Origin of the sequence: Actinoplanes sp. NBRC 103695, assembly GCF_030269485.1 — a bacterium.
In the GTDB taxonomy this organism is placed as follows: Bacteria; Actinomycetota; Actinomycetes; order Mycobacteriales; family Micromonosporaceae; genus Actinoplanes.
Genome location: NZ_BSTL01000019.1, coordinates 1 through 113,366 on the forward strand (window position 1 = coordinate 1; position 113,366 = coordinate 113,366).

Annotated in this window: 105 protein-coding genes and 1 tRNA gene (1 of these 106 running past the window's edge); 49 read left to right on the top strand and 57 right to left on the bottom strand. The window is 70.6% G+C overall.

The genetic code is table 11. The annotated features are described in order from the left end of the window. Nucleotides 1-262 precede the first annotated feature (262 nt). Complete coding sequence (locus tag QSK31_RS30970) at nt 263-916, top strand: GNAT family N-acetyltransferase (RefSeq protein WP_285688076.1); 654 nt, start codon at nt 263-265, stop codon at nt 914-916. A 1,680-nt stretch (nt 917-2,596) separates the two neighbouring features. On the opposite strand, the gene QSK31_RS30975 is transcribed toward QSK31_RS30970, so the two are convergent. After that, nucleotides 2,597-2,800: a hypothetical protein gene (locus tag QSK31_RS30975; protein WP_285688077.1), complete on the bottom strand. Its 204-nt coding sequence runs from the start codon at nt 2,798-2,800 to the stop codon at nt 2,597-2,599. Between the two features lie 19 nt (nt 2,801-2,819). On the opposite strand from QSK31_RS30975, the gene QSK31_RS30980 reads away from it, so the two are divergent. From QSK31_RS30980 to QSK31_RS30995, 4 genes are all read left to right on the top strand, one after another. Then, nucleotides 2,820-3,071 carry a hypothetical protein gene (locus QSK31_RS30980; protein ID WP_285688078.1) on the top strand — a complete coding sequence of 84 codons (252 nt, stop codon included), beginning with the start codon at nt 2,820-2,822 and terminating at the stop codon, nt 3,069-3,071. A 323-nt stretch (nt 3,072-3,394) separates the two neighbouring features. Next, nucleotides 3,395-3,790, top strand: a complete 396-nt coding sequence (locus tag QSK31_RS30985; protein ID WP_285688079.1) for a pyridoxamine 5'-phosphate oxidase family protein — start codon at nt 3,395-3,397, stop codon at nt 3,788-3,790. A 136-nt stretch (nt 3,791-3,926) separates the two neighbouring features. After that, nucleotides 3,927-4,058: transfer RNA gene (locus tag QSK31_RS30990), tRNA-OTHER, on the top strand. Nucleotides 4,059-4,188: 130 nt separating this feature from the next. Next, entirely contained in the window at nt 4,189-4,938 is a 750-nt protein-coding gene (locus tag QSK31_RS30995; RefSeq protein ID WP_285688272.1) for a phosphotransferase family protein, read from the top strand. Between the two features lie 221 nt (nt 4,939-5,159). Here the strand turns inward: QSK31_RS30995 and QSK31_RS31000 are convergent, their stop codons facing one another. The 7 genes from QSK31_RS31000 to QSK31_RS31030 form a co-directional block, all read right to left on the bottom strand. Further along, complete coding sequence (locus QSK31_RS31000; RefSeq protein WP_285688080.1) at nt 5,160-5,663, bottom strand: DinB family protein; 504 nt, start codon at nt 5,661-5,663, stop codon at nt 5,160-5,162. Nucleotides 5,664-5,792: 129 nt separating this feature from the next. Beyond that, nucleotides 5,793-6,170, bottom strand: coding sequence for a RidA family protein (locus QSK31_RS31005; RefSeq protein WP_285688081.1), 378 nt, complete (start codon nt 6,168-6,170; stop codon nt 5,793-5,795). A 136-nt stretch (nt 6,171-6,306) separates the two neighbouring features. Further along, a complete protein-coding gene (locus QSK31_RS31010) occupies nt 6,307-6,879 on the bottom strand; it encodes a TIGR03086 family metal-binding protein (RefSeq protein ID WP_285688082.1) in 573 nt (190 codons plus the stop codon). After that, nucleotides 6,866-7,348 (bottom strand): SRPBCC family protein, encoded by a 483-nt coding sequence (locus QSK31_RS31015; RefSeq protein ID WP_285688083.1) that lies wholly within the window; start codon nt 7,346-7,348, stop codon nt 6,866-6,868. Before QSK31_RS31015 ends, QSK31_RS31010 begins: the two co-directional genes overlap by 14 nt. Further along, nucleotides 7,345-7,689, bottom strand: coding sequence for an ArsR/SmtB family transcription factor (locus tag QSK31_RS31020; RefSeq protein ID WP_285688084.1), 345 nt, complete (start codon nt 7,687-7,689; stop codon nt 7,345-7,347). Before QSK31_RS31020 ends, QSK31_RS31015 begins: the two co-directional genes overlap by 4 nt. 73 nt (nt 7,690-7,762) lie before the next feature. Beyond that, complete coding sequence (locus tag QSK31_RS31025) at nt 7,763-8,254, bottom strand: hypothetical protein (protein WP_285688085.1); 492 nt, start codon at nt 8,252-8,254, stop codon at nt 7,763-7,765. 125 nt (nt 8,255-8,379) lie between these two features. After that, a complete protein-coding gene (locus QSK31_RS31030) occupies nt 8,380-9,387 on the bottom strand; it encodes a 1-aminocyclopropane-1-carboxylate deaminase (protein WP_285688086.1) in 1,008 nt (335 codons plus the stop codon). Nucleotides 9,388-9,464: 77 nt separating this feature from the next. On the opposite strand from QSK31_RS31030, the gene QSK31_RS31035 reads away from it, so the two are divergent. Continuing rightward, entirely contained in the window at nt 9,465-10,610 is a 1,146-nt protein-coding gene (locus QSK31_RS31035; protein ID WP_285688087.1) for a thaumatin family protein, read from the top strand. Here QSK31_RS31035 and QSK31_RS31040 read toward each other — a convergent pair. Continuing rightward, nucleotides 10,607-10,987 carry a hypothetical protein gene (locus QSK31_RS31040; RefSeq protein ID WP_285688088.1) on the bottom strand — a complete coding sequence of 127 codons (381 nt, stop codon included), beginning with the start codon at nt 10,985-10,987 and terminating at the stop codon, nt 10,607-10,609. The two genes, QSK31_RS31035 and QSK31_RS31040, sit on opposite strands and share 4 nt — an antisense overlap. A gap of 329 nt (nt 10,988-11,316) precedes the next feature. Between QSK31_RS31040 and QSK31_RS31045 the strand changes: the two genes are divergently transcribed. Next, nucleotides 11,317-13,908 (top strand): M15 family metallopeptidase domain-containing protein, encoded by a 2,592-nt coding sequence (locus tag QSK31_RS31045; RefSeq protein WP_285688089.1) that lies wholly within the window; start codon nt 11,317-11,319, stop codon nt 13,906-13,908. On the opposite strand, the gene QSK31_RS31050 is transcribed toward QSK31_RS31045, so the two are convergent. The 6 genes from QSK31_RS31050 to QSK31_RS31075 all read right to left on the bottom strand — a co-directional run bounded on the left by QSK31_RS31050 (nt 13,905) and on the right by QSK31_RS31075 (nt 22,145). Then, a complete protein-coding gene (locus QSK31_RS31050) occupies nt 13,905-14,468 on the bottom strand; it encodes a GNAT family N-acetyltransferase (RefSeq protein WP_285688090.1) in 564 nt (187 codons plus the stop codon). The genes QSK31_RS31045 and QSK31_RS31050 overlap by 4 nt on opposite strands. After that, on the bottom strand, nt 14,465-15,376 hold the full coding sequence (locus QSK31_RS31055) for a dipeptide epimerase (protein ID WP_285688091.1): 912 nt from the start codon (nt 15,374-15,376) through the stop codon (nt 14,465-14,467). Before QSK31_RS31055 ends, QSK31_RS31050 begins: the two co-directional genes overlap by 4 nt. Beyond that, nucleotides 15,373-16,410 (bottom strand): PLP-dependent cysteine synthase family protein, encoded by a 1,038-nt coding sequence (locus tag QSK31_RS31060; RefSeq protein ID WP_285688092.1) that lies wholly within the window; start codon nt 16,408-16,410, stop codon nt 15,373-15,375. The genes QSK31_RS31055 and QSK31_RS31060 overlap by 4 nt, the downstream gene beginning before the upstream one ends. Then, on the bottom strand, nt 16,407-17,192 hold the full coding sequence (locus QSK31_RS31065; RefSeq protein WP_285688093.1) for a Rossmann-like domain-containing protein: 786 nt from the start codon (nt 17,190-17,192) through the stop codon (nt 16,407-16,409). The genes QSK31_RS31060 and QSK31_RS31065 overlap by 4 nt, the downstream gene beginning before the upstream one ends. Further along, on the bottom strand, nt 17,189-18,424 hold the full coding sequence (locus QSK31_RS31070) for an ATP-grasp domain-containing protein (protein ID WP_285688094.1): 1,236 nt from the start codon (nt 18,422-18,424) through the stop codon (nt 17,189-17,191). Before QSK31_RS31070 ends, QSK31_RS31065 begins: the two co-directional genes overlap by 4 nt. Before the next feature lie 424 nt (nt 18,425-18,848). Beyond that, on the bottom strand, nt 18,849-22,145 hold the full coding sequence (locus QSK31_RS31075) for an ATP-binding protein (RefSeq protein WP_285688095.1): 3,297 nt from the start codon (nt 22,143-22,145) through the stop codon (nt 18,849-18,851). A gap of 54 nt (nt 22,146-22,199) precedes the next feature. Between QSK31_RS31075 and QSK31_RS31080 the strand changes: the two genes are divergently transcribed. The 3 genes from QSK31_RS31080 (at nt 22,200) to QSK31_RS31090 (ending at nt 26,876) form a co-directional block, all read left to right on the top strand. Next, nucleotides 22,200-23,069 (top strand): alpha/beta fold hydrolase, encoded by an 870-nt coding sequence (locus QSK31_RS31080; RefSeq protein WP_285688096.1) that lies wholly within the window; start codon nt 22,200-22,202, stop codon nt 23,067-23,069. A 28-nt stretch (nt 23,070-23,097) separates the two neighbouring features. Then, nucleotides 23,098-25,677, top strand: a complete 2,580-nt coding sequence (locus QSK31_RS31085; RefSeq protein WP_285688097.1) for a M64 family metallopeptidase — start codon at nt 23,098-23,100, stop codon at nt 25,675-25,677. A 242-nt stretch (nt 25,678-25,919) separates the two neighbouring features. Next, complete coding sequence (locus QSK31_RS31090) at nt 25,920-26,876, top strand: TIGR03885 family FMN-dependent LLM class oxidoreductase (protein WP_285688098.1); 957 nt, start codon at nt 25,920-25,922, stop codon at nt 26,874-26,876. 189 nt (nt 26,877-27,065) lie between these two features. Here QSK31_RS31090 and QSK31_RS31095 read toward each other — a convergent pair whose 3' ends face one another. The 9 genes from QSK31_RS31095 to QSK31_RS31135 form a co-directional block, all read right to left on the bottom strand. Then, complete coding sequence (locus QSK31_RS31095; RefSeq protein ID WP_285688099.1) at nt 27,066-27,665, bottom strand: hypothetical protein; 600 nt, start codon at nt 27,663-27,665, stop codon at nt 27,066-27,068. Further along, nucleotides 27,662-28,993 carry a hypothetical protein gene (locus QSK31_RS31100; RefSeq protein ID WP_285688100.1) on the bottom strand — a complete coding sequence of 444 codons (1,332 nt, stop codon included), beginning with the start codon at nt 28,991-28,993 and terminating at the stop codon, nt 27,662-27,664. The genes QSK31_RS31095 and QSK31_RS31100 overlap by 4 nt, the downstream gene beginning before the upstream one ends. Beyond that, nucleotides 28,990-29,793, bottom strand: a complete 804-nt coding sequence (locus QSK31_RS31105) for an ATP-binding cassette domain-containing protein (protein ID WP_285688101.1) — start codon at nt 29,791-29,793, stop codon at nt 28,990-28,992. The genes QSK31_RS31100 and QSK31_RS31105 overlap by 4 nt, the downstream gene beginning before the upstream one ends. 47 nt (nt 29,794-29,840) lie before the next feature. After that, on the bottom strand, nt 29,841-30,644 hold the full coding sequence (locus QSK31_RS31110; RefSeq protein WP_285688102.1) for a cupin domain-containing protein: 804 nt from the start codon (nt 30,642-30,644) through the stop codon (nt 29,841-29,843). Continuing rightward, entirely contained in the window at nt 30,641-31,183 is a 543-nt protein-coding gene (locus tag QSK31_RS31115; RefSeq protein WP_285688103.1) for an RNA polymerase sigma factor, read from the bottom strand. Before QSK31_RS31115 ends, QSK31_RS31110 begins: the two co-directional genes overlap by 4 nt. A gap of 54 nt (nt 31,184-31,237) precedes the next feature. After that, a complete protein-coding gene (locus QSK31_RS31120) occupies nt 31,238-32,056 on the bottom strand; it encodes a hypothetical protein (protein ID WP_285688104.1) in 819 nt (272 codons plus the stop codon). A gap of 36 nt (nt 32,057-32,092) precedes the next feature. Beyond that, the gene (locus QSK31_RS31125; RefSeq protein WP_352244515.1) at nt 32,093-32,884 is read right to left on the bottom strand and encodes a glucose 1-dehydrogenase; all 792 of its coding nucleotides are present in this window, start codon (nt 32,882-32,884) and stop codon (nt 32,093-32,095) included. An 83-nt stretch (nt 32,885-32,967) separates the two neighbouring features. Then, entirely contained in the window at nt 32,968-33,135 is a 168-nt protein-coding gene (locus QSK31_RS31130) for a hypothetical protein (protein WP_285688106.1), read from the bottom strand. Between the two features lie 204 nt (nt 33,136-33,339). Next, nucleotides 33,340-34,590, bottom strand: a complete 1,251-nt coding sequence (locus QSK31_RS31135; RefSeq protein ID WP_285688107.1) for an SGNH/GDSL hydrolase family protein — start codon at nt 34,588-34,590, stop codon at nt 33,340-33,342. 129 nt (nt 34,591-34,719) lie between these two features. Here QSK31_RS31135 and QSK31_RS31140 point away from each other — a divergent pair, with 129 nt between their 5' ends. Both QSK31_RS31140 and fxsT (QSK31_RS31145) read left to right on the top strand, forming a co-directional pair. Continuing rightward, nucleotides 34,720-35,754 carry an endo-1,4-beta-xylanase gene (locus QSK31_RS31140; RefSeq protein ID WP_285688108.1) on the top strand — a complete coding sequence of 345 codons (1,035 nt, stop codon included), beginning with the start codon at nt 34,720-34,722 and terminating at the stop codon, nt 35,752-35,754. Between the two features lie 122 nt (nt 35,755-35,876). Next, the gene (gene fxsT / locus QSK31_RS31145) at nt 35,877-39,122 is read left to right on the top strand and encodes an FxSxx-COOH system tetratricopeptide repeat protein (protein WP_285688109.1); all 3,246 of its coding nucleotides are present in this window, start codon (nt 35,877-35,879) and stop codon (nt 39,120-39,122) included. On the opposite strand, the gene QSK31_RS31150 is transcribed toward fxsT (QSK31_RS31145), so the two are convergent. The 4 genes from QSK31_RS31150 to QSK31_RS31165 all read right to left on the bottom strand — a co-directional run bounded on the left by QSK31_RS31150 (nt 39,119) and on the right by QSK31_RS31165 (nt 43,436). Further along, nucleotides 39,119-40,759: an aKG-HExxH-type peptide beta-hydroxylase gene (locus QSK31_RS31150; protein WP_285688110.1), complete on the bottom strand. Its 1,641-nt coding sequence runs from the start codon at nt 40,757-40,759 to the stop codon at nt 39,119-39,121. The genes fxsT (QSK31_RS31145) and QSK31_RS31150 overlap by 4 nt on opposite strands. Continuing rightward, on the bottom strand, nt 40,756-41,892 hold the full coding sequence (locus QSK31_RS31155) for an FxsB family cyclophane-forming radical SAM/SPASM peptide maturase (protein ID WP_285688111.1): 1,137 nt from the start codon (nt 41,890-41,892) through the stop codon (nt 40,756-40,758). The genes QSK31_RS31150 and QSK31_RS31155 overlap by 4 nt, the downstream gene beginning before the upstream one ends. Continuing rightward, on the bottom strand, nt 41,837-42,082 hold the full coding sequence (fxsA, locus tag QSK31_RS31160) for an FxSxx-COOH cyclophane-containing RiPP peptide (RefSeq protein WP_285688112.1): 246 nt from the start codon (nt 42,080-42,082) through the stop codon (nt 41,837-41,839). Before fxsA ends, QSK31_RS31155 begins: the two co-directional genes overlap by 56 nt. Before the next feature lie 187 nt (nt 42,083-42,269). Continuing rightward, on the bottom strand, nt 42,270-43,436 hold the full coding sequence (locus tag QSK31_RS31165; protein WP_285688113.1) for an RtcB family protein: 1,167 nt from the start codon (nt 43,434-43,436) through the stop codon (nt 42,270-42,272). A 178-nt stretch (nt 43,437-43,614) separates the two neighbouring features. Between QSK31_RS31165 and QSK31_RS31170 the strand changes: the two genes are divergently transcribed. The 5 genes from QSK31_RS31170 (at nt 43,615) to QSK31_RS31190 (ending at nt 47,762) form a co-directional block, all read left to right on the top strand. Next, nucleotides 43,615-44,085, top strand: coding sequence for a hypothetical protein (locus QSK31_RS31170; protein ID WP_285688114.1), 471 nt, complete (start codon nt 43,615-43,617; stop codon nt 44,083-44,085). Between the two features lie 146 nt (nt 44,086-44,231). Beyond that, nucleotides 44,232-44,639, top strand: coding sequence for a hypothetical protein (locus QSK31_RS31175; RefSeq protein ID WP_285688115.1), 408 nt, complete (start codon nt 44,232-44,234; stop codon nt 44,637-44,639). Nucleotides 44,640-44,672: 33 nt separating this feature from the next. Then, complete coding sequence (locus tag QSK31_RS31180) at nt 44,673-45,704, top strand: 5'-3' exonuclease (protein WP_285688116.1); 1,032 nt, start codon at nt 44,673-44,675, stop codon at nt 45,702-45,704. A 158-nt stretch (nt 45,705-45,862) separates the two neighbouring features. Continuing rightward, on the top strand, nt 45,863-46,645 hold the full coding sequence (locus QSK31_RS31185; RefSeq protein ID WP_285688117.1) for an RNA ligase family protein: 783 nt from the start codon (nt 45,863-45,865) through the stop codon (nt 46,643-46,645). Next, entirely contained in the window at nt 46,635-47,762 is a 1,128-nt protein-coding gene (locus tag QSK31_RS31190; RefSeq protein WP_285688118.1) for an AAA family ATPase, read from the top strand. The genes QSK31_RS31185 and QSK31_RS31190 overlap by 11 nt, the downstream gene beginning before the upstream one ends. Nucleotides 47,763-47,771: 9 nt before the next feature. Here the strand turns inward: QSK31_RS31190 and QSK31_RS31195 are convergent, their stop codons facing one another. Then, a complete protein-coding gene (locus QSK31_RS31195; RefSeq protein ID WP_285688119.1) occupies nt 47,772-48,506 on the bottom strand; it encodes an SDR family oxidoreductase in 735 nt (244 codons plus the stop codon). An 89-nt stretch (nt 48,507-48,595) separates the two neighbouring features. Here QSK31_RS31195 and QSK31_RS31200 point away from each other — a divergent pair, with 89 nt between their 5' ends. Together QSK31_RS31200 and QSK31_RS31205 are read left to right on the top strand one after the other, a co-directional pair. Further along, complete coding sequence (locus QSK31_RS31200) at nt 48,596-49,483, top strand: LysR family transcriptional regulator (RefSeq protein WP_285688120.1); 888 nt, start codon at nt 48,596-48,598, stop codon at nt 49,481-49,483. Nucleotides 49,484-49,487: 4 nt separating this feature from the next. After that, complete coding sequence (locus QSK31_RS31205) at nt 49,488-49,760, top strand: hypothetical protein (RefSeq protein WP_285688121.1); 273 nt, start codon at nt 49,488-49,490, stop codon at nt 49,758-49,760. Nucleotides 49,761-49,820: 60 nt separating this feature from the next. Here QSK31_RS31205 and QSK31_RS31210 read toward each other — a convergent pair whose 3' ends face one another. Further along, nucleotides 49,821-51,878: a S8 family serine peptidase gene (locus tag QSK31_RS31210; protein ID WP_285688122.1), complete on the bottom strand. Its 2,058-nt coding sequence runs from the start codon at nt 51,876-51,878 to the stop codon at nt 49,821-49,823. Between the two features lie 170 nt (nt 51,879-52,048). On the opposite strand from QSK31_RS31210, the gene QSK31_RS31215 reads away from it, so the two are divergent. Next, nucleotides 52,049-53,854, top strand: a complete 1,806-nt coding sequence (locus QSK31_RS31215) for an elongation factor G (RefSeq protein WP_285688123.1) — start codon at nt 52,049-52,051, stop codon at nt 53,852-53,854. Continuing rightward, nucleotides 53,851-54,738, top strand: coding sequence for a PPK2 family polyphosphate kinase (locus QSK31_RS31220; RefSeq protein WP_285688124.1), 888 nt, complete (start codon nt 53,851-53,853; stop codon nt 54,736-54,738). Before QSK31_RS31215 ends, QSK31_RS31220 begins: the two co-directional genes overlap by 4 nt. On the opposite strand, the gene QSK31_RS31225 is transcribed toward QSK31_RS31220, so the two are convergent. Beyond that, a complete protein-coding gene (locus tag QSK31_RS31225; protein WP_285688125.1) occupies nt 54,690-55,676 on the bottom strand; it encodes an acetylxylan esterase in 987 nt (328 codons plus the stop codon). The genes QSK31_RS31220 and QSK31_RS31225 overlap by 49 nt on opposite strands. Nucleotides 55,677-55,856: 180 nt before the next feature. Between QSK31_RS31225 and QSK31_RS31230 the strand changes: the two genes are divergently transcribed. Continuing rightward, nucleotides 55,857-56,633: a class I SAM-dependent methyltransferase gene (locus QSK31_RS31230; RefSeq protein ID WP_285688126.1), complete on the top strand. Its 777-nt coding sequence runs from the start codon at nt 55,857-55,859 to the stop codon at nt 56,631-56,633. Between the two features lie 31 nt (nt 56,634-56,664). Here the strand turns inward: QSK31_RS31230 and QSK31_RS31235 are convergent, their stop codons facing one another. Together QSK31_RS31235 and QSK31_RS31240 are read right to left on the bottom strand one after the other, a co-directional pair. Further along, complete coding sequence (locus QSK31_RS31235) at nt 56,665-57,132, bottom strand: hypothetical protein (RefSeq protein WP_285688127.1); 468 nt, start codon at nt 57,130-57,132, stop codon at nt 56,665-56,667. Further along, the gene (locus QSK31_RS31240; RefSeq protein WP_285688129.1) at nt 57,129-57,881 is read right to left on the bottom strand and encodes a hypothetical protein; all 753 of its coding nucleotides are present in this window, start codon (nt 57,879-57,881) and stop codon (nt 57,129-57,131) included. The genes QSK31_RS31235 and QSK31_RS31240 overlap by 4 nt, the downstream gene beginning before the upstream one ends. 77 nt (nt 57,882-57,958) lie before the next feature. On the opposite strand from QSK31_RS31240, the gene QSK31_RS31245 reads away from it, so the two are divergent. From QSK31_RS31245 to QSK31_RS31255, 3 genes are all read left to right on the top strand, one after another. Continuing rightward, nucleotides 57,959-58,654 (top strand): winged helix-turn-helix domain-containing protein, encoded by a 696-nt coding sequence (locus QSK31_RS31245; protein WP_502873036.1) that lies wholly within the window; start codon nt 57,959-57,961, stop codon nt 58,652-58,654. Then, nucleotides 58,590-59,354 carry a helix-turn-helix transcriptional regulator gene (locus tag QSK31_RS31250; protein WP_285688131.1) on the top strand — a complete coding sequence of 255 codons (765 nt, stop codon included), beginning with the start codon at nt 58,590-58,592 and terminating at the stop codon, nt 59,352-59,354. Before QSK31_RS31245 ends, QSK31_RS31250 begins: the two co-directional genes overlap by 65 nt. A 65-nt stretch (nt 59,355-59,419) precedes the next feature. Further along, nucleotides 59,420-59,656, top strand: coding sequence for a hypothetical protein (locus QSK31_RS31255; RefSeq protein ID WP_285688132.1), 237 nt, complete (start codon nt 59,420-59,422; stop codon nt 59,654-59,656). 248 nt (nt 59,657-59,904) lie between these two features. Here the strand turns inward: QSK31_RS31255 and QSK31_RS31260 are convergent, their stop codons facing one another. Continuing rightward, on the bottom strand, nt 59,905-60,036 hold the full coding sequence (locus tag QSK31_RS31260; protein WP_285688133.1) for a hypothetical protein: 132 nt from the start codon (nt 60,034-60,036) through the stop codon (nt 59,905-59,907). A 122-nt stretch (nt 60,037-60,158) separates the two neighbouring features. Further along, nucleotides 60,159-60,332: a hypothetical protein gene (locus tag QSK31_RS31265; protein WP_285688134.1), complete on the bottom strand. Its 174-nt coding sequence runs from the start codon at nt 60,330-60,332 to the stop codon at nt 60,159-60,161. 117 nt (nt 60,333-60,449) lie between these two features. On the opposite strand from QSK31_RS31265, the gene QSK31_RS31270 reads away from it, so the two are divergent. Beyond that, on the top strand, nt 60,450-61,523 hold the full coding sequence (locus tag QSK31_RS31270; protein ID WP_285688136.1) for an esterase/lipase family protein: 1,074 nt from the start codon (nt 60,450-60,452) through the stop codon (nt 61,521-61,523). Here the strand turns inward: QSK31_RS31270 and QSK31_RS31275 are convergent. Then, entirely contained in the window at nt 61,508-61,672 is a 165-nt protein-coding gene (locus QSK31_RS31275; protein ID WP_285688137.1) for a hypothetical protein, read from the bottom strand. The genes QSK31_RS31270 and QSK31_RS31275 overlap by 16 nt on opposite strands. Before the next feature lie 215 nt (nt 61,673-61,887). Between QSK31_RS31275 and QSK31_RS31280 the strand changes: the two genes are divergently transcribed. The 3 genes from QSK31_RS31280 to QSK31_RS31290 all read left to right on the top strand — a co-directional run bounded on the left by QSK31_RS31280 (nt 61,888) and on the right by QSK31_RS31290 (nt 64,225). Further along, nucleotides 61,888-62,421 (top strand): SigE family RNA polymerase sigma factor, encoded by a 534-nt coding sequence (locus tag QSK31_RS31280; protein WP_285688138.1) that lies wholly within the window; start codon nt 61,888-61,890, stop codon nt 62,419-62,421. Further along, entirely contained in the window at nt 62,408-63,601 is a 1,194-nt protein-coding gene (locus QSK31_RS31285; protein WP_285688139.1) for a hypothetical protein, read from the top strand. Before QSK31_RS31280 ends, QSK31_RS31285 begins: the two co-directional genes overlap by 14 nt. 258 nt (nt 63,602-63,859) lie before the next feature. Continuing rightward, nucleotides 63,860-64,225 (top strand): GNAT family N-acetyltransferase, encoded by a 366-nt coding sequence (locus QSK31_RS31290; protein WP_285688140.1) that lies wholly within the window; start codon nt 63,860-63,862, stop codon nt 64,223-64,225. Nucleotides 64,226-64,395: 170 nt separating this feature from the next. On the opposite strand, the gene QSK31_RS31295 is transcribed toward QSK31_RS31290, so the two are convergent. Further along, nucleotides 64,396-65,367, bottom strand: coding sequence for an aldo/keto reductase (locus tag QSK31_RS31295; protein ID WP_285688273.1), 972 nt, complete (start codon nt 65,365-65,367; stop codon nt 64,396-64,398). Nucleotides 65,368-65,584: 217 nt separating this feature from the next. On the opposite strand from QSK31_RS31295, the gene QSK31_RS31300 reads away from it, so the two are divergent. The 4 genes from QSK31_RS31300 (at nt 65,585) to QSK31_RS31315 (ending at nt 69,201) form a co-directional block, all read left to right on the top strand. Next, entirely contained in the window at nt 65,585-66,118 is a 534-nt protein-coding gene (locus QSK31_RS31300) for a TetR/AcrR family transcriptional regulator (protein ID WP_285688141.1), read from the top strand. A gap of 36 nt (nt 66,119-66,154) precedes the next feature. Then, nucleotides 66,155-67,267: a Gfo/Idh/MocA family protein gene (locus QSK31_RS31305; RefSeq protein ID WP_285688142.1), complete on the top strand. Its 1,113-nt coding sequence runs from the start codon at nt 66,155-66,157 to the stop codon at nt 67,265-67,267. Between the two features lie 53 nt (nt 67,268-67,320). Further along, on the top strand, nt 67,321-67,713 hold the full coding sequence (locus QSK31_RS31310) for an ester cyclase (RefSeq protein ID WP_285688143.1): 393 nt from the start codon (nt 67,321-67,323) through the stop codon (nt 67,711-67,713). A 105-nt stretch (nt 67,714-67,818) separates the two neighbouring features. Beyond that, the gene (locus QSK31_RS31315) at nt 67,819-69,201 is read left to right on the top strand and encodes a protein adenylyltransferase SelO (protein WP_285688144.1); all 1,383 of its coding nucleotides are present in this window, start codon (nt 67,819-67,821) and stop codon (nt 69,199-69,201) included. Between the two features lie 281 nt (nt 69,202-69,482). On the opposite strand, the gene QSK31_RS31320 is transcribed toward QSK31_RS31315, so the two are convergent. From QSK31_RS31320 to QSK31_RS31365, 10 genes are all read right to left on the bottom strand, one after another. After that, nucleotides 69,483-70,286, bottom strand: coding sequence for a hypothetical protein (locus tag QSK31_RS31320; RefSeq protein WP_285688145.1), 804 nt, complete (start codon nt 70,284-70,286; stop codon nt 69,483-69,485). Nucleotides 70,287-70,680: 394 nt separating this feature from the next. Next, a complete protein-coding gene (locus QSK31_RS31325) occupies nt 70,681-72,111 on the bottom strand; it encodes an SDR family NAD(P)-dependent oxidoreductase (RefSeq protein WP_285688146.1) in 1,431 nt (476 codons plus the stop codon). A gap of 98 nt (nt 72,112-72,209) precedes the next feature. Beyond that, nucleotides 72,210-73,019: a class I SAM-dependent methyltransferase gene (locus QSK31_RS31330; RefSeq protein ID WP_285688147.1), complete on the bottom strand. Its 810-nt coding sequence runs from the start codon at nt 73,017-73,019 to the stop codon at nt 72,210-72,212. A 54-nt stretch (nt 73,020-73,073) separates the two neighbouring features. Next, entirely contained in the window at nt 73,074-73,298 is a 225-nt protein-coding gene (locus QSK31_RS31335; protein WP_285688148.1) for a hypothetical protein, read from the bottom strand. Nucleotides 73,299-73,380: 82 nt separating this feature from the next. Continuing rightward, nucleotides 73,381-73,728, bottom strand: coding sequence for a hypothetical protein (locus QSK31_RS49275; RefSeq protein ID WP_502873032.1), 348 nt, complete (start codon nt 73,726-73,728; stop codon nt 73,381-73,383). A 114-nt stretch (nt 73,729-73,842) separates the two neighbouring features. Then, nucleotides 73,843-74,688, bottom strand: coding sequence for an ABC transporter permease (locus tag QSK31_RS31345; RefSeq protein ID WP_285688149.1), 846 nt, complete (start codon nt 74,686-74,688; stop codon nt 73,843-73,845). Then, complete coding sequence (locus QSK31_RS31350; RefSeq protein WP_285688150.1) at nt 74,685-75,641, bottom strand: ABC transporter ATP-binding protein; 957 nt, start codon at nt 75,639-75,641, stop codon at nt 74,685-74,687. Before QSK31_RS31350 ends, QSK31_RS31345 begins: the two co-directional genes overlap by 4 nt. Further along, the gene (locus QSK31_RS31355; RefSeq protein WP_285688151.1) at nt 75,638-76,810 is read right to left on the bottom strand and encodes a hypothetical protein; all 1,173 of its coding nucleotides are present in this window, start codon (nt 76,808-76,810) and stop codon (nt 75,638-75,640) included. The genes QSK31_RS31350 and QSK31_RS31355 overlap by 4 nt, the downstream gene beginning before the upstream one ends. Next, nucleotides 76,794-77,312: a sigma-70 family RNA polymerase sigma factor gene (locus QSK31_RS31360; RefSeq protein ID WP_285688152.1), complete on the bottom strand. Its 519-nt coding sequence runs from the start codon at nt 77,310-77,312 to the stop codon at nt 76,794-76,796. Before QSK31_RS31360 ends, QSK31_RS31355 begins: the two co-directional genes overlap by 17 nt. Before the next feature lie 146 nt (nt 77,313-77,458). Continuing rightward, nucleotides 77,459-79,309, bottom strand: coding sequence for a pectate lyase-like domain-containing protein (locus tag QSK31_RS31365; RefSeq protein ID WP_285688153.1), 1,851 nt, complete (start codon nt 79,307-79,309; stop codon nt 77,459-77,461). A 224-nt stretch (nt 79,310-79,533) separates the two neighbouring features. Here QSK31_RS31365 and QSK31_RS31370 point away from each other — a divergent pair, with 224 nt between their 5' ends. The 6 genes from QSK31_RS31370 to QSK31_RS31395 all read left to right on the top strand — a co-directional run bounded on the left by QSK31_RS31370 (nt 79,534) and on the right by QSK31_RS31395 (nt 87,947). Beyond that, nucleotides 79,534-79,851, top strand: coding sequence for an STAS domain-containing protein (locus QSK31_RS31370; RefSeq protein ID WP_285688154.1), 318 nt, complete (start codon nt 79,534-79,536; stop codon nt 79,849-79,851). Between the two features lie 86 nt (nt 79,852-79,937). Continuing rightward, the gene (locus QSK31_RS31375) at nt 79,938-81,635 is read left to right on the top strand and encodes a PKD domain-containing protein (protein WP_285688155.1); all 1,698 of its coding nucleotides are present in this window, start codon (nt 79,938-79,940) and stop codon (nt 81,633-81,635) included. Nucleotides 81,636-81,649: 14 nt separating this feature from the next. Then, nucleotides 81,650-82,312 (top strand): DUF1326 domain-containing protein, encoded by a 663-nt coding sequence (locus QSK31_RS31380; protein WP_285688156.1) that lies wholly within the window; start codon nt 81,650-81,652, stop codon nt 82,310-82,312. Nucleotides 82,313-82,368: 56 nt separating this feature from the next. Continuing rightward, entirely contained in the window at nt 82,369-83,031 is a 663-nt protein-coding gene (locus tag QSK31_RS31385; protein ID WP_285688157.1) for a DUF2182 domain-containing protein, read from the top strand. A 15-nt stretch (nt 83,032-83,046) separates the two neighbouring features. Continuing rightward, nucleotides 83,047-87,393, top strand: coding sequence for a hypothetical protein (locus QSK31_RS31390; protein ID WP_285688158.1), 4,347 nt, complete (start codon nt 83,047-83,049; stop codon nt 87,391-87,393). Between the two features lie 80 nt (nt 87,394-87,473). Beyond that, a complete protein-coding gene (locus QSK31_RS31395; protein ID WP_285688160.1) occupies nt 87,474-87,947 on the top strand; it encodes a GNAT family N-acetyltransferase in 474 nt (157 codons plus the stop codon). Between the two features lie 7 nt (nt 87,948-87,954). Here QSK31_RS31395 and QSK31_RS31400 read toward each other — a convergent pair whose 3' ends face one another. Together QSK31_RS31400 and QSK31_RS31405 are read right to left on the bottom strand one after the other, a co-directional pair. After that, the gene (locus tag QSK31_RS31400; RefSeq protein ID WP_285688161.1) at nt 87,955-89,028 is read right to left on the bottom strand and encodes a LacI family DNA-binding transcriptional regulator; all 1,074 of its coding nucleotides are present in this window, start codon (nt 89,026-89,028) and stop codon (nt 87,955-87,957) included. A 67-nt stretch (nt 89,029-89,095) separates the two neighbouring features. Then, nucleotides 89,096-90,343, bottom strand: a complete 1,248-nt coding sequence (locus tag QSK31_RS31405; protein WP_285688162.1) for a serine hydrolase domain-containing protein — start codon at nt 90,341-90,343, stop codon at nt 89,096-89,098. A gap of 128 nt (nt 90,344-90,471) precedes the next feature. On the opposite strand from QSK31_RS31405, the gene QSK31_RS31410 reads away from it, so the two are divergent. Together QSK31_RS31410 and QSK31_RS31415 are read left to right on the top strand one after the other, a co-directional pair. After that, nucleotides 90,472-91,083 (top strand): YdeI/OmpD-associated family protein, encoded by a 612-nt coding sequence (locus QSK31_RS31410; RefSeq protein WP_285688163.1) that lies wholly within the window; start codon nt 90,472-90,474, stop codon nt 91,081-91,083. Nucleotides 91,084-91,197: 114 nt separating this feature from the next. Continuing rightward, entirely contained in the window at nt 91,198-92,121 is a 924-nt protein-coding gene (locus QSK31_RS31415) for a hypothetical protein (protein WP_285688164.1), read from the top strand. Between the two features lie 107 nt (nt 92,122-92,228). On the opposite strand, the gene QSK31_RS31420 is transcribed toward QSK31_RS31415, so the two are convergent. Continuing rightward, nucleotides 92,229-94,292 (bottom strand): M14 family zinc carboxypeptidase, encoded by a 2,064-nt coding sequence (locus QSK31_RS31420; protein ID WP_285688165.1) that lies wholly within the window; start codon nt 94,290-94,292, stop codon nt 92,229-92,231. Between the two features lie 95 nt (nt 94,293-94,387). Between QSK31_RS31420 and QSK31_RS31425 the strand changes: the two genes are divergently transcribed. Both QSK31_RS31425 and QSK31_RS31430 read left to right on the top strand, forming a co-directional pair. Next, on the top strand, nt 94,388-94,684 hold the full coding sequence (locus QSK31_RS31425; RefSeq protein WP_285688166.1) for a hypothetical protein: 297 nt from the start codon (nt 94,388-94,390) through the stop codon (nt 94,682-94,684). A 146-nt stretch (nt 94,685-94,830) separates the two neighbouring features. Further along, entirely contained in the window at nt 94,831-94,980 is a 150-nt protein-coding gene (locus QSK31_RS31430) for a hypothetical protein (RefSeq protein ID WP_285688167.1), read from the top strand. 7 nt (nt 94,981-94,987) lie between these two features. Here the strand turns inward: QSK31_RS31430 and QSK31_RS31435 are convergent, their stop codons facing one another. The 4 genes from QSK31_RS31435 to QSK31_RS31445 are packed head-to-tail and all read right to left on the bottom strand — an operon-like array spanning nt 94,988 to nt 97,774. Continuing rightward, nucleotides 94,988-95,767, bottom strand: coding sequence for a hypothetical protein (locus QSK31_RS31435; RefSeq protein WP_285688169.1), 780 nt, complete (start codon nt 95,765-95,767; stop codon nt 94,988-94,990). A 23-nt stretch (nt 95,768-95,790) separates the two neighbouring features. Next, the gene (locus QSK31_RS31440) at nt 95,791-96,198 is read right to left on the bottom strand and encodes a VOC family protein (protein ID WP_285688170.1); all 408 of its coding nucleotides are present in this window, start codon (nt 96,196-96,198) and stop codon (nt 95,791-95,793) included. Between the two features lie 27 nt (nt 96,199-96,225). After that, nucleotides 96,226-96,324, bottom strand: coding sequence for an MFS transporter small subunit (locus QSK31_RS49280; RefSeq protein WP_502873033.1), 99 nt, complete (start codon nt 96,322-96,324; stop codon nt 96,226-96,228). A 58-nt stretch (nt 96,325-96,382) separates the two neighbouring features. After that, complete coding sequence (locus QSK31_RS31445) at nt 96,383-97,774, bottom strand: OFA family MFS transporter (protein WP_352244519.1); 1,392 nt, start codon at nt 97,772-97,774, stop codon at nt 96,383-96,385. Nucleotides 97,775-97,972: 198 nt separating this feature from the next. Between QSK31_RS31445 and QSK31_RS31450 the strand changes: the two genes are divergently transcribed. The 3 genes from QSK31_RS31450 to QSK31_RS31460 all read left to right on the top strand — a co-directional run bounded on the left by QSK31_RS31450 (nt 97,973) and on the right by QSK31_RS31460 (nt 102,626). After that, entirely contained in the window at nt 97,973-99,571 is a 1,599-nt protein-coding gene (locus QSK31_RS31450; RefSeq protein WP_285688172.1) for a sensor domain-containing diguanylate cyclase, read from the top strand. Between the two features lie 74 nt (nt 99,572-99,645). Then, nucleotides 99,646-100,614, top strand: coding sequence for a hypothetical protein (locus tag QSK31_RS31455; protein ID WP_285688174.1), 969 nt, complete (start codon nt 99,646-99,648; stop codon nt 100,612-100,614). Nucleotides 100,615-100,640: 26 nt separating this feature from the next. Beyond that, a complete protein-coding gene (locus tag QSK31_RS31460) occupies nt 100,641-102,626 on the top strand; it encodes a GNAT family N-acetyltransferase (RefSeq protein WP_285688175.1) in 1,986 nt (661 codons plus the stop codon). Here QSK31_RS31460 and ppdK read toward each other — a convergent pair. Then, a complete protein-coding gene (gene ppdK, locus QSK31_RS31465; protein ID WP_285688177.1) occupies nt 102,607-105,297 on the bottom strand; it encodes a pyruvate, phosphate dikinase in 2,691 nt (896 codons plus the stop codon). The two genes, QSK31_RS31460 and ppdK, sit on opposite strands and share 20 nt — an antisense overlap. A 181-nt stretch (nt 105,298-105,478) precedes the next feature. Here ppdK and QSK31_RS31470 point away from each other — a divergent pair, with 181 nt between their 5' ends. After that, nucleotides 105,479-106,675, top strand: coding sequence for a cytochrome P450 (locus QSK31_RS31470; RefSeq protein WP_285688179.1), 1,197 nt, complete (start codon nt 105,479-105,481; stop codon nt 106,673-106,675). Between the two features lie 106 nt (nt 106,676-106,781). Here the strand turns inward: QSK31_RS31470 and QSK31_RS31475 are convergent, their stop codons facing one another. Then, complete coding sequence (locus QSK31_RS31475; protein ID WP_285688181.1) at nt 106,782-107,351, bottom strand: sensor domain-containing protein; 570 nt, start codon at nt 107,349-107,351, stop codon at nt 106,782-106,784. A 372-nt stretch (nt 107,352-107,723) separates the two neighbouring features. On the opposite strand from QSK31_RS31475, the gene QSK31_RS31480 reads away from it, so the two are divergent. Continuing rightward, nucleotides 107,724-107,900 carry a hypothetical protein gene (locus QSK31_RS31480; RefSeq protein WP_285688183.1) on the top strand — a complete coding sequence of 59 codons (177 nt, stop codon included), beginning with the start codon at nt 107,724-107,726 and terminating at the stop codon, nt 107,898-107,900. A gap of 44 nt (nt 107,901-107,944) precedes the next feature. Continuing rightward, the gene (locus QSK31_RS31485) at nt 107,945-109,810 is read left to right on the top strand and encodes an HEXXH motif domain-containing protein (RefSeq protein ID WP_285688186.1); all 1,866 of its coding nucleotides are present in this window, start codon (nt 107,945-107,947) and stop codon (nt 109,808-109,810) included. Nucleotides 109,811-109,837: 27 nt separating this feature from the next. Here the strand turns inward: QSK31_RS31485 and fxsT (QSK31_RS31490) are convergent, their stop codons facing one another. Further along, nucleotides 109,838-113,366, bottom strand: partial view of an FxSxx-COOH system tetratricopeptide repeat protein gene (gene fxsT, locus QSK31_RS31490; protein WP_285688188.1) — the 3' portion only. 785 nt of this gene lie beyond the right edge of the window; only the last 3,529 of its 4,314 coding nucleotides appear in the window; its start codon lies beyond the right edge, outside the window; it ends in the stop codon at nt 109,838-109,840.

The following is a 113,366-nucleotide window of genomic DNA, read 5'->3' on the forward strand; positions in this document are numbered from 1 at the left end:
CAGCAACACGGAGGAACCCGGCCGAGCGCCGGGCCCTCACCATGCCTACAGAACAGCTAAAAGCACGCGAATCGCATTCATCGAATCATAGCTATGGGCCGACGGCCAAGCGAAAGACTGAGGTTAGCAGCTCTTAGACCGCCGACGTTCCACCTTGTGAAGTGCGGCTAGAAGGGCATCACCTGGTGCAACATGCTGGGTGCGTTAGTGCAACGGGGTTCGGCGGTGCCGATCGGCACCGTATTTTTCGGGGGTGGAAGAGATGATTCGTTCGCCGTGGCCGCTCTCTGATCTGCGGATCGCCGTCGGGCGGTGGGAATTGCGGCTGCCCGACGAGCGGGAGCTTGGGGAGTTCGCGCGGTCGGTGGCCGGCGAGTACAACGCGTCCGTGCCGGCCCAGTCGAAGGCCGACGACAGCCCGGACGAGCGGGCCCGCCGGGTGATGCAGGACCACTGGCGGACCCGGTCGGAGTGGAGCCCGGAGTTCTGGAAGCTGGACCTGTTCGCCTTCGAAGACGGCCGGGTCCTCGGGCAGCAACGGCTGATCGGCGAGCATTTCGCGGTGCTGGGCGAGGTGACCACCGGATCGGTGCTGCGGCCGGACCGGCGGGGCGCCGGGATCGGGACCGCAATGCGAGCGGCCATCCTGCACCTGGCCTTCGAGGAACTCGGCGCACTGTGGGCGAACACCGGCGCCGAGCCGGGCAACGCCGCCTCGCTCGGGGTAACCGCCAAGTTCGGCTACGAGCCGAACGGCCACCGCCGGATGAACATGCACGGCACGGTTCTCGATACCGCCATTTTCCGGCTGTCCGCCCAGCGCTGGCGTGACTGGGCCGCTGCCTTCGACGTCGAGGTCACCGGCCTGGACGGCCTGCATGCACTGTTCGGCGCGAAGGCCCTGCGCCCGGCCTGACACCAACACGCCGTGCGCAGGGAACCCCGGCGTCAGCTCACCTGGTCGGCAGTCCACGAGCGTGAACTCGTGAGAGTCAGTGATGACATGCAGAGTAAAGTTCAAATCTCCTATATGAATGCACCTGTATCGAATCTCATGAGCTTGGTATTAACGATTAACAATGCCGGGAACCGCGTTATGAAAGACTCAAGAATACGCGTTTCATTCTCCCCTTCGACAGCCAGGGTGCTAGAGGCGTTTGCCGATCCCGCGCCGGAACCCGAACTTGCCGCCAGCTCCCTGAGCGAGGGGAAACACAACATGAGTCAAGGTTCGTCATCGGCCATCTGGAGCGGGCTGAGAGTGTGTCATTCCGCTTTCTGGTCGCTGACGCATCGCCCCAATCCACACCATTCTCGGTTCACTGTCGCAACGGCGATGAAGACGTCGAGTTTATACCGCGAGACACGGCCCGGGTCCGCTCAGACGTGGAGCATATTCAACCATTCCTGCGAGCCTTCGTGCTGCTCGCAGCTTCATTCTTGATCCCAGCTACCACGCTTCCCACCGTTGTCGCGCGGCTATTCCTAGGTGCAACTTCGGCCGGCGTCCTACTGTGGAACGCGGCACCAGTGGCGAGGTTGGTAGCCCGCTTAATATCCGGTTTGAGCAACCCGAAGTTTGCGAACGTAATCTTTGACGGGCAAACTGATATCTCGGGCGACGTAGTGGGTCGGAGTAAGTACATCACTCCACCCCGCAGTTGATGGCGTTCGGGCGACCGGCGTCTCGGAAGACTATCGAGCAACTGACCTACCGATCGAAAGACCGCCCAACACGGTCTCCAGCGAAGCGCACCGCGAACAAAACTAACGAGATTCTTTAGATGCCCAACTACGTCAATCCGGGTAAGAATTACCTAGTCTGCGATGATTGCGTCCAATATACCTTGAATAAGATCGACCTTCGATTAACGCGTGAATAGTGGTTCAACGCCTATCAATATCATTGGCGCCCGCCCGAAGGCAACGCACTCTCATGCCGCCGAGCGTGCGCCACAGCGGGGGGTAAAGCAACCTTACGTCGGCGGAACAGATCGGCCGGGTCCGGATGATGTCTGGACGATCTTCGGGATCGGAACCACGAAGATCCATCCAGGTGATGACGACTGCGCCGGCCGTGAAGGAACGCTGGAGGCGCGAGATATCAGCCGCTGTGAGATCGTCGCGCCGTTTCGAGTGGAGGTGGCCGAGTAACCGTCCAGCGGTAGGGGTAACGATGGGCTCGTGCCCTTGAGCCGATTCCGCTGAGAGCGTCGATCGCCGTCTCCGACATCGCGACGGCGGTCGAGTTCTACGAAGGCGATGGGGGCCGGCTCCAAACGTTACGGGCTGGCCCGACTGCCAGTATCGTCGACGGCGGCCGTGTCTACGGCTCGGCCGGTCAGGCGGCGCTGAATGTCTACCAGTCGCCGACGGCGGGACAGTCGCGGGCGACCGGGCCACGTGGTACGTCGACGACCTGGATCAAGCCGTCGACGAGCTCGCAGCAGCAGGCGTCGAGATCGTCCGCTACGACGGGCTCGAGTATGACGCGAGGGGCATCACCCCGCGCGCCGGCGGCGGCATCGCGTGGTTTCAGGACCCGGAGCGCCGGGCCCCGGCCCCGTGCGCCTACCCGCGTGTCCGGTCGGCTCGTCTAGTCGCTGGGCTCGAATTTGAGCAACGCCCCGCGGCGGTCGTTACGTACGATGGTGATCGTGATGCCGTCGGCCAGGCTGACATTCCCGGTGCCGCCAACCCAGCCGCTGGTGTCGTCCCCGTCGACTCGATCCACGTAGAATTCGAGCCGGTAGGGCGACGTTCGCAGGAGAATCTCGACAATCCCGAACTTCTTCGCCATCGGCACTCGGTGGGTGCCCTTGACGAGCACCTCGCAGGAGGCATCGGCGCAGGCCTTGAGGTTGCTCCCGTCTTTGGGTACCGCCGGCACTGAGACCGACGGCGAAGGCGACGGTGTCCGCGACGGCGAAGGTGTCGGCGACGCGGACGCTGAAGCTGCCGCCGCGGGCAACGGTGACGAGGAGGAACTCGGAGGAGCAGCGCTGTCGCATCCCGCGAGCAGGGCGCAAAAACCGGCGATCACCGTAAACGTACGCATGAATCCTTTGTAGAATCTTCAGGCCTGTATCGATGACCGCTGACCGGAACCGGTCACACCTGTCCACGGCGACGCCCACGTGACTTGCGAGGCCTCCAACGACCGGTTCGGCTCGCTGACTACGGGCGGGCCGGCGCCGCCAAGTGCTTGACCGTACCGCCGCCGCCGACTGCCCTCTCCTGCCGATGAGCGGATGGCCGATCTCGGGCAGGTTCCGGTGGCTCTCATCAGTGTTCAGGAGCGGTGTCAGCCCGTGATGGTTGTCCAGTGCCCGGCCCTCGGCCCGGTTGATCACCACCAGCCGCCGCTCAGGACGTCGGTGCGAGGATGTACACCATGTCCAGCCGACTTGATCAGAGTGTTCTCGAACGACTGGACCGGGAACCGCTTGCATGGTTGTGCACGCTGAGGCGGGACGGAAGCCCTCACCAGACCCCGGTGTGGTTCGTGTTCCACGATTCGACCTTGTGGATCTGCAGCGCCGAGAAGAACCGGAAAATACGTAACGTGCTTCTTGACCCGCGGGTGTCCGTAGCGCTGGAGGGTGGAAGCGCGCCCGTTGTGGCGGAAGGCCGGGTAACGCTTCGCCCGTGTGATTTCTCGCCGGACGTCATCGAACGATTCAGGATCAAGTACGACTGGGACATCACTCTTTCGAACGAACACGAGGGTCCGCGGGTGCTGCTGGAGATTCCCGTCACGCGCTGGCTGCTCGCCGGCGTCGCACAGTAACCTCCACGGGTCGCCGCGGGCTTGCACCACCAGAACGGACCAGCAAGGTCACGCGCACGGATCTGCCGCAGACAACGAGCGGCCTCTCGGTCAAAGCGGAGTGCTCGGCCCGCCTGATCTCGTCATACTGCTCCCTGGACCGGTGGCAGAGCCGGGTTATCGCAACGCTCAGAGCCGAATGACCGGCACGCGCGGCCGGCTCGACAGCGTGTGGGGGCCACTGGCGTGCCATGCCCCCACCGGGGTTCAAATCCCCTCCGGTCCGCCAACGCACCGATCTGCCGCTGTCAGTGCGTGTTAGCTCAGTTACCTGTCGCTGTCGGGCCCAGAGGTGGGAACTCCATCAGGTCCAGGGCGGCAACCTGGCAAATCCTGTGACGGTGGGGCTCGTGGCCGCGATGATGGCCGGCATGGACGAGGTCGAGGTCGTTGTCGCCCATTCCGCGCGTGCAACCCTGAGGGTCGGCGACGTATTTCTCAAGGTCGACGCTTATCAGGAACGTCTGGACCTCGAGGTCGAAGCGATGGCCCGGGCGCCGATCCCGACTCCGCAGGTGCTCTGGCGCGAGCATCCGGTGCTCGCTCTCGGCGCCCTGCCCGGCGCGGCTCTCGGCCGGCTCGGCGAGCCCTCGACAGCGTCTCCGGCGGCATGGGCCGCAGCGGGTGCCGCCGCCCGGGTGCTGCACGCCGCGCCGCTGCCGCCTTGGCCCGGCCGCAGCCTGGAGATGCTCACGGTGGAACTCGACGGCGAATGTGAGTGGCTCGTCGCCAACGGCGTGCTCCCTGCCGACTTGGTGACCCGCAACCGCGAGGTCGCTCAGGCCGCGCTGCGGCCGTGGAAGCCGGTGTTCATCCATGGCGATCTGCAGATCAGCCACGTGTTCGTCAACGGTGACGACGTCACCGGCGTGCTCGACTGGTCCGAGGCGTCGTCGGGCGACGCCCATTTCGACCTGGCCAGCTTGACCTTCGGGCATGAGGAGCACCTTGGTGAGGTCATCGCCGGTTACGGGGCCGGCGTCGATCTCGACGTGATCCGTGGCTGGTGGTCGGTGCGGGGCCTGCTGTTCAGCCGTTGGCTGATCGAGCACGGCTTCGACCCCGCCGCGCCCGGCCGCGAGTTCGACGTGCTGAAAGCCCGGATGTAAGGCACGTCAAGCAGTGCGGACCGGCCGCCGGTAGCGACCACCCACAGTAGGAACGGCCAGGCCGGAGGCAGATGCGAGTTGTGGCCGCCCGAGCATCCTGTCCTGCCGAGAACAGTGCAGTCGATCAAGTCGCGGAACTGCGCAGCTTATGGCTTCTCCGCTGGATTCGGCGGAGACGACAAGTCGCTTGATTGTGCCTGTTCACGGAGCTGGCGTAATGGTCAATTTCGGTTCCAGACACGGCCGGTTGCCCAGGCGTACTCCCACGCCTGGATGTCCGGCGGTTCGATGCCGAGGCCGGTGAGGATCGCGCAGACCTGCTCGCGGTGGTGGTTGGCGTGGTTGATCGCCTGGGCGAGGAAGATGCCGACCCGGGTCTCCCGGATGCCGTTGTCGACCACGATCACACGTTCGACGTCGATCGGCTTCGCAAGCAGTTGCTCCCAAAGCGCTCCAGCCTCAGCGTTCCAGCGTTCCAGCGCGTGGAGATCGGGAGACTCCTGGCTGTCCACGAAGTCAAGCGGGCTGTCGACTATCCGCCGCAGGTAGCTTCCGTCGCAACGGACTATGTGGGCCAGAGTGGCCAAGATGTTGCCGTAAGCGCCGACGCTGGTGGCCTCGAGCTGTTCGGCGGTGAGGTTCTGACCGCGGCAGAAGCCGATCAGGCTTTTGGTCGCCCAGACGTTGTGACGGATCGGATCGCGCAGGACGGCGTTCAGCGCCATGCGCTCAAACTAGGAACCATCTCGCCATCTCTGCAATCAATTTCCATGTCCCGAGCCAGGCCGGACCGGCAGCCGAAGGCTCACGATCCGGGCCACACAGGTCTGTCGAAGTGCCGGGCAGCGATCGCGTCAATCAACGAATGCGGTCATGCGGATCGACACGAGAACGCCGGGCAGTTCGACGCCGAGCTTGGCGACGTAACGCGTCGGCGGCGTGCTGGGGAACCAGGTCGCGTACTCCTCGTTCATGCCGGCGAAGTCGGCCGGGTTGGTCAGGAGCACGCCGACCTCGACAATGTCCTCCCACGTCGCGCCCGCCGCCCGGAGAACGGCGTTGCAGTTGGCGAGCGCCTGTCGTGTCTGTTCCTGGATCGTCGGTCCGGCCAAGCCGCCCGTGCTCACGTCGACGCCGACCAGGCCCGAGACGTAGACCAGGCCGCCGACTTTCATCGCCTGGCTGTACAACGGTGAGCTGGGCGCATCGGGCGTGCTGATGATCTCTCGCATTCCGCCAAGTTAGCCCCCGGCCACGCCGACGGCGTTCGGCCAGACGGCTCGGATTTCGGTGGCGACCGGTGGGCGATGGTGCTCTGGGGCGGCACGGCCTCACGATCATCGCCGGTCTGCCGAGGGCCCGGCCCGATCAGTGAGGTGTCCAGTCCGGGTCGCGGCCGATGAAGCCGAGCAGCCTGGTCTGGGCGTCGGCGTCCTCCTTGACGGGCACCCGGGCGCCGTACTGCCCGGACGACCGCAGGACCTCGTCGATCGGCTCCATCCCGGCCAGCAGGGCGGCGCAGAAGCCGGGGTCGAGCCGGTCGTCCTGGCCGGTGGCGCGGGCGAGGTCCCAGGTGTGCATGAACACGTCGGTCGTGTAGAACTGGTCGATCGCGCGGTCCAGCGGCACGTCGCCGACGTGCCGGTTGGTCAGGACCAGGCCGGCGGTCGCCGGGTCGTCGAGCAGCGCCTGCACGGCGTCGACCTGGGTCTGCCACGCGCCGGCCGGGTCGTCGTCGACGCTCGGGCCGGCCGGCAGCCGGATGCCGCTGCCGCCGGCGAGGAACGGGGGGAACCACTCGGTCAGGTGGCGGACCACGTCCCGGGCGGTCCACCCGGCGACCGGTGCGGGCACGTCCCACGATCGGGTGCCCCGGACCCGGTCCGTGAAGGCCTGGCCGATCTCCTGGTGCCGCGCGGCGGGCCGGTCAGACAGTGCCATCGGTGAGCATCCTCTCCAGCTTCGCGTAGCCCTCGTTGACCCCGGCCTCCATGCCGCTCCTGAGCCACGAGTCCCGGCTCTCGAAGCTGTCCACGAGGGACTGCGTGCGCAGCCGGGTGCGGCCGTTGCCGAGGTCCTCGAACCACAGGGTCTCCAGCGCCACCCCGTCGGGGTCGCCCTCGAAGGTGAACGTCTGCACGATGCGGTCCGCCCGGATCTCGTGGAAGCAGCCGCGGAACGCGAACTCCTCCCCCTCGCGGGTGGACACGAACCGCCAGCTGCCGCCGGAGCGCGCGTCCCACTGCTCGATGCGCGTCGACAGGGAGCTCGGGCCGATCCACCGCGCGAACAGCTCGGGATCGGTGTGTGCCCGGAACAGCTGCTCGGGAGTGCCCGCGAACTCGCGGCTCATCCGGATGATCGGCACCCGCGGGTCGGCCTCGATCGTGGTCTCGGTGATGGTGCTCATGCCGCGCTCCCCTCCTGGGTCTCGTTCATCTGCGCCAGGACCGTGTCCAGCCGGCGGTATCGTTCCTCCGCCCGGCGCCGGTAGCGCTCGATCCACTTGTCCATCAGGTCGAAGACCTCCGCCTCCAGCCGCACCGGCCGGGGCTGGGGCCCCGGCGGCCGGCTCACCACCCCGGCGTCCTCGAGCACCTTCAGGTGCTTGTAGACCGCCTGGAGCGACATCCGGTAAGGCTCGGCGAGCTGGTTGGCGGTCGCGTCGCCGGTCGCCAGCCGGGTCACCATGTCGCGCCTGGTCGGATCGGCCAGGGCCGCGAAGACGCGGGACAACTCGTCCACCGACACCCTCCTTTCAACTCACTGGTTGAAAGTAACGCCAGAGCTTCGCACGTGTCAACCGTTACGTTGAAAGAGCTGTTCAGGAGGGTGGAACCAGGCCGCAGTTGAAGCGGAGCCAGGCTCCCGCGGTGGTGATGAGGTCGACGGTGAGCTCGATCGAGCGCTCCGGCGGCACGGGCAGGACGGCCAGGGCGAGGCGCTCGCCGACCGGCTGCACGGCGGAGATCTTGGCGGCGCCGGGGAAGGCGGTGATCGTCCAGTACCGGATCGGGCCGGTGGACGGGTCGACGCAGAGGTGCACGAGGGTCGTTCCGCCGCGTGGTGGCTCGGCGCGAAGGCGCAGCGTGTGCCCCTTGGCGGAGGTGACGACCGAGGTGCGGACGGGACAGTCACCAGCCGGCCTGGGCACGTCACGACCCACGCCGGTACGCAGCGCGGCGACGCTGCCGACGGCGACCAGCAGGGCGATCAGAACCAGCAGGAACGGCGACAGCCGGGTGCGCGCGGCCGGGACGGGCTCGCGGCGCCGCACGGCGAGGATCGCCCCGTCCGGCGTGTGGCGGATGATCACGCGCGCACGGGAGCGGACAGGCCGATGCCGGGCAACCCGGCAGCGGCGCACATATCCCGCGCGATCCCCCATCGACACCCCCGAGACCATAGTCGCCGCGCGGCGCCGGATGGTTCCCGGGCGGGTCAGGAGAAGACGCCCGAGTAGGCGTTGAGGGCGGGCTGGCCGCCCAGGTGGGCGTACAGGATGGTGGAAGTCTTGGGAATGTCACCCTGCCGGACCAGGTCGATCAGGCCGGCCATCGACTTTCCCTCGTAGACCGGGTCGATGATCATGCCCTCGAGCCGGCCCGTCAGCCGGATGGCGTCGATCGTGGATTCGACCGGGATGCCGTAGCGGTCGCCCGCCCAGCCGGGCAGCACGGTGATCTCGTCGTCGCGCAGGTCGCGGTCGAGGCCGATCAGCGCGGCCGTGTTGCGGGCGATGCGCGCCACCTGGTCGGTGGTCTCGGTCAGCTTCGCGGAGGCGTCGATGCCGATCACGCGGCGGGGACGGTCCTGGCCGGCGAACCCGGCGATCATGCCCGCGTGGGTGCTGCCGGTGACACTGCAGACCACGATCGTGTCGAAGAAGATGCCCAGCTCACGTTCCTGCTGCTCGACCTCGTACGCCCAGTTGGCGAAGCCGAGACCACCCAGCCGGTGGTCCGAGGCGCCGGCCGGGATGGCGTACGGGACACCGCCGGCCGCCGTCACGTCGTCGAGCGCCTGCCGCCAGCTGTCCTTGAAGCCGATGCCGAAGCCGTCGCTCGCCAGGCGTACCTCAGCTCCCATGATCCTTGAAAGCAGGATGTTGCCGACCTTGTCGTTGACCGGGTCGGGCCAGTCCACCCAGCTCTCCTGGACGAGCACCGCCTTGAGCCCGGCCCGGGCCGCGACCGCCGCGACCTGCCGGGTGTGGTTGGACTGCACGCCACCGATGCTGACCAGCGTGTCGGCGCCCTGGGCGAGCGCGTCGGGCAGCAGGTACTCCAGCTTGCGGGTCTTGTTGCCGCCGTAGGCCAGGCCGCTGTTGCAGTCCTCGCGTTTCGCCCAGATGCGGGGGCCGCCGAGGTGGGCGCTGAGCCTTTCCAGCGGGTGGACGGGACTCGGGCCGAAGAGCAGCGGGTAGCGCTCGAACGCATCCAGGGACATGCAATATATTGCATGCTGCGTTCGGATCAATGTCAAGAAGAAGTTCACATATCGACGTTCGTGGATATCCTGTGACCATGCGTGTCGGACTGATCGCAGCAATCGTCTTCGGCGCCGCCTCAGTGATGGGCTTCAACCTCGCGCCGGAACACACCGTCACCTTCGTCAACGCCAGCAACGAGAAGGTCTGGGTCGGCAGCACCGTCAACGCCGACGGGTCGAAGAACTTCGCCCACCTGCCGATCCTCAACCCCGGCCAGTCCGGGACCATCACCATCCCGGAGAACGCCGACCCCTGGCACTGGCGCGGCAAGTTCTTCGCCAGGACCGGATGCACGGGTACGCCGGGCAGCACGTTCCACTGCGCGGTCGGCGACTGCGGCACCGCCGAGGACCACTGCACCACCGGGGAGCAGCCGGCCAGCCTGGCCGAGTTCAACTTCGACCCGGACGATCCGTGGGGCGCGCCCTGGTACAACGTCAGCTACGTGAACGCGGTGTCGCTACCGATCTCGATCACGCCGACCGGGGCGCCACCGCCGCAGCCCGGGTCGCAGTACTGCGCCACGGCCGGATGCGCCAAGCCGATGCTGGACGCGTGCCCGCCCGCCTATCTGACCAGGGACTCCCAGGGCCGCCCGATGCTCTGCACCAACCCCAACCGGGACGCGGTCACCGACTACAGCCAGGCGATCAAGGCGGCGTGCCCGCGGGCGTACAGCTGGTCGAGGCACGACACCGAGCCCGGCAACCAGGTCATGTACAACTGCAAGGAGTGCACCGGCTTCACGGTCACGTTCCACAGCAACGACGGCGGCAGCACTCCCCCGCCCGCCGAGCCCACCACGATGATCGTCAGCAACTGGCACGGCAAATGCATCGACGTGCCCAACGGCGATTACTCCGACCGGGTCCGGCTGATCGTCTGGGACTGCTGGAACGGTCCCATGCAACGCTTCACGTTCGCGTCGGACGGCTCGGTCCGGATCGGCGGCAAGTGCGTCGACGTGGACGGCGGCTCCAACGCCGACATGACAGCCGTGCAGATCTACACCTGCAACAACAGCGGTGCGCAGAAATGGGTGCTGACGGCCGCCGGCGACCTGGTCAATCCCCAGTCCGACAAGTGCGTCGACATCGGCGGCTGGAACTCCGCCAACGGCGCGCCGCTGCAGATCTGGACCTGCAACGGCTTCGCCAACCAGAAGTGGCACCGCGCCTAGCTGAGGGGCGGCTGTCCGTCGGAAGGCTCCGGGTGCTCATGGGCCGCGGGCAGCGCGGGTCTGCCCGCGGCCGGCAGCTCACGCGGACCTGTCGGCGCCGGCGCCACCGTCGGCGGCTGCACCATCGCGGCGAGCCGGGCCAGGTTGACACTCCAGCCGACACCGAACGGCGGCGGACCGACCACGTTCGGGTTGTCCGGATCCCAGACGGCGCGGCGCAGCTTGTCGACGGTGGGCGTCCGCAGGTCGTAGGGCACGCCGGCGATCTCACCGTGCCAGTTGCGCTCGTCGTTGGGCTTGTCCAGTTCCTTGGCCACCGCGGCGCCCGCCAGAGCACCCGCGGCCGCCGCAGCGATCCGAGCCAGCACGGCAATCATCCCCACAGGCTAACGCGCTCATTCAAGACCAACCCCGTTATGGGTACGCGCGACGGTGTCCCCAAGCGCAAGCACCACCCGCACGTGGCACACCGCGACCCGATCACGGCTCACGGCCGTGAACGCGTCTTTCGCGAGAGGTGGGTGGTTCCCCGGATACGTCGGCTTCCTGATATCCCTTCGTGCAGGCCGGGCTGCACGAAGGGGTGCCCGTGGGGACAGTTTCCCGGGCAGATCTCGCCGGAAGGATGGGACGAGTGAAGGTCCCACCGTTACAACACCGCCCTTGGGACGCCGGTCGGACGACCGCCCCGAAGGCGCGACAGGCCATGCCCCCGCGTGGGGCGGCTGAGTTGCTGCGGCTCCAGCGCGAGGCCGGTAACGCGGCGGTCAGCGGAGCACTCCAGCGCCAGCCCGCCGACAACAAGGCCGGCGACAACAAGCCCGCCGACAGCAAGGCCGGCGACGGTAAGGCCGGCGACGGCAAGCGGCCGGACTTCACGCAGGACAAGGTCACTCTCGCCAAAGAGGGCGTCATCCGGCGGGTGGTGCGCGGCCTCAAGTACGGGCTGAAGGGCGGCTACCAGTCCAAGTACGGCGACAAGGAGAGCTTCGAGCAGGAGAAGACCAGCGACCAGCATCCCGAGCACTCGGCGGTCGTGATCGTCCCCGACCGCAAGCTGGGCGCGGGACCGGTCCAGGTGATCCTGCACTTCCACGGCTTCGGCTTCCGCAGCGGCGACCCCTACGCCGGCTACGCGGTGGCGAGCGGCGGCGGGGGCTCGAGCAAGAAGGCCGAGGGCACCACCCGCGACTACGACCAGGAGCACTGGGAGCAGCAGGTCGGCGCCGTCGACAAGGAGCGGGCGGCGGCCACGACGCCGGGGCCGGCGGTCGTCACGATCCTCGTGCAGGGTCGCGGCAAGTCCGACTTCGGTGACGTGCCGACCTACGACTACATCGCGGACGTGTTCAGCAAGGTGCCGGAGCTCGCGGGCGTGACGAAGTACTCGCTGATCCATACCGCGCACAGCGGCGGCGGGTACAAGCTGCGGACCCACATCCAGGACGACGGCCAGGCCAAGACCAGCGACCGCGCCAAGCTTCCGGCCGCGAAGCCGGGCACGGCGGCGCCGATCCCGGCGGACATGGTGGTGATGTTCGACGCCGAGGCGATGCTGGACATCGTCAAGAAGGACAAGGACACCGGCAAGGAGATCAGCCGGACCCCGGCGGTCGCCTCGTGGGCCAAGTCGCATGTGCGGCGGCTCGACAAGGAGATCCGGGCCGCGCTGGCGGCGGGGCGGCCGGCCGACGCGCAGGCGGCGATCGACGCCACCCCGAAACTGCGGGCGTATTTCGCGCCGGGCGGGAGCTACGACGGCGCCTACCGGCAGGCGAACCGGGAGATCGGCGCGCTGATCGACCAGATTCCCGAGCCGTACGGGAACGGGGAATCTTCCGCGGTGACCGTTGCTGACCTGTTCCGGTTCGTGGCGGTGACCGGCACCAAGGTCACTCACGAGTTCGTGATCAGCAAGGGCACGGCGGGCAAGCCGGAGGACGGCGCGATGGCCGACGCGTTGCGCGCCTCGTCCGATCCGACCAGCGACCGGAAACAGGCCATCGAACGGGACGTCAAGAAGGCGAGGACGCCCGCGCCGAAGCCGGCCCCCGCAGCACCGCAACCCGCGGCACCGGCGCAGACACCCGCTCCGCCGGCGCGGGCACCGGCCGCGGCGGCCAAGGCGCCCGCACCGGCCGCGGCGACACAGGCACCCGCACCCGCACCGGCCGTGGCTCCGGCAACGGCGGCCAAGGTGACGGCGGCCAAAGTGACGGCGAAGGGGTGGAGAGCCAGTGGCGCCACCGCGGACTACGAGCTGACCCAGGCGCAGCGGGACGACCTGGCCGCGCACACGCCCGAGCAGCGCGCCGCCGACATCGCCGACCTGAAGAGCAAGCAGGCGCGGCTCACCGAGCTGGCCAAGGCCGAGAAGGCGGCCGCCAAGCCGAAGGCGAAGACCGTGATGCCCGAGGCCGACGTCAAGGAACTGGCCGAGCTGCGGGTGCTGCAGAAGAAGGTCTTCGCCGCGTCGAGAGCTCTCAAGCAGACCGACGTCGAGGAGGTCCTCAAGGCGGCCGGACACACCGTCGACGGGTGGTACGGCGACGTCCAGAAGGGCACGTTCCTCAACGTCAACGTGCGCGTACACAAGCATCTGGCCGCCGCCCTGCAGCGGGCCGAGGCCACCCTGGTGGCCGATGCCAAGACCAACCCGGAGAAGCTGGACGCGGTCGCCCTGGGCCAGAAGCTGGGCATGAGCCCGAGGGCCGCCGACATGCGCGTTCCCAAGCTGGCGGTGGGCGGCGACAGCATCAGCATGCACACGTTCGGCCTGGCGGTGGACCTGAACTACGCCGGCAACCCGTACCTGGGACTCAACGGCCGGACGGCGACGAGCGTGATCGTGCGGGCGAGCAGCCTGGTCAACAACGCGCCGGTGGACACCAAGACGTACCTCGGCGGCGCGAAGGAGGCGTACGACAAGATGGCCGGCGCCTCGCAGGCCCTGGCGACGTACCTGTCCTTCAAGGATCCGAAGAATGTGCAGGCCCTGAAGGACGCGATCGCGGCGCACACCCCGGCCAAGGGCGAGCCGGCCGACGAGGCGGGCTGGGTGAAGCAGATCGAGAAGGACCACAAGGCCATCACGAAGAGCAAGGATTTCCGGAACCACACGTCGCCCGAGAAGGGCTTCATGAACTTCCCGGAGTCGGTCGTGATGGCCCTGGACGGCGCCGGGCTGAAATGGGGCGGCACCTACGACGACACGAAGGACCTGATGCACTTCGACCTGCGTTCCGGCGAGGGCGCCAAGATCGACGCCGCTCGCCGGAAGGACAAGGCCGGCACCTAGGCCGGCGCCAACACCTGGGCCGGCGTCAGCGCGGCGACCAGCGGGATCTCGAAGTGCACGGTCCGCGAGCAGTCGGCGCCGCCGTCCCGCGGGTCGTGCACGAGGTCGGCCATGCTCCGCCAGAACGCCTCGGCGCCCGGCACCCGGGTGTCGGTGTGCAGGTAGATGTCGCGGTAGACCGGCTGCGCCGAGGCGAACTCGACGGCCCGCCGGACCAGGGCGCGGGCCAGGCCCCGGCGGCGGTGCTCGGGGCGGACGTACACCCGGAAGAGCTGGGCCGTCGTGGCCGCCGGATAGCGGTCGACCAGCCAGCGCGGGTGCGGCGGGTGGTTCGGGGCGGCGGCCCGCACGGCCGTGGTGGCCACCACCTCGCCACCCGTGACGGCGACGAAGAGCGCGTGGTGCGGCTGCCGCAGGTAGGTGCCTTCGAGGTCGATCACGTCGGCGTGCCAGTCCGGCCGGTAGCCGCAGTCGAACACCCGGTAGAACGTGTCGAGCATGACGCTGCGGGCGCCGTCCACGTCGTCCGGTCCGGCGATCCGCAGTTCGTAATCGGTCATGGAACACTCACTTTCTCGAGGTCGACACCGAGCCCGGGCGAGCCGGTGAGCCGCAGGAATCCGTCGTGGCCGCCGATGCCGGTGTACGGGTCGCCGGCCAGCAGCAGGTGCCCGTCCAGGTCGACCCAGCGCGCCAGCCCGGCCAGGTGCACGGCCGGCGCGATGCCGAGCGTGCTCGCCACCAGGCAGCCGAGCATGATCTCCATCCCGGCGGCGCGGGCCTTCGTGGCGAGGCGCAGCGCGGGCGCGATCCCGCCGCACTTGGCGAGCTTGATGTTGATCCCGGCCACCGCGCCGGCGAGCCGGTCGACGTCGGCCTCGGTGGCGGCGTCCTCGTCGGCGACGATCGGCACGTCGGTGCGCTCGCTGATCCAGGCGAGGCGGGCGGGTGTGCCGGGCGGGATCGGCTGTTCCACCATCTCGATCCGGCACCACGCGAGCTCGTCGAGCAGCCGCAGGGTCCGCGCCGGGGTCCAGCCGCCGTTGGGGTCGATCAGCAGCCGGGCCTCGGGCGCCGCTCGACGCACCGCGGCGATCCGCTCCGGGTCGTACTCGTCGCCCGCCTTGACCTTCAGCACACCGAAACCCGGCGGCACGTCGACAAGAGCGGGATCGACCAGACCGATGGTGTACGCGGTGGCGACCGGCGTCGGGTCCGGCAGGCCGAGGAGCCGATGAACGGGCACCCCGGCCCGCTTGCCGCGCAGGTCGTGCAGGGCGGCGTCGTACGCGGCCCGGACACCGGCTTCCATCCCGAGGTAGACGCTGGAGACGACTTCGCCGTGCCCGGTCATCCCATCGTCATCCGTCACGGTGACCCGCATGGCGTCCCGCCCGGCCATCGTCGACCGGGAGATCCGCAGCGGCGTCCGCAATCGCAGCCGGTAGGACACCCAGGACACCTTCATGCGGGCACCGGCGCGACCACGGTCGTGCAGCGGCTCCACCGGGTCACCTCGACCGCGCGCGGATGCGGGATCTCCACCGGATGCCCGCGCCCGGAGCCGAGCAGCCCGCGTTCCGCGCACCAGTCGTCGTCGAAGATCGTGTCCAGGTATCGGTGCGGACCGTCCGGGAAGACCGTGACCACCCGCGCGCCGGGCCGGGTCCGCGCGATCCACGCCGACACCCGGGCCACCGCGCCGGTGCTCCACCCGCCGGTGACGAACGCGGACCGCGCCAGCCGCCGGCAGCTCTCCACCGCCTCGGCCGGCCCGACCCAGTGCACCTCGTCGAACGCGTCGTAGTCGACGTTCGACGGGTAGACGCTGCTGCCCAGGCCGCGCATCAGCCGGGGGCGCGCCGGTTGCCCGAAGATCGTCGACCCGACCGTGTCCACCCCGACCAGCCGCAGCCGCGGCCAGTGCCGGCGCAGCGCCCGGGCCAGCCCGCCGCTGTGCCCGCCGGTGCCGACGCTGCACACCAGCACATCCGCCTCGTCGAGCTGGGCGGCCACCTCGTCGGCGAGTCCCGCGTACCCGGTCAGGTTGTCCGGGTTGTGGTACTGGTCCGGCCAGTACCCGCCCGGCAGCGCGGCGAGCACCTCGGCCAGCCGGTCCCGCCGCGCCTGCTGCCAGCCGCCGGTCGGATGCGGCCGGTCGACGATCTCCAGCCGCGCGCCGTACGCCCGCAGCAGCCCCCGCATCGACGGTTCCAGCTCACGGTCCACGACCAGCACCACCGGGTGCCCGAGTGCCTGCCCCGCGAAGGCCAGCCCGACGCCGAGCGTGCCACTGGTCGACTCGACGACGGGAGCGCCGGGGCGCAGCTCACGCCGGGCCCGCGCGCCGGTCAGCATGGCCACCGCCGCGCGTGCCTTCATGCCTCCCGGCGCGGCGCACTCGACCTTGGCCCAGAAGCCGGGGTGCGGATATGGCAGCGGCGCGTCGACGAACACGACAGGCGTGTTGCCGACGAGGTTCAGCAGCTGCGGGGCGGTCACGCCGGCACCCCGTACCGGAAGATCGTGGTCGGTCCGCCGTCCAGCCAGAAGAACGGGTAGGGCTCGGCGGACACCGCGGACAGGCCGGCGCCGCGGAACCGGGGCAGGATGGCGCTGCCGGTCTGCGCGAACGTCACGAACGGTTTGCCGGTGGCGGCGGCATGCTCACGCAGCGGTTCGAACGTGCCGTTACCGAGGGTCATGCCGGAGGCGAGGATCGCGTCGCAGCGGTCGATCAGCGCGGTCGCGTCGGGCAGGTGCGGCTCGCCCCACTCGGTCTCGCCACCCGCGTAGTCGCAGGGCAGGTAGCGCCAGCCGCGCTCGCGGAGGCGTTCGAGCAGCGAGTTCACCACGCCGACGACCAGGACCGTGCGGCCGCCGGGCTCCGGGAGCAGGTCGATCACCGCGGCCGCGCGCCGGCGGGACTTCGCGAGCGAGGAGCCGCCGGGCACGGTCACCGCGGCGTCCGCGGCCTCGGCGTGCGGTCGCGCGTTCATCAGGTACGCGTCCAGCGCGGCAACGCGGACCGGCTGTGCCGGGTGCGCCAAGAGCTCCTTCACGGGTACGCCCACACAGTCGTACGCGAGGTCGTCGCCGAACTCGCCCGGTTCCACCGCGCACGAGCCGACCGCGGCGCCGACCCGGAGGCTGAGCACGTGGTTGCGGTAGCCGCGGCCCCGTCCGGTGTGCCGCGCGCCCTGCCGCGTGACGAAGGCGACGCTCACCTGGTGTTCCTCGGGATCGGTCAGCGCCTCGGCGAGGAGCACGTCCATGGTCGTCATGCGGCGTACCGGACCTCTGCCTCGGCGGCCAGCGTGCCGGCGGTGGCTCGGGCCGCGCCGGGCTTCTCGTCGACCACCATCACGTAGCCCAGGTAGTCGTTGTTGCTGCTCGCGTCGCCCGCGCGGTGGCCGGGCCCGCACAGCGACCAGTCCACGATCCGGTCGTCGTCGGGCCATCGCCGGATCGACTCGACGGTGCCCGCCCTCGGCGGCAGCACGAACGCGACGGCGGCGCTGCCCACGCCGGTGTCCGCCCGGGACAGGTCGGGGGTCTCGCCGAGGGCCAGCTGCGCGTACACCATGGGCAGGTCGATCCCGGTGACGCGGCGGACCAGCTCGGTGATCTGGTTGCCCGCCGGGCGCGGATTCACCTCCACGACCTTCGGCCCGTCGTCGGTCAGCCGCAGCTCGGTGTGCGCCACGCCCTGGTCGAAGCCGACCGCCTCCAGGGCGGCCACCGCCGTCTTCTCCGCGGCCGCGCCGTCCAGGTCGGCCGGGAACATGTGGCCGGTCTCCACGAAACCGGTCGCGCCGCCCAGCGACTTGTCGGTCACCCCGATCACCGTCGTCACCCCGTCCACGGTGACCGTCTCGACGCTGACCTCCGGGCCGGTCAGCAGTTCCTCCAGCAGCACCGCGGGCACCCGGGGCTGCCGCCGCGCGTTCACCGGGAAGCCGGCCACCGCGTCGAACGCCCCGCGCAGCTCGGCCTGGTCGGTCACCCGGCGGACGTACATGCCGGCGCACAGGTCGACCGGCTTGAGCACCAGCGGGAACCCGAGCCGGTCGGCCGCGCGGGACACCTCGGTCCAGCCCTCGGCCAGGGCGAACGCGGGCTGCGGCACGCCGGCCCGGTCCATCGCCTGGCGGGACAGATCCTTCCGGTACGCCGTACGCACCGCATCGGGGTCTCCACCCGGCAGGCCCAGCCGGGCCGCCAGCAGCGCGACCGTCTCGAGGTAGTAGTCGCACGACGTGAGCACCCCGTCGAACGGGATCGCGCCGTGCAGCCGGGTCACGTGCTCGAGCAGCGCCGGGACGTCGTTGGTCTCGGCGGTCAGCAGGTTGCGCGCGGCGAGCAGCGGGTGGCCGCCACCGGCCGGCGCGTCCCGCAGGTAGTGGTGCGGATCCCGGGTCAGGAACGAGAACCCGTGCCCCGCCTCGAGAACGGCCCTCGGGAGCAGCCGGCCCATCGCGCCGACCCAGCTCTCCACCAGCAACACATGCGCCATCTCCGGACCCCTTTGCTAGTTGGCCCGGTGATGATAACCGTTTCCATTAGGTTTGATGGACGCCAGGGTTCCCCGGCGCGCGTTCCACCCAGGACATGACCGGGCGGACGACCAGAGTGGTCGCCGCGAAGATCCCCGCGATCACCCTGAGGCCTGCGGCGGACGTCCCCGCCGCAGGCCCCGCTCCCTCAGCCGCCGAGCAGCGCGGCGACGAGCTTCGCCATCTGGACCAGGTGACTCTCCATCACGACCTCCTTCTCTCCTCGGTCCTTCCTCAGCCGCCGAAGAACGCGGCGACGAGCTTCACGACCTCGACCACGTGGGTATGCATGGCATTCATTGGACCGGGCGGCGGCGCCGCCCATCGATGCCATTCGACGAGCGCCGAAAGGCTCGTCTGGTCCGGTCGAAGCCGGGCGCCGCCTCAGTTCGCCAGGGCGCGCAGGACGTCGGCGACCGGGCCCTGATCGACGAGGGCGCTGCCCGCCGCCCGCTCCCCCGCCGCCGGCGCCAGCAGGTCGGCCAGCCGTGCCATCGCGGCCCGGTCGCCACCGGCGATCGCCGCCCGCGCCTGGAAGCACAGCCGCGCCTCCAGCATGGCGTCGGCGGTGGCGGGCCGATCGAGACGAAGGTCCACGCCCGGCATCTCGGCGTGTCCCCCTTTGCTCTGCTTACCTGCACGAATGCTCTGCTTACCTGCACGAATGCTCTGCTTACCTGCACGAAGCGCCCGGTATCCGGCCGTGAACACGCCGACGAGCGGGATCCGGAACTCCTCGGCGAGCCGGTCGGCGGCCTCCGCGTGACGGTCCGCTCCCGCGAAGTCGTCCAGGGCAGCCTGGGTCTGGATCAGCAGCAGGTGACCGAGCACGCGATAGCTGACCAGCCCGTGCCGCTCGGCCAGTTCCAGCAGCTCACCACCGATCTGCGCCCGCGTGGAAGCCAGCCCCGCCCGGTGGAAGGTCTGCAGGAAGAGCCCGTTCAGCGCATAGGCGAGCAGCGCCGGATCACCGAGCCCGCGCGCCAGCCGCACCGCCTCGTCCGCCGCCTCGCGCGCCGCCGCCCCGCCCTGGTTGCGCAGCTCCATCGCGATGGTGGCCAGCAACCGGCACCGATCCTCCCGAACGCGACGCGACCGCTCCCCATTCGACCCCGGCGACCGCTCCCCGCCCGACCCCGGCGACCGCTCGCCGCCCGACCCCGACGGACGTTCCTCGTCCGTGCCTGACGACCAGCCCTCGCCACGCCTCGGCGAGGGCTCCTCGTCCGACTCCGGCGACCGCACCTCGTCCACACCGGGCGAGCGTTCCATGTCGAGGTGTGGCGAGCGCAGGGCTTCGGCGGCCGCGGCGGCGATCTGGCGGGCCAGCGCGGGATCGTCGCTCGCGGCCCAGCTCGCCGGCACGTCGAACGCGCAGATCACCCGGGTGGTCAGCGCCGCGTCGCCCGCCGCCAGCTCGATCGCCGCCCCGCGCAGCCGGCGGGCTTCGCCGAGCTCGCCGGTGACCGCGAGAGACCGGGCCAACCCCATGATCAACTCCGCTCGGGTACGGGCGGAAGCACCGCCCCCGTGCCGCAGCGCGGTCCGCCACCACCGCACGGCCCGATGCGGCTCGAAGCGACGTTCGGCCTGCTCAGCCGCCACCCGAGCGGCATCCGCGGCAGCGACCCTCGCGGCGACCGCATCGGAACCCGCGGCCGTGGGATCGGGGCTTGCGGCGAGGTCCAGGTGATGGGCGAGTGCTTCCACGTCGTCTGGCCGGAGCCTTCGGACCGCCGCGGCCGCCTCGGCGTGCCAGGCCGCCCGGCGGGTTCGCGACAGGCCCTCGTAGACGGCGTCCCGCACGAGCGCGTGCGCGAAACGGAACCGCCCGGCCTCGATCTCCTCGACGAACCCGCGCTCGACAGCCGACTCGATCGCGTCGAACACCTCGCCGCCGGCACGGAGCCCCTCGCCAGGGAGGAGAGCCAGGTCGAACTCGGGGCCGAGGATCGCGGCGCGACGGACCACGTCGTGGGTGCGGGCGGGCAGCTGGGCCAGGCGGTGGCGCACCACGTCGCGGACCCCGTGCGGGACGCCGGCGACACCGGCCGGAATCCCGGGCACGACACCGCCCGGAACACCCGGCACGACACCGCCCGGAACACCCGGCACGACACCGCCCGGAACACCCGGCACGACACCGCCCGGAACACCCGGCACGACACCGCCCGGAACACCCGGCACGGCACCGCCCGGAACACCCGGCGTCGCACCGCCCGGAACACCCGGCACGGCACCGGCCGGAACAGCCGGGACGGTGGGTGGAACATCAGGGACGGCGGGTGGGACGGTGTCGACGAGGCGGGCGAGTTCGCGCACGTAGAAGGGGTTGCCTCCGGAACGCTCCTGGATCGCCTCGGCGGTGAGCTCGTCCACGTCGCGGCCGAGCGTCGCGCGTACCAGAGCATGGGTTTCGGGCCGGGACAGACCGCTCAGGGTGAGGCGCAGGGGGTCGGCCTTCGCCAGGCGGCTGAGCAGGGCGTGTGGCGGGTCGGTCGAGCGGTGGGTGGCTACGAGCAGGATCGGGGCGGCCAGCGGCGGGTCGGTGAGGTGCTCGATCAGCGCGAGGGTTCCGGGGTCGGCGGCGTGCAGGTCTTCGGCGACGATGACCAGCGGCTCCAGGCGGGCCAGGCCGGCCAGGTGATCGGCCACGGCGCGGCGCCAGCGGGCCTGGGCGGTCGCGGGGTCGCCGGTGGGGCTGGGGACGCCGAAATCCGACGGGTTGCGGTACCAGAGTGTCCGGTGGTTCCGGGCGAACTCCGCCACCAGGGCCGTCTTGCCGATGCCGGGCTCGCCGCTGACCAGCGCCAGCCCGAGATGGTTGCGGGTGACCACCGCGGCCTCGAGGGCTGCCAGAGCGTCATCCCGCCCGATCAAGGAACGACCGGCCGAGGAACGCCCGGCCAAGGAACGCCCGGTCGAGGACGGGCCGATCGGGTGACGGCCGGCCTGCGGGGATGTCAGCGCGGGAGCGTGACGCAGGACGTCCGTCTCCAGCTGGCGCAGCGCGGGACCGGGGTCGACGCCCAGCTCGTCCGCCAGCAACTCGCGGGCCTCGCGGAGGACGGCCAAGGCGTCGCCCTGCCGGCCGCTCCGGTAGAGGGCCAGTGCCAGCAGGCGGCGGGCCTCCTCCCGGAGCGGATGCTGCTTGACCAGGGCTTCGAGGTCGGGAACGGCTTCGGCGGCGCGGCCCTGGCCGAGCATCGCCTCGGCGCGGAGCTGGACGGCCAGGAGGTGGAGCTCGTCCAGGCGGTCGATCTCGGCGCGTGCCCACGGCTGGTCGGCCACCTCGGCGTAGGCGGGACCGCGCCACAGATCCAGCGCCTGGTCGAGGGCGGCACCCGAGCGGACGTGCTCCTCGAAGCGCCATGCGTCCACGGCGTCGGGAGGCAGGCGCAGGGCGTACCCGGAACCCTCGGTGACGAGCAGGCGCGGCGGCGTACGCGGCAGACGGTTTGGCTCGAGAGACCGGCGCAACGCGCCGACGAAAGTCTGCACCGCGCCTGCCGCGCGCTCCGGCGGGACGGCCCACAGGTCGTTGATCAGCGTCTCGGCGGGCACGACGCGGCCGCGGGCGATCAGCAGCCGGGCCAGCACCGCCCGGTGGCGCGGCCCCTTGAGGTCCACCGGCCCGGTCGCGTCCTCGGCCAGCAGCGGACCGAGCACCCCGAACCGCACCCGCCCACCGTAACGCTGATCGGTTGCTGATCGGGCGGGGGCACTCTGGCCGCCATGCAGATCCCCGGTTTCGAGTATCAACGCGTCCTCGTCGAGGACGACGTCGCCCTGCACGTGGCGGTCGGCGGTTCCGGGCCGCCGATCGTGCTGCTGCACGGTTTTCCGCAGACCCACCTGATGTGGCGGCACGTGGCCGCCGACCTGGCCGCGGACCATACGGTGATCTGTCCTGATCTGCGCGGATACGGCGAGAGTGACAAGCCGGCCGGCGGCTACTCGAAGCGGCGGATGGCCGCGGACGTGGTCACGCTGGCGGCGGCGCTCGGGCACGACCGGTTCGCGCTCGCCGGGCACGACCGCGGCGCCCTGGTCGCCTTCCGCGCCGGCCTGGACCATCCGGACGTGATCACCCGTCTGACCCTGCTCGACATCGTCCCGACGCTGGACATGTGGGACGTGCTGCAGGGCGTCCGGGCGGCGATCGGGTTCCACCTGTTCCTGATGGCGCAGCCGCCGGGCCTGCCGGAGACCATGATCGGCGCGGCGCCGGACGCCTTCTTCGGTTATTTCCTGGACGCCTGGACGAACGATCCGGCCGCGATCCCGCCGGACGTCCGCGCCCGGTACCTGGCGGCGTCGGCCGCGGCGGTCCCGTCGATCGTCGCCGACTACCGCGCCTCGGCCACCGAGGACGTCGACGACGACACCGCCACCCGGGCGGCGGGAGGCGTGCTGACCATGCCGGTGACCGTGCTTCAGCAGGACTGGGGTGCGCAGCTCGGCTACGACGCCGCGGCCGTCTGGCGACCGTGGGCGCCGCGGCTGGACCACCGGCTCGTCACATGCGGCCACTTCATGGCCGAGGAAGCGCCACAGGATGTGGTCAAAGCCCTCCGAGGTTCCGACAATCGTCGGAAGATCTGATCCGCCCACTGTGGAAGCGTCTGCGGTCGTGAGACGAATCCTGGTAGCCGCGTTCCTCAGCCTCGGGTTGCTGGCCACGCCCTCGATCGCGTACGCGGCGGCCGACCCGCTGCCCGCGCCCAAGGTCACGCCGATCCAGGTGACCGGCCCGGCCGCCGAACGGCTCAACCTGGTCATCCTGGGCGACGGTTACCAGGCCGACCAGCAGAGCCTGTTCCGTGCCGACGTCGACCGGAACCTCGCCGTCATGTGGGCCACCGAGCCGTTCCGCAGCTACCGGGACTACGTCAACGTGTACGCCGTGGAGGTCGCCTCGAACGACTACGGCGTGCGCTGCGACCCGGACGGGCGGGTGCGCCACCCGGACGGCACGATCCGGGACACCGGCGAGCGTGAGGGTCCGATCGACACCAAGGACACCGCGCTGCGGATGATCTTCCAGAATGGGTGTGCCGACCCGCTGGCCCGGGGCGTCGTCTACGGCGGCGCCCCGGTCGGCTGCGAGAGCAACCCCGGGCCGGCGCCGTGCGAGACCGGCAACCAGGCGCTCAACCGGATCGTGGACACCTATGTCGCGCCGGCGCTGGGCATCCCCCGCACGGCACAGAACCTGCAAACCCTCGCGATCTTCAACACTTTCACGTACGGCGGGATCGGCGGCACCCAGGCCACCACCTCGGGCGGCTCGCCGCAGGGGCCGCTGATCTCCCTGCACGAGATCGGGCATTCGCTGGGCACCCTGGCCGACGAGTACCCGTACAGCTCGCGGGACGTGGTGCGGCCCTGCTACACGGGACCGGAGCCGGGCAGCTTCCACCACACCGTCTACACCGACGAGCAGCAGATGATCGCCGACCAGCACAAGTGGTTCCGGTGGCTGGGCGAGGAGAGCCTGTCCGGCGGGCGGATCGGGCTCCACGAGAGCGGCGGGACGTACCCGTGCGGGCAGCGCCGGCCCAGCGAGCACTCGATGATGCGCTGGCTCGGCTTCGACTGGGACCAGATCGGGCGGGAGAACATGGTCGCCCGCATCACCGGCCTGCGGAACGCCGGGCAGATGGTAGTCCGCAGCACGCAAGCCGCCCAACCGACAAAAGACAAAAACGCGATCATGCCACTCGCTTCGCTCGGACACGACGCAGGCACGGTGCCCCGGGACAGCGTCCTCTGGGTCGAGGCCGGTCGCCCGCGGAACCACACGCTCGACTTCACCTGGCGGGCCGGCGGGAACGTCATCGGCACCGGCCAGAACCTCGACCTGGGGCTCGCCGGTCTGACGCCCGGCACGGTCGTGCAGGTCGAGGTGCGCGATCCGGTCGGGCCCGACGGCATCGACTGGGTACGCAACCCGTCCGCCAACAATGCCGCCGCCGACTCGGGATTCAACGGGCCGCGCTTCGTGCAGACCCGGTCGTGGACCGTCGGACCGGGTTACGCCCTGCCCTCCAGGCCCGCCGCCGAGGTCACCGCGTCGACCATCACCGGCCAGCCGGTCGCCCGCGACGAGATCGTCTTCGTGGAGACCAACCACCCCGCCGACCGGATCGCCCGGGTGTCGTGGGCGCTCGACGGCCGGCCGGTGGCGAACCCGGCCAACAGCCGTACGCTCGACCTCGGCGCGAAGCGTCTCCCGGAGGGCAACCACACGCTGACCGCGACCGTCACCGACCGCGGAACCACCGACAGCGTGTCCTGGACGATCGACAACACGCCGCCGACCGCGGCACGCACCCTGTCGGCGCCGCTGACCACGCTGCCCGGCCGGGTCGAGCACCCGGTCTACTTCGACGGCTGGGACATGTGGCTCGCGCCCGCCGACGACCAGCCCGGCCGCTACGTGGTCGGCCAGTTCCGGCTGGACGGCGACGGCTGGTTCAACTACTTCGGCTTCCCCGAGCGGCCGATGCCCGATTCGCCGTTCCACTTCAGCCACTCCGGCACCGTGGTCAAGGCGCTGACGTACGGCAACCTCGGCACCGGCGGCCTGTCCCGGGCGGCGTTCGAGCAGACCCTGCCGGACGACCATCCCGCGGGCGGTTTCGTGCCCGGCTTCGGTACGCACACGGTGGAGCACCGCGCGATCGACCCGGCCGGCAACATCGGCCCCGCCGGCAGCTACCGGGCGACGGTCCTGCCCGGCGCCGCACCGGCGTGCACGACGACGCTGACCGGCAAGCAGTCCACGGTCGTCGCCGCGACCGGCGTCACCTGCCTGACCGACGCCCAGGTCCGGGGCGCGGTGACCGTCCGCCCCAGCGCGTCCCTGGTGGTCCGCGACAGCCGCATCGCGGGCGCCGTGAACGCGTCGGGCGCCGCGGCGGTGCAGATCTTCGGCAGCACCCTGGTCGGCGCGGTCCGCATCACGGGCACCACCCGCGACGTCACGATCGCCGGCGCCACGTTCAAGGGCGCGCTGGCCCTGCGCGACAACACCCAGGTCACGTCCAACGAGCGGTTCACCCGCCTGGCCGGGGCGTACGGCCCGATCCTGTCGGGCTCCCGCGTCACGGGCACGCTCACCTGCTCGGGCAACAGCGCCAAGGTGGCTGACTTCGGCGCACCTACCGTGGTGACCGGGACGCGCACCGGGGACTGCGCCGGGGCCTGACCGACCGCTCCCGCCGCGCCCTGCCTCCGCGCGGCGGGAGCGATCACGCCGCACCCCGCGTCCGCCGGAACGATCCCGCCGCGGCCCCGCCTCCGCCGGAACGATCCCGCCGCGGCCCCGCCTCCGCCGGAACGATCCCGCCGCGGCCCCGCCTCCGCCGGAACGATCCCGCCGCGCCACTTCGCCGCGCCCACTTCGGGTTGGGCGGGTTGGGGTGGGCGGGTGCCGGGGTATCAGGGGGCATGACCGAGTTCGGCATTCACTGCTCCCATGAACAGATTCCGCCCACCGCGCTGCTCGAGGCGGTGGTCGCCGCCGAACGGGCGGGCTTCGACGCCGCCATGTGTTCGGACCACTTCTCGCCGTGGAGCGCCCGGCAGGGTGAGTCGGCGTTCGCCTGGTCGTGGCTGGGCGCCGCGCTCCAGGCCACGAACCTGTCCTTCGGCGTGGTGAACGCGCCCGGCCAGCGTTACCACCCGGCGATCATCGCCCAGGCCATCGGCACGCTGGGCTCGATGTACCCGGGCCGCTTCTGGGCGGCGATGGGCACCGGCGAGTACAGCAACGAGCACATCACCGGCGAGAAGTGGCCGCGTAAGGAGGTCCGCAACGCCCGCCTGCTCGAGTGTGTCGACGTCATCCGCGACATGCTCGACGGCCAGGAGGTGTCCCGCGACGGCCTGGTGAAGGTCGACCGGGCCCGCCTGTGGACCCGCCCCGACTCGCCGCCCCCGCTGATCGGCGCCGCGGTGAGCGTCGAGACGGCCAGGTGGTGCGCCTCCTGGGCCGACGGCCTGGTCACCGTGAACGCCCCCGAGGAGCGCCTGCGCGAGATGATCGCCGCCTACCGGGACGCCGGCGGCCGCGGCCCGATCTGCCTCCAGGTGCACCTGAGCTGGGCGCCGACCCAGAAGGAGGCCGAGGAGATCGCCCACGACCAGTGGCGCGGCAACATCTTCCAGCCGCCGGTCTGCTGGGATCTGGCGACGGCCGAGGAGTTCGACGTCGTCTCGGAGAACGTGACCGTCGACCAGGTCGCCAAGGTCGTGAACATCTCCGCCGATCTGGAGCAGCACACCGAGTGGCTCCGGGGTTACATCGGGCTCGGCTTCGACCGCCTCTACCTGCACCATGTCGGTCAGGACCTGCGCCCCTTCATCGAGGCGTTCGGCGCGAAGGTCCTCCCGGCCCTCCGCTGAAGACCCGGAGATGCTGACGACGCGGAGATGCTGACGACCCGGAGATCCGGTCACGGAAACGGGATCGTGTAGCCGGGGTCCCCGCTGCGGGCCGGGCGACCCAGGCCGCGGCCCAGCCGGGCCCGCGCGCCGGGCGGGCGTGGGCGGCGGTCAGGCCGGGCTCGCGCGCCGGGCGGGCGCGGGCGGCGGTCAGGCCGGGCTCGCGGCGGCGCGGCGGGCGGGACCCGTCGCGGTGTAGGCGATCAGGCCGGCCAGGGCGAGCACCGCCGCCGTGACGGCCGCCGGGCGGCTGTCCGGCGGCTGGTGCTGCCAGGTGGCGATCTCGGCGAACAACGGCGTGTTTTGCGGGAACATGGTCGCCGCCATGGTCCAGATCAGCGGGAGGAACCACGATCGGGCCGGCCCGGCGACCGCCGCGCCCAGGGCGATCAGGCCGAGCAGCCCGGCCGCGTCCCGGACCACGACCGCGGGGGGGCCGAAGCGGGCGCCCGTCGCCTGGGTCACCAGCACGAGGGCGACGATCACGGCCAGGGCGGCGATCAGATGCGCGGCACGCCGGGGCGGCCAGGGCAGCGCGGCGGTCCGCTCCACCTCGTCGTCGGCCGAGCTCAGTGTGTGGGTGATGCCGGCCGCCAGCACCAGCACGGTCATGATCACCAGCCACGAGGCCGCGTCGCGCTCGTCGGAGCTGATCGACCACAGGGTCCACATCAGAGCGGTGCCGCCCGCGGCCACGGCCAGTGCCAGCGGCACCCGCCGTGACCGCAGGTAGAGGGTCAGGAACCTCACGGGGCCTTCCTCGTCAGGATGGTGCTCGCGTCCTGGCAGGTCAGCACCGCCTGCCGCACGGCTGTCACGCGGGCCAGCGCCTCCTTCTCCGGGAGCTTCCGCAGGCCCTGCCAGAGCACGATGGCCTCCTGGTTGACCTCCGCCTCCTCGCCGGGCTCGGCGACCGGCTCGCGGCCGGACAGCCACGATCCGACAGCGCGTGAGACCTCCCACGGCGCACCGCCGCCCTCGCAGTGCCTCCCGTCCGCCCCGGCGTTGTCGAGCATCCGCGGAACCACGCGGCCGGGCCAGGCCAGATGGCCCTCACGGTCGATGCTGACCGGGATGTCCACGACCGTGGGCGGCAATGCGGGCGGCCGGGTGTTGAAGTCGGCGCGGTCGAAGTGGTCCACGATGATCTCCTGTGCCGTGGTCGGCGCGCCGGGCACCTTCGCCAGGAACGCGAGCGCCTCCCGGGCCTTCGGCGTCACCTCGGGCAGCAGCCCCTCATGAGCTCGGCCGACGCAGACCTTCGGCGTGTCGGACGTGCACACAAGCTGCTGCGCCACCGGGTCGGTCAACGGGTAGACGTAGTCGTCCCCGCGGGGCATGATCGCCGCGCCGACGCCGACGCCGAGCACCAGCGGGAGCAGGGCGGTCAGGCGGGTACGCCAGCCCCGCGTCGCCAGGAGCACCACCGCGGTGCCGGCCAGCGCGGCCATCCAGAGCGCCTGGGCGGCGCTGACCCGGCCGGGCACGGTCTGGAAGTCGTGGAACATGCTCATGTCGTTCATCGGCGAGATCAGGGCGCCGAGCCACTCCGGCAGGGCGAAGGGCAGCGGGAACAGCAGGCCCAGCCCGGCGACCCCGAGCAGCGGGGCGGTCACCGGCGACGGCAGCAACCGGCCGATCGCCAGTCCCAGCCAGGCGGCCGCCACCAGCGAGAGGGCACCGACCGCGGCGACCACGAAGACCGTCGGCGGCAGGTAGCTGGCCGTGGACCAGATCCAGGGCGCGGCGACCGCGATCAGCACGGTGTATCCCAGGGCCACCGTCAGGCCCAGCGCGCCGAGCGTGGGGGCGGCCCGCTGCAGCCGGGGCCGGGAGGTGCTGGCGAACAGCTCGTCCACCCGCGACCGGTGCTCGCGGCGGGCCTGGTAGGCGCCGGCGGCGATCGCCAGCGGCCAGAGCAGCACGAGGTATTCGCGCTGGGTGGTGACCAGCTGCATCCAGCCGCCCGCCCAGCGCTGTGGTGCGGCGTACAGCATGATCGTGCCGACCAGCACCACCATGACCGTGGTGGCCAGCCCGAAGGAGCGGCGCAGCTCGATGCGCAGGATGCGGCTCATCGGACGGCCTCCTGGGCGCGGTGCCGGCGCAGCAGGGCGGAGTAGCCGCGCTCGGTCGGGCTGTCCCCGGCGCCGCCCTCGTGGCCGTACGCCGCGAGGGTGTCGGGGGTGCCCTGGAAGACCAGCCGGCCCTCGTTGATCAGGACCACGTCGGTGCACGCCACCGCGACGTCCTCGACCAGATGTGTGGAGACCAGCACGCAGCTGTCCACGCCCAGGTCCCGGATCAGCTCGCGGAACTCGAGCCGCTGTTCCGGGTCGAGTCCGACGGTGGGTTCGTCGAGCAGCAGGACCGACGGGTCGTTGACGATCGCCTGGGCGATGCCGGCCCGGCGCTGCATGCCGCCGGACAGCGTCTTCATCCGCGCGCCCGCTTTGGCCGCGAGCCCGACCCGGTCGATCGCCCGCTGCACCGCGTCGGGGATCGCGGCCTTGGGCATCTCCTTGAGCCAGGCCATGTACTCCACGAACTCGCGCACCGTGAACCGTGGGTAGAACCCGAACTGCTGCGGGAGATAGCCGATGCCCCGGCGGACCCGGCGCAGGTCGGTGTGCTCGTCCGCCGCGTGCCCGAGCAGCGTGAGCCGCCCACCGGCGGGTTTCACCACGGTCGCGAGCGCCCGCATCAGTGTGGTCTTGCCGGCGCCGTTGGGCCCGAGCAGCCCGTGCACGCCCGTCCCGAGGGCCAGGTCGAGCCCGTCGACGGCCAGGTGCCGTCCGGCGCGCACCCGCAACTCCTCGGCATGCACCGCCCAGGCATATCCGGTCGGCGCCGTCTCGGCCGCACTCACCGCGCGCATCGAAGGTCCTCCATCAGTCGGCAGGGAAGGGAAACGGAAGGGAAGGGTCAGTTGGTGCTGGACAAGCGCCGGAAGCTGTCCGCCCGGGTCAGGGCCAGCCCGGCCATGGCCACCGTGACGAGAACCCAGACGCCGAGGCTGTCGGGTCGGAGCAGCACTGGCAGGTCTTCGGTGATCAGGCTCGGGGTGAGCACGGCGAGCACCCACGCGCCGGCCAGCCCGGCCGCGGCCCGCCGCACGCCGATGACGGCGCCCAGCGCGATCGTGGCGGCGGTGAACGCCAGGCAGGGCACCAGCGTGAGCGCCACCGGGGCGCCCGCCCCGAGACCGGCCAGGGCGAGCAGCGGAACGGCCACCAGGAGCACTCCGAGCGTGCGCCGCAGCAGCATGGTCAGGCCGGCCGCCGGGGTGCCGGCGATCAGCTCCCAGGCCGGGTCGTGCCGCCGGCTCCAGGCCGCCGCCACGGCGGGCAGCGGCGCCACCGGGGCGATCAGGAGGACCACCGACGGCAACGCCGGCATCGCGGTCTCCAGCAGCAGCGCGGTCACCAGCAGCCCGGCCGTCATGGAGAGCCAGGGCAGCAGCGACCAGACCATCCACCGGCGGCGGGCGGCCGACCAGGTGCGTGCCCGGCGGGCGGGCGAGGGACCGGACTCGATCTCGACGGAGAGACTCGTCGCGACGCGGTCGAGCAGGGCCAGGGTGTCGGCGGGCGCACCGCCGGCGACGCGTGCCCGGCACTCGGCACAGGTCTCCAGATGAACCTCCACCGACCAGAGCGTGGCCTCGTCGAGGTCGGTCGCGCCGGCCGCATAACCCACGATCAGGGCGGCATCGGGATGCGTGGTCATGACAGCGCCTCCCGCAGGGCGATCCGGGCGCGGCGGGCGCGGGTCTTGACCGTGCCCTCCGGGACGTTGAGGAGGAGCGCCGTGTCGCGGACCGACATCCCGTCGAGGACCATCGCCCGCAGCACCTCACGCAGCTCGGGCGGCAGCTCGAGCAGCGCCCGCTCGAGGTCCTGACCGACGCGACCGGCCATCACCTCGTCCTCCGCGGCGGGTGCGGTGGTCTCGGCCAGCGGCACCGGTGGCACCTGCGCCTGCCGGGCACGCCGGCGGAACGCGTCGACCAGCCGGTTGGCCGCGATCGTCCACAGCCAGCCCACCGCGGTGCCGTCGGCGGCCTGCCCGGCGAAGCTGCCGGCCGCCCGCCACACCGCCAGGTAGGTCTCCTGGAGCACGTCGGCGACGACATCCTCGTCGGAGCAGCGCCGCCGCAGGCGCACGGCGAGCCACGGCGACGTGCGCCGGTAGAACTCGTCGAACGCGTGCCGATCGCCCTCCGCTGCGCGGCGGACCAGCTCGGCCTCGTCCAGGCTTCCTCTCACACCAGGCAAGACGATCCGCCGGGCGTCACGGTTCTCGATTCGCAGTGACCTGCGTCACCCGCGATGATGCCGCTTCACGTACGTGTACCCCGGCTCCAGCGTGTCGGCCGAGGACTCCTCGTGCAGCGTGACCTGCCGTTCCGAGGCGTGCGCGCCGGGCGGGAGCTTGCGGACGAAGCCGTTCACCCAGTGCTCGGCACGGTCGTCGCCGACCGGCACCGGCTCGACCAGCGGCGCGTAGAAGAGCATCTCGGCCTCCTTCTGCCCGGCCATCGCGGGATAGGAGGGATAGCCGGAGGAGTCGACGCTGCCCGTCACCCGGGTCAGGTAGCCCTCGCGGATCAACTGGTCGAGCGCGTTGTCCAGCAGGAACGCGCCGCGCTGGCCCCGGCCCAGCCCGGCGAGCCTGGCCACCGCCGAGGAGGCGAGCGCCGCGCTGCCGTCGTCGAAGATGCGCCCCTGCCGGCGGACGGCATGCAGGACCTTTCCCCGGTTCGAGGTACCCGCGTCGTACTCCCGGGTGACGACCTTCGGGTCGTACTCGTGGAAATAGTCCAGTCCGTCCACCCGCACCGGCTCGTCCAGGGGCACGGTCCGCACCACCACCTGGTCTTTTCCGCTCCAGGTCACGGTGACGTGGACGCCCGGCCGCAGATCGGACGGCCACGTGATGCCGTCGAACTGCCACTCGACGTCCTGCCGGAGGACCGACGGGAACTCGTGCCGGACCGAGGTGAGGCCGCGCTCCCGATGCTCGAGCACGACCGTGACAGCCGACTCGCCCAACGAGGCGACGCATTCCTCCGGGGCCGCACAGACCCCGGCGGAGAGGTCGGCGCGCCAGAGCGCGAGACGACGAGAGACCGTACGCATGCGGGAAATCTACTGGGTGAGGTGCGGGAGCATCACCTAAAGGATCGGCTTGCCGCCGGTGACCGGGACGATCGCGCCGGAGATGTAGCTGGCCTCGTCCGAGGCGAGCAGCACGTAGACGGGCGCGCACTCCTTGGGCTCGCCGGGCCGGCCGAGCGGCGTGTTCCTGCCGAACTCCTCGACGTGGTCCGGCGGCATGGTCGACGGGATCAGCGGCGTCCAGATCGGGCCGGGAGCGACGGCGTTGACCCGGATGCCACGGTCGCCGAGCATCTGCGCGAGCCCGGCGGTGAAGTTGGCGATCGCGCCCTTCGTCGTGGCGTACGGCAGAAGGGTGGGTCTTGGCATGTCGTAGTTGACCGAGCTGGTGTTGATGATCGAGGCCCCCTCGCCCAGATGCGGCAGCGCGGCCTTGATGATCCGGAACATCGCGGTGATGTTGACGTCGAAGGTGTGGTCCCACTCCTCGTCGGTGACCTCTTCGAGCGTCTCGTGGGTCATCTGGTAGGCGGCGTTGTTGACCAGCACGTCGATCCCGCCGAAGGCCTCGACCGCGGCGTCGACCAGCCCCCGGCACTGCGCGGCGTCGGACAGGTCGGCGCGGTGCAGCACGGCCTTCTGACCGGCCTTCTCGACCAGCGCGGCGGTCTCCCGCGCGTCCTCGTCCTCACTGAGGTACGCGATGAGCACGTCGGCGCCCTCGCGCGCGAACGCGATGGCCGCGGCCCGCCCGATGCCGCTGTCCGCGCCGGTGATGACGGTGCGCTTGCCTGCCAACCGGCCCGATCCGCGGTAGCTGTCCTCGCCGTGGTCCGGCTTGCGGCTCATGGCCTGGAGGGTTCCCGGTGGCTGCTGCTGCGGTTCGCTCATGCCCTGTCGCATTCCCGATGCGACAGGGCCAAAACCTTCTTTCAGTACGCCTGCACGAGCTCCCAGACGACGCTGCGGCCGCCGTGCGCGGGCATCGCCTGTCCCTTGAGAACGGGCGTTCCGGACGAGGCGACCTTGATCACCCGCCAGACGCCGTTCTGTGTGCACACGTCGCCGGTACGCAACCTCGTACCCAATGCGACTCGCATGCCGGCCCCCCAAAACGTCACACCTGACCCCGCCAACATGAATCTGCAATTTGCACATGGCAAGTCGATCGACGCTCGGAAGGACGTGCGACACGCGTCATTAGCTCACAAAACGCCCACAGCGGAGCGCGAGTGACCTGCACAGACTCATACTTTCGGGCAGCCACGGAAGCCGAACGACCGCATTTGCTTAACGGCAACCTTCTACAGGTGTGCCACCGCCGCCATCGCGGCCATGCCCGCGTCGTTCGGATGCAGCCCGTCGCCGCTGTTGAGATCCGGGCGCAGCCGCAGCGGATCGGCCGGGTCACGGGTCGCCGCGTCGAAGTCGATGACGCCGTCGTACTCCCCCGACGAGCGGATCCAGCGGTTGACCGCGGCACGCTTGCGCTCGTTCTCCGGTGACCAGAAGCCCAGCGAGTCGCCGCGGAACGGCAGGATCGTCGCGCCGAGCGCCTGGATGCCGGCCGTGTGGGCACGCGCGATGAGCTGGCGGTGGCCGCCGATGATCTCGGCCGCCGAGACCGTCTCGGACGGCGGCGCGGAGGTGCCCGGGTGACCGAGATCGTTCACGCCGAGCAGGACGATCAGGTGCTCGGCGGCGGGCTGGGCGAGCACGTCGCGGTCGAAGCGGCGCAGGGCCGATTGACCGAAGTACGCCGCGTACGCCTCCGCCGGGCCGGGCGGCGGATCGGGGTCGTGCAGCAGCCGGTTGCCGGAGATGCCGACATTGGCCACGCCATGCCTCCGGCCCGACGCGCGGAGCCGGGCGGCGAACAGGTCGGGCCAGCGGTGGTTCGCGTTGGTGCGCGTGATGGCGCCGTTGGTGATGGAGTCGCCGAGGGTCACGATCGCAGACCCCCGCGTACGCACGCTGAGCCCGGAAAGGAACAGCACCTGGCCGATCGTCTCGGACGGGGTGACGTGGGCGGCGCCGGTCACATTGCCGGCGGCGATCACATTGTCCTGATAAGCGAAGGCGAACAGCGTGGTGACGGGGCTGGGGTCCGGCAGGTACAGGCTGACCACGAGGTCCGCGCCGTCCGGGACCACGAGGTCCACCGGATCGCTGACCGCGGGAGCGCCGGCCGGGAGGGTGACGTCGCGGCGGCCGCTGAAGAGCACCCTGCGGCTCGAACCGCGTGCTACGTCCGTACTCGCGTCGTCTCCGGACCGCAACCCCACCCTGACCTCGCCGATCCGCAGCGGCGCCGCGCCGAACTCGTTGCTCAGCCGGACCCGCAGCTGGTCGCCGCCGATGCTCGTGTGCGCGACGTGGCGGACGGTCTGGTCGTGGAGCACCCGCGGTTCACCCGGCGGGATGCTCGTCGGAGGCGCGGCCCAGGTGGCGACCCAGGCCTTCGCCTCCCGGCTGACGCCCAGGGGTACGAAACCAGCCGCGGCTGACCCTGCCAGGATGGTGCGACGCGAAACTTTCGGTGACCGGTCGGACATAACTTTGTAACGTAGGTTGACCCCCGGCAGGTCGTCAAGGAGGCTTTATTGATCAACATCACCCCCTTGACCGTCCACAGGCGAGACCCTATGTTTCCGGCAACATCCCGGAAGTTTCAGGAGTCTGTCATGAGACGTTCGCTCATCGCCGCGGTCGCGCTGACCGCCCTGATCGTGCCCGCCGGCGCCGCGCAGGCGGCCCCGCCCGACACCCTGCGGTCCGCGGCCAACGGCGCCGGCATCCGCATCGGCACCGCCGTCGACATGTCCGCCCTCGCGGAGGACGAGCAGTACCGCACCCTGGTCGGCGCCGAGTTCTCCACGGTCACCGCCGAGAACGTGATGAAGTGGGAGGCGCTCGAACCCACCCGCGGGGTGCACAACTACGAGCCGGCCGACCGCCTCGTCCAGTACGCCCGGGCGCACCACCAGAAGCTCCGCGGCCACGTTCTCGTGTGGCACAGCCAGAACCCCGCGTGGCTCACCGAGGGCGACTTCTCCCCCGCCGAACTCCGGCAGATCCTGCGCGAGCACATCACCGACACGGTCACCCACTTCAAGGGCAAGGTGTGGCACTGGGACGTGGTCAACGAGATCTTCAACGACGACGGCACCTGGCGCGACACCATCTGGTACCGCACCCTCGGCCCCGGCTTCGTCGCCGACGCCTTCCGCTGGGCGCACCGCGCCGACCCGGCGGCCAAGCTCTACCTGAACGACTACAACAACGAGGGCCTCAGCCCGAAGAGCGACGCCTACTACGCCCTGGTGCAACAGCTCAAGGCCGCCGGCGTCCCGGTTCAGGGGTACGGCGTTCAGGGCCACCTGGCGACCCAGTACGGCGTGCCGCAGACCACCTTGGAGAACCTGCGCCGCTTCGAGCGGCTCGGCCTGGACACCGCCTTCACCGAGGTCGACGTCCGCATCCCGCTGCCCGCCGACAGCGCGGAGGTCCAGGCGCAGGCGCAGGGCTTCACGACGCTGCTGCAGGCGTGCCTGCTCGCCCAGCGCTGCGTGTCGTACACCCTGTGGGGATTCACCGATCGCTACAACTGGGTTCCGGGCGTCTTCGAGGGAGAGGGCGAGGCCACTCCCCTGACCGAGGACTACGAACGCAAGCCCGCGTACCGCTCCATCAGGGACACTCTCCGCCTCGCGGGCTGATCCTCACGTTTAGGCGACTTGTCCGTTTTCTCCCATGGTGGTGCCCCCTAGCTGTGCACCGCGCCCCACCCCGCTAAAGTTCGGTGAAAACTAACTCCGGGTGGAAGGGTCGGGCGCTGAACGTGACTGCCGCGTACACCGGCGACACTCCGGCCGAGCTGTCCCTCGAGCAGGTCTCACTGCTGCGCGAGGCACTGGACGCGATCGACGAACTGGAACGACCCGACACCTGGCGCAAGGTCCTGACCCAGCTCCGGTCGACCCAGCCGGGGCTCGGCCCCGACCTGTTCGCCCCGGACTTCAACACGTTCGACATTCTCGAGGCCGCGATCGGCGCCGACCGCGGCCTCGAGAACATCGCCGTCGCGCTCCGCGTCGTTCTCGGGCGCAAGCCGGCGTGCATGGCCTTTACTGATCTTGTGGAGACCCTGCGCAGCGGCGACCTGACCGCGGCCCAGCGCGACGATCTCCGGGCGGTGCTCCGGCCGGTACCGGCCGAGGCCCTCGCCACCGCCCTCCGGCACCCCGAGATGGCAGCGCACACGCGGCTGCTCACCCCGTCGGGTGACGCCGCGGAGGCTTTCGCGCTCCTCGAGAGCGCCGACGGCGACCGGGCGCTGGACCAGTTGCGGTTCACCGAGATCGTCGGGCATTCCACCGATCGAGACACCTCGATCTTGATCCACAAGACGCTGCGGGCCGTACTCAGTGGCGCACCGAGCCGCCTCGCCGCCATCGACGAACTCTGCGCGTCACTCACCGACACCGACCCGGCACCGGGTCACGCCGACCCGGTCAGCGGCGGCAAGACCCTGCCGGCAGATGGAGACACCATGATCACAGTGACGGTGCAGGAGTCGGACCGCAAGCCGGCATCCGCTGTCCAGTCCACCGTCTGGGGCGGCGTACCGCCGCGGAACACCAACTTCGCCGGCCGGGACGCCGTGCTGACGGACATCAACCACGCGCTCAACGCGGAAGCGGCGGCCGCGCTGGTACCGATGGCGGTGCACGGCTACGGCGGCATCGGCAAGACCCAGATCGCCGTCGAATACGCCTACCGGTTCCAGGAGGAGTACGACCTGGTGTGGTGGGTGGCCGCGGACGACGACGCCGCGATCCGCCGATCACTGGTGTCGCTGGCCCAGCGCCTGGGGCTGGCCGGCAGCATGAACCACGACGACGTCATCGGCTACGTCCTGGACACGTTGCGCCGCGGCGACATGCACAAGAAATGGCTGCTGATCTTCGACAACGCCGGGCCGCCCGAGAGCATCCAGGACTACCGGCCACGCGGCGGCAGCGGGCACGTGGTCGTCACCTCCCGGTCCAACAAGTGGCGCGACCGTGGCACCGCGGTGTCGGTGGACGTCTTCACCGAGGAAGAGAGCATCGAGATGCTCGCCAAGCGGTGGCATGGCCTCGACGCCGCGCAGGCGCGCTTCCTCGCCAACCGCCTCGGCAACCTGCCGCTCGCGCTCGAGCAGGCCGCCGCCGTGCACAACGAGAACGGCATGACGCTCGACGAGTACGTCGCGGCGCTGGAGCAGACGCCGACCGTGGTGCTCCAGGAGGGCACGCCGCCCGGCTACTCGTCGTCGGTCGCGGCGACGTTCCAGATCGCCTACCGGGAACTGACCGCCAAGTCGCCGGCCGCCGCGCAGCTCTTCACGATCTGCGCGCTGATGAGCTCGCAGACGATCTCGGTCGCCATGCTGATCCGCGGGCGCGGCGCGGCTCTGCCGTCACCGCTGGCGGAGGATCTGCGTACGGAGATGACCCGGCGCAACGCGATCCGGGACATGGGCGGGCACGCGCTCGCGTTCTTCGACCCGGGCCGGAACCTGATCAAGATTCACCACCTCGTCCGGGACCTGTTGCGCGAGGAACTGTCGGACGACGACCGCGAGATGTACACGCGCGCCGCACACAGCCTGCTGGCCCTGGCCAACCCCGGCGAGCCGGACAACCCCGACAACTGGCAGGCCCTCAAGCAGATCAGCCCGCACGTCATCAGCAGCGGCATTCTGCTGTCACCGGACGAGGCGGAGCGCACGGTCTTCCTCGATCAAATCCGTTATCTGTACGCCATCGGCGACTATGCCGAGAGCAAGAACCGCGGCGAGCTTGCGGTGTCCACCTGGACCGAGATGTGGGGTCCGGACGACGTCATGACGCTGGTGGCGAACCGGCATCTGGCGAACTCGTTACGCTGGCAGGGCGACTACGAGCGGGTGGCCCGGATCAACGAGGACACCCTGAGACGCATGACCCGGGTGCTCGGCGCGAACCACGAGCACACGCTGGCCACGGCAATCAGTGTCGGCGCCGACCTGCGCCTGCGGGGCGAGTTCAACAAGGCCTACGACCTGGACAAGACGAACCTCGCCGCGTGCGGTGCGGCGCTCGGCGAGAACGACCCGGCCACCCAGCGCGCGGCGAACAATCTCGCGGTCGACATGCGCCTGCTCGGCCGGTTCCAGGAGGCGTACGACCTGGACACCGCGAATATCCGGGTCCGGTCCGGGATGTTCGGCGAGGACGACATCCGCACGCTCAGTTCCTACTCCAGCCAAGCGCGCGACATGTACGGCCTCGGCGACTACTACGACGCCCTCTCGCTGCAGATGAACAAGCTCCGCTTCCACGAGAAGTCGGTCTCGGCCGGCCACATGGAGATCCTCCGGGCCCGGCGCAACGAGGCGATCCTGCTCCGCAAGAGCGGTCACTACGGCAGAGCGGTCGAGGCGGCCCAGTCGACGCTGGAGAAGTACCGCTCCTACTTCGGCGAGAAACACGACCAGACCTTCGCCGCCATCCTCACGCTGGCCAACACCCTGCGGGTGTCCGGCGACCTGAAAGGCGCCGAGGAGCACGGGCTCGCGGCGCTGGACGCATACCGGAGAAACCTCGGCGCGGAGCATCCGATCACGTTCGCGACCATGGTCGACGTGGCGATCATCCACCGGCTCGAGGAACGGGTCGACGAGGCGCTGACCATGAACGCCGATGCGCTCGACGGCCTGACCGCCGCGCTCGGGCCGGAGCACCAGTGGCGGCTGTGCGCGATGGCCAATCAGGCGAACCTGCTGTCCATGCGACAGGAGCACGACGCGGCGCTGGCCCTCTCCCAGGAGTCGGTCCGCCTCTCGGAACTGGTCCGCGGCCACAAGCACCCGTACACGCTGGCCTGTGTCGCCAATCTGGCCTTGGATCTCGAGGCGGTGGGCGAGCCCATCGAGGCCAACGCGCGGCGGCGCAGCGCCGCCACGCAGCTGCGGGAGCGCTTCGGCAAGGACCATCCCGAGGCGATCACCGTCGGTCTCATGATCCGTACGGACGCCGACATCGAGCCGCCGTCGATCTAGGCCGTGCGGTTCCCCGCGATGACCGGCGCAAGGATCGCGGCTCGGTCGAACGCGTCAGCCCCGCGCAGGGCGGCCACCAGATCGCCGAGGTCGCCGGCATAGGGCTTCGTGCGGTCCAAGCTGGTCAGCAAGGTGGCCAAGGCGCCCCAGTCGCCGGGGTCGGCCGCCAGCCGTCGAGCGTAGCCGCGTGCGGCCGCCGGATAGGCGCCGGACAGCAGCGCGAGGTCTGCGGGATCGTCATCGGGTCGAGGCACGATCGTCTCGACGCCCGCGTTCATCCAACGGAGAGCGAGACGTCGCAATCGGGTGTGGACGACCGGCTGGTCCGAGCCGGCCGACGACCGGGTCGCCTCGCGGATCCGCCAGGCGAACTCGTGCTCGCGCGCCAGATCCGCCGCCAGCCGGCCGACGGTCGCGTCCACCGGGTCGGTCTCCATGGCCTCCACCAGGTCCCCGATCGAGGCGGCCAGTGCCCGGCCCACCGAAGTGAGAAATTCGGCCGACGCGGTCAGGGTGCCCACGGCCGCCCGTAGCTGACGTACGGCCAACGCGAACTCGAGCTCTGACAGCCGATCGCCGACGGCACGCTCCCGCTGCCAGAACCGCGCCACACCGGCGAAGGCGGTCGACCCGTGCGCGACACCGGCGAGCGGCCGAGCGTCGTCCCGCCACGGCGAATAGTGCCGGCCAGCGTCGCCCGGCTCGAAGAGCGGATCGATGTCATGGAGCAGATTCACGTAGTTGTGCTGGAGCTCATGCACGAGCGTGGAGGCCAGCTGCCGGCCGTCCGACGGCACGGTCAGGGCGACCGCGCCGATGCTGTCGCGTGCCGTCACGCTCAGGCCGTCGTCGGCGCCACGCGCGGCCAGAGGCACCAGGACGGTAAGCACGCGGCGCACCGCGGGCATCCACTCCGGATGCCGCTCCCGAAGTACCTGAGCGGCGTCCTCGACCAATCCCTGCCACAGGGCCACCTCATACGCGTGCAGCCGGTCCGCCGGCCGGTACCCGTAGAGGCGGCGGTACGGGCTGACGTCGTCCAGCAGGAACTCCGCCGGCTCGTCGGCACCGAACCGGATCCGGCGGATCGGCTGCCAGCCTGCCCCACCCAGGCCGTCCCGGTCCGCCCGGCCACCCGGCCAGGTGACCGCGATCCGGTCGCCCGCCCGGCGCAGCCGGCCCATCGTCCACAGATCAGGATCGGCGACCCGGAGCCGGCCGAGAGCCGGCAGGTGCACCCACCCGCCTCGGATCGGAATCGGCACCTCCAGGTCCACGCCCGCTGCGGCGGCGACCGCGACGCCCAGCGCACCGAGGTGACCGAGGTCCAGCTCGAACGCGGTGTCGTCGGACACCCCACCGAGCAGTCGCCGCAGGCACCAGGCCGACCATGCGCCGGTCTCCGGCGCACCGAGCACGTTCGCCACCTGGTCCGGCACACCGGACTGAAGCTCCTCCAGAACGGCAAGGCACTCGGTGAAACCGGCGGCCCGGTCGACGGCCGGTGCCTCGTCGGCCAGCAGCCGCAGCTGGACCAGGTGCCTGCTGAGCCGGACCGGACCGAGCTCGTCCAGGACGGGCGACGTCGCCGCGAGGGCCGTGACCGACGATCGGGACAACCGGTGCAGCCCGATCATCGGGCCGGGCCCAGGTCGTTCGACACCCGGCGGACGACGTGGCCGATAAAGTCCTGCAGATCCGGGCAGTAGACCGACGGGTTGGCGAAGCCACCGGTCGAGCTCCACCGATGCACATAGGACCCGCCGCCGCAGATCCGCACGACCGAGCACTCCCGGCAAGTGGCGCAGAGCGCCGCCACCCCTCCTCGGCGGGCCCGAAGGCCGGGGTGTTCCAGCACGTCGTCCATCGAGTCGGCCGACACGTGCAGACCGGTTCCGGCGGCGCCCGGACGCACCGATTTGAGCGTGTCCACCTGCTGCAACGCGCCGTCCGTATCGATCACGACGAAGGACGCCGGGCTGAGGCCGATCTGCTCGCCGCGGGCGGACCGTCCCAGGCAGAGCCGGATCACGTCGTCGAAGAGCCGGACGGTCGTCTCCGGGGGCGAGGCGTCGTACCAGCGGTCGAAGGCCGCACACAGCCAGGCGCCGTAGGGTGCGGCGGAATCGCCGGAACGCCCGGGCGGCGGGCGGGACCAATTGCCGTGCGGCAGGAGGAAGTCGATCTCCGGCGGACGGTGACGCACCAGGGCCTCGTACACCTCGACGGGGTTGTTGGCCAGGTCGATCACGCAGAGCAGGCCGCCGAAGATCGGGCGGAAGCGATCGCCGGTGAGCAGGGCGAGGCCGCGGGCGGTCTGTTCGTGGGTGCCGCCCCCGTCGCGGCGGCGCCGATGCCGGTCGTGGTGATCCGGGCCGCCGTCGAGGCTGACACCGACCGTGATCCGATGGTCGGCGAGGGCGGTCAACATGGACTCGTCGAGCAGGCCGCCGTGGGTCTGCACCAGCAGGTCGACCCGGGTGCCGGGGAGCCGGTCGCGGATCGTGCGGGCGGCCGCGACGAAATAGTCCGGCCCGGCGAGCAGCGGTTCGCCGCCGTGGAAGGCGACCTCGACCCGATCGAGACGGTGCGCGGTGACGTGCTCGGCGATCCGGTCGGCCGTACGCTCGATCGTGCCCGCGCTCATGAACCTCGGCTGCGTGGCGAACGAGTGGTCCGCCATCCGGTAGACGTAGCAGTAGTCGCAACCCAGGTCACAACGGCTCGCCACCTTGAGCACGAACTGCTGGAGAAACTCCGTTCGGCTCATCCTCGACCTCCGTCGGGCTGATCAGGGACTGGAAGCCGGCAGCCTTCAGCTCGGTGCCGCTCGCCATCTCGCGCCGGATGCGCGCGATACTGCGGGCGAGGGCCGTGTCCCTGCTGCCGAGCACCTCACCGAGCGGCACCGTGCTGACATCGGGCAGATCTCCGCCGATGCTGGATGAGGTTTGGTCCACACTCGCCTCCCGGCGGCCGCGCTGGGGATGCCTCACCGGCTGCCGTGGTCATGCGCGGCACCACTCATCCACGGACGTCAAAATCCTACTGCAAGTGACCACACCCTCCACGGAAAGCATCACCGACGTGCGGCATAGCACTCGGCGGCCGGCCGGCTCATCGGCCGGCCGGCCGCCCGGGCGTCGGTCAGTCGCCCTTGACGTTGACGATCTGGCGGAGGGTGTGGCGGACCTCGACCAGGTCGTCCGCGTCCCGCATGACCACGTCGATCGGCTTGTAGGCCTGCGGGATCTCGTCGAGGAACGCGTCCGTGTCGCGGTACTCGATGCCCTTCATGGCCTCGCGGAGCTGCTCGCGGGTGAAGGTCTTACGGGCCTTCGAGCGCGAGTACGACCGGCCCGCCCCGTGCGGCGACGAGTTCAGCGACAGCGGGTTGCCCTTGCCGACGACCACGTAGGACGCGTCGCCCATCGAGCCGGGGATCAGACCCGCCACGCCCTTCGCCGCGTTGATCGCGCCCTTGCGGGACAGCCAGACCTCCTTGCCGAAATGCTTCTCCTTCTCCGTGTAGTTGTGGTGGCACTGCACCCGCTCGAGCTCGCGCACCGGCTCGCCCATGAAGTCCGCCACGCAGTCCACGACGCGGTCCATCATCTCGTCGCGGTTGGCCAGCGCGAAGTTCTGCGCCCAGCGCAGCTGCCGGATGTACGCCCAGAACTCGTCGGTGCCCTCCACCAGGTACGCGAGATCCGGGTCGGGCAGGCTGATCCACCAGCGGGTCATCGCCTCCCGCGCGACCTTGATGTGATGCTGGGCGATCTTGTTGCCGACGCCGCGCGAACCCGAGTGCAGGAACAGCCAGACGGCGCCCTTCTCGTCCGCGGACACCTCGATGAAGTGGTTGCCCGAGCCGAGCGTGCCCAGCTGCAGCGTCCAGTTGCCCGCGTACCTCGCCGGGTCGAAGCCGGCCTTGTCCGCCTCGACGGCCAGCCGGTCGGTCCGCTCCCGCGCCGTCGCCGTCAGCGTGGTGTTGTAACTGCCCGCCGACAGCGGCACCTCCCGCTCGATGGCGTTACGCAGCGTAGCCAGGTCGGGCCTCAGGTCGTCGCGGTGGAACTGCGTCCGGACCGCCGCCATGCCGCAGCCGATGTCCACGCCCACGGCCGCCGGGATGATCGCGCCCAGCGTGGGGATCACCGAGCCGACCGTCGCACCCTTGCCCAGGTGGGCGTCCGGCATCAGGGCGATGTGGGGGTGGATGAACGGCAGCCGGGAGGCCTTCTCCGCCTGCTCACGGGTCTGGTCCTCGAGGAGGCTCGCCCAGTTCATCAGTCGCTCGTTGATCTGCCGCATGGCGAACACGCTAGGCGCTGACAAATACGTTGCGCTGCCGATTAACCCGACCACCCGATCGGCTGAAGCCGTGCGCGGATATCAGAGGATTGTCGGGCATGGTCGGTTTCGCAAACCTGCGATCACTCCCTTCGCTGTGGCAGGTTTCGGCGCACCAGCCCAGCCACCGGAGGACAGCTTGTTCGGAACACGTCGCGCGAACCCGGCTCGCGCCGACCCCCTGCTGGCCGCGATCGCCACCGAGGTGGTCACCGCGGCCTACCCGGACGAACTGGACCTGTTGCCGGACGCGCTGGCGAAACCCGGAGCGAGCACGCGGCGGCTGCGAGCCCCGGTCGGGTTCGGCGTCGACCTCGCGGCGGCCACGCCCGTGCTCGTCTCCGCGCTGTCGTTCGTGGCGGCCGCGGCCGCCACGAGCCTGGTCGAGGGGGCGATGTCGCGGCTGAGCACCGCGGCGTACGCGAAGGTGGTGAAGGTCTTCGGCCGGGCGGAGGCCACGGACGCCGCCGGCCCGGCCCCGGAGACCGTCTGGCAGGAGCTCACCGCGCTCTGGGCGGCGCTGCTGGTCGAGCGCGGCATGCGGCCCGAGGTGGCCGAGACGACGGCGGCACAGATCGTCGCCGCGATGCGCCGCAGGGATCAGCCCTAGCCCGGCGCGGCTCGAACGCCGTCCTGGCCCCCGTCTACCTCTTCGCCGCGCTGATCGCTCTGTACCTGCCCGTCCGGCGCCGGCGGCTGGTCCGTTGTGGAGGTTCGGTGGTTTAGATCGGCGTCGACTCACTACGATGATCGTCGATGGAAGATCTGAGGCAATTGCACACTGTCGACGCCGATGGCCGGATAGCGCCGATCTCTCTGCGCGTCGCGGGCAACCCCGGGGCCGCCGCGCTGCACGCGCGGTCGCTGGAGCGGGACTACGGCGCCTTCACCGGCGAGGACGTGGTGGCCTGCCTCTCCGGCCTGCGGCTGCGGCTGGAGGCGGACGGCCTGCTGCTCTGCTGCCAGGGCGCCCGGGTCAACGTCTGGCCGTCCGGTCAGCTGCGGCAGTTCGCCGACGGACGTCAGGGCTACGTGCTGACCAGGCGCGCTCCGGGCCAGGTCCACGAGATCGTCGACCTGCTCGACCCCGCGCCGGCCGCCCAGGTCGTCTCGGTCGAGGACCAGCGCCGCTTCGTCTACGAGTTCCACGCCCTCGGCCTCTGAGGAGATGTCGGACCCAGGGCCTAAGCTGGCCGGGTGCCGTTCCCCTCTCCCCTGCTGCTCGTGCTGGACGGGAACAGCCTGTTGCACCGGGCCTACCACGCCTACGCGAGCGATCCGATCGAGGACGCCGAGGGGCGGCCGGTCTGGGCGTTGCGCGGGCTGGTCGGCTACGTCGCGCGGGCGGCCGCGCAGCTCCGCCCGGACGCGATCATCGTCGGCTTCGACTGCTCCGAGTCGTCGGCGCGCAAGCAGGACTGGGACGGTTACAAGGCGCACCGCCCGGCGAAGGCGGCCACCCTCAGCGAGCAGATCGCCGCGGCGCCCGAACTGCTGACGGACGCGGGGGTGAGCACGGTCGTGCCGCCCGCCTACGAGGCGGACGACGTGCTGGCCAGTGGCGCCGCCGCGGCCCGGCGCGCGGGCTGGCGGTCGGTGCTCATGACCAGTGACCGCGATGCGTTCGCGCTGATCGACGAGACCACCGAGGTTCTTCGCGTACGCAACGGAGGTTTCGACGAGGCGGTGCTGGTCGACGCTCCGGGCCTGGTCGAGCTGTGCGGCGTGGAGGCGGGACAGTACCGCGACCTGGCGGCGTTGCGCGGCGACCCGTCGGACAACCTGCACGGGGTCCGGGGCTTCGGGGCGGCCACCGCGGCACGGCTGCTGAACGCCTTCGGCTCGGTGGACGCGGCGTGGGCCGCCGTGGACCGCGGTGACCTGCGAACGGTCTGCGACGTGGTCGGCGAGCCGCTCGCCACGCAGCTGTGCGCGCCGGAGGTCCGCGAGCGCCTCGACCGCAACCGCCGCCTGATGCGCATGCGGTCCGACCTGCCCCTGCCCGACCTGGACTCGGCCCGCCTCCCGCTGGACTACCTGACGATGCGCCGCGCCCTGCGTGCCCGTGGCATCAACCTGGGGCCGTCCCTGTGGGCCCTGGTCGGCGGCAACGTCCCGCCGCCGCGCGCGGCCGCCGACGACCCGGCCCCGGAGCTGCAGCCGTGGGTCTTCCGCCGCAGCATGTCCAGCCGCCGCGACCCCACGCCCGGCCAGCTCTCCCTCTTCTAGGTCGCGGTTCAAACCCGGGCAAGCTCGGGACCACGCCTCGCGCCCGGCCGGATTGTGAACCACGACCTGGGGCCGCCGGCGCCGTCCTCCCGGCTGGAGTTACGGTCCGAGACGCATATTGGGTGGTCCGCGCCGCCGCGCACCTGTACAAACGGCACGTGATCAGCAAGTATCCGCGGACCCCGCACCTGGCCGGCTCGCGCCTCCAGCCGGGCGACGAGGACCTGACACAGACGTCGTTCGCCGAGCTCGCCGGCCGGCATCTGGTCGTCGAGGAGAAACTGGACGGCGCGAACGCCGCGATCAGCTTCACCGGCGACGGCGAACTGCGCCTGCAGTCCCGCGGTCACTATCTGACGGGCGGCCCGCGCGAGCGTCAGTTCGCGCCGCTCAAGTCGTGGGCCAATCTGATCGCGCCCCTGCTGCGGCCGGTGCTCGCCGACCGGTTCGTGCTCTACGGCGAGTGGCTGTACGCCAAGCACACCGTCTTCTACGACGCGCTGCCGCACTACTTCTGCGAGTTCGACATCCTGGACCTCGAGACGGGCGCGTTCCTGGACACACCGTCGCGGCGGGCGATGCTGGCCGGCACGCCGGTGGTCAGCGTGCCGGTGCTGCGCTCCGGCGCCTTCGCCTCGCTCGGCGAGCTGACCGGCCTGGTCGGGCCGTCGACGGTACGGACACCGGCCTGGCGGGATTCGCTGCGCGCGGCCGCGGCGAAGGCGGGCACCGACCCGGACCGGGCACTCGCGGAGACCGACTCCGGCGACGACATGGAGGGCCTGTACGTCAAGTACGAGACCGGCGGGACTGTGGCCGGCCGCTACAAGTGGGTCCGGGCCGGATTCCTGCAGGCCGTCCTGGACTCCGGGTCGCACTGGGCGGACCGGCCGATCGTGCCCAACCGGCTCGCCGACCCGGCGGTGATGTATGCGATCTGACTGGACGATCTTCGCGGAGCTGTGCCCGGCCGGGCCGCCCTGGACGGTGCCGTGGTCGCGGATCGAGGACACCTTCGACTGGATCCGGCGCCTGCGTGACGTACCGCAGGACGCGGTGCACCACGGGGAGGGCGACGTGGCCACGCACACCCGGATGGCGGCCGAGGCGCTGGCCGGGCAGGCCGGCTGGCGGGAGCTGCCGCCGGCCGACCGGGTCCGGCTGTTCGCGGCGGTGCTGCTGCACGACGTGGCCAAGCCGGACTGCACGCGCACCGACCCCGACGGCCGGATCACCGCGCACGGCCACTCCCGCCGCGGCGACCTGGCCGTACGCCGGATCCTCTGGGACCTGGACGCGCCCCGCACCTGGCGCGAGCACGTGGCCGCGCTGGTCCGGCACCACCAGGTCCCGTTCTGGGCGCTGGAACGGCCGGACCTGGAGCAGATCGTGCTGCGGGTGAGCCTGCTGGCCCGCAACCGCGACCTGGCGATGCTGGCCGACGCCGACATCACCGGCCGGATCTGCGGCGACCGGGACGAGGTGCTGGAGAACATCGGCCTGTTCCGCGAGTACTGCGCCGACCTCGGCGTGCTCGACCGGCCCTGGCCGTTCGCGTCCGACCACGCCCGGTTCCAGTACTTCCGCACCCCCGGCCGTGACCCCCGCTACGCCGCCTACGACGACACCCGCCTCACCATGACCGTCCTGTCCGGGCTTCCCGGCGCGGGCAAGGACACCTGGGCGGCGGCCCACGCGGGCGACCGGCCGATCATCAGCCTGGACGCGATCCGGGCCCGCCTGGGCGTGAGGCCGACCGACGGTCAGCGGGCCGTCGCCGCGGCCGCGCACGAGGAGGCTCGCGGGCACCTGCGCGCCCGCCGCGACTTCATCTGGAACGCGACCAACATCTCGCGGCAGCACCGGGACCTGTGCATCGGGCTGGGCGCGGCGTACCACGCCCGGGTGGAGATCGTGGCCCTGGAGGTCCCGCGCGATGTCGTCCGGCGCCAGAACGCGGACCGGCCGGCGCCGGTGCCGGGAGCGGTCGTCGACCGCCTGATCGGCAAGTGGGAGTCCCCCGACCTGACCGAGGCCCACCTGGTCACGGTCGTCTGACCGGCCTTCTCACAACTGGGTGCCGCCCCCGTCCACGGCCAGCTCGGCGCCGGTGGTGTAGGTCGCCTCGAAAGCGAGGAAGACGGCCGCCCGCGCGACCTCCTCCGGATTGCCGACCCGCAGCATCGGGCTCTGGGCGGCGAAGCCCGCCAGCAGTTCGTCGGCCACCGCGGCAGGCAGGCTCTTGTGCAGGATGCCGGTGTCGATCGGGCCCGGGCTCACCGCGTTGACGCGTACGCCGCGCGGCAGCAGCTCGCGGGCCCAGGTCCGCGCCATCGACCGCAGGGCCGCCTTGCTCGCCGAGTAGACGCCGAGATCCGGCAGTCCCAGCTCGTTCGCCACCGAGGTGGTCAGGACCACGCCGCTGCCCTCGGCGAGCAGCGGGAGCAGCCGCTGCAGGGTGAAGTAGGGCCCCTTGGCGTTGGCCGCAAAGATGGCGTCGTACACCTCCTCGGTGGTCGCCTCGAACGACAGTGAGTCGGTGATGCCCGCGTTCAGGAACACCGCGTCCAACCGGCCGAACGTCTCCTCGATCTGCCCGGCCAGGGCGTCGACGTCGGCCTTCGAGGTGGCGTCGCTGCGTACCGCGACCAGGCCCTCCTTGCTCGCCGTCTCGAGCGCCGCCTCGTTGCGGCCGGTGACCATCACCCGGGCGCCCTCGGCCGCCAGCAGGCGGGCGATCGACAGGCCGATGCCGCTGCCGCCGCCGGTGACGAGGGCGCGCTTTCCGTCGTGATTTCCCATGCCGCAATTCAAATCCCGGCCCGGCGGCCGCGTCCAAGACCTGCTCCGCAACCCGTCATGCACCCGGTGCAAGTGGGTAGGCTCGAACCGTGCGCGTCTCCGGCTCGGACCTCGACCTACGGCTCGTCGGCTACTTCACGGTCGTCGCGGAGCACGCCAACTTCGGCCGTGCCGCCGCCGCGCTGCACGTCGCACAGCCGTCCCTGAGCCGCCAGATCCAGCGCCTCGAGGACCACCTGGGCGTCCGCCTCTTCGACCGCACGCCCCAGGGCAGCCGGCTCACCGACGCCGGTCGCGCTTTCCTGCCGCGGGCTCAGGCGCTGCTCGAGGCCGCTCATCACGCCGAGCTCGCCGCCCGCGACGCCGCCGCCCCGCACGAGCTCACCATCGGCTACGTCGAGGACCTGGTGATCACCCACGCCGTACGCCGGCTGCGGCACCGCCACCCCACGGCCCGCATCCGCACCCGCCACCTGGAGTGGAACGACGCCCGCGCCCTCACCGACCGCCGGGTGGACGCCCTGGTCGCCCGCGCCCCGCTGCCGTTCCCGGCCGAGCGCCTGCGCCTCACCGAGCTGTGGTCCGAGCCGCGGGTCCTGGTCGTCCCGGCCGACCACCGCCTGGCCGGCAAGGAGTCGGTGACCGTCGACGACCTCGGCGACGAGGTCTTCCCGCAGTGCCCGAGCGCGGTGCCGGAGTGGAGCGACTTCGCCCGCCTGGAACCCCGCCCGGACGGCGTTCCGGCCCGCAACGCGCCGGTCGACTACGAATCGTTCGAGGACAAGCTCGACCTGGTCGCCGAGGGCCGCACGGTGCTGATCCTGGCCGCGGGCGACCGCCGCCCCCAGCTGCGCCCCGGCCTGACCACGGTGCCCATCGAGGGCATCGACCCGGTTCAGATCATCCTGGCCACCCGGGCGGCCGACGCCAACCCGCTGATCGACGACTTCCGCACCGCCTTCCCGCCGCGACACTGAGTTCATGGTGGCGCGGCCCGCGGTCGTTCTGCGGCCCTTCATCGGCGACCTCCTGGCCGTCGTGCAGCCGTGGTTCCACCATCCTGAGGTGTCGCGTCGGCTGGGTGGCCCGGACTGGCCGGCGCGGGCGCTCGACCTGCTGGGCGCCGGGATCGGAGAGGTGGCCGACGTCGTGGTGTTCGGGGCGGGCACCGAGCCGGACAACGTTGCGAGTGTGCGGTGTGCGACGGTCGCGGGCTTGATTCCCGACACCACTGTTCCCGACTGGGAAGAATGATTTCCCACTGCTCACGCCGACCATGAAAGCGCTCCTTCCCGGTGTGGACAGCAGGCTTCCTTACAGCAGCACGGTGAGCGTCACGCTGTTGTTGCGGTAGGACGCTCGGAACACCTGGCCGCTCTCGAGCAGCAGGCCACCCTCCGGCAGGCCCCGGAAGGTGCCGTGGACTGACGCGCCGCTCAGGATCGTCAGCTTGGTGCCCCGCGAGAGCTTGCCGTGCACCTTCAGGTCGAGCTTCCCGCCGAGCTTCAGGTCGCCGTCGGCCTTGATGCTGGTGTGGTCGGTGGCGCCGCGGACGGAGACCTTGACGGTGCCGGCCCGGGCGATGTGGACGTCGCCGCCCACCGTGAGGGTGTTGCCTGCGAAGCGGGCGGTCAGGCCGGGCTCGAGGGAACCACCCGCCACGTCGATGTCGCCGGCCACGGTGCCGGTGCCGGCGAGGACTCCGCCGCGTACCCGGATCGGGCTTGTCTGGGAACCGACCACCGCGAGTCTGCCGCCCAGGACCGTGGTGTCGCCCTGCCAGGTGTTGGCGCCGGTCAGGAACAGGGTGCCGCCGCCTCGCTTGATGAGGCTGCCGACGTGGTCGCGGTGGCGGCGGGCCCGCTCGCGGCTGGTGCCGATCGCGTACTCCGACCGGTCGGCCTGCGACGCGCCCGGCGGCAGGCCCCGCGTCCAGCCCTTCGCGACCTTGGTCGCCTCCCAGGCGGCCGCCTCGGTGGTGTCCTCCTGCCGGCGGGCGCGGATGGCGACGTCGGAGATGTCGTTGGACCACACGTCCGTGGTGCCGCGTGTGTCGACGTCGAACGAGCCCAGCAGCTGGCCGGGGCCGTTGAAGGCCTCCCGCAGCGACGGGGTGTGCCAGCCGTTGCGCGAGTCGGGCACCTGGACGATCCGGCCGGCCGACGGGTTGGGGGTGTGGGCGCCGGCCGCGTCGCTGATCGTGCTGTTCTGCCGGCCGGTCGTGTACATGGTGTAGAGCGCCTGCTCGTTGGTCAGGTACGGGAAGCGCTGCATGATCAGGGTGAGGGTGGCCGCCGAGTGCGGTGCGGACATCGACGTCCCGGAGTACTGGCTGTAGCGGGGCGTGGGTACGCCGTCGACCAGCTGCACGATCGTGCTGTTGATCAGCGTGCCGGGGGCGGTCACGCAGGACCACTTGGCGACGCCGCACTGGTTGTACCGCTGCTGGCCGGGGACCAGCACCGACCCGTCGGGGTGATAGCTGCCGCCGATCGTGGTGTTGAGTCCGGACGTGGTGAACCAGCGGCCCTCGAGCGACGGCACGAAGTACGGCGCGGCGCCCCGGGGCGTGGGGTTGGCGACGCCGCCGTTCCCGGCGCTGAAGCCGATGATCTTGCCGGTGCGGGCGACGTCGAGGGCGCCGTTGAGCCAGTGCTCGGTGGTGCCGTTCGAGTCGGGGACGCCGTCCCTCAGGTAGAGGTTGCGCCAGGCCGAGACCAGTCCGTCGTACGTGTTGTAGTTCTCCGTCGACGGCGCGCTGCCCCAGCTGCTGCTGACGATGCGGACCGGTTTGCGGCCGACCGCCCGGTACACGTTGGCGAGGTAGGCGTTGTCGGGCTTCTGCGCCTCGGTGGCGTTCGGCGGGAGCTGGCCGTAGTAGACCCCGTCGGTCTTGTGGGTGTTGCCCAGGTAGACCTTGGCGTTGAACGCGACGCCGTGCATCTCGGTGACGCCGTCCCGGCTCGCGGCGACCGTGCCGCTGACGTGCGTGCCGTGGCTGTCGTTGAACGCCGGGTCGTACAGGCCGGACGTCGGGCCGGTCCCGCCGCCGCGCGCCACCACCGGGAAGTACCGGTCGCCGTGCTCCAGTTCGTGGCCCTCGAAGTACCCGGAGTCGACGAGGCCGATGTTCATCCCGCCACCGGCGTACCCGGCCGCGTACGCGAACTCGGCCCCGATCGCCACCAGGCCCGCGTCCGACCGGAACTCCGGCGTCCGCCAGCTGGCCGGGTCGCCGAGCCGGCCCGGATCGCCGTCGTAGGTCCTGATCGGCGGCGGACCGGACGACGGCCGCGCCTGAACCGGTTGGGCCGCCACGCCGACGACCGCCACGGACATGAGTGCTGCGATGAACGCCCCCGCACGAGTCATACACAGAACATAGACAGCTTTCGTTACATCGTCGATCACGCTCGTAAATCAGAGGCGCTCCGGACAACGACGGGCTAGCGTGCGGGGTCAGGTCTGTCGTCGAAGGAGGCGTGCGATGCGCGGTGGTTCCCCGGCCCTGGAAACCATCCTCGTCTCGAAGGACCTGACCTTTGGCAAGCTTTCTGAACCTCGGCATCGTCGCGCACGTCGACGCCGGTAAGACCAGCCTGACCGAGCGCCTCCTGCTCGCCGGAGGGGTGATCGACGCCCTCGGCAGCGTGGACGCCGGCAGCACGCAGACCGACTCGCTCGAGCTGGAGCGGCGGCGCGGGATCACCATCAAGACCGCGGTCGCCACGTTCCCGATCGGCGACGTCACGGTCAACCTCATCGACACTCCTGGACACCCCGACTTCATCGCCGAGGTGGAGCGGGCGTTGCGGGTGCTCGACGGCGCGGTGCTGGTGGTCTCCGCGGTCGAGGGCGTTCAGGCCCAGACCCGAGTTCTGATGCGTACGCTGCGCCGGCTGCACGTGCCCACCGTGCTGTTCGTCAACAAGATCGACCGCGCCGGCGCCCGTGAGGACGGGCTGCTGCGGGAGCTCGCCGCCAAGCTCGGCCCCTGGTTCGTGCCGGTCAGCACCACCCGCGACCTGGGCACCCCGGACGCACGGGCCGAGCCGGTCACGGACCCCGCCCGGGTGCTCGACCACTGCGACGACGACGAGCTGCTGGCCGCTTTCGTGGACGGCCTGCCGTACGCGAAGATCCTCGCCGAGCGCACCCGGACGACGGACCTGCACCCGGTGTTCTTCGGCTCCGCCGTCACGGGCGCGGGCGTGGACGCGCTGATGGCGGGCCTGGTGGAGCTGCTACCGGTGGCCGCGGGTGACCCGGACGGGCCGGTCAGCGGGACCGTGTTCAAGGTCGAGCGGGACCGGACCGGCGCCCGGATCGCGTACGTCCGCATGGTCGACGGCACGCTGCGGGCCCGCGACCGCCTGCCGGCCGGCGTGGTCACCCGGATCGACGGCCCGGCGGTGACCGCGGGAGCGATCGGCAAGGTGTACGGGCTGCGCGAGGTGCGCATCGGCGACCCGATCGGAATCCCGCCGGCCGGCGCCGGCAGCCGGCTCTTCCCGCCGCCCACCCTGCAGACGGTCGTGGTGCCGCGGGACGACCGTGACCGGCCGGCGATGCACGCCGCGCTCGCCGAGCTGGCCGACCAGGACCCGCTGATCGGTCTGCGCGCCGACGACACCATCTCGCTCTACGGCGAGGTGCAGAAGGAGGTCGTCGAGGCGACGCTGGCCGAGCAGTACGGCATCGCGGTGACCTTCCGGGAGACCAGCACCATCCACGTCGAACGCCCGGCCGGCGCCGGCCGGGCGGGGATGACGCTGGGTCAGGACGGCAACCCGTACATCGCCACGCTCGACCTGAGCGTGGCGCCCGGTGACGGCGTCACGTTCGCGTTGTCGGTGCCGGTCGAGCAGGTGCCGATCCACGTCTACAAGACGGTCGAGTTCTTCCGCGAGGCGCTCGAGGCGGCGGTCCGCGACACGCTCACCCGCGGCCCGCACGGCCGGCAGGTCACCGACATCCGGGTGGTCGCGACCCGCACCGGTTTCGTCTCGCCGACCACGACCGCGGCCGAGTTCCGCAAGCTGGTGCCACTCGTGCTGAACGCGGCGCTGCGGGATGCGGGCACGGTGGTGTGCGAGCCGGTCCACCGGTTCCGGCTGGACGGTCCGGCGCCGGCTCTGGGCGCGATGCTGGGCGCGCTCGGCCGCTTCGGCGCGGCCCCCGACTCGACCGAGGCCCACGGCGACGAGTACGCCGTCGGCGGGCTGATCCCGGCGGCCCGGCTCCGTGAGCTCGAGCAGGCGATCCCCGGACTGACCCACGGCGAGGGCGTGCTCGAGAGCGAGTTCCACGGTTACCGTCCCGCCCCAGGGGTAACGTCCGCGGGATGACACGCCTTCGTGAGCTGCTCGCCGTGGACCCCGGGTCGTTCCGGCTCGACAAGACCGATCCGCGGGGTACGCCCGGACTGCCCGACACCAAGGCGGTGCGGAAGGACCCCAAGGCGTGGGCCCGTGCCGAGGTCACGACGATCGGGACCGAGCTGGCGGCGTACCAGGAGAAGCTCTTCGCCGCCGCCAAGCGTGGGCGGACCGCCGAGCGGGTGTTGCTGCTGCTGCAGGCCATGGACTGCGGTGGCAAGGACGGCACGGTGCGCGGCGTGTTCGCCGGGATGAACCCGACCGGCATCAAGGCGGTCAGCTTCGGGCCGCCCACCGACGAGGAGAAGCAGCACGACTTCCTCTGGCGCATCGACCGGGCGCTGCCGCCGGCCGGCCACGTGGGCGTGTTCAACCGGTCCCACTACGAGGACGTGCTGGTCGTGCGGGTGCACAACCTGGTCCCCGAGGACATCTGGTCGCAACGCTACGACCAGATCAACCAGTTCGAGGCGGTGCAGGCCGAGGCCGGGCTGACGCTGGTCAAGGTGATGCTGCACATCTCGCCGGACGAGCAGCGGCAACGGCTGCTCGACCGGCTCGACGACCCTGCCAAGCACTGGAAGTACAACCCGGGCGACGTCGACGAACGCGCGAAGTGGGCGGACTACCAGGAGGCGTACCAGGCGGCGCTGACCCGGTGCAGCACGCCGGAGAACCCCTGGTTCGTGGTGCCGGCCGACCGCAAGTGGTACCGCAACTGGGCCGTCGCGACGCTGCTGCGCGACGCGATGGCCTCGATCGACCCCGGCTATCCGCCCGCCGAGTTCGACGTCGAGGCCGAACGTCAGCGCCTTCTTCCGGCGGCGAGCACCTCGGACAGCCACGGAAGCTGACGCGACCACTGGTGCCCGCCGCCGCCCTCGTGGTCGTTGAACGGCCAGACGTCGATCTCCTTCTCGGCGCCGCCGTAGGCGTTGAACGCGGCGTACACCGTCGACGGCGGGCAGGTCTGGTCCATCAGCGCGACCGAGAACCGGGCCGGCGCGACCGCACGCTTGGCGTGATTCGCCGCGTCGATGTACGACAGGGTGCGGAACGCCTGCTCGGTGTGCCCGCGGTTGACGGCCAGATAGTTCGACACCTCGGCGTACGGATCACGCGCCGTGATCTCCACGCCCCGCCGGATGTGACACAGGAACGGCACATCAGGCAGCACCGCGGCGACGTCCGGCACCAGCCCGCCGACCGCGAGCGCCATCGCGCCGCCCTGGCTGCCGCCGGCCACCGCGGTTCTGGCCGGATCCACCCCCGGGACCGCCCGCAGCGCCTCCACACCCCGCGCCGCGTCGGTGAACAACCGCCGGTAGTAGTGCTCGCGCGGGTCGGTGATGCCCCGCGTCATGAACCCCGGCACCGCCGGCCCCGACCCGACCGGATCCGGCGTGTCCCCGCCGTCACCCCACCGGCTCCCCTGACCGCGGGTGTCCAGGAAGAGCTCGGCGTAGCCCGCGTTCGCCCAGCCCAGATGCCCGGTCGCCAGGCCGCGCCCGCCGCCGTAGCCGTTACAGCTGAGCACGGCCGGCAGCGGCCCGTCCACGCCCCGCGGCCGGGTCAGCCACCCCTTGACCGGATGCCCGCCGAACCCGCTGAACGTCACGTCGAAGACGTCCACCAGCACCAGCCCCGTGTCGACCGGCTCCAGCCGCAGCCCCAGGTCGTGCTCACGCGCCTCGCTCAGCGTCCCCGCCCAGAACTCGTCGAAGTCGTCCGGCTCGGCGATCTCCGGCGCATACCCGGCAAGCTCGTCGCGGCTGAGATCCCACAGCGGCATGGTCGCTCCCTCCAGTGATCAACACCCGCCATCCTGCCCGCCGGGACCCGCCGCGGCGAGAGCTGTCCACGACACCTGGAAATCATTTGCCTTGGTAGGCCGGTATCGCGAGACTGCGTCGCAGTGCTTTGACCGGCACGTCGACGTGGTTGGCGCTGACCTCGTAAGGAGACTTCGCGGGTGGAAGACAGCTCCGTAGTGCGGCATTTCGACGGCGTCGCTGAGGTCTACGACCAGGTTCTACCGTTCTTCGGCGCTTTCGCCGAGGCGGCGATGCCCTTCGTCGTTCATGCCCCGGGTGCCAAGGCACTGGATCTGGCCGCCGGTCGTGGCGCCTTTACCGAGAGGCTCCTCGCGCGTGGATGCGAGGTCACCGCGGTCGACGGCGCACCCCGCATGATCGAATTCCTCAGAAAAGATCAATCTCGCGCGGATTCCTATGTAATGGATGCGACGCGCCTCGACTTTGCGGCGGACACGTTCGATCTGGTCGTCTGCGGGTTTGCTATCCACATTATCCCGGATCCCTGTTCCGCCCTCGCCGAGGCTGTCCGCGTGGTGAAGCCGGGCGGGCTCCTGGCCCTCACAGTGCCGGGACGCGCCGACGGAACGCCTGACCCCTGGCACGATCCGCTCGTCGAGCTATACGCGGAGTACCGCCGGTTCCACCCCGACGGCCATGGGCGGCATGGCAATGACGTCGAAGAAAGCGCGCTCTTCGCGCAGTCGGAAGTCATCGATGTGTCCGCGACGACCCTCGAGGTAGCGCTTCCCGTTCCGGACGGCGAGACCTACTGGCGCTGGAGCCGATCGCACGGATCCGGCCGATTCATCGACGGGCTTCCTGATGACAAGCGGGACGAGATGCACGCCCGTCTACTGGATCGCGTCAACGAGATCCCACATTTCACCCTTCGCCGTTCTGCCACATTATGGACGGGCCGCAAACCTGAATGATCCCGCCGGGAAATGGGAACGGACACCTGCCCTACGGGCCGGCGTCCCTGGCGACCAAAACGGACGGGTGTCGCTGGAAGATGTCGCCGTGCACGATGAACCGGTCCGCCAATGGCAGGCCCGCATCACCCCCCAGCGGCGCGGGCAATACCCCGAAGCGCTGTTGCGGCATTCTGCCGGCAGTCACCGGTCGGGATCGCGACCCTCGGACTTGAACCTCCACCGCTGCGACCAGACCGCGGCCAGCAGGCACACCCCGCAGGCCCGGCCCGATCAACGCGAAGGCGCAGGCGGCTCGCGCGCCGACGGTCAAGGATGTGCGGCGCTGCCAGGCCGCGGCCAGCCCGGCGAGCAACGACAGCACGATGGTGAGCAGGCCCGGAGCGACCGGAGCCTGCTTGTTGCCGGCCCACTCCGGAATCTGGTCACCGAACGTCACCTGGATCAGTCCGGCGGCTACGCCGAGCAGACTCCCGGCGAGGCCGAGCGCGCGGCTCATCGGACAACCTGCGCAACATCTCGGCGAGGGCTGGGAGCCCCGTCCCGTACGGGATAACCGACTCGGAAAGTCAGCAACGGCTGCTCACCGGGAGGCAGCAGCGAAGCGAACCGTGGCCCGAACGTGGCCACCGCACCCGTGCTGCGCTCCCGGTCGATCCGCTCGGTGACCTGGTTCATATGGTGCAGAGCGATGCCCTGCGAGGCCGCGGTGAGGTGGATGCGTTCGAGCAGGCGACCGGCCGTGAGCTGAGTAGCCCGGTCGTCCGGCGTATTGGTGGTGATCACCCCGTACGCCGCTGCGGTTGCCGTGTGCACTGTGATGGTCTGCTTCAACCAGAACTGATCACCCGCCTCCCGCGACGACGCCGGCAGCAGCTTGGCGACTGCGAGCATCAGCGGGCCGAACCCCTGACCGCCCAGGCTCAGCCCGTCCCGGTGCCGCTGCACGTCGTCGTTCCCGCCGCGAAACCAAGCGAAGTTGTCCCGCGACTGCTGCTCGTCGGCGCACAGCGCCGCCGCGGCATCGATCAGGAGCCGGCTCATGGCGGCGCGAGGCTCCGGATCAAGAATCCAGCGCACCTGGACGCCGGACAACCCAGCCAGGTCAACCAGCGTCGACGTCGCCACGGGCTTGTCCTCGAAGGGGCCGCGGTTCGTGTGCCGCTCACCGATCGCGTCGTAGAGCGGGCTGCCCACCGGCGGCCCGGTCGTAACGTCGATCCGCGCGCCGTCCGGCAGCAGGGTCACGACGGGCTCCAACCCCCGCGCCCGGCACGCCAGCACCAGGTTCTCGATCGCGAGCGACGGGCCGATGGCCCAGGCTGCTGAAACGGGCCGCCGCGCTGGAGCTGCTCTCCGGCTCGCTCTGCGACGCCGCGCTCGACGTGCGGGGTTCGGCGGACATCCTGGCCGAGCTCGAACGGGCGGATCTGTTCGTCGTCGCGCTGGACCGGGAGTGGTATCGCTGCCATCGGTTGCTGCGAGAGGCGCTGGGCTGGTCTTCCTCGGACGCCGGAACCCGGGAGGTTCTGCGCCGGGCAGCGCGATGGTTCCAGGAGCACGGCCGGATCGACGACGCGGTGCGTCACCTGCTGAGCGCCGGCGACGACGAGGCCGCCGAACAGTTGCTCACTGCTGAACAGCCGTGGTTCATCGAACGGGGCGGGCTGGGCACGCTGCTGGCACTCGGCGAGCGGCTGCCCTCAGCCGTGGTCCGGCCGCCGCTGGCCTTGTACCTGGCGTATGCCGCCGACAGCAGTGGACACCGCGATCGGGTTGTCCACTGGCTGGATGTCTTCGTGAAGCAGCGCGACGACAACACCGTGATCCGGCGCTGGCGCAGCGCCCGGGCCGGCGAGCTGGCGCTGCGCGGAGTGCTGGGTACACCCGAGTCCGAGTCCGCCCGTGCGGTGGCCCTGTGCGAAGAGGCTTTTGAACTCGAGACGGCCGCGGGCAGTGATCGGCATCCCGACGCGCTGGCGGCGCTGGGCCGCGCCTACGGGGCTCGACGGCCGGTTTGATGAGGGCGCCCGGATCCTGGCCGACTGCTGGCAGCTGCGGGACCAGGCTGGGTTCCCGATCGAGCGGGAACTTCAGGTGGCCGGGTTGTTGAGCCTGTTCCTGCTGCCGTTGGAATGCTATGAGGAGCTCGACCACCTGCTTCTCGAAGCGGGCCGACTCGCCGACACGGCCGAACGCGACTGGGGTCCGCCCGTGGCGTCCCATGTCGTGACTTTGATCCGCCTTGTCGAGGGCCGTCGCAGCTACCAACGGGGTGACCTGGTTCAGGCCGGTGCCCAGCTGGCGTACGGCCTGAGTCTCGCCTCCCGCCCTTTACATACGATCACCGGTCCGCTCTTCCTCGCCGACGTCGAGCTCGGCTCAGGCGACCGTTCTGCTTCCCGGACGGCGCTGGTGCGAGCCCGCGAAGTCGCCGACAACGAGCCGGTCCCGCCGTTCCTGCTCACCTGGCTCTCCGAGGCGGAGAACCGGGTAGGGCGAGCCGCAGCCCGCACAGCCGGGCTCTTCGAGGAGCTGACCGACCGCGAGCTGTCGATCCTGCGGATGCTGCCCAGCGCGGCGACTCAGCGCGAGATCGGCGCGGCTCTCTTCCTCTCGATCAACACCGTCAAGGCCTACAACAAGAGCCTCTACCGCAAGCTCGGCGTCGGCGGCCGCCAGGACGCGGTCCGCGCCGCCCGCCGGCTGGGACTCATCTGAACTACCCCGGGTAATCCTCGCGGTCGGGTGGTGCGCCGCCCTCTCCCGGCGGGGACTGTGGTCACGTGTCGACCTACGAGCTCAGTGTGCGCGGCCGGCTCGCCGATTCGCTCCTCGACCTGATCAGGAACCGTTTCGGCGAGGCGACCGCCTTCCCGGACGGCCTGGTCACGACGCTGAACGTAGGCGGCCTGGACCCGGCGTCGGAGCGCGCCCTGCTGACCCTGCTCTGGGACACCGGCCACGACGTCATAGCGATGCGGTCGACGCGCGCCGCAAAGGAGCCCTTCCGACGTCCCTGACGCGCAACACACGCTGATCCACGCACTTCTCGCCTCAAGCGTCGTGCTGTCAACCTGGGTCGCGCTTCTTCAGACAGCCGTATCGCCACGATCGCCGTCGATGCGAACGAGCAACGCCTCATTGCCGGCTTCTGGGCAGACTGCGCAGCAATAGTCGTCGACTAAAGCAACCTTTGGTCGGCCGCGCACATCCTCGCGCGTGTGAATTTATCGGGCTCGGAGTGACCACATCGACAAGAGATCTGTCGTTACCGCGCGCCGCCGCGGTCACCGGCGGCGAGGCCTGCTCCTCGCTCGCCGCGGGTGAAGACCGGCTTGGCCGGCGGCGGGTCCAGCAGGATCTCGACCGCGTCGTCGTAGCTGAACGGGCCGGACAGCACGGGCGACGGGTCCAGGGTTCCGTTGTCGATCAGCCGCAGCCGACCAGGCCCGCTGGGACCAGCATCTCCGCCGCCTGATAACCGGCCTCAAAACCGCGACCGGGCTGCGGACCGCGGAGATCCTACTGATCGTCGTCGATCTGCCCTATGCCGCCGTACGCCGCTACCTCAGCATCAACCGCGACATCCCGGAAGCCCTCGACGACATCGTCGAGAGCCTCATCCGATCGCAGCTGAGCGGTCCGGCCGGCCCGTCTCGACGAGAGCTTTGAGCAGAGGCGCTCGCCGTTCTTCACCGCGCAACGCACCGACCTGCAAAGTCTCCTGATCACAAATTCGGACCTGGTTGGACTTGCCTCTGACGTCAGTGTCAGGTTTTAGCGTGGCGGATGCCCGTCCACCTCGGACCTGGCATGAGCAGAGAAGGAAACGACATGCGCGCCCTGATGCGTAAGGCGGCCCTCAGCATTCTCGCCTGCCTGTCTCTCGTAGGGGCGGTGACCGCCGGCGCCGGCACGGCGTCCGCGGATCTTCGCCCGCCCCACTCCGCGCCGCTGCGGGAATTCGCCCCGTTGAATCAGCCCGGCCCGCGGTTGTCCGTGCCCGCCGCCGACCTCGCCGCGGCCCTGCGCTGCACGCCCGATGTCACGCACGCCCGCGGCGAGGTGGCTCTGTTCGTCGCCGCTACGGCGCTGGACCCGCAGCAGTTCTCGTGGAACTGGTTGCCCGCCCTCGACCGGATCGGCCGGCCGTACTGTTCGGTGGCGCTGCCCGGCCATGGACTCGGCGACATCCAGGTCTCCGCCGAGTACGTCGTCAGCGCGATCCGGCACGTCAACCGGATCAGCGGCCGCAAGGTCGCGGTCATCGGGCACAGCCAGGGCGGCCTCGAACCGCGTTTCGCCCTGCGATTCTGGCCCGACACCCGCCGCATGGTCTCCGACTACGTGTCCCTGGGTACGCCGAACCACGGCAGTCTCGTCAGTGCTGCGAACTGCGCCGGCGGCGCCTGCCCGCCCGCCTTCCGGCAGATGACCCCCGACGCGGACTTCATCGCCGCGCTGAACTCGAGGCAGGAAACCTTCCGAGGCATCTCCTACACCAACGTCTACACCACGCTCGATCAGTACGTCACACCCAACGCCGACAACACCGGATCGAGCAGCCTGCACAGCGGCGACGGCGCGATCACCAACGTGTCCCTGCAGAGCATCTGCCCCCACAACACCAGCGAACACATCGCCGTCGGCACCTCCGATGCGCTCGCGTACGCCCTGACCATGGACGCCCTCACGCACACCGGCCCGGCGCGGCCCGCCCGCATCTCTGCGGCCGTGTGCGACGAAACCTTCATGCCCGGCGTCGACCCGGCCGGCTACGAGCAGAACCTCGCCGAGCTCAACGCCACCCTGAACGCCAACTGGGCTGCCTCGCCGGCCGTGACCGCGGAACCCGCCCTCAAGCCGTACGTCTACGCACGCCGCTGATCGAGCGGCGACCAGCCGGCGGTGCCAGCTCGGACGCCGCCGGCGCGGGTGGCCAGCACCACCTGGCTCGGCTCGACGCCGCGCAGCGGGACGGTGGTCAGGCCCGGATGCAGGCCGGTCGCCGAGTCGAGGGGTGGGCCGATGGCCACGACACGACCGGCGGCGATGAGTTCGTGTTCGTTCTCCAGGGCCTCGACCAGGGGCCCCTCCGGGGAGCAGTGCCTGCGGGCCGGGGTTCACCCGCCGCCATCGAGATCCGCGCTGCTGGCGGGCCTCGAACGTAACCCAGCATCTTTTCTTTCCCGGTGGTGCAACCTTATGGCGGGACGGCACCGTTCCACCTCCGTCATGAGGAGGCAGCCGATTGAAAGCCGACGACGAGCAGGCGTTCCGCGAGTTCGTGACGTCCCAGATGGCGTCCTTGCGGAAACTCGCCTATGTGACCTGCGGGGACTGGCACGCGGCGGAGGACGCCGTGGCCAACACGCTGGTCAAGCTCTACCCACGCTGGCGCAAGCTGGAACGACCGGATCTGTACGCCAAGACCATGGTCCTACGGGCCGCGATCGACGAGAAACGCCGTCCGTGGCGGCGGGAACGGTCGGCCGGCGACGCCATGCCCGACGTCGCCATGACCGACGCCAGCGGGGTGACCGCCGAGCGGATGCGCCTGCGGGCGGCGCTGGCGGCGGTGCCCGCGGGCCAGCGGGCCGCCGTGGTCCTGCGGCACTACCTGGGACTCAGCCTGGAGGACACGGCCGGGATTCTGGGCTGCACCGTGGGCACGGCCAAGAGCCAGACGTCGCGCGGGCTGGCCAAGCTGCGCGCGTTGCTGGCGGCCGAGGGCATCAATCTGACGGGAACGACGATCGAGGAGTGGACCAGTGCAGTTGCGTGAATTCGTGGACACCGTGACCGCCGGCGAGCCGCCGCTGACGCACACCGCGGACGACATCGTCACGGCGGGCCGGCGGGCCGAGCGGCGCCGCCGGGCCGGGATGGCCTCGGCCGGTGCCGCCGGGCTGGTCGTGGTGGCGGTGGCCGGCGCCTTCGCCTTGCCTTCGCTGACCGGCAGGAACGCGATCCGGCCGGACCCGGGGGGTGCGGTGCCGGCGGCGGCCGCTCCCGCGCCGGCCGCCTTCGACTTCACGTTCAAGGGGTACGACGTGGGCAAGTTCCACGTGAAGGACCCGATCGTGGTGTCCACCGCGTACCAGATGTCGTCGATCTACATGGACGGCCGGTTCACCAACGATCAGTCGGTTTCCGGTGAGGTCAGCTCCTCCACCCTGGCACACAACAGGTCCCGGCCCAGGCTGAACGCCTTCCTGACCGTCTACCGACCCGGTGCGTTCGACCCCAAGGGCATCGAGAAGGGCACCGAGCTGACCGTGGCCGGCCGTCGGGCGGTGCAGGCGACGACCCAGGTCTACTCCGAGCCGCCGGCCGTCCCGGGCGGAGACAAGCTGCTCGCGTGGGAGTACGCCGACAACGCCTGGGCGACGGTGACGTCGCAGTCCAACGACGCCGACGCACCTTCTTTCGCCGACCTGGGCACGCTGGTACCGGGCCTGAAGCAGAGCCCGGCGCGGCCGGCCACGCTGCCGTTCACCGTCGGTTACACGCCCGATGGTTACCAGGCGGTGCAGGTCAGCTCGCACGCGTCGATCGGGCTGGGCGGCATCAACCTGGCCCGCGACGGCGTCTACGGCGCCGCCGAGTACGGCCGCGAGGCGCGGCCGACCACCGGCCTGACCAGGCCCTGGGAGCAGGGCGAGCAGGCACGGCCCAGCGGCACCTTCACGATCACGGTCCTGCCCGGGGAGAAGGCCAACTCGCCGGTCGAGGCCGGGAAGACCCAGTGCTTCAAGTGGCACGCGTGCAGCGTCACGAGTGCCGACGGCAAGGTGGTGATCGAGATCGCCGCCGGCGGTGCCGGCACGCCGTCGAGGAACTCGACCCCGACCCGCACCGACCTGCCGGACGCCGAGCTGACGAGGATCGCCGAGTCGGTCAAGCTGGCCGACGTCGCGAACGACCGCTCCTGGACTCCGGCGGCCAGGGCCGTCCGCCCGTAGCCCGTCCGGGTCACGGACGGATCAGGGCCGCGCGGCCCGCGTGACGGCCTGGCCGCCGCAACGACTACGCCTGACGCGATGCCGGGCCTGACGCCCGGCACGCCTCAACCGTCATGAGGACGAGAAGGCCGCATACGCGCGCGGACGTACCCGGCCGCCAGACACGCTCGTGCCGAGTTGAGCGCGCCGCGGGCTACTCCGTCCGAGGCACGTCAGCTCGACAGCGCAAGATGGCTCGATAGCGCAAGATGGACGGCCATGACGATCATCTTGTCCGTGCCGGGAACCGGATCCGTCGCTTTGATGCTGCGGCCATGGCGGTTTGACGACCTGCCGGAGTTGGTCGCTGCGCATCGGGATCCGATGCTGCGCCGGTGGCTGTCCACCTCATTGGCCGACGAGGCCGCAGCCCGGCAGTGGCTGGACGTACAGGCCGCCGGCTGGACTGCCGCCACACGGTTCAGTTTCGCCGTGGTGACTGACGCCGACGACCGTACGCTGGTCGCGCGACTGTCCACCGGTCAGGTCGAGGCGGCGCCGCGGGGCTTGCCCAAGGCACCGGATCAGGCGTCGGTGGGCTCGTCGGACGGCCTGTCCGCGGCCGGCGCGAAGCTCACCTTCTAGCGCGGGACGCGGCCGCGCAGCACGGCCTGGTCGTCGTGGTGACGACCGGGCCGGGCGGCGGTGGAGCAGGTTATGCGCCGCCCGCCGTCAGCGTCACCGGCTGAAACGACGTGCCGTTGATGTCGACGCCCGCCGTCTATCCCGAGGGAGCGTCAGCGTTCGCAATCGGCTCAGCGGTCGATGGCGGCCATGTTGGCTTCGTCGTAGCGGTCGCCGGAGGCCGGCGCCAGGTTGTTCAGCCGAGCCACGTGCTCGTCGGTGAGTTTGACGCGGTCAGCGGCGGCATTCTCTTCCAGCCGGTCGATGCGCGTGGTGCCGGGGATGGGAGCGATGTCGTCGCCTTGGGCGAGCAACCAGGCCAGGGCGACCTGTGCGGGTGTGGCTCCGGCTTCGGCGGCGACGGCGCGGACCTCGTCGACGATGCGCATGTTGCGTTCCAGGTTGCCACCGGCGAAGCGTGGGTTGGTGCGGCGCCAGTCGTCGGCGTCGAGGCCATCCAGCGTGCGGATGTCGCCGGTGAGGAATCCGCGGCCGAGCGGGGAGTACGGCACCAGGCCCACCCTCAGTTCGCGCAGGACCGGCAGAACCTCCGCCTCGGGATCACGGGCCCACAACGAGTACTCCGACTGCACCGCGGCGATCGGATGTACGGCGTACGCCCGTCGGATCGTCGCGGCCCCCGCTTCCGACAGGCCGATGTAACGGATCTTGCCCTCGGCCACCAGCTCCGCCAGCGCTCCGACGGTTTCCTCGATCGGGGTGTCTTGGTCCACGCGGTGCTGGTAGTAGAGGTCGATGTAATCGGTTCCGAGGCGTCGAAGCGATCCCTCCACCGCGAGCCGGATGTTGGCCGGGGTGCTGTCCGAACCCGGGCGGCCGGTGTGCGAGACCAGACCGAACTTGGTGGCCAGCACGACCTCGTCCCGGCGGCCCTTGACGGCGCGGCCCACCAGCTCCTCGTTGGTGTAGGGGCCGTACGCCTCAGCGGTGTCGACGTGCGTGACGCCCAGGTCCAGGGCGCGCTGAATCGTGCGGATCGACTGATCGTCGAGCTGGCCGGCTCCGGTGTAGAAGGCCGACATTCCCATGGCACCCAACCCGATGCGGGAGATCTTCAACCCGCCGAATGACGTGGTTTTCATCGTGGTGGTCCCTTCCAGAGGCGAGCCCGACCGCTTTAAGTTCCGGTCGGTCCAGAACGCTAGCACATAAGGACCGATCGGTAGTAAAGTCCGTGGGAGCAGAGAAACAGCTGGCCACGCCGGCCGGCCCCGAACCGAGGAGGATGCCGCCATCAGCCCGAGCACCAAGTTCGGCCGCCCCCGAGAGTTCGACCTCGACGAGGCGCTGGAGCGCGCGATGCGGGTTTTCTGGGCGCGGGGATACGACGGCACGAGCCTCACCGATCTGACCGGCGCCATGGGGATCACCAAGTCGAGCATGTATGCCGCGTTCGGCAACAAGGAGCAGCTCTTCCGCAAGGTCGTGGAGCGCTACGCCGAGGGGCCGGCCTCCTACTCGACACGCGCCTTGCGAGAGCCGACCGCGCGCGCGGTGGCCGAGGCGTTCCTACGTGGAGCCGTCCGGACCACGACGTCACCAGGCTGCCCCGCCGGGTGCCTGTCCGTTCAGGGTGCGCTGGCGCTGACCGAGCAGAGCCGGCCGGCGCACGATGCGCTCGTCGACTGGCGCAACGACGCGGGCGTCGTACTCGAGGAACGCTTCCAGCGTGCCATCGAGGAGGGTGATCTATCGCGTGACGCCGACCCGGGGCGCCTCGCCCGCTTCATCATGACGACCTGCTTCGGCATCGCCGTCCAGGCCGCGAACGGGCTCGGGGCCGACGAACTCGACGAGATCGCCGACACGGCGCTGCTCGCGTGGCCGGCGTAGCGCGAAAGGGGAAGAAGTGATGGAGAACCCGCAATCGTGATCGAGCGACCAGGCGCGAGACGCCCGGTTGGCGTCGGGATCGTAGGGCTGAGCACGGCGGGAGGGTGGGCGGCCGGGGCGCATCTGCCCGCGCTGTCGGTAATCGACGGCATGGAGCTGACGGCTCTGGCGACAAGTTCCCTCGCATCGGCCACCGCTGCCGGCGACTCGTTCGGCGTGCCCGGATACGCATCGGCCAAGCAGCTCGCCGAGGACGAGAACGTCGACCTTGTGGTCGTCGCCGTCAAGGTGCCCCGGCACCGTGAACTGGTGTTGCCCGCGCTGCGTGCGGGAGTGCCGGTACTGAGCGAGTGGCCATTCGCAGTCGATCTGGCCGAGGCCGAGGAGATGGAAGGCGCCGCTCGCGGGACGCGCGGTTTTGTCGGCCTTCAAGGGCGTTCCTCACCCACCTTCCGTTGGCTGGCCGACCTCGTCGCCGACGGATACCTAGGCGAGGTGTTGTCCGCGACGGTGCTGGCGTCATCGATCGAATGGGGAACCCCGATCTCCGAGCGGATGCGATACACCCTCGACGGCACACTCGGGGCCACGATGCTCACCATCGCTTTCGGGCACGCCATCGACCTGGTGTCGATGGTCGTCGGCGAACTGCAAGACGTGACCGCTTCGACAGCGACCCGGCGCCCTCTCGTTCCTCTCGGACGCACCGGTCAGACGGTTCCGATGACCGCCGAGGACCAGATCGCCGTCTCCGGCACGCTGCCCGGTGGAGCGATTCTTTCCGTCCACCACCGTGGCGGAACGGTCTCGGGACCTGGATTCTCCCTGCTCGTCGACGGCACCGAGGGAACCCTCGAGGTCACCTCCGCCAACGGGTATCCGCACCTCGGTCCCGTCACGGTACGCGGCGCACGAGGTCGCGCTCAGCTCGCGGAGCTGACCTTGCCCGATGGGTACGACGACTACCCCCGTCTGGCCGGAACACCGATTCACACTCTGGCGCACGCGTACGCGGCGATCCGGAACGATCTGGTCGACGGCACCACGACCGCCCCGGATTTCACCCACGCCGTCAAACGTCACCGGCTCCTGGATGCGATCGGCCGGTCGGCCGCCGAAGGACGACGAGTGCGCCTTGCGCGCCTCTGACGGGCAAGCCATGGAAGCACAGTCATGAAACGGAACGCGAAGGAGCAGGATCGATGACCGATAATGGCGCTCGCGACTGGTACATGAGATACATAGCGGCACTCAACGCCCACGAGTTGGACCGCATGGACGAGTTCATCTCCGAGGAGGTCCTGCTCGGCGGCGAGCCAGGCACCCGGGATGCCGTCGTCGAAGTCCTGAAGGGGATTGTCGACGCGGTTCCGGACATCCATTGGGAAGTCGAGGAGATGCTGTTCGACCGCGACGGTATCGCTGTCCGCTTGACCAACACCGGTACCCCGGGCAAGGAATGGCTCGGGGTCAAGCCGTCCGGGGCGTCATTCAAAATCGTCGAGTACGCCATCTACAAGGTCCGTGACGGCAGGTTCATCCACATGACAAACCTGCACGACTCGGCCGAGATGTTCCGTCAGCTGACCGCCTGACACCTCCGTCCATCGAACGGTCGCACGGTGCCCGAGCGCCGCTGTGGACAGGTCGGTGGTCGCCGACGACGGGTGGGCGCCGACGTTGCCGGGTAGCCTCGACGGGTGAGTGTCGCCCCGCTGTCCGCTGTTGTTCTGGACCATCGCTTCGCCCGTGATCTGCCGGAGATGGCCACTGCCTGGCAGGCGGAGCCGGTTCCGGACGCGAGGCTGCTGGTACTCGATGAGGCGCTGGCCGCCGAACTGGGTCTGGACGCTGCCTGGCTGCGCAGCCCGGACGGCGTGGGGTTGCTGGTTGGCACCACTGTCCCGGCCGGCGCCGTGCCGGTGGCGCAGGCTTACTCCGGGCATCAGTTCGGCGGGTTCAGCCCGCAGCTCGGTGACGGTCGCGCGCTCCTGCTCGGCGAGTTGATCGACGCCGGGGGCCGTCTGCGTGACTTGCACCTCAAGGGTTCCGGACGCACGCCGTTCGCCCGTGGTGGTGATGGCTTGGCCGCGGTCGGGCCGATGCTGCGCGAGTACGTCGTCAGCAATGCCATGCATGCCCTCGGCGTCCCCACGACGCGGTCCCTCGCCGTGGTGGCGACCGGGCGCACGGTGAGCCGCGAGACCCCATTGCCGGGAGCCGTACTCGCCCGCGTCGCCGAAAGTCATCTGCGCGTCGGCAGCTTCCAGTACGCCCGGGCCACCGGCGATGTCGATCTTCTGCGCCGGCTCGCGGACCACGCGATCAGCCGTCATCACCCGGGTGCGGCCGAGGCCGAACAGCCGTACCTTGCCCTGTTCGAGGCGGTGGTCGGCGCCCAGGCATCGCTGATCGCCCGGTGGATGCTCGTCGGCTTCGTGCACGGGGTCATGAATACCGACAACATGACGATCTCCGGCGAGACCATCGACTACGGGCCCTGCGCGTTCATGGACGCCTTCGACCCGGCCACCGTCTACAGCTCGATCGACCACGGCGGCCGATACGCCTACGGCAACCAGCCGGTGGTGGCCGAGTGGAACCTCGCCCGGCTGGCCGAGGCGATCCTTCCCCTGCTGCACAACGACGACGAGCAGGCGGTCGCACTCGCCGTAGAGGCCCTGGGCGGATTCCGCCGCCAGTACGATGCCGCCTGGTCAGCCGGCATGCGGGCCAAGCTCGGCCTGTCCAGCGGCGTCGACCAGGCGGTCGTCTCGCCGCTGGTGGACGAGATGCTCGTCCTGCTCCAGGCGGACCACGTCGACCACACGTCGTTCTTCCGCACCCTTGCCGTTGCCGGGCGCGGCGACGCCGAGCCGGTGCGCCGCCTCTTCGCCGACCTCGCCACGATCGACGACTGGGTGACCCGCTGGCGCGCCCTGGGACCGGACGCCGACGCGATGGACCAGGTCAACCCGCTGTACATCCCCCGCAATCACCTCGTCGAGGAAGCTCTGTCCGCCGCGACCGACGGCGATCTGGGCCCGTTCGAACGGCTGCTGGAGGCCGTCGCCGCCCCGTAGGACGAGCGCGCCGGCCTCGAGCGATACGCCGCTGCGGCCCCGGCCGACTTCGGTGCCTACCGAACCTTCTGCGGAACCTGAGCACCGGCGCCCGCCCGTCTGGATGCTGGTAGTGCCCGGCAGCCAATGCTTCATCCAATGCGCTCGCCGGTCGTGTTCCATGACGCGGTCCACCACCCACCAGATGAACGGCAGGCCAGCCACTCCTGAGACGCAGCCCGCCCGTGACATTCGGTGAATGGCGGCGGCTGGTCGTGCGCGGACCCGTTCGATCGAGGGTCTCAGCCATTCCGCACGAATTTTCCCTCGGTCTCGGTGTAGCCGACGGCGTTCGTGATGGCGCTGGTCTTGAAAGGCTTACCTTCCCAGTCGATCTTCTCGGATCCGCTCTTGTCGCCGTCGGTCCAGGTCAACACCGCGGTCCAGGCTCGGTATTCGCTGGTCTTCGCAATCACCAGCAATGACTCGCTATCGGTGTCGCTGACCTCGTACGGAAAGACGAGCGGTGTGGTGCGCCATTGATCGTCGCCCCAAGAGCGCGGAACCGCCGACGAGGCGACGATACGCGGCGGGGTCCGGTCCAGGTCGACCTCGGCGAATCTGGCGACCGTCTCGTCTCCACACGGGTGCGCGAGGTAGCTGCCCTTCAGCGGCGGGCCTTCGTCCGTGATGGCGAAGTCGAGCCCGGTGACCGTGACCGGGCTCTTTCCTTTCCCGCGCACCGTGATGAGCACCTTGGTCCAGTCCATCTCGGCCCCGCCGAGTGCCAAATTCCAATCCGACCAGACGGTCTGACTACCGTCGGACTTCGGCGGCACACCGATGTCCTTGATGCTCTTCGGGACGACGTACGAGTTGCAGAAGGCTTTCTCCCTGGCCACCGTGACCGTGATCGGCTTCGACGGCGAGACCTTCTCCTTGACCCAGCCCGGCGCCGCAGTCACCCACCCTGTGAGGACGGCCGCCAACCCGGCCGCCAGAACGCCGAAGAACCAGATCTTCGCCTTGGTGGTCCACTGTCTCCGGGAATCCGCATTCCGGTTCGGTCCACGCCCGGACGCAACCACTCTCTGACGAGCTGCCATATCGCGCTCCCGATTCAAGCTCGCACGAATGCCGGTGACGCGATCCGAAGATCACGTAATTCGATGGCTGATTGCTCGTACTCTAGTTTTCGGAATTCCGGACAGGCATCCCACCGATGTGTCTCTCCAATGACCGAGCTGCCGGGCGCGGCGGCCGGAAGGGCGGCACCCGACACCGTTCGGCGACGGCACCGGCGGACCAGGGTGGATGAATGACCACAAAGGATCCCCGGCGTCCTGACCGCCACGGTCGGCGATCCCACACGACTGGCCACAGCATCAGCCGTCGACGGCGACTTGCTCAGCCGCGAGGTCGCCTGGCCGGCACCCTTCCTTCGTTCCCGCCAGTGCAGGATTTACCGACCATGCACTGGCGCGTGTTCGGCCGGGCGGGTCACCAGGCGGTCGGGGCGTAATCCTTGAGGAAACAGCCGTACACGTCCTCGCCCCGCTCGCCGCGCACGATCGGGTCGTAGACGCGGGCCGCGCCGTCGACCAGGTCGAGCGGCGCGTGGAAGCCCTCGCCGGCCAGCCGCATCCTGGTCGGGTGCGGGCGCTCGTCGGTGATCCAGCCGGTGTCCACACTGGTCATCAGGATGCCGTCGGCGAACATGTCCTCGCCGCTGGTACGGGTCAGCATGTTCAGCGCCGCCTTGGCCATGTTGGTGTGCGGGTGGCCGGCGCCCTTGTAGCCGCGGCTGAACACGCCCTCCATCGCCGACACGTTGACCACGTAACGGCGCGGGAACGGCGACGCTTTCATCGCCGCGCGCAGCCGGCTGATCAGGATGAACGGCGCGGTGCTGTTGCAGAGCTGCACCTCCAGCAGTTCCAGGGCGTCGACCTCGTGCACCCGGGCGCTCCAGCTGTTGTCCGCGGCCAGGTCCGGTACCAGCCCGCCGGCGTCGATCGCGGACATCGCCGCGATCCGCTCCGGGGACGCGGACCCGGCCGTCAGCGCGAGCGCGGTGAGCGCGTGCGGGCTGAGCCCGGGGCTGGTCTTTTCCAGAAGCTCCGGGTGTACGCGCTGAGAGGCGTCATGCCCGCCCAGGTATTCCAGTTCCGGCAGCGGCCCGGCAGGCAGCCCGGCCGACTCGGCGACCTCCAGCGCGGCATACGAGCCGGGTGAGCGGCGCACCGTCTGGGCGGCGTTGTTGATCAGCACGTCGAGCGGCCCGGCGGCGGCCACCGAGTCGGCCAGCGCGACCACCTGCGACGGGTCGCGCAGGTCGATCCCGACGACGCGCAGCCGGTGCAGCCAGTCGGCGCTGTCCGGCATGCTGGTGAACCGGCGCACCGCGTCGTGCGGGAACCGGGTCGTGATGGTGGTGTGCGCGCCGTCACGCAGCAGCCGCAGCGCGATGTACATGCCGATCTTCGCGCGGCCGCCGGTGAGCAGGGCGCGGCGCCCGGTCAGGTCGGTGCGGGCGTCGCGGCGGCTGAAGTTCAGCTCCGCGCAGGACGGGCAGAGCTGGTGGTAGAACGCGTCCACCTGGCGGTAGCGCTGCTTGCAGGTGTAACAGCCGCGGGCCTGCTGGAGGAATCCGGCGACCGGCGCCTCGGCCCGGGTCCGCAGCGGGATGCCCTGGGTCTCGTCGTCGAGCCGGTCCGGCGCGCCGGTGGCGGTGGCCGCGGTGACGGCGGCGTCCGCGGCGAGGATGGCGTCCCGGCGTTCCCGGCGGCGCTGCTCCTTGGCGGTCTTGTAGATGGCGGCGGTGGCGCGGCGCACGCGTACCGCGTCGGGGTGTTCCGGCGGCAGCGACTCGACCTCGGCCAGGACCGCCAGGGCGAGATCGAGCCGCGCGGGGTCGATGCCGTTGATCATGGTTTCGGTGTTCCCGTCAAGCTCACTGCCGTCTCACTTCGGTGCGTGGGGTGCGCCGTCCGCCGCGGCCGCCCGCAGAACTCTACGCAATGCCCCTGTCAGAAGCGGAACCGGACGATGGCGGTGGACCGTTTCAGGCCTGGTAGCAGGTTCAGCAGGCGGTACACGCGGCGTACGTTCGCGGGGGCCTTGGCCGTGAGCAGCGGCGAGTCGTTCATCGGGGCCTCGTCGACGTACTCCAGGCGCGGGTGCCAGTCGGCCAGGGCTGCCGGGTCGTCGAAACCGCAGCGGAACCGGGTGCCGTACCTGCGCAGCGTGGGATCCCATTTCGAGGTGCGCCACGCCCAGACCGACACGGTGTCGAACTGGATCCCGCCGGTGGGGAAGGTCTCGACGACGCTGGTCAGCAGGCGGCGGAGCTCGGTCTCCGTCAGGTACGGCACCAGGCCCTCGGCGATCATCAGCAGCGGACGGCCGCGGGGGATCTGCTCCAGCCAGGTCAGGTCGGTGACGCTGGAGCTGATCAGGGTGCAGTGCTCGCGTGGCGGCAACATCTGTTGCCTCAGGGTGATGACGGCCGGGTAGTCGAGGTCGTACCAGTCGACGGTGGCCGGCGGGTCGATCCGGTAGACGCGGGCGTCGAGGCCGCAGCCCAGGTGCAGCACCACCGCCTCGGGATGGCCGGCGAGGAAGCTCCGGGCCCAGTCGTCGTGGGCCTTGGCGCGCACCACGGCGGCGAGTCCGAGCTGACTGGTGCCGAATCTGCCCTTGTCGTAGCCGGGATCGAGGCGGCGCATCGTGCGCTCGGCGTACTCGTCGCCGAGGATCGGGTCGGGCAACCGGTTGTCCAGCGCCTTGGCTTTGAGGACGGGGCTGAGCGTCTTCTGCACTCCGACGAGTTCGGTCATCAGTTCAGTCTCCGCGTCCGCGAGCACGTCGCCGTCCGGCGGGTCGGCGAACACCTAGGTGGTCCGGAGGACGCGAGACAGGCGGCGGACTGCCTCGTCCATCTGGGACGGCTGGGCCGCGGCGTAGGTCAGGCGCAGGTGCGGGGCGGGTGGCTCGGCGGCGAACCATGGGCGGCCCGGGAAGACGGTCACGCCGGACTCCGCGGCCGCTGCCGCCAGGGCGACGTCGTCGGTGTGGTCGGGGAGGCGCGCCCACAGGTGCAGGCCGCCGCGCGGCACCTCGAAGGTCAGGTCGGGCAGGTGCCGGTGCCGGGCCGTTCGCAGGGCGTCACGATGCGCAGGCCGGGGGCGGCCGCCTTGGTCAGCGAGCGCAGGTAGACGACGTGGCCGTCGGGGCCGGCCGCGGCCAGGGGTGGGGCCCGCCGGGGCTGATGACCATGTCGTCGGCGTGCAGGCCGGCGCCGGTCTCGCGGGCGAACCAGGCGCGCTGCCCGCCACCCGCCTCGCCGTGGAGGACCTGGACCCGTGGTTCGTGGCGTTCGGCCGGGCCGTGGGCGCGGCGCTCCTCGCGTACGCGTACCTCAGGATCGTGGCCGCGCCCCGCCCCGCCGCCGGCCAGCGACGGCGCCTGACCATCGTCGCGCTCGGCGTGGTCGTCGGGTTTCCGCTGTTCACATCGCTGGCGCTCACCACGCAGACGGCGGCGCACGGAGCGGTCGTGGTCACGTTGCTGCCCGCGCTGGCCGTCCTGGCCTGTGTCGTGCTGACCCAGCGCACCCGCGCCCCGCTTCGTGACCGTGGCCGGCGCCGGCCACGGTCACGGTCACAGGTCACGCCTCTGGAAGGAGAGGGCTGCCAAGGCGAGGATGAGGGCCGTCCACACGGCGGCCCAGCCGACGTACGCGACCGGCGTCGGGACCATGCTCAGGAAGGGTGAGGCGCCGAAGGTGGCGGCGAACTGGACCGCGGCCGGGTCCTGGAAGGCGTGCATCGCGCCCCGCCACAGGCCGTCCGTCGGGAGGATCATGCGGGACACCGTGCCCACCTGGGCGACGCTCTCGTTGTGGAGTTCCTCGCCCACCGCGCCGACCACGCCGGCGATCCAGGTGGCGCCGAACAGGCCGACCGCGATGATGCCGGACGCCATCGGGGCGATCGCCGTGGACAGCAGGAGGCCCAGGGTGAGCAGGACCGCGGTCTGGGCGGCGAGCAGCAGCAGGCCGGCGATCGGATGCGGCGGCCAGTAGCCCAGCGTCGCCTTCACGATCAGGAACTGGGCCAGGCCGGTCAGCACGATGTAGCCGGCGCCGAACGTGACCAGGCCGAGCCACTTGCCGGCGAGCACGGCGGAACGGCGTACCGGACGGGTCATCATCGCCAGCGCCACCCCGGACTCGACCTCGCCGGAGACGGTGGGACCGGCCAGAAATGCCGTGCCGAGAGCGGCGATCAGGCTGAGCCCGAACATCACCAGGTTGAGGACCTGGGAGGCGGCCAGCCTGGACTCGCCGCTGGTCAGGGTGCCGAACTCGATGTCGAGCCGCCAGAACCCCCACGCGCTCAGCCCGAGCAGCACGGCGGTGAGCACGGCCAGCGAGCGCAGGACCTTGCGCCGGGCGGCCTCTTTCAAGGTCAGACCCGCGATGATGCGTACGGTCGACAGCGTCATTCCGTCTCCCCCCGGAGGATGTCGAGCAGCCGCTCCTCGAGACTGATCCGCCCGGGTTCGACGGCATGCACCCGGACGCCGAGAGCGACCAGGTCGGCCACCAGGTCGGGAACGGCATCCGCCGGGGCGTCCGGCGGCAGCAGGACGGTGTGCACGTCGCCGTCCCGCGACGATCGGCCGAGCGCGGCGATCCGGGAAAGAGCGTCCGGCCCGAGAGCGCTCAGCCGCAGCCGGACCTCCTGCTGACCGAGCAGTTCCTCGAGGGTGCCGGACGCCGCGACCCGGCCCTTGTCGAGGATGACGACCCGGTCGCAGACCCGCTCCACCTCGCCGATCAGGTGCGAGTTGAGCAGCACCGCCACGTCGCGTTCCCGGAGGGTGAGCAGGAGGTCCCGGACGTCGGCGCGGCCGAGCGGGTCGAGCGCGCTGGTCGGCTCGTCGAGCACCACGAGTTCGGGGCGGGCGACCAGGGCGACGGCCAGCCCGAGCCGCTGCTGCATGCCCTTGGAGAAGCCGCCCACCCGGTCGCCGGCCCGGTCGGCCAGCCCGACCAGCGCCAGGCAGTCGCGCCGCTCCCCCGCGGGAACGGCCGCCCCGGAGAGCTTCACGTGCAGGTCGAGCACCTCGGCCGCACTGAGCCAGGGCTGGTAGCGGAACAGTTCCGGCAGGTAGCCCACGCGGGCCCGGGCGTTCGGGTCGGTGACCGGGCGGCCGAGCAGCAGCACCTCGCCGGCGTCCGGCCGGACCAGCCCGAGCAGGATCTTGATGGCGGTGGTCTTGCCGGCGCCGTTCGGGCCGAGCAGGCCGACCACCTCGCCGCGCCTCACGGTGAACGACACGTCGTCGACGGCGGTCTGCCTGCGGTAGCGCTTGCGCAGGCCGGAGCACCAGACCGCGGCGGCGGGCGGCAGCTCGGCGACCAGCTGGGCGGCGGCCTCGAGGGAGCCGGTCATCGCAGCCCCCGGGCCACCGACAGGGCCTCGTCCGCGCTGATCGAGCCGCCGACCGCGTTGATCACCCCGTCCTCGACCCAGACGACGCCGTTGAGGGCGTTGCCACGGTTGGTCAGCAGGGTGGCGGGACGGCCGCGGACCTGGGTCTGCGAGGTGACGCCCTCGTCCGAGCTCACAATCACCGGCAGGGTGGTGCCGTCCGCGGTGAACGCGCGCAGCTGCTTGGCGACGTTCGCGGGCAGTCCCGGCAGCGCGAGCAGATAGTCGCGGGCCATTTCGAAAGGCACCCCTGTCGAGTACGCCTTCGGCGCGACCACCCGCACGACGACCATGGCGGGGACTCCGCGTGCCTCGGTCCACACCTGTGCCAGGCCGGGTCCGGCGGTCATCCGGAACTGGCTGCCGTCCAGCCCGGCCGGCGCTGTGGGCGCGCTCCCCTGGGTTGCCGCCGCGGCCTTGGCGGCGTCGAACGTGAACTGGGCGCTCACCTGGTTGACCACGATGAGGCCCGGCTCGCCGGTGACGCCCCGCGGCAGCTCGCCCACCAGCGGGACGGCCAGGCCGGTGGCCTCACGGGCAGCCGCCGCGTCGGGGACCTTCCGGACATCGGGGGGCTTGATGAACCTCACCTCCCCGTACGCACCGAGCTCGGGAAGTTTGCCCAGGTCGGCGGGGTCGATTGTGATGGGCGCGACCCGCTCGGCCCGGAAGATCGGGAACCAGTCCCCGGCCGCGGCCGCGCTGGCGCCGGTGACGATGGCGGCCACACCGACCACCGCGATGACCGGGCTGCGCAGCGCCTTCCGCCACCGCGACTGGCGCGCTTTGCTCTGCTTACCTATCGGAAGCACCGCGCCGGAGGCCCGGTCGGCGGCGGCCTGCTCGTCCGCGGCCATCGTCCGGGAGAGCCGGCTCCAGGCGGCGTCGACATCCAGCCCGGCGGCGGAAGACGTGCCGGCGAGCGAGCTGCCGCCGGCGAGGGAGGGGTCGTCGGCGAGGGAGGGGTCGTCGGCGAGCAGGGCGGCGCCGACGAGCAGGGCGTCCTCCCTGGCCGCGGCGAGCGCGGTGAGGCAGACCTGGCAGGTCGCGACGTGGGCGCGGTCGGCGTCGGCGACCCCGGCGGGCTCGTCCAGGAGCCGGCGCAACGTGCCGTCAGTCGGATGACGCATGACGGTTCAACTCCTTGCGTAGGGCGGACTCGGCGCGGCGCACGGTGGTGCCCACGCTGCCGGGTGAGAGGTCGAGGGCGGCCGCCACCTCGGCGTAGCTGAGGCCGCTGTGCCGCAGGACCAGGGCGACCGCCTGCTTGCGCGGCAGGGTCGCCAGCGCGGCACGGACACGGCGGCGCTCCTCGAGCGTGACGACGGCGTCGGCGACATCGGGGGCGACCGCGTCCGGGGAAACGGCGGCCTCCTCGCGGGAGGCCCGGCGGCGGCCGGAGCGCAGGTGGTTGAGGGCGGTGTGCGCGGCGGCGACCGAGAGCCACCCGGCCGCCTCCCCGGCGGGCACCGACGACCGCCCGAAGGTAAGGAACACCTCCTGGGCGACGTCCTCGGCCTCGCCCCTTGATCCGAGCACCCGGGCGGCGACCGCGACCACCCGCGGATACGCCTCCCGGAACACCTGCTCGAGGTCGGGCCGTACGCCGGCCACCATCACGTCCTGCTCCACATCTGGTTAAGCACCGCCGCCACCTCGGATGTGACAGAGGGGCCCGGAGCCAGTGGCTCCAGGCCCCTCTTTCGGCCCATTTCCACATTCGCCCCGAGGGCAAGCGCCCCGAAATGAATGTGAAAACAGGCCCGGGGGACAGCGTGTCAGCCGACCGGGTACTCCGGCAGGAAGACGGGCTGGCCGACCTTGGTGGTGTCGGCCGCCGGGCCCACGCCGTTGACGACGTGGTCGATGACGCCCGCGCTGAGGTTCACGGTCATGATGTGGTGCAGCTTGACGCCCGGACAGTCCGGGACCTCGAAGCCGTTCTCGGTGTGGATGGCCGGGTTGTTCTGGTTGAACACGTACACCCCGGCGCCGTAGAGGGTGTGGTTGCGGACGTTCCTGCCGACCTTGTAGCCGGCGTACCCCTCGACCTTGCCGTTCATCCAGTCCTTCTGGGTGGGCGGGTCGTACGGCAGCTCGTTCTGGTACAGAACCGTCGTCCCGTTGTTGCCGTTCCAGATGGTGTTGTACTGCTGGAAGTGCTCGACGAACAGGCCGGTGGCGGTGACCCGGTCACCGTTGATGACCGCGCCGTTCGTCCCGATGTTGGTACGCCAGCGCTGGGTGTCGCCGTTCACGCCCTCGGTGAAGCCCTCCACGCCGTGGTCCGCGCGCCACACCCAGGTGTGGTCGATGAGCACGTCGTCGGCGTTCACCTCCAGCGCCGTGGCGGTCTTGCCGATGTGCGGGCCGCCGACCCGGAAGTACAGGTCGCTCAGCGTGATCGGGTCGGAGGTGCGGCCCCACGCGTCCTGGCCGGGCCGGCCGACCTGAACCAGCACCTTGGACTTCTGCGGTCCGGCGTCGACGGTCACGCCGGCGATCACGACCCCGGGCACGTCCGACACCTTGAGCGGGGTCGAGCCGTGGGTGGCGGTGAGCGTGGCGTGTCCCTGGCCGAGCACGACGGTGCCCGGCTTCCTGATCTCGATGCTGCGTGGGATGTCGTACACGCCGGGGGTGAGCAGCAGGTGCTTACCCCTGGCGAGCTGCGCGTTGATCTTCGCGACGGCGTCTCCCGGCTTCGCGACGTAGAAGTCGCTCAGCGGGATGGTCCGGCCGCGGTGCGTGTCCTCGTCCCAGGAGATGCCGCTGGTGTTGCGGTGAACGGCGGGGACACGGACGGCGTAGCGTCCCCGGGCGTCCACGAACAGGTACGGCTTCTCCCGGCTGACCGGGGTCTTGTCGAGGGTGGTGTACGGCGGGTCAGGGAAGGTCGCGTCGTCCGGCGCGCCCTCGACCCCGCTGAAGACCTGGTTCCACACCGCGTTGGACCAGCTGTTGACCTGGCTGTTGCGGGTGAGCCACTGCTGTTGCGAGCCGTTGGTGACGTCCGGCATCTTGGAGTCGGCGATGAAGCCGCCGGAGGCGTACTGCGGGCCGGCCGTGCAGTAGTCCATCAGCGACAGGTTGCCGCCGGTGACGTTGACCCGGCGCATCGAGACCGCCTGCGACACGGCCCAGAAGTTCGCCGACGAGCGGCAGCCGTCCTGACCCTTGGCGTTGACGCTGACGGTCAGGTTGGAGACGGTGCGCCAGAAGTTGACCAGCGCCAGGCAGTTGTCCGCGGTGAGGCAGCGGTTGTAGACCTCCACCTTGCCGTTGATGACCACGTCCTGCGGGTTCGCGCCGAGGCCGGCGATCTCGGTGTAGTAGCCGACCTTGATCTGGAGGGGCTGGTCGGCGGTGCCGTAGACGCCGGGCTTGAAGTAGTACGCGTAACGCTGCGTACCCATCTCGTTGCCGACCTGCTGGGCATAGGTCGCGTCGAGCGTGGCCTGGATCTCGCTGACCGGCGTGCTCGGGTCGAAGACGGTGACGTTTGATCCGAAGGCCGGCGAACTGTCGGTGACGGGCTGGGCGGCGGCTGATGCGCCGGAGGTGAGGACCAGCCCGGTGATGGCGGCACAGGCGGTCAAGATCCGGCTGAGACGCCGGCGTGTGGTCATGAACGGTCCCTTCGTGTAACGAGCTTGCAATGCTTCAGGTCACAGGCAACAGATAGACGGATCTCTTCGTCAAGCACGGGAATCCGGCAATCCGAGAGAGTCGCGACAACTCGGCACGGTTCCGGAACGCGGTTGCCCGAAGAGACACAGATGCGGGGATGTTCGGACTGTCGGAACCGGTACCGGACCCGGTGAATCGATACTTGCCCTGGTACAAATGTCGCGTGGAAAGTCTCTTCACTCTCAGTGCACGTCCGCCCGTGCTCGTCATGTCCGGCGAGTTCGACATGGGCGCTCGCGACGAGTTGACGGCCGCGCTGCTGGCCGTGGTGCGGAACCCGGCGACCGACGTCGTCGTCCTGGACGTCGAGAAGGCCACCTTCATCGACTCGGAGGCCCTGGCGGCCGTCATCATCGGCATGAACGAGGCCCGCCTGGCGGGTAAGCCGTTCCGGATCGTCGGCGCCACCGGCGTAGTGCACCGCGTCCTGGACGTGGCCGGCCTGCTCGACCTCATCGACGGCCACCATTACGGTCCGTGATCTGACACGCAGCACGGAGTATCTGAACAGCGGCCCCTTCCTCCTCCCCCGTACGACGTTTCATGCTCACGGGAGGGAAACACCGCATGATTCGCAACTCCGAACGACTTGCCGTCCGCGGCCCGATCAACCCGGACGACGGATTCCCACGCTGGTACTCCGACGCTGCGGGAGTCCGGCTCGAACTGGCCACCGACCCGGCCGACCCGAACACCCCGGCCGTCGGCGAACTGCCCGACCCGGCCGCGCCGGTGAGCTTCCCCGGCAACTTCCCGGACGAGGCCTTCTACTTCCTGGCCGAGGCCGAGCTGCCGATCGGCGGCGGCGCCCGGCCCGGCCGCGCGCGGGTCGTCCTGGCGCTGGAGGCCGCGTTCGCGCTGGAGGTTCCGCAGGACGGCCAGCAGCAGGTGTTCGCGCGCATCCGGGTCCGCATCGACAACGGCGTCCCCGGCGCCGCGTACGTCTTCACCCACCCGTACGGCGAAACCGATCCTCTGGTCGCCGACGAGAACGGGCGGGTCTTCGTCACCGAGGACATCGGCGCCGCCGCGCTGCGGTTCGACGACGTGGTGCGGGACGGCGAGGTCGCCCCGTTCCTGCGCTGGGACGCCGACGCCCCGGACGGCTACCTCGGCATCGGCGGCGTCGACCACACCGTCACCGGCAGCCCGTTCGGCACGAACTTCGTGCGGATCCAAGGCCCCGGCGCGGGCGGACCGGGCGTCGACGAGGTCTCCACGGACCTCTTCTCGCTGCAGGGGCGGCTGGCCACGGTGGCCGGCGCCGAGATCACCCGGGCCGTCTACGGCAGCACGTCCGGCTCGACGGTCGCGGACATCTTCGCGGTGTCCGAGCAGGGTCAGACGCTGCGGGCCGCGGGGGCCACGCTGCGGGCGGACAACACCCGTTATCACGTACGCGCGGAGCTCGGCACCGCCGTGCCCGCCACGATCGACCTGGTCAACGCCACCGACCAACCGCCCACCACGGTCACCGCGAACCTGGTCGACGCGGTCACCGTGACGGTCGCCGACTACGACACCACGGCCCGCCGGCTGACCGTCGAGGCCCTGTCGTCCGACGTGGACGGCCCGACCACGCTGACCGTCACCGGCTTCGGCGACCTGGTCGACGGCAAGGCGTCCTTCGAGTTCGTGGAGGCGCCGCCCGCCACGCTCGAGGTCACCTCGTCGCACGGCGGATCGCACACCCGGCACGTCCTGGTCACCGGCCCGGCCGCCACGCCGGACCCGCTGGCCGCGGACGCCGGCCCGAACCGCGCGGTGGCCACCGGCGACCTGGTCACGCTGGACGCGAGCGCCAGCACCGGCCCGGCGACCAGCTTCCTCTGGACGCAGACGGCGGGCACGCCGGTCACCCTTTCCGACCCCTCTTCGGTACGGACGACGTTCACCGCCCCGGCCCCGGGCTCGCTGGAGTTCGCGGTCAGCGTGAACGGCACCGAGACCGACACGGTCGTCATCGTCGTGACCGCCCCCGACCCGTCGGTCGACACGCTGACCGTGGGCCGGGCGGAGTTCCGCAGCGACTCGGGCCGCTGGCGGGTCGACGGCACCGCGACCGGGCCGCTGCCCGACCGGGTCACGGTCACCCTGGACGGCGTCGAGATCGGCACCGCCGCCGTGGACGCCACGCTCGGCTGGGACGTGCGGCGCACGGTCATCCCCGGCGAGACCGACGTGATCCCGGCGAACGGCGACCCGATCGTCATCGTCTCCACCCGGGGTGGCTCGGCCACCACCACCGTCACCGTCCGGCGCTGAGAGGAGACACGACGATGGGATATCTCCTGACCGGCGTCTTCACCGAGGCCTGCGACTGCACCCTGGTCTGCCCGTGCTGGCTGGACGACGCGCCCGAGGAGGACCACTGCACCGGGCTGTTCGCCTGGCGGCTGGACGAGGGCTCGGCGATCGACGGCGTGGACGTCGGCAAGCTCTCCGTGGTCAGCGTCTCCACCCACGCGGGCGGCCGGCGCGACGGTGACACGGCGACCGCGATCTTCGTCGACGAGAACGCCGACGAGCGGCAGTTCGAACTGCTCACAGCGGCGTTCGCCGGGGACATGGCCGGACCGCTGGGCGAACTGGCCGGCGTCAGCGGGGTGGTCGTGCAGCGGCTGGCGGCACGGATCGAGATGACCGCGGACGAGTCCGGCTGGCACCTGCTGGTCGGGCTGCCCGGGGCGGGACCGATCGAGGCCACCGGCGCGCCGCACGTGCTGCTCGACGAGGACGAGCCGCTCACGCTGCGGCACACCGCCCTGGACCGGGAGCTCAGCGTGGCCGGCGACGACGGGGTCGCCGCGCACCGCACCGAGCGGCTGGCCGTCCGGGTTCCGGCGCTGGCCGGCGCCTACCTGGACGTGAGCGGGCGCTCGGCGATGCGCGGGCGGTTCCGGTACGCGGACCCGCTGCCGCCCCGTTCCCGGGCGCGGTGATGCGTATAGGTAAGCAGAGCGTTTCTGCTTACCCGATTGCTCCGCGCTGGGACCGTTTGACCGGCGCCGTCGTCACCCTGGGCGTGCTCGCCTGGGTGGCGATGGCGCTGGCCCAGGGCGGTCACCAGCACGGGCACACCTCGCTGAGCGGGTGGCTGGTCATGGTGGTGGCGATGATGCTGCCGCCGGCGCTGCCCCTGTTCCGGGTCGTCAGGCGGCTCACGTCCTCAGACGCGTACACCTGGATCGCGGTCTTGATCTTTGTCTCGGCCTGGGGTTTGACCGGTCTGGTCCTCACGGCGGGCACCGACCTGCTCGGTGGCGTCTTCGCCAGGCTGCCGCACGAGCACATGCTGCTCGGGGCGGGGCTGGTGCTGGCCGGGGCGTGGCAGTTCACGCCGTGGAAGGACGCCTGCCTGACCGCCTGCCGGACGCCGCGCGGGATCGCCATGACGCGGTGGCGGAGCGGCTCGCCCCTCGTCAGCGGCGCGACGATCGCCGGTGTCTACGCGGCGTCGTGCATCGGCTGCTGCTGGGCGCTGATGGCGGTCGGGCTGCTCACCGGCGCCGCGGGCCTCGGCGCGATGGCCGTGCTCACCCTCCTGATGGCCGCCGAACGACTCACCCGGCAGGGCCGCACGCTGGTCCGCCCGGCGGGTGCGGCGGCCCTCATCCTCGGCGTCTCGCTGCTGCTCGGCGTGGACGCCCTCTTCACCTGACCTTGGAGTTTTCTGATGGCTGACCTCACCTACGACGTGGTCGCCTTGGAGTTTCCGGTCGTCTACACGATCGACGGCGACCACGACCCCAGCGGCCTTCTCTACACGCTGCGCGCCTACCTGCCCCTGCTGGAGTTCGCGCGGGCGCGGTGGGAGGACGACGACCAGTTCCTGCCCCGCACCCACGAACGCGCCCAGTGGATGCAGCTCGTGGTGGACGGGCTCCAACGTTACGAACTGATGCGGGCGAGGCTTTCACCCGGTGACCCGCTGCTCGACTACGGCGTGACCGCACCCGTCGCACTGAACGAGGATGATGCGCCCGTTCTGTCCGCACGCGAGCAGAACCTGCATGCCACTGTGAACGAGCTCTTGGGCGCCTTGGACCTGCTCACCGAGGGCGCGGTGCGCACCTTGCCGCCGGACGCCGCGACGAGAGCCGCATGGGTCGTTCTGCATTCCGACGCATTGGCCGCCGCCCAGGCCGCCATCGCGGAACGGCTGGCCAAGCTCGAGGTGGACGACGAGGCCACGATGCGCTCGCTGGCTCGCGAGGCCGGCCTCTCCCCCGCCCGGGTGCGACGGCTGCTCCTCAACGACCACCGGGCCGACGTCACCGGGCTCGGCGCCGACACCCCGGCCTACGACCGGTTCAACCCGCTGCGGCCCCTGCCGATCGCCCGGCCTCTGGTGCTGCGGGCCGCGCTCGGGCAGACCGTGGAGGTGCGGTTCCAGAACCAGATCCAGAACCGGCACGTAGGCCTGCACGTGCAGGGCGACGTGCTCGACGACATCCAGGCCGACGACGGCGCCCAGGTCGGTCGCAACCTTTCGTCACTGGTGCCTTTCCAAGGGCGCCACACCTACCACTGGACGGCCACGCACGAGGGCGCGTACGTGATCAACGACCTCGGCGACGTCCGGGGCGACGAGCGGGGCACGAACAGCCGCGGGCTCTTCGGCGCGTTCATCGTCGAGCCCGCCGGCGCGACCTGGCGTGACCCGGAGACCGGCGAGAACCTCACCGGCACCCGGTTCGCGGACGGCCCGTACGTGGACATCATCGTCCCGGACGACCGCCCCGACGTGGACTTCGTCGACTTCCACAGCGGCACCGCGCACAACCACCGCGAGTTCACCGTGTTCATGCACGACGAGCCGTCCGTGCACAGCGGGCTGCACATCGCCGGCGAGCACGAGGTGATGCCGCTGTCGTACCGGGCCGAGCCGATGCCCAACCGGCTGCCGCACCAGATGCGACGGCTGGTGGAGCAGTCCGCGGCCCGGCCGTTGCCGCCACCCGGCGAAGTCGACCAGCACGCCATGACGATGGTCGTCGACGACGACCTGACCGAGGTGTTCCTGGTCGCCCGGAACAGCGACGGCGAGTTCCTGGAGCGGGTCGCCGGCGAGGAGCAGCACCACAGCTCGTGGCTGTTCGGAGATCCGGTGACGCCGATCTTCCGGGCGTACAAGGGCGACCCGGCACGGGTACGGGTACTGCACGCCGGGGTCAAGGAGACACACATCTACCACCTGCACGTGCACCAGTGGCGGCAGATCCCGGCCGACCAGGACTCGCAGCTGATCGACTCGATCACGATCGGACCGCAGACCGGGATCACCCTGGACCCGCTGTACGGCTCGGGCAGCCGGCAGAAGGCGCCCGGCGACGTCATCTGGCACTGCCATCTGTACCCGCACTTCCACCACGGGATGTGGGGACTGTGGCGGAGCTTCGACCGGCTCGTCGACGAGTCGATCAGCGCCTACCCGGACGGCACGCCGGCGCATCCGCTGCGGCCGCTGCCCGGTCGTCCCGTGGAGACGGGCACCGGCTTTCCCTGGTTCATCGACGCCGCGTACCCGCAGAAGTCACCCCCGCCGCCCGCCGTGATCCCTTCGTTCTCGGTCGGCCGGCGTCGGCTGCTGCGGATGCCGCCGCACTCCGAGCTGGAGGCCACGGCCTTCCCGCCCGGCGTGGTGGCGAATCCGCGGCCCGGCGCGGTCTTCGTCGACCTGGACGGCGACGCGGCCCGGTGGAACGCGTCCGCCGGGCAGCCGCCGCCCCGGGTGATCAGCTACGACGTGCACGTCGACGCCGACCCGGTGGTCTACAACTCGCAGGGCTGGACCGACCCGCAAGGGCACCACTACCAGATCCGCCGGGTGACCGTGGACGGCGTCGAGTTCGACCCGCCCGCCGACCGGATCGAGCCGTTCTTCCCGCGCGCCAACCACGGCGACATCGTCGAGTGGCGGATGTTCAACAACCTGGGCAGCGTGCCCGCCGACGGCTTCGACCTGCCGGTGCCGCCGGCCGAGTGCGGGCTGCACGTGCACCTGGTCAAGTTCGACGTGCTCGCCGCCGACGGGTCGTCGACCGGATTCAACTACCTCTCCGGCGGTTCAGCTCCCGAGGCCGTTGCCGGGGTCGAGTCCGGGCCGGGCGAGCTGCCGGTCAACGTGGCACTGCACCGCTGGGTGGTGGACGAGGAGTTCGGGCCGTGCTTCTTCCACGACCACCTGCTGGCCAACTACCGGCAGAAGCACGGGCTGTTCGCGGCGCTGATCGCGGAACCGTTCGGGTCGCGGTGGCTGCTGCCCGACCAGGAGACGCTGGCGTGGTCCGGGCCGCAGGCAGTCGTGCTGCCGCCGCTGGCCTCCGGGCTGCCGGTGTTCCGGGAGGCGGGGATCGCGGTCGGAGACTTCGTGCCGCTGGTCGACGCCGACGGCAAGCCGCTGAACCCGCCCGGTGAGCTGGGCGGCGACGACGACCCCGGGGTCATGGCCGTCAACTATCGGTGCAGCCCGCTGACCTTCCGCGGCGACGACCCCGCGCAGTGGTTCGCGGGCGACGACCCGGATACCGAGATCATCCGCACGTATCCCGGCGACCGGCTGCGGATCCGGCTCATCCAGGGCTCGCACGAGGAGCAGCACAGCTTCGTCACGCACGGGCTGCGCTGGCCGCGGGAATGGCAGAACCCCAGGTCGGTGCGGGTCAATCAGCAGACCATCGGCATCTCCGAGGCGTTCACCCTCGATCTTGACGGGTACGGCCTGGGCGACCACCTGTGGCACTTCGCGGCGATGGACGACCTGTGGCTCGGATGCTGGGGCCTGGTGCGTTCCCAGTTGCCCAGCCCCGCCAACCTGCTCACGCTGCCGCCGCTGCCCGGCCGGCGTGGGCTCGATCCGGCGCTGCCGCCACGCCCGGCGCGGCCCGACCGGGACTACGTGGTCACCGCCCGGCGCCGCGAGCACCTCTACGACGGCCGCATGCTGACCGACCCGTGGGGTCTGATCTTCGAGACCGCCGACGGGTACGCCGACGAGCGCGACGACGACGACCGGCCCCGCCGCGTCGCTCACGGCGTGCGGCGGACCGGCGAGCCGCTGGTCCTCCGGGCCCGTCCCGGCGAATGGATCCGGGTCACGCTCATCAACGACCTGGCGCCGCCGTTCGAGGTGGAACCGGTGCCGGTGCCGCTGCCACTGGATGACGAGCGGACCGTGTCCTCCCGGGTCTCCCTGCATCCCTCGCTGCTGCGCTACGACGTGGTGAGCGACGACGGGGCGTACGTCGGCCGCAACCACGACAGCACGGTGCCCTCGCCGGCGTTCACCACCGACGATCACGAACACCGGCCGGCCGCGCACGACGACGGGCAGAACTGGCGCGAGTACTGGTGGTTCGCCGACCCTCAGCTCGAAGGTCAGGTCTGCTACCTGCAGGACATGGCCGACGTGCGCGACCACCGGCACCACGGCCTGATCGGCGCCCTGGTCGTCGAGCCGGCCGGCCTCACACCGGTCTCCGCGGTGAGCGGGCGCGAGCAGTGGACCGGCGCCCAGGTGCTGCTCGTCTCCTCGTCCGGCGAGGTCGTCGCCAACGAGCAGGTGCTGCTGGTGCAGGACGGCCTGCGGCACTTCGTGGCCGGCAACCCGACCATGGCGGTGCCCGACGTGGAACCCGGCGACGACCCCGAGGACGCCGGTCAGAAGGGCATCAACTACGGCGCGGCGCTGGTCCACCCCCGCGACGTGCTGAACCGCGACCGTCCACCGACCCCGATCTGGCCGGCCACGGTGGGCGACCGACTGTGGCTGCGCCTGCTCGGCGCCTCGGACAAACCCCGCAACCACACCTTCACCGTGCACGGCATGGCCTGGCCGGCCGCCCCCTGGGTTCCCGGCGGCCCGTTCGAGGCGGCGCTGTCCGGCTTGACCAGCGGATACGCCCGCACCCTCGAGATGCGGGCCCGTTCGGCGGGCGACCACGCATACCGCTCGGGGGCCTTCCGCTGGGCCGTCGAGGGCGGCGTCTGGGGCATCATCCGCGTCGCACCCCGGCGCTGACGTCCCCTCCTCGCCCCGCCAGGCTCCCCGCCTGGCGGGGCACCCCGGCGCCGTCCGGCCGCCCCGGATAGCCTGACCCGGTGAAGTTGCAGCAGCTCGATGCCGGACATGCAGGCGCGATACTGGAATTCGAGACGCGCAACCGGGCGTTCTTCGCCGCGTCGATCCCCGATCGTGGCGACGAGTTCTTCGCCGACTACCCCGCCCGGCACGCCGCCCTGCTGGCCATGCAGGACGCGGGCACCGACCTTTTCCACGTCCTGCTGACCGACGACGGCACGATCGCCGGGCGGGTCAACCTGATCGAGATCGGCAACCGCGAGGCCGAGCTCGGCTACCGGATCGGTCAGGACTTCACCGGCCGGGGCGTGGCCACCCGTGCTGTCGATCAGGCCTGCCACCTGGCGCGGACGAAGGGCCTGACCCGGCTGCGCGCCACCGTGCCGTCCGACAACCGGGCCTCCCGCGCGGTCCTGCTGCGCAACGGTTTCAACGTCACGGGCGCCACCACGGTGGACGGCCGGCCCGCCCAGGACTTCCGCCGGGTTCTCTGACGACCGGTCAGCGTCGCGTTCGCCGGGGAGGCGGCGCGGTGCTTTCCCTGATGATCAGCTGGGTGCTCAGCTCCCGGGCGGGTGCGTCGAGCGTCTTGCCGCGCGCCAGACGCAGGACTGTCCGTGCCGCGAGCCGGCCCATGTCCCGCAACGGCTGACGTACGGTCGTGAGCGGGGGCGACGACCAGCGTGAGCCGGGAAGGTCGTCGAACCCGGTCACGCTGAGCTCGCCGGGCACGGAGATGCCGCGCAGCCGGGCCGCCTGGATGACGCCCAGGGCGATGTTGTCACTCGAAGCGACGATCGCGGTCGGCGGACTGTCGACGTCGAGCAGTCGTTGTGCCGCGGCGAGACCCGCACCGTACGAGAAGTCGCCCCACGCGATCAGGCCGGGATCCTGCGGGAGGCCCGTCTCGTCGAGCGCCGCCCGATAGCCGTCGAGCCGGGCACGGCTGCACAACAGCCCCTTCCAGCCCGTGATCATGCCGATGCGCCGATGGCCGAGCGCGATGAGATGCCGAGTCGCGTGCAGCGCACCCGACCAGTTGGTGGCGCCGACGGTGGGCAGTTCCGTGCCGGTCCGGGTTCCCGGATCGAGTGCCACGACCGGGATGTCCAGGCCGGCCAGCATCCCGCTCAGCAGGTCGCGGCCACTGGTCGCCGCCAGGATCGCACCGTCGATCCGCCCGCGCCCGATCCATTGCCGCCACCGGTCCGGCGACGCCGGGCCCTGCCTCAGGGCGGAGATGACGAGACCCACGCCGGCGTCCTGCGCTACGGCTTCCATCCCGCGGACCTGCTCCATCTCCCAGCCGGAGTCGATGCCGGGGAAGATGACCTGGATCAGCCCCGTGGAAACCGGCGCCCGCGGGGAACGCGCCTGGTAGCCGTGCTCGTCGAGCAGGTGCTGGATCCGTTCCCGTGTCGCTGAGGAGACATGGCTGCGGCCGTTCAGGACACGCGAGACGGTCGGCACGGACACGCCGGCCAGCCGCGCGATCGTCCCCAGTGTCACCCGCCCGACGTCCGCGACCGAGCGAGATGATCCTGGTTCGAGCGACTCGGTACCCGGCAGACGCATGACGATGATGATTCCCAGTGGGAACCGACGCGCAAGCGATTAACCGCTGGCGTTCAGGGTCACCGCTTCATCGGCCGGCCGCCGCCGGTAGCACGAGGTCCTGCATGATCGACAGGCCGTTGAAGTCGTCCTGGTCGAACTCACGGGTGTTCGTCGTCATCACGACGACGAGATCCAGATCCTTGACGATGTAGATCAGCTGACCGCCGTACCCCCAGGCCATCGCGACGTGGTGACCCGCGATGTCACGCAGCCAGAAACCGAAGCCGAAGCCGTACGGGGCACCGGCGTCCACCTGTTTCGTCATCGACGCCCTCACCCAGGCCGCCGGCACCAGCTGCCGGCCGTTCCACCGGCCGTCCCGCAGATAGAGCAAACCGAACTTCGCGAGTTCGCGCGGCGTCACGTAGAAGTTGTAGCCGCCCGAGAAGTAGCCCTGCGGGTCGCGGCCCCAATGTTCGGCGACCACGCCCATCGGCGCGAGCAGATGCCGATGGGTGAACTCACAAGCAGTCGTCCCGACGGCCGAGGTCAGCACGGCGGAACTCAGATGGGTGTCGCCGGTGCTGTAGTTGAACCTGGCACCGGACTTCGCGGCTCGCGGGAGCTCGAGGATGGCCCCGACCCAGTCGGACGTCCGCTCGATCCGATTCTCGCTCGCGTCCTCCTGCCATCGGATGCCCGAGGTCATCGTGAGCAGATCGCGAACCTTGATCTTCCTCGTCTCGGAGCTCATCTTCTGGACGTAGCGCGAGGGCAGGATCGAGGCGATCGTGGCGTCGGCGCCGGGGATCAGGCCCTGCTCGATCGCGATGCCGAACGCGGCACCCCAGATGCCCTTGGACGCCGAATGAACATTGTTGCTCTGGTTCTTCGCACTGCCGTGGTAATAACGCTCGAACACCAGGGCGCCGTTGCGGATCACCAGAAAGCTCGACGTGTACGGCAGGGCGGCCAAGGCGGTCGAGGCTCGCTCGAACCCCCTCGAACTCATGCCCTGCGCCTCGGGGCCCGAGATCTTCCAGGACGCGCTGTCGTCGACCGGATCGATATATGTCGGGTTGTCCTCGTAGAAGCTCTTCTTCGAGTCAGGGCCCTGGATTCTGTCGCAGTCGAAAGCAGCGATCGACCCGTCGTTTCCGGTGCCGGCCGTCACCGGCTTCGACGTCACCGTCGGCGACGGCGTCACCGTCGGCGTCCGCGTGGAACAAGAAGCGATCATGCTCACCACCGACAACATCTGTAGACCGAAGCGCAAATTTCCCACGCCGCGCTTCTTGTCGGCGCTTTCCATGTCATGAGCTGTGCGCTCCATTCGTCAGATCATATTGGCCGCATAATGCTTTCGCTGGATAACGGCCGCTCGCCGATAACGGTGTGCAAGAGTTTGTTGAGGGTGAAGGTGAGAGACAGGGAGCTCGATCGTTCGACTAGCCTGCGGTGGTGGCGGGAACCGAACTGGACGAGTTGATCGTGGCCGACGGCGCGGCGCTACGCGCGTGGCTGCTGGACAACCACACCGCCTCCCCCGGCGTGTGGCTCGCCCTGACCAGGAAAGGCGGCTCCGTCACCACGCTGACCTGGCAGCACGCGGTCGACGAGGCACTGTGCTTCGGCTGGATCGACGGGCAGGCCCGCAAGCGCGACGAAGAGAGTTCCTGGAGGCGGTTCACCCCACGCCGGCCCCGCAGCATCTGGTCCCAGCGCAACGTCGCCAACGTGGCCCGGCTGGAGGCGGCCGGCCTGATGCTGCCCGCGGGCCGCGCCGCGGTGGACGTCGCCAAGGCCGACGGGCGGTGGGCGGCCGCCTATGCACCGCCGTCGGAAGCGGAGGTGCCGGCCGACCTGCTGGCAGCGATCGCCGCGAACCCCTCGGCGCAGGCGATGTTCGATGTGCTCACCAAGACCAACCGCTTCTCCCTCATCGGCCGGGTCAACGGCGTCAAGCGGGCCGAGACGCGCACCCGGAAGATCGCCGAGTTCGTGGCGATGCTGGCCCGGCACGAGACGATCCACCCGCAGCGGGCCCGACCGGCGGACCCGCCGACGTCCTGACAGGTTGCCCCGCCGGAACGGTGCTCAAAGCCGACACGAGCCGAACCGAACAAAAGTTCCCGACCGCGTGACCAACGGTGTGTAGAGGTTCCACTCACCGAAGGAGAACAAGTGATGCGTACGCATCGGTTCGCGCTCGCCGCCGCACTCGGGGCCGGCGCGCTGGGAATGACGGCAGGCGGCGGCCCCGCCGCGGCCGCTCCGGTCACCGTGGCCGAACATGCCGCGCCGGCACACGTTTCGTCGCCGGGCGGCCGGCAGCGCTGCGTCAACACGGCCGAGAACTACTCGATCGGGTATCCCGGCAACTGGTACACCACGCAGATCCGGCCGGAGGAGGTGTGCAACCAGGCCCACCCGGACCGGTTCACCATTCCCCTGGAGAGCGAGTACCCACTGACCGCCCTGAACGTCCGGCGGGTGACGGCCCTGCCGAGCCGCGGCGGCACGGAATCCGAACGCACCCTGCTCTGGCAGCGGACCACGGTGGCCGGACGGCCCGCCGTCCGGTTCGAGACCGTCAGCACCGGCGCCGGCATGGACCTCGAAGGCACCCGGCGATACGGGTACGTCATCCGCCTCGGGCACGCCCTGATCTCGGTGCACACCGCCGCCGCGCCGGGCGAGACCCGCTACGCCGCCTGGCGGAAGGTCGTCGACCGGGCGGCGCGCACGCTCACCCCCGCCACACCCCCGGGCCACCGCAGCTGTGCCCCGATCCGGCCGGAGACCTCGTTCTACGAGGGCGGCCGGGTCGGCTCCGAGGAACTGACCACGCCGGTCTCCCGCTGCACCACGATCAGCGTCTCGCACGTCGCGGATCCGACGAACCCGGCGGACCGCTGCCAGACGTTCCTGGTGGGGTTCTGGCCTCTGGTCGACGGCTCGCTCACCTACACCGAGCCGGTGACCGCGTGCGGCGAGCACCGCACGGTCCTGGCACGCAACGTCCCGGACAACACCCGGTATCTGGTGCTCTACAGCGTCGACTACATCGAGCCGGACATCCAGCAGGTCGACTTCAAGGTCTGGCACTGACCGCAGACCTGGAAGTTCCTGTTCGTCGGTCTCGGTGGTCGACCGTCACCGGCAACCGGGACGGTCCTGTTCCCCTACCAGAAGCAGGGGAACAGGACCGCGGGTGGTCAGCTGCCCGACGCCTCCTTGTCGCGGGCGATCCGGATCAGCTCGACCAGGCCGGCCGCGTACTCCTGCGACTCGCCGTGCGCCTCCGGGAACGGCGGCTGGAAACCGACGCCCTCCCAGCGGTTCGCCGCGTCGTTCCAGAGGTCGTTGCCGACCTCGAAGTTCCAGGCGGTGATGCCCAGGTCGTAGTAGAGGTGGTCGGCGAAGTTGCCGGCCGCGCTGTACAGCACGTCGGCGACCGGGCCGGTGTACGACGGCCAGGTCACCGTGCCGCGTTCGGCGGCGATCGCACCGACGATGCGGCGGGCGGAGTCCTGGAAGTACTTCGCCTCGTCGATCGACGGCCGCGGCAACGTGACCCGGCCGGCCGCCTTGTACGCGCCCGGCGACCACATGAAGTAGCCGCCGTACGAGTGCACGTTCAGCGAGTACTTGATGTTCGGATGCGACTCGGCGAGCGCGACGACGTTGCTGCTCTCCGGCTCGGAGAGCTCGCCGGTGCCCGCGTACGTGCCGGACAGGCAGTTCGTGCTGGCGCCCACGTAACCGTCGAACAGCGAGCCGACCGCGTAGTTACGGTTCACGTCGACGCCCCACGAGTCACGGTTCCGCGGGTCGCGGGCTGTGCCCGTACAGTGGTTGCTCAGGTTTTTGCGCTGGAAGTTGAAGTCGTTGAACGCGTAGTTGGCGCCGTCCGGGTTGACCGTCGGGATGATGAAGACGTCCACCGAGTCCAGCAGCTCCGCGGTGGCCGGGTCGGTGGCGTAGTTGGCGAGCAGCCGCTCCGCGAACTCGAGCGTCACCAGCGGCGTCGCCCACTCCCGGGCGTGCTCCTGAGAATAGGCCAGCACCCCGATCTTGGAGCCGTCGCGCACCTTGCCGATGCGCAGCGCCTGCACGGTCCACGGGCGCGCCGGCACCTCCGTACCCTTGAGACCGTCGTCGAGCCGCACCGGGCCCGCCACCGGCATGGGCAGTCCGGCCGAGCCGTCTTCGGCGAAGGCCCGGAACCGGTCCGGGAAACGTGCGTTGATCGCGTCCGCGACCTCGGTGGTCGAGCTGGTCGTCTTGCCGGCGGCGTCGGTCGCGAGAGAGACGGTCAAAACCCTGTCACGGTACGCCAGGGTGAGCGCCCGATTCGGCTGTCCGGGGTCGACCGTCCGGACCTGGATACCGTTCTGGTTCTCGGCGCCGTACCTGATCGTCTCCACGACGACAGCGGCGACCGCCGGGTCGCCCAGATAGCCGACCGCGGTCCGCCGGTAGCCCTGCGTCGCGTGCGGCAGGTCCAGCACGTCCACCAGGGCCGGGTACTGCCGCTTCAGCCGCTTGATCCGCGCCGTGATGTCGGTCGGCGTCATGTAGGCGTCGATGAAGTCCTGCTGGTAGCCGGACGGCTTCGGCGGCGGCGCCGCACCCGGCCAGGCGCCCGGCGTGATCTGCCGCGACCGGCCACCGAGGCTGGACGTGGCGACCACCGACACCGGCTGGGCGGGCAGCTTCACCGGCAGCGCCCAGTGGTACTGGTACTCCCCCGCGTCGACGAACCGCATCAGCGGTACCGAGCCGGTCCGCCCGTCGGCGGTCGTCCAGGTGACGGTGATCTCGACGTCCGGGTCGTCGGTGGCCGTCGTCGCGACCTGGGTCTGCAGGAACGTGGTGCCCTTGCTGGTCCACCAGTACGCCTGGAGGAACTGCAGGGTGTCGGCCGCGACCCGCTGCTTGCCGCGCCGCAGCTGGGCCGGGTCCACGGTCGGGATGACCTGCACCGCGGTGGCGCCGCGCGCGGTCAATGCGGCGAGCTCGGCGCCTTTGACGACCAGGTCGGCCTGCACGACCCCCGCGGTGGTGCGGGGCCGGGCGGCGATGTCGGCGCCCTCGGTGAGCAGGTCGGTGAACATCTGTTCGCCGGTGAGCTGGAACCGGACCAGGGCGGTCTGGCCGGCGGCCAGGGTGATGTCGTTGTCGTGCGCGGCTGCTGACGCGCTGCCGGGGTGGGCGAGCGCGCCGGCCAGCAGAACGGCTACGGCGGCGATGGCCACCGAACGTTGCCGAGACGGCATACAGAGCCTCCAAAGGACGATGTGGACACAGCTCAGTCGGCCGGCCCTCCGGTGTCAACCGACAGATGTCGGGTGGTCGCGCTAGGGTTTCCGGCATGCGTCTTCCCACCGCGGCGATCACCGCCGGGTCTTTGATCGGCGGCTGGCAGCTGGCCCGCCGCACCGGCATCCGCCCCCTCGGCGGCGCGGTCCTCGCCGCGGGCGGTGTCGTTGCCGGTCGCGAGTGGTCCCGGCGTACCAGCCCCGCGGTGACCGCCGCCCTCACCGCGACCTACGTCGGCGCCTTCGCCCTGTCCCACCCCTTGGCCAAGCGCATCGGCGCCTGGCCCGCGGTCCTCACCGTGGCGGCCGTGACCGCCGCCGCCTCCTGGGCGGCCGCCGACCGCCGCTGACTCTGCCTCCCAGGTCACGCCAGTTTCGACCCGCGAGGCCTCAGCGACGGTGAGCGGGCACCCGGCCGCCTGGCACGCCCGACCGAAACCCACGCCCACCGCGAGCGGCCGCAGCGACCCCGTCACGCTCGCCGTCGGGCGGGCTGGTGTTCTTCGCTCTGCCCGGGTCGGCTCTCAGCGGTGGCCGGCTGGTCGTCGACGACCGTGATCTCGCCCCGTACGGATATCGGCCGCTGAACGGGCCCTTCGAGGAGGCCGCCGGTCCGGGCAGCTGTCCGCGGATCGAGCGCCGATGACGGCCGCCTACCCCGGGTCGGAAGCGGGGCGGAGCAGGCCCCAGGCCAGCAGGATCGGCGCCGCGAGGGTGATGGCGACCAGCACCGCGGCCAGCACCGAGACCTGCGCGCCGGAGGTCTGGATGACCGCGCCGAGCTGGAGGAACGATGACGTGTGGTCGCGGCGCCAGATCACCGACCAGATGTCGGCGGCGTTGGTGAAGGCCAGCGCGGTCAGCACCGTCAGCGTCACGGCGCCGGCGGCGGGCCACAGCGAGGACGGCGCTCGCTGGATGGTCAGGAAGAGCACGGCCGTCGCGGCCAGCATCAGCGCCAGGACCGGCCAGATGCCGATCAGCAAGGGCCCGGTCCAGGAGATTCGGTCCAGGTCGGTGATCACGTCGGTCAGGGCGAGGGTCACGGGTACGGCTGCCACGATCGCCGCGGGCACGGTGCGGTCGCGGGGGCGCGGGATGAAGAAGAGCGCCACGATGAGCGCGGCCACGGCGGGCGCCAGGGCCAGGGCGTCGTTGCGGTAGAGGCTCAGCGACTGCTGCCACGGGTCGGCCTGGTCGGCGTACCCCCGGATCGTCAGGAGTTGGCCGACCGCGAAGAGTGCGAGCGCCGCGGAGAGGGACCACCGCAGTGCCGTGCGCGGGCCGAGCGCGACGCAGACGGCGGCGCTCACGTAGGCGACGGCCGCGCACTGGCGGGAGAGCGTGTCGCCGTCGAAGGCCGCAGCGCCGATCGCCAGGGCGGCGGCGAGGGCGGCGGCGAGGGCCGGGATGCGGTACGGGTGCGGGAACATCGCCCCGCACCGTACCGGTCCCCTTACTGCTGGCCGATGTTGACCATCCACGCGACGCCGAACTTGTCGGTGAGCTGGCCGAACTCGTCGCCCCACACCTGCTTCTCCAGGGCGACGGTGACGGTGCCGCCCTCGGACAGCTTGGCGAAGTAGCCGGACAGCCCGTCGTCGGGGCCGCCGCTCAGGCTGACCGTGATCGTGGTGCCCTGCGTGTACGGCATGCCGGGCATGATGTCCGAGCACATCAGCGTGTATCCGGCCGGCGTCTCGAGCTGGCCGTGCATGACCCGGTCCTTGGTGGCCGGGTCGGGGTTGCCCATCTCGCCGAAGGTCATGGCCGTGAACTCCCCGCCGAAGACGCTCTGGTAGAACTCGAGCGCCTGGCGGGCGTCGCCGTCGTAGTTGATGTACGGATTCAGTCGTGACGTCATGACGTGCACGCTATGACGCCGGTCACCTCACTGGAACAGCTTCGCGGCGGTAATGACCGTCTGGATGATGCCGTACCCCAGAAGCACCGCCACCAGGGCCCAGGACACGACGAGTCGTGCGCTCATGCCGTACCTCCCAAGCAATCGAAGACAACCTCGGCGCCATGACGCTCGCTTCGCTCGGTCATGCGGCAACTTCCTTCTCGGCCGGCGTGGCCGGCTCGTGGTACTGCTCCGGCACCGGGCGGATCAACAGGTTGGCGATGAAGCCGACGGCCAGCACGCCGACCATGGTGAACAGGGCCGGGCGGTACGCCTCGGCGGTGAGCGTGCCGGGCTTGCCCTGCGCGTCCAGGAAGCTGTTGACGATCAGCGGCCCGGCCACCCCGGCGGCGGACCAGGCGGTCAGCAGCCGGCCGTGGATGGCGCCCACCTGGTAGGTGCCGAACAGGTCGCGCAGGTACGCCGGGACGGTCGCGAAGCCGCCGCCGTAGAACGACAGGATCACGCCCGCCAGCAGCACGAACAGCGCGGTGGCGCTGTGCCCGGCGATGGCCAGCAGGAAGTACAGCACCATGCCGACGCCCAGGTAGACCATGTAGATGGGCTTGCGTCCGATCAGGTCGGACGTGGACGACCAGGCGAACCGGCCGGCCATGTTGAACAGCGACAGCACCCCGACGAAGCCGGCCGCCGCGGTCACCGCGACCGTGGACTTGCCGCCGGCCTCCCGGAAGAAGTCCTGGATCATCGGGCTGGCCTGCTCGAGGATGCCGATGCCTGCGGTCACGTTGCAGAACAGCACGACCCAGAGCAGCCAGAACGAGCGGGTCTTGATCGCGTTGGCCGCGGACACGCTGGCCGTGGTGACCAGCGGCTTGGCTTTCACACTGGCCGGATCCCAGCCGTCCGGCTTCCAGCCCTCGGCGGGCACCCGGATGTTCGCGACGCCGAACATCATGATCACGAAGTAGCCGATGCCGAGCGTGAGGAACAGCAGCACCAGGGCGTTGCCGGAGGCCGTCGACGAGGCGACGGACGAGTCGTACCCGCTGTCGTAGAGGCCGAGCAGCTGCCGGGAGAGCGGGCTGGCGACCAGCGCGCCGCCGCCGAAGCCCATGATCGCCAGGCCGGTGGCCAGGCCGGGACGGTCCGGGAACCACTTGATCAGGGTGGACACCGGCGAGATGTAGCCGATGCCGAGCCCGATGCCGCCGATCACGCCGTACCCGAGGTAGAGCAGCCACAGCTGGGAGGTCGCGATGCCGAGCGCGCCGACCAGGAAGCCGGTCGCCCAGAACGAGGCGGCCACGAACATCGCCTTGCGCGGCCCGTTCCTCTCCACCCACGTGCCGCCGACTGCCGCGGACAGGCCGAGCATGACGATCGCGATGCTGAAGACGATGCCGATCTCGGTCTGGCTCGCGTCGAAATGCTTGACCAGGGAGTTCTTGTAGACGCTGGTGGCATAGGCCTGGCCGATGCACAGATGGACCGCGAGCGCGGCGGGTGGGATCAGCCAGCGGCTGAAGCCCGGCGGGGCAACGGATCGCTCTCGGTCGAACGCGGACAGCACGGACACAGCGTCTCCCTCATCGGAGTGCTTCGATCATGGTGATCGTATGACTGTCTATCTATCGGCGCCATCGCGCCAGGCGACTGAGTGGTTTCGGGTACAACTTCTTCCCCATCACGCATCTGGGGGGTATCGCCGCGAAAGCCCGTTTCGGCGCGTGATCCTCAAGGCCGGTTCCGAGCGGCCGAACAGGGATGTGTGGGGCTCACCCGGGAGCGCACCAGGCGACGGCTGATCGGTGTCGCCCTGGTGCTCGTCGTGCTGGCCACCGGCGGCGTCGCGACCACGCTGGTCACCACGCTGGTGGAACGCGGCTACCGGCAGCAGGCGGAGCAGGCGATGACCCGTACGGTCAACGACTCGGCCATCGCGGTCAAGGAGCAGATGGACCACTACTCGGGCGCGATCCAGGACGTGGCCGCCGCGGTCGGCGCGACGACGGACCTGACAGCGGCCTCGTTCGCCGGGATCACCAGCGCGCTGAACGCGGACCGGCTGCCCGGCGCGTCCAGCGTGTCGTTCGTGGTGCCGGCCCGCGACGCGCAGGTGGCCGCCACCCAGCAGTTCTGGCGTGCCCGCGGCGCGGAGGGCCTCAGCCTGTACCGCACCGGGACGGACATCGAGCACCAGTTCGTGATCTTCATGCGGTCGTTCACCAAGGTGCCGCCGACCGCCGGCCGGGACCTGAGCAACACCCCGGCCACCCAGGACCTGCTCGCCCAGGCGCGGCGGAGCCGGGGTTTCGCGGTGGGCGCGGCGCACATCGCGCTGCGGGACCGCCAGCTGCCGGTCGCCGAGCAGCAGGTCACGGTGACCATGACGGCGCCGGTGCTGGACCGGCGCGGCGCGTTCCGGGGCTGGGTGACGATGGGCGTGCACGGCGTGGACTTTCTGCGCACGGTGCTGTCCGGGCGTACCGGGCCGGCGGTCAACGTGCGGCTGGTCGACTCGGACCCGAACGTGAACCGGACGATCGTCACGGTCGCGGGCGGCGTACCCATGACGGAGCCGGCGCTGAACCGCAGCCGCACCATCGATGTCGGCCAGCGCATCTGGCGCATCGACCTGGAACCGGCGGCCGGCCTGCTCGGGGTGTCCGACCGCCGCCTGAGCACGTTCACGCCGCTGGCCGGCGCCGCGTTCACCCTGCTGCTGGCGCTGCTGGTCGGGGTGCTGACCGGCGGGCGCAACCGGGCGATGGACCACGCCGAACGGGCCACCGCGGCGCTGCGCCGGGACATCGAGCGGCGCCAGGCGGTCGAGCGGGAGCTACGCGAGCGTGAGATGGACGAGTTGCGCGAGTCGGCGTTCCGGGACCATCTCACCGGGCTGGCTAACCGGCGGCTGTTCTACGACCGGGTGGCGCACGCGCTGCGCACCCATGCCCGCGGGAACGGCACGCTGGCCGTGTTCTTCGTCGACCTGGACGGCTTCAAGGAGGTCAACGACGAGCTCGGGCACGACGCCGGCGACGAGGTGCTGCGGGAGACCGGCGCCCGGCTGCAGGGCTGCCTGCGCGACACCGACACGGTGTCCCGGTTCGGCGGTGACGAGTTCGCGATCGTCGCGGAGCGGCTGGCCGGCCCGGAGGACGTGCACATCACCGCCGACCGGATGGTCGCCGCGCTGAGCAACCCGATCCGGATCGGTACGCGGAGCGTGACCGTGACGGCCAGCATCGGGGTCGCGCTGAACCGGCCGGGCGACGACGCCGACACCATCCTGCGGGCCGCCGATCTCGCCATGTACGAGGCGAAGACGAGCGGTAAGTCCCGGCACGTCCTGTCAGGTTCCTGACGCTGCCGAAACGTAATCGTCCGAGCCGGAAACCGGACTGCGCCGCGCATCGGTGATACCCCATACTTCCCGCCGTGACTCAGCAGTATTACGGGGTACCTCCCGCACCGGACGGCAACAACGTCAACCAACCGCCCGCGAAGGGCAGCAAGAAGAAGCTGTGGATCGGCGCGGGCGCGGTGGGCGTTCTGCTGGTCGCGGGCTGCTGCGCGGGCGGGGCCCTGCTGGCCCGCAACGCGGGCGACGACAAGGGCGGCAAGGACAGCGGTACGGCCGTGTCCGCCGCCGATTATTCGAAGACGCTCGGCGAGGTCGACGCCTCACTGAAGGATCCGTTCACCAAGATGACGGCGGGCGACAAGGCTGCGTACGCGTCGTCGGCGACCGGGCTGCGCGCGGGCGCGGACAAGCTGGACGCGGTCGTGCCGCCGGAGTCGGCGGCCGGTGCTCACGGCACGCTGGTGACCGCGTTGCGCGGGCTGGCCGACGACGCCGAGGACGCGGCGGCCGCCAAGCCGAAGTGCCCGGCCGGGTCGCCGGTGGCCGAGCTGCTCGGCTCGGACGCCGCCGAGGACGTCCGCGAGCAGGCCAAGACGCTGGCCACCCGGGACGCCACGTTCAAGGTGGGCTCGTTCCTGCCGGCGAAGCCGAAGGCGCAGGACCGCCGGCTGAGCACGGGCACGTTCATCAAGAAGAAGTCCGGCAGCGGCTCGGGCGACCTGGTGATCGAGAACGGCGCCGGCGACACCACGGTCAGCCTGGTGCCGAAGGGCTCGAAGAAGCCGAACTTCACGGTGTACGTGCGCGGCAAGGCCAAGCACACGGTCAAGAACATCAAGTCGGGGAACTACGAGGTCTTCGCGGCGGCGGGCAAGGACTGGGATCCGGCCAAGAAGGGCTTCACCCAGGCGTGCACGTTCACCAAGTTCGACGACGAGTTCAAGTTCGAGCCGGGCGTCATCTGGACGATCACGCTCGAGCAGACGGTCGGCGGCAACGCGTCCACGAGCGACGTGGATCCCGGGACCTTCCCGACGGAGTGATCGGACCGGCGGCCTAAGGTTTGACGATGCCGAGGCCGCCGATCCGGATCAATCAGCTGGGTTATCTGCCGAGCGCGCCGAAACGCGCGACGTGGATGACCGATGCGGCTTCGCCGCAGCCGTTCGCGGTGTACGACGGCGGCGGCGAGGTCGTGCTGCGGGGACGGTCGGTGCCCACCTCCGATCCCTCCGCGCATCTGCTCGACTTCACGGCGCTCGGGGCCGGCGAGGGCTTCCGAGTGGTGGCCGGTGGCGAGCGCAGCCACCCCTTCCGGGTCGCGGCCGATCTCTACGAGGGGTTGAGCCGGGACTCGCTGCGGCTGTTCACCCTGCTGCGCTGCGAGCACGCCGGGGATGTCGCGGTGCCGGGGTGGACCGGGATCTATCCGGACTGGCGGCCGTCCGGGGTCTTCGACGTGTCCGGCGGGTGGTACGACGCGGGCGACTATGGCAAGTACGCGGTCAGCGGCGCGATCGCCCTCTGGCAGCTCCTCGACCTGGTCCGCCTGCTCGGGGCGCACGGCCGGGATGCGACCACGGTCGTCGAGGAGTGCCGGTGGCAGCTCGACTGGCTGCTGCGCATGCGGGTGCCGGCCGGCCAGCCGTACGCGGGATTGGTCTTCCATCGGGTGCACGGCACGGAATGGTCGCCGATCCCGGGCCGCCCCGATGACGACCCGACGACCCGGGTGCTGCACCGGCCGTCGACGGCAGCGACCCTGCACCTGGTGGCGGTCTGCCTGAAGGCGTCCCGGGTGCTGGACGACCCGTCGCTGGTGGAGGTGGCCCGGACGGCGTGGCACGCGGCCAGGTCGAACCCGGAGCTGATCGCGCCGGACGACGAGGGCCGGTTCGGCGGCGGCCCCTACGGTGACCCCGATCTGACCGACGACTGGGCCTGGGCGGGTGCCGAGCAGGGGCTGCCCACCGACATCCCGCCGCCGGCCGATCTCGACGGCTTCGACTTCGACCGGGTGTCCGTCCCGGCGATGCTGGACCTCGAGCGGGATGTCGTGCCGCTGGCCGACCGGTTGCTCGACCTGCAGCGCCGGCAGCCGTGGGGCCAGCCGTACGCCCCGGAGGCCGGCTGGCACTGGGGTTCGAACGGGCGGATCCTCAACAACCTCGTGGTGCTGGCGCGGGCGCACGAGATGACCGGCGACCGTCGTTACCGGGACGGCGTGCTGTCCGGCGTCGACTACCTGCTCGGCCGCAACGCGCTGGGCCAGAGTTTCGTCGTCGGCTACGGCACCGATGCGACGGCCCACCTGCGGACCCGGCAGTTCGGCGATCATCCGCCGGCCGGGGCGCTGGCCGGGGGCGCCAACAGCATCCCGACGCCCGGCTTCCCCAGCGACCCGCGACTGGACGGCCTCCCGCCGGAGTGCCGCTACCTGGATGAGAACACGTCGGAGACCACCAACGACCTGTGCATCCGGTGGAACGCCCCGCTGGCCTACGTCACCGCGTACCTGTCGCTGCTGGAACCGCCCCCGGCGATCGACGCCGGGGCGGTGGTGCTCCGGCGGTGGGATCCGCGATGGTCCGCCGAGGTGACGGCCGCGGTTCGCGAGTCGCTGGACGAGATCGGGCGGTTCCTGTCCTGGGCGACCGAGGACTACGACCTGGAGACCGCGCGCGACTTCATCGAGCGTGAGGTCCGGCTCTGGGCCGAGGGCACGAATTTCGACTACGCGATCTTCACGGCGGCCGGTGAGCTCGCCGGGTCGGCCGGGCTGATGACCCGGATGGGGCCGGGCGTGCTGGAGGTCGGCTACTGGCTGCGGACGTCGCGGACCGGCCGCGGCTACATGACCGCGGCCGTGGACGCGCTGGCCCGGATGGCGCTCGCCCTGCCCGGGGTCGACCGGGTGGCCCTGCGCCACGATGCCGGCAACACCCGGTCCGCCGCCGTCGCGGAGCGGACCGGGTTCGTCGAGGTGGAGCGGGCGAGCCGCCGCCCGGAGGCGCCCGGTCACACCGGTGTGGAGGTCATCCGCGAGCGACGCTGACCACCGCGCGGGCCGCCTCCAACCGGGCGACCGGCACACGGAACGGCGAGCAGGACACGTAGTCCAGCCCGACCTCGTGGAAGAAGTGCACCGACTCGGGGTCGCCGCCGTGCTCGCCGCAGACGCCCAGCTTGAGGTCCGGCCGGGTGGCCCGGCCCTCCTCACTCGCGATGCGCACGAGCCGGCCGACGCCCTCGCGGTCGATCGACTCGAACGGGCTGATGCCGAAGATGCCCAGCTCGAGGTAGCGCCAGAAGAACGCGCCCTCGACGTCGTCGCGGGAGAAGCCCCAGCCCATCTGGGTGAGGTCGTTGGTGCCGAAGGAGAAGAACTCGGCGGCCTCGGCGATCTGTCCGGCGGTCAGGGCGGCGCGCGGGACCTCGATCATCGTGCCGATCAGGATCTCCACCCCGGAGTCGCCGACCACCTCGGCGATGATCTTCTCGGCCTCGACGCGTACGGTCTCCAGCTCCTGCACGGCCCCGACCAGCGGCACCATGATCTCGGGGCGCGGCTTGCCGCCCTCCTTCGCGAGGGCGACCGCGGCCTCCGCGATGGCGCGTACCTGCATCGCGAACAGGCCGGGCACCACCAGGCCGAGGCGCACGCCGCGCATGCCCAGCATCGGGTTGGACTCGTGCATCCGCCGTACCGCGGCGAGCATTTTCTCGGACCGCTTCGCGCTCTCGCCGCGCTCCTTGGCCACCGCCACATGCACGGCCAGGTCCTCCAGCGACGGCAGGAACTCGTGCAGCGGCGGGTCGATCAGCCGGACCGTGACAGGCAGGCCGTTCATCTCCCGGAACAGCTCCAGGAAATCTTTGCGCTGCAACGGCTGCAACGCGTTCAGCGCCGCCTGCCGCTGCTCGGCGCCCTCGGCCAGGATCAGCCGCTCGACCAGTTCGCGACGGTCGCCGAGGAACATGTGCTCGGTGCGGCACAGGCCGACGCCCTGGGCGCCGAAGCGGCGGGCGCGGGCGGCGTCCGGTCCGGTGTCGGCGTTGGTCCGCACGGCCAGCCGGCGGCGCTCGTCGGCATGGGTCATGAGCTGGTGCACGGCGGCGACGAGCGGCTCGTTGGCCAGCGCCGGGTCCAGGTCGCCCTCGAAGTACTGCACCACCTCGGACGGGCGCACCGGCACCTCGCCCAGGTAGACCTTGCCGGTGGTGCCGTCGATCGAGATCACGTCGCCCTCGTTGACGGTGTACTTGCCCACCACGAACGACGACGGCGACACCTCGAGCTGGTCGGCGCCGCAGACGCAGGTCTTGCCCATGCCGCGGGCCACCACGGCGGCGTGGCTGGTCTTGCCGCCCCGCGAGGTGAGGATGCCCTGGGCGGCGATCATGCCGGGCAGGTCGTCGGGGTTGGTCTCCCGGCGGACCAGGATCACGTCCTTGCCCTCGGCGGCCAGCTCCACGGCCCTCGCCGCGGTGAAGACCACTTCGCCGTACGCCGCCCCGGGCGACGCCCCGACCCCCTTGGTGACCACCTCCGGGTCGCCCTCGAGGTCGAAGCGCGGGAACATCAGCTGGGCGAGCTGGGCGCCGGTGACCCGCCGCAGCGCCTCGTCGAGGTCGATCACGTCCTCGTCGATCAGCTGCGCGGCGATGGTGAACGCGGCGGCCGCGGTGCGCTTGCCGACCCGGGTCTGCAGCATCCACAGCTTGCCGCGCTCGATGGTGAACTCGATGTCGCACAGGTCGCGGTAGTGGCCCTCCAGCGTGGCCATGATCCCGAGCAGTTCTTCGTACGACTTGGAGTCCATCCCCTCGAGGTCCTGCAGCGGGACGGTGTTGCGGATGCCGGCGACCACGTCCTCGCCCTGCGCGTTGGCCAGGTAGTCACCGTAGACGCCCTGCTCGCCGGTGGCCGGGTCGCGGGTGAACGCGACACCGGTGCCGGAGTCGGCGCCCAGGTTGCCGAAGACCATCGCCACTACGTTGACGGCGGTGCCCAGGTCGGCCGGGATGCGCTCCTGGCGGCGGTAGAGCACGGCACGGTCGGCGTTCCAGGACCGGAAGACCGCGGCGACGGCCCGGTCCATCTGCTCGCGCGGGTCCTGCGGGAAGTCGTGCCCGGTGTGCTTGGCGAACACTTCCTTGAACGCGCTGACGAGCTGCTTGAGGTCGCCGGCGTCCAGGTCGGTGTCGTCGCGTACACCCTTGACGGTCTTGGCGTTGTGCAGCGCCTGCTCGAATTCGTCGCCGGGCACGTCGCACACGGTCTTGCCGAACATCTGGATGAGCCGGCGGTAGGAGTCCCAGGCGAACCGGTCGTTGCCGCCGGCCTGGGCGCTGAGCCCGGCCACCGACTCGTCGTTGAGGCCGACGTTGAGGACGGTCTCCATCATGCCGGGCATCGAGAACTTGGCGCCGGAACGCACCGAGACCAGCAGCGGGTCGGCCGGGTCGCCGAGCCGCTTGCCCATCGACTCCTCGAGCTTCGTCAAATGGGAGGTGATCTCCTCGTCCAACCCGTCGACATGTTCACCGGAGGCGAGATATCGCTGACAGGCCACGGTGGTGATCGTGAACCCGGCGGGCACGGGAAGCCCCAGATTCGTCATTTCCGCGAGGTTGGCGCCCTTGCCACCCAGCAGATCCTTCAGGTCCTTGTTGCCTTCGGCGAAGTCGTAGACGAACTTGTCGGCTGTTCCGTTGCCCTCCATGCAGAAGCACCTCCGGGTTTCGATTACCCCGGCGCGGTCGGTTTCACGCCCCGGGATCCGAAGGCTAGGCGACCTTGTCGCCGACGAATACCAGCCCGTGCGATATTCCACAGGTGTGAGATTCATGGTGCTCGGAACGCGCTCTCTCCGAGCACCAACGAGCACCGATTAGGCTTTTCGGATGGCCGCCATTGTGGAGACGCCGGAAACCGCACGCCTGCTCGACGAGTTGACGAAGGCGGCCGGCCGGGAAGATCCGTACCCGCGCTACGACCGGCTGCGCGAGATCTCGCCGCTGATCCGCGCGGACGACGGGGCGATCGTCTTGACCGGATACGCGGAGTGCCACGCCGTGGTCCGCGACGGCCGGTTCGGGCACATGCCGGCCGACATGCTGGGCTTCGCCGGCTTCCCCGACTGGGCCGAGCACCCCGGCCTCTACACGCTGTTCACCAGCATCCTGACGATCAACCCGCCCGACCACACCCGGCTGCGGCGGCTGGTCAGCTCCGCGTTCACCGCTCGGCGGGTGGCTTCGCTGCGTCCATTCCTGGACGGCATGGTCGCCGATCTGCTCGACGGCCTGTCCGGGGAGACCGACTTCATCCAGGCGTTCGCGTTCCCGCTGCCGGTGAACGTGATCGGCGAGCTCCTCGGGGTGCCGGCCGCCGACCGCCCGCAGTTCCAGTCGCTGATCCGGGACTGGTCGGTGCTGCTCGACACGGTCTCCCCCGCGACTCTGGAGAAGGCCGATCCGGCCGCTCAGACTGTCCGTGACTATCTCGCGGATCTGGCCGCCGAACGCCGCCGCAAGCCCGCCGACGACCTGATCAGCGCACTGGTCGCGGCCGAGGCGGACGGCGACCGGCTGACCGAGGACGAGCTGCTGACGATGGCGGCGCTGCTGTTCGCGGCCGGCTTCGAGACGACGACGAACCTGCTGGCCAACGGCCTGGTGGCCCTGCTGTCGCGGCCTTCTCCGCACATCGCCGACCCGGCGCTCGCGGTGGAGGAACTGTTGCGCTGGGACAGTCCGGTCCAGTTGCTCTCCCGGGTCGCCTACGAGGAGGTCGAGGTCGCCGGCGTCACGCTCGAGCCGGGCGACCGGGTGGTGGCCTATCTCGGCGCCGGCAACCGCGACGCCGCGCGCTTCAAAGACCCCAACACCCTCGACCTGGAGCGTACGGACAACAGCCCGCTGTCGTTCGGCGGTGGCATCCATTACTGCCTGGGCGCACCTCTGGCCCGCCTCGAGGCGCAGGTGGCTTTCCCCGCCCTGCTCTCGGCTTTCCCCAAGCTGGCGCTCGCCGCACCACCGACCCGGCGCGACAGTCTGACCATCCGCGGGTACACCGCGATGCCGGTCGCCACAACGTAGGGCCTACAACGTAAGACGCCACAACGTAAGGCGCCGCTGCGAATTCCACGGGGGAAGAACTCGCAACGGCGTTGGAGCCACGTTAGACCACGGCCGGAGACGCTGTCTATCCCACCCGCTTGAGAACTGTGCCGAGAAGTTTTTTCCAATCGGCGTCGAACTGCGGCGACCCGCTGGCGTTGCCCAGCCGGTAGACCGCGTACCCGTCCACGACCAGCACGTTCGCCTTGCTGACGACGGCCACGGCGACGTCGGCGGTGCCCGGGTGTTTCGGCTCGTACTGCTTGTGCCGGGTGATCACGAAGCCGGCCCAGCCGCCCTCGTTGATCTCCTGCGTCCTGGCCGTCTCGGTGTAGGCCGGCTCGTTCTTCTCGGCGGTCGTCTGGTGGGCCTGGTTCACCGAGCCCGGGCACTTGTCGGCGACGGCCCGCAGCGCGGCGAGGGCGGCCTGCGCGGCGGTGACGTCCGGGTAGACCAGCGCCGTCTGGTTCAGCGTCTGCGCACCCTGCGGGCCCTCGTCGGCGAGCGGCGCGGCCACGACCTCGGCCCCCGGCGGCACCGGCGGCGCGGTGGCCGGCCCGGCGCAGAGCGGCACCAGCCGTTGCGTATCGGTGGACGCCTGCGGCTCCGCCCACGACCCGCCGAGGTCGGAGGCCTGCAGCAACGCCCCGCGCATGGTGGTGACGGTGACGTTCCCGCCGTCCGGCGGCGCATCATCCGACGAGTCGCATCCAGCACCCATAGCGGCTACACAGAGTGCCGCGACAGCTACCCGAACGATCTTGGACTCGAGCATCCGGCAATCTAAGCACAGCGGCACGGGGCCGGATTTCATGCGCCAATTACTCAGGACGAGCGATGCCACGGGGCAAGGCCGACTGCTAGCCTTCGCTCCCCAAGCGTTTGCGGGTTGCCACGCAACTCCGCGTGACCCTCTGCTATTGTATTATTTTGTCCGGTTTACGTAATATCGCGGCGGCGGTGGCGAGCGCGTTCATGCCACGCCGCCGCACTCGTGTGAGAAGGACCGCGTGAGAAGGACTGGGACTTGAACGAGAGGCCCGATGGGGTCGAGACCGACCTGCCTGATTTACGGGGGTTGGGCTTCGATGAACTGCGCCCGCAGGAGTGGGACGCGCTGGAGTCGTTCCGCGACATCTTGATCGCGCAGATCGAGCGGCCACGGATCAATCTCGGCAGCGGCCCGCCAGGCCGGGCGGACTGACCCGGACGTCACCACATCCTCGACTAGGAGAGACCGACCTTCTCATGGGTTCGAACCGCGAACCGCGGGACATAGAGCGGCACCGCCTGCGGACGGCCTGGCTACAGGTACTCGCCGGAGGCGGAGGATCCGCCGAGATCACCCAGTACTTCTGGGAGACCGAGCACAGCCGGCGCATCCTCCTCATCCGGACGCTGATCGAGGAGATCGCGGGCGACCCCACACTCACCGCGGGACTGCCCGCGGTGGGCTCGGTCCTGGAGATCCTTCAGGCGGCCCAGCATGCGGCGCCGGATGCCGTCGAGGCGCTACTCCTCGACCCGGGGGTCGGAAGCAGTTGCGCCTACGCGCTCCGGCGACTTCGCGGAGGTGCGCGCAGCGATGCTCCCCTCGCCCGGGACCTCGGCGCCCTTTACGCCTTCGCGCTGGTGGCCGCCGCCCGGGCCGGCCTGGGCTGGCGTACGCGCCTCCCGCTGCGGGACGGCACCGTGATGCTGCCTGCCCTGGGGCTGGCCCGCATCCCGGCCGGCACCGGCGCGACCTTCGTCGAGGCGGTCACCGACGGCGGCCGGATCCGGCTCGCGGCCGGTGGTCACGACCTCGTCGTCCCGGACGGCGAGGCCGACGTCGAACCGGACGGCGACGGCATCGGCTGGTGGGCGCTGCGCAGCGTCCGGGTGCGGGGCGACCTCCCGCTGGACGTCCGGCTCGATGACCTCGACCCGTTCCGCGATCTCGCCGACCCGGTACCCCCGGCCCGGCTGGACGCCGAGGCCTTCGCCCACTGGACGGCCCTGCTGACCGACGCCTGGACCCTCTTGTGTCGCGACCATCGGTCGTCGGCCGAGACCATGAGCCATGGCCTGGTGAGGCTGGCGCCGCTGAAGCACGAGCCCGGCTGGGACACCCGCAGCGCGTCGAACGGCGAGGCGTTCGGCAGCGTCATGGTGTCCGAGCCTCCGGACCCGGTGACCCTCGCGGTGGCGCTGGTCCATGAGTACCAGCACATCACCCTGGGCGGGCTGCTGCACCTGCTGCCCCTCACCGAGCCGGACGCCCGCGGGCTCCACTACGCGCCGTGGCGCGATGATCCGCGACCGCTGGCCGGCCTGATCCAGGGCGTCTACGCGTTCTATGGGATCGCCCGCTTCTGGCGCGAGCGCGCCCGCGTCACCAGCGGCAAGGACGCGCAGCAGGCCCAGTTCGAGTTCGCGTACGTCCGCCGCCAGTTCGACGAGTCGGTGGGCCTCGCCCTGGCGGCCACCGGCCTCACCGCCGTGGGCCGGGAGTTCTTCACGCGCCTGCGGGAAAGCGCCACCGACTGGACGGCCGACCCGATCGAGCCGGTCGTCGACCACCTTGCCGGCCTGACCGCGGACAGTCATCGGGTGGGCTGGCGGCTCCGGCACTTCCAGCCGGATCCAGCCGACGCGGCGACCCTGACCAAGGGCCTGCTCACCGCGCCCGAGGCGACACCCTCGATCCCCGGCCCCGCGCACCTGGCGGTGCACCCGAGGCTGCGCTGGGACCAGCGCATCCCGGCGGTCACCCGCCGGGCGCTGGACGCACAGAACGTCGTTCCCCCGCCCCGGGACGACGTGTCGGCGGGCGAGAACGCCCTCGTTTCCGGAGACACCGCCGCGGCCCACGCCGCCTTCCTGGTCGCGCTGGAGGCACAGGCCGGGCCGGGCGGCCCGCCGGAACTGCCGTCGGACGAGGAGGCGCGCGCCTGGGTCGGTCTGACACTCAGTTCGCCGGACCGGACCGCCGCCGAGGCACTGGCCCGGCGACCCGATCTGGTACGTGCGGTCTGGGCCGAGGTCCGGACGGCCGGGCATCGGATCCCGCCCCACGACATCGCCCGATGGATCGCACCCGCACTGGTCACCGCGAGCTCCGGGCCGCCCTAGGTTTCTGTCTCGTGGGACCACATCGGGTCAGAACTGCATCGGGTCCACATCGCAGTTCGCGCGGGCCTGGTCGGTGGCCGCGGCGATGGCCGGGTGCTCGGCGCCGAGCACCCGGACGTACGCGCTCACAGTCTCGTCGAACAGGGTCCTGCTCTCCTCCTCCCGGCCCAGCGCCGCGAGATCGAACCCCAGATTCAAGGCACAGCCCAATGTGGACGGATGCTCGGCGCCGATGAACCGCCGGGCCTGCTCGAGCATCCGCGCGTCGAGGTCGTGCGCGGCCTGGTGGTCCCCCCTCGCCGCCAGGGCGCTGGCGAAGTTGATCCCGCAGGTGATCGTCAGCATGTGGTCCGGGCCGAGCTTCTCCGTCAGGGTCCGCCAGGCCAGCCGGTTCTGGGCGAGCGCATCCTCGGTGTTGCCCATCAGCCGGTGCACGATGCCGAGGTTGGTCCGCGCGCTGAGAGCGTAGGGGTGCTCGGAACCGAGCGACGCGGTGTAGGCGTCGATCGTCTCGATCGCCAGACTGAGGGCGCGCCCCAGCTCGCCGGTCTCCCGCACGTCCACGGCGAAGTCGAGGGTGGCGGCAATCGCGTCCGGGTGGTTCGCCCCGAACCTGTCCCGGAACCGGGTCATCGTGTCCTCGGCCAGCTTGTAGGCCTTCTCGTGGTCGCCGGCGCGCCGCCGGGCGACCGCGAGGTTCCGGGCCACCCGGATCGTCTCCAGATGGTCCACGCCGAAAAGGTTCAGGTACTGGTCGTAGATGCGCTCGACCCACTGCCGCGATCGGACGTACTCCCCGCACTCACGCTGGTCGATGGTCAAGTTGTTGAGCGTACGCAAGGTCTCCGGGCTGTCGCTGCCGAGCGCCGCCACCCGCCGCTGGTAGGTGTCCGCGTCGATCTCGCGGGCGGACCGGAACTCGCCGGTCAGCCGCAGACTGACCCCCAGGTTGTGTGCCGCCTTCAGGGTGGCCGGATCGTCCTCGCCCAGGCTGCGACGCGCCCTCTGGAAGGCCTCCAGGTCCAGATCGCGCGCGTCGGAGAACTGGCCCGACGTCCGCAACGCGATACCCATCATGTTCATCGCGTCAATGGTGTCCTCGTCGTTGGGACCCGCGTTCTCCCGGTAGGTGTCCAGGGTCTCGCGCCAGATTCGCTCCGCGGTGGGGAAGTCCCCGTCGATCCACGCGTAGTATCCCAGCCACTTCGCGGCCTTCAGCGTCTGCGAGTAGCCGTGGCCGAGCCGCTCGCGCCAGTCCGTGAGGACCTCGTCGGCCAGGTCGCGCCCGCTGGCGTAGTCGCCCCAGTAGAAGAAGTACTCGATGAGCTTCAGCACCAGCGCCCGGGCCCAGTCGTCCTCGCAGTTCAGTGCCTTGGAGGCGGTCAGGTGGGAGGCGAGGGACTGGTAGAGCAGCCACTGTTCCGAGTCGCTCGGATCGCCGAGCTTGCCACTGGCCAGCAGGATGTGGGCGATGTGCTCCATCGCGAAGCGGCGGTCGGCGGGAATACTGTCCTGCAGGACCCGGCGCACGAGACGATGCAGCTGCAGCGTGTTGGTCCGGTGGTCGATCCGGGCGAGCACGTACCGCTGGATGTCCCGGATGGCCTGGCTGAGACGGGCGGGGTCCTGCAGCGCCGCGTCGAGATCGGCGGCGACATCGGTGCCGATGCCCCGCACGCCCTCGAACAGGTAGCGGTCGATCGGCTCGGGGGCGAAGAACGAACAGACCTGCAGCAGTTGCAGCGCCGCGGGGTTCTCGGCGGCCAGCCGGTCCAGGGCGACGTTGGCCGCGGCGGCGACCGGGATCTCGAACCCCGGGGCCAGGTCGGGCACGGCCAGCTGAGCCTGCTTCTCGTCGAGCAGCCGCAGGTACTCCTGCACGGACATGCCGGTGGCGAACAGCCAGGCGGAGGCGTGCTCGATCGCCAGAGGCAGGTCGGCGAGCGCCTGGGCCAGGCGGTCGGCGTCGGGGTCCTCGAGGTCGGGGTTGCGCCGTTGCAGCAGGACGATGCTCTCCTGGCGGGTGAAGACGTCGACCTCGAGCGATTCGGCGTAGTGATTCCACTCCTGGTTGCGCGAGGTGATCAGCACCTTGCCGGTACCGGACTCGGGGAAGTAGTCCCGCACCGTTTCGGGCGTCTCCGCGTTGTCGAAGACGAGCAGCCAGTTGTCGTACGGCGTACCGGCCCGCAGCGCCGCCCGGACCCGTGGGATCGCGGTGGTCACCTCGTTGCCGATGTCGAGGCCGAGTTTGTTGCCCAGCTCGATCAGTGACGCCAGGATCTGGGCAGGCAGTTCGGACGGCACCCACCAGATCAGGTCGTACTCGTCGCGGTGCCGGTAGGCGTACTCGATCGCGATCTGGGACTTGCCGACACCGCCCTCGCCGTGCAGTGCCTGCGGCAGCACAGCGGCGACGCTCTGCGTGCGCAACCGTCGCTCGAGCTGTTCGAGCAGCAACCGGCGGCCGGTGAAGATCGGGTTCCGGATGGGGACGTTGCCCCAGATCTTCGGCCCGCTCTCCGCGCTCTGTCCGCCGAACAGCTCGTGCAGAGCCTCCAGAGTGCTGTCGACGGGCAGGATCGGCTCGCCCGGCACGCCCGGGGTCTCGGGCCGGGTGATGGATGACTCGGCCGGCTTGTCCTCGGGAGGAGGCGGCAGATCCGCGTGACCGGGCATGGTCTCACCGTCCTTCACTGCGTGGTCGGGATGCGGCTCGGCGGCCGCGACGACGGCCGGTCCGTCCGCATCCCGTTCCTGTCCCTGCTCGAGAGCGTCGATGGCGTCGCGTAACCGGCGGGCCCGGTTGACGTACGGCCCGGAGAGCGCGTTGAGCACCGCCAGCTCGATCCGGGCCGTGGCCAGCGTCTCTCTGGTGACCAGGGGCTCCCACGGCGCGTCCGGTGCGCTGAGCGCACGGGCCAGCATGAGGCCGCCGGCATGGGGCTGCCGCTGGTGGGCGGCGATTGCGTGAAGCACCCGGGCCGAGTCCTCGCGGGTGGCGCAACCCAGCAGGGTCTCGCGCACGTCAAGCTCGAACTCCAGGACCGTACCGGTCTCGTCGGTCCGATGAACCAGATCGCTGACCAGCAGTTCCGCGAGATCGGCGGGGGTCGACTCGGGTAACAGGGTCCGTTGCAGACGATGCAGCAGCGGCAGCTCGAGCGGGGCGGCGGCCAACAACGTGGCGAGCCGGAAGGCCAGCGGCGACGCGATGCGCTGGAACCGGCGGACGGCCGCGTTGGCACCTGCCGGCGGAGGCTCGTCCTCATCGGGTTCGAGCCGGGGATCGACCGGATGGACCAGAGCGTCCACCCACTCCGAGGGTCCGGTGACCAGAGTCGCCCACCACCGCAGCCATCGGGGGCTCAACTCGACCACCGGCACCGCGAACGCGCCCGGCGGGAGGGCCGGATCGAGGGGGCTGGACCGGCCGACCTTCAGGGCGGTGTTCGGCGCCGCCGGCCGCGGAGCCCGGATCCGGAACCGGAGCGGAGCGATGTTGCTCTGCCGCCAGTGCCCGCGCGGAAGAGGGTTCACGATGGCCAGCGGGCCG

What these genes read in the sequence shown, in the direction of transcription:
- QSK31_RS31435 (WP_285688169.1), bottom strand. Translation starts at nt 95,767, where the DNA reads ATGTTCCCGCACCCGTACCGCATCCCGGCCCTCGCCGCCGCCCTCGCC.
- QSK31_RS31055 (WP_285688091.1), bottom strand. Translation starts at nt 15,376, where the DNA reads ATGAAGGTGTCCTGGGTGTCCTACCGGCTGCGATTGCGGACGCCGCTG.
- QSK31_RS31440 (WP_285688170.1), bottom strand. Translation starts at nt 96,198, where the DNA reads ATGACGTCACGACTGAATCCGTACATCAACTACGACGGCGACGCCCGC.
- QSK31_RS31150 (WP_285688110.1), bottom strand. Translation starts at nt 40,759, where the DNA reads ATGATCGGGCTGCACCGGTTGTCCCGATCGTCGGTCACGGCCCTCGCG.
- QSK31_RS31050 (WP_285688090.1), bottom strand. Translation starts at nt 14,468, where the DNA reads ATGACCGATTACGAACTGCGGATCGCCGGACCGGACGACGTGGACGGC.
- QSK31_RS31415 (WP_285688164.1), top strand. Translation starts at nt 91,198, where the DNA reads ATGCGTACGCATCGGTTCGCGCTCGCCGCCGCACTCGGGGCCGGCGCG.
- QSK31_RS31345 (WP_285688149.1), bottom strand. Translation starts at nt 74,688, where the DNA reads ATGACGCTGTCGACCGTACGCATCATCGCGGGTCTGACCTTGAAAGAG.
- QSK31_RS31195 (WP_285688119.1), bottom strand. Translation starts at nt 48,506, where the DNA reads ATGGGAAATCACGACGGAAAGCGCGCCCTCGTCACCGGCGGCGGCAGC.
- QSK31_RS31140 (WP_285688108.1), top strand. Translation starts at nt 34,720, where the DNA reads ATGAGACGTTCGCTCATCGCCGCGGTCGCGCTGACCGCCCTGATCGTG.
- QSK31_RS31235 (WP_285688127.1), bottom strand. Translation starts at nt 57,132, where the DNA reads ATGAGCCGCGCGCTCGGCCTCGCCGGGAGTCTGCTCGGCGTAGCCGCC.
- QSK31_RS31210 (WP_285688122.1), bottom strand. Translation starts at nt 51,878, where the DNA reads ATGACTCGTGCGGGGGCGTTCATCGCAGCACTCATGTCCGTGGCGGTC.
- QSK31_RS31225 (WP_285688125.1), bottom strand. Translation starts at nt 55,676, where the DNA reads ATGCCGCTGTGGGATCTCAGCCGCGACGAGCTTGCCGGGTATGCGCCG.
- QSK31_RS31000 (WP_285688080.1), bottom strand. Translation starts at nt 5,663, where the DNA reads ATGGCGCTGAACGCCGTCCTGCGCGATCCGATCCGTCACAACGTCTGG.
- QSK31_RS31325 (WP_285688146.1), bottom strand. Translation starts at nt 72,111, where the DNA reads ATGATCAACGGCATCGACCCCGCGCGGCTCGATCTCGCCCTGGCGGTC.
- QSK31_RS31105 (WP_285688101.1), bottom strand. Translation starts at nt 29,793, where the DNA reads ATGCGCGCGGTGAGTGCGGCCGAGACGGCGCCGACCGGATATGCCTGG.
- QSK31_RS30985 (WP_285688079.1), top strand. Translation starts at nt 3,395, where the DNA reads ATGTCCAGCCGACTTGATCAGAGTGTTCTCGAACGACTGGACCGGGAA.
- QSK31_RS31005 (WP_285688081.1), bottom strand. Translation starts at nt 6,170, where the DNA reads ATGCGAGAGATCATCAGCACGCCCGATGCGCCCAGCTCACCGTTGTAC.
- QSK31_RS31295 (WP_285688273.1), bottom strand. Translation starts at nt 65,367, where the DNA reads ATGAAAACCACGTCATTCGGCGGGTTGAAGATCTCCCGCATCGGGTTG.
- QSK31_RS31330 (WP_285688147.1), bottom strand. Translation starts at nt 73,019, where the DNA reads ATGACCGAACTCGTCGGAGTGCAGAAGACGCTCAGCCCCGTCCTCAAA.
- QSK31_RS31425 (WP_285688166.1), top strand. Translation starts at nt 94,388, where the DNA reads ATGCGTCTTCCCACCGCGGCGATCACCGCCGGGTCTTTGATCGGCGGC.
- QSK31_RS30995 (WP_285688272.1), top strand. Translation starts at nt 4,189, where the DNA reads ATGATGGCCGGCATGGACGAGGTCGAGGTCGTTGTCGCCCATTCCGCG.
- QSK31_RS31070 (WP_285688094.1), bottom strand. Translation starts at nt 18,424, where the DNA reads ATGGCGCATGTGTTGCTGGTGGAGAGCTGGGTCGGCGCGATGGGCCGG.
- QSK31_RS31405 (WP_285688162.1), bottom strand. Translation starts at nt 90,343, where the DNA reads ATGGAGCGCACAGCTCATGACATGGAAAGCGCCGACAAGAAGCGCGGC.
- QSK31_RS31030 (WP_285688086.1), bottom strand. Translation starts at nt 9,387, where the DNA reads ATGTCCCTGGATGCGTTCGAGCGCTACCCGCTGCTCTTCGGCCCGAGT.
- QSK31_RS31470 (WP_285688179.1), top strand. Translation starts at nt 105,479, where the DNA reads ATGGCCGCCATTGTGGAGACGCCGGAAACCGCACGCCTGCTCGACGAG.
- QSK31_RS31270 (WP_285688136.1), top strand. Translation starts at nt 60,450, where the DNA reads ATGAGCAGAGAAGGAAACGACATGCGCGCCCTGATGCGTAAGGCGGCC.
- ppdK (WP_285688177.1), bottom strand. Translation starts at nt 105,297, where the DNA reads ATGGAGGGCAACGGAACAGCCGACAAGTTCGTCTACGACTTCGCCGAA.
- QSK31_RS31110 (WP_285688102.1), bottom strand. Translation starts at nt 30,644, where the DNA reads ATGACCACGCATCCCGATGCCGCCCTGATCGTGGGTTATGCGGCCGGC.
- QSK31_RS31350 (WP_285688150.1), bottom strand. Translation starts at nt 75,641, where the DNA reads ATGACCGGCTCCCTCGAGGCCGCCGCCCAGCTGGTCGCCGAGCTGCCG.
- QSK31_RS31015 (WP_285688083.1), bottom strand. Translation starts at nt 7,348, where the DNA reads ATGAGCACCATCACCGAGACCACGATCGAGGCCGACCCGCGGGTGCCG.
- QSK31_RS31035 (WP_285688087.1), top strand. Translation starts at nt 9,465, where the DNA reads ATGCGTGTCGGACTGATCGCAGCAATCGTCTTCGGCGCCGCCTCAGTG.
- QSK31_RS31125 (WP_352244515.1), bottom strand. Translation starts at nt 32,884, where the DNA reads ATGAGCCGCAAGCCGGACCACGGCGAGGACAGCTACCGCGGATCGGGC.
- QSK31_RS31310 (WP_285688143.1), top strand. Translation starts at nt 67,321, where the DNA reads ATGACCGATAATGGCGCTCGCGACTGGTACATGAGATACATAGCGGCA.
- QSK31_RS31065 (WP_285688093.1), bottom strand. Translation starts at nt 17,192, where the DNA reads ATGACGACCATGGACGTGCTCCTCGCCGAGGCGCTGACCGATCCCGAG.
- QSK31_RS31175 (WP_285688115.1), top strand. Translation starts at nt 44,232, where the DNA reads ATGGAAGATCTGAGGCAATTGCACACTGTCGACGCCGATGGCCGGATA.
- QSK31_RS31165 (WP_285688113.1), bottom strand. Translation starts at nt 43,436, where the DNA reads ATGCGGCAGATCAACGAGCGACTGATGAACTGGGCGAGCCTCCTCGAG.
- QSK31_RS49280 (WP_502873033.1), bottom strand. Translation starts at nt 96,324, where the DNA reads ATGAGCGCACGACTCGTCGTGTCCTGGGCCCTGGTGGCGGTGCTTCTG.
- QSK31_RS31320 (WP_285688145.1), bottom strand. Translation starts at nt 70,286, where the DNA reads ATGGCAGCTCGTCAGAGAGTGGTTGCGTCCGGGCGTGGACCGAACCGG.
- QSK31_RS31355 (WP_285688151.1), bottom strand. Translation starts at nt 76,810, where the DNA reads ATGCGTCATCCGACTGACGGCACGTTGCGCCGGCTCCTGGACGAGCCC.
- QSK31_RS31400 (WP_285688161.1), bottom strand. Translation starts at nt 89,028, where the DNA reads ATGCGTCTGCCGGGTACCGAGTCGCTCGAACCAGGATCATCTCGCTCG.
- QSK31_RS30975 (WP_285688077.1), bottom strand. Translation starts at nt 2,800, where the DNA reads ATGGCGAAGAAGTTCGGGATTGTCGAGATTCTCCTGCGAACGTCGCCC.
- QSK31_RS31010 (WP_285688082.1), bottom strand. Translation starts at nt 6,879, where the DNA reads ATGGCACTGTCTGACCGGCCCGCCGCGCGGCACCAGGAGATCGGCCAG.
- QSK31_RS31485 (WP_285688186.1), top strand. Translation starts at nt 107,945, where the DNA reads ATGGGTTCGAACCGCGAACCGCGGGACATAGAGCGGCACCGCCTGCGG.
- QSK31_RS31040 (WP_285688088.1), bottom strand. Translation starts at nt 10,987, where the DNA reads ATGATTGCCGTGCTGGCTCGGATCGCTGCGGCGGCCGCGGGTGCTCTG.
- QSK31_RS31205 (WP_285688121.1), top strand. Translation starts at nt 49,488, where the DNA reads ATGGTGGCGCGGCCCGCGGTCGTTCTGCGGCCCTTCATCGGCGACCTC.
- QSK31_RS31290 (WP_285688140.1), top strand. Translation starts at nt 63,860, where the DNA reads ATGACGATCATCTTGTCCGTGCCGGGAACCGGATCCGTCGCTTTGATG.
- QSK31_RS31380 (WP_285688156.1), top strand. Translation starts at nt 81,650, where the DNA reads ATGGGATATCTCCTGACCGGCGTCTTCACCGAGGCCTGCGACTGCACC.
- QSK31_RS31220 (WP_285688124.1), top strand. Translation starts at nt 53,851, where the DNA reads ATGACACGCCTTCGTGAGCTGCTCGCCGTGGACCCCGGGTCGTTCCGG.
- QSK31_RS31475 (WP_285688181.1), bottom strand. Translation starts at nt 107,351, where the DNA reads ATGCGCGGGGCGTTGCTGCAGGCCTCCGACCTCGGCGGGTCGTGGGCG.
- QSK31_RS31100 (WP_285688100.1), bottom strand. Translation starts at nt 28,993, where the DNA reads ATGAGCCGCATCCTGCGCATCGAGCTGCGCCGCTCCTTCGGGCTGGCC.
- QSK31_RS31130 (WP_285688106.1), bottom strand. Translation starts at nt 33,135, where the DNA reads ATGCGAGTCGCATTGGGTACGAGGTTGCGTACCGGCGACGTGTGCACA.
- QSK31_RS31375 (WP_285688155.1), top strand. Translation starts at nt 79,938, where the DNA reads ATGATTCGCAACTCCGAACGACTTGCCGTCCGCGGCCCGATCAACCCG.
- QSK31_RS31365 (WP_285688153.1), bottom strand. Translation starts at nt 79,309, where the DNA reads ATGACCACACGCCGGCGTCTCAGCCGGATCTTGACCGCCTGTGCCGCC.
- QSK31_RS31300 (WP_285688141.1), top strand. Translation starts at nt 65,585, where the DNA reads ATGCGGGTTTTCTGGGCGCGGGGATACGACGGCACGAGCCTCACCGAT.
- QSK31_RS31390 (WP_285688158.1), top strand. Translation starts at nt 83,047, where the DNA reads ATGGCTGACCTCACCTACGACGTGGTCGCCTTGGAGTTTCCGGTCGTC.
- QSK31_RS31460 (WP_285688175.1), top strand. Translation starts at nt 100,641, where the DNA reads ATGCCGAGGCCGCCGATCCGGATCAATCAGCTGGGTTATCTGCCGAGC.
- QSK31_RS31120 (WP_285688104.1), bottom strand. Translation starts at nt 32,056, where the DNA reads ATGCGTACGGTCTCTCGTCGTCTCGCGCTCTGGCGCGCCGACCTCTCC.
- QSK31_RS31420 (WP_285688165.1), bottom strand. Translation starts at nt 94,292, where the DNA reads ATGCCGTCTCGGCAACGTTCGGTGGCCATCGCCGCCGTAGCCGTTCTG.
- QSK31_RS31190 (WP_285688118.1), top strand. Translation starts at nt 46,635, where the DNA reads ATGCGATCTGACTGGACGATCTTCGCGGAGCTGTGCCCGGCCGGGCCG.
- QSK31_RS30970 (WP_285688076.1), top strand. Translation starts at nt 263, where the DNA reads ATGATTCGTTCGCCGTGGCCGCTCTCTGATCTGCGGATCGCCGTCGGG.
- QSK31_RS31090 (WP_285688098.1), top strand. Translation starts at nt 25,920, where the DNA reads ATGACCGAGTTCGGCATTCACTGCTCCCATGAACAGATTCCGCCCACC.
- QSK31_RS31135 (WP_285688107.1), bottom strand. Translation starts at nt 34,590, where the DNA reads ATGTCCGACCGGTCACCGAAAGTTTCGCGTCGCACCATCCTGGCAGGG.
- QSK31_RS31045 (WP_285688089.1), top strand. Translation starts at nt 11,317, where the DNA reads ATGCCCCCGCGTGGGGCGGCTGAGTTGCTGCGGCTCCAGCGCGAGGCC.
- QSK31_RS31080 (WP_285688096.1), top strand. Translation starts at nt 22,200, where the DNA reads ATGCAGATCCCCGGTTTCGAGTATCAACGCGTCCTCGTCGAGGACGAC.
- QSK31_RS31155 (WP_285688111.1), bottom strand. Translation starts at nt 41,892, where the DNA reads ATGAGCCGAACGGAGTTTCTCCAGCAGTTCGTGCTCAAGGTGGCGAGC.